Here is a 110,024-nt window from a genome sequence, read left to right on the forward strand (position 1 = left end):
TCCCCCGGGAGGGGGAGGTGGCACGCGAAGCGTGACGGAGGGGTATTCTCCTCATGGTGCAAAGCTTGCGGCGCCTACCCCTCCACCAGCTTCGCTGGTCCCCCTCCCCCTCCCGGGGAGGATTTTACGGGAATCTCCCCTCCCTGAAAGGGAGGGGAGGAGCCGTTGTCACCGCTCGCTCAGATAATACCGGTCCGTCGCCTTCAGCGCGTCGTCCAACTCATACACGATCGGCTGCCCCGTCGGGATCTCCAGCCCCGTGATTTCGTCGTCCGAAATCCCCGACAGGTGCTTCACCAGCGCGCGCAGTGAATTGCCGTGCGCCGAAATCAGCACCCGCTTGCCCGCCTTGATCTCCGGCAAGATGCGCGCCTCCCAATAGGGCAGCACCCGCGCGATCGTGTCCTTCAGGCTCTCGGTCTGGGGGATCGCCACGCCCTTGTAGCGCTCGTCCTTGGCCAGGTCCCAGGCGGAGCCTTCCTCGGGCAGCGGCGGCGGCACGTCGAAGCTGCGGCGCCAGATCTTGACCTGGTCGTCCCCGTGCAGCGCCGCGGTCTCGGCCTTGTTCAGGCCCGTCAGCCCGCCATAATGCCGCTCGTTCAGCCGCCAGTCCTTCTCTGTCGGCAGCCACAGCCGGCCCATCGCCTCCAGCGCCAGGTTCAGCGTCTTGATCGCGCGCGTCTGAAAGCTGGTGAAGGTCAGGTCGAAATCGAGCCCTTTTTCCTTCATCAACTCACCCGCGGCCCAGGCTTCCTTTTCGCCCTGCTCGGTCAGGTTCACGTCCCACCAGCCGGTGAAGCGGTTCTCCAAATTCCACGACGACTGGCCGTGGCGGATCAGGACGAGCTTGGGCATGGGACCTCCTTGCATTGGGTTGGTCCGGTCCTTAGCGGCTGGGCCGGGGCGGGCAAGCAGGAGCAAGTGTTATGGCGATCGTGCGGCAAACCCTGGTCTATGACGGCCCTGGCGGCCCCTTTGAGGGCGTCGCGGCCTGGGACGATGCGGTAGAGGGCGGGCGCCCCGCCGTGCTGGTCGTGCCCAACATCCTGGGACAGAAGGAAGCCGACAATCTGAAGGCAGAGGCGCTGGCCGAACTCGGCTATGTCGCGCTCGCCGCTGACGTCTTCGGCCAGGGTCGGCGCAAGACCGGCGCGTCCGAAAACGTCGCCGAATATATGAACGAACTGAACGCCGACCGCGCCCTGTTGCGCGACCGGCTGTCCGCCTCGCTAGACGCGCTTACCGGCCTTTCGGCCGCGGATCCGGCCAAAACCGCTGCGATTGGCTTCTGTTTCGGCGGAAAATGCGTGCTCGATATGGCGCGCGCGGGCTTGCCGATCCTGGGCGGGGTGTCGTTCCACGGCGTCTATGATCGCCCCGACTACGCCAACGTATCGCCGATCACCGCAAAGCTGCTGGTCTGCCATGGCTGGGACGATCCCCTCTGCCCGCCCGACGTAACCGTTGAATTGGCACGGGAATTGACGGAAAGCGGCGCCGATTGGCAGCTCCACGCCTATGGCCATGCCGGCCACGCCTTCACCGATGTCGATCGCAAGGGCGGCGACAATCCCGCCATCGCCTACGAACCCCGCGCCGACGCTCGCAGCTGGCAGGCGATGACGAACTTTCTGGCCGATATTCTGCTAACCGATTGATTCTAAAAGGACGATGGCCGAAGTTCGGCCACCGTTTTCCGCGTCTACCAGATAGTGGCTCAGCCCTGCAGGTGCCGCTCCAGATCGTCGCACCCGCCAATCCGCTCCTCGCCGATAAAGATCAGCGGCGTGGTGCGAATTCCATGCTCCGCCTTGAAGTCTTCCACCTGTTCCCGCGTGGTCAAATGGCGGTCATCCACCTGAAATCCATTCGCCTCCAGCAACTCCTTGGCCCGCACGCCAAAGGGGCAGACATGGTCTGAAAGCACCATCCGGTGCAGCGTCGCGCTTTGTTGATCGGTCATAGGATGCGCAACTTATCGGGCGGCAAAGGCGTTCCGCCCAACCTTGCCCAAGCCGCATTTTCAGGAACTTAGCCATGCGTTTTCTCGTCGCAGAATGCGAACCGCCCGAAGCGCGCGAGAAGCGGCGGGAAAGCGTCGGCCGCAGTTCGGGGGAGACTTATCTGGAGGTGCTGCACAAGCTCGCCCCCGGTGCCGAGTGCGACCGGCTGAAGCCCACCGACAGCCGGGCCGAGATCCCTAGCCGAGAAGCCCTGAGTGCCTACGACGCGGTCTTCCTCACCGGCTCGCCGCTGCACCTGTGGCAGGACAGCCCGGAGGCACGCCGCCAGATCGAGTTCATGCAAAAGGTATTCGCCTCCGGCACGCCGTCCTTCGGCTCCTGTGCCGGCCTCCAGGTCGCCTGCGTCGCGGCGGGCGGCAAGGTCCGTTCAATGGGCCAGCGCCGCGAAGCCGGCTTTGCCCGCCGCCTGGTCGCGACCGACGCCGGCCGCAATCACCCGCTGCTCGACGGGCGCCCTGCCAGCTATGACGCGCCCGCGATCCACACCGACGAAGTCGAGCAACTCCCCGAAGGCGCCACGCTGCTCGCCAGCAATCGCGTCACGCACGTGCAAGCCGCCGAGATCCGCTGCGGCGATGGGGTTTTCTGGGGCGTCCAATACCACCCAGAGATCTCGCTGCGCGAAGTCGCCGCCGCGCTACGCCGCCAGTCCGACGACCTGCTCGAACACGGCCTCGCGCGCAGCGAAGCCGATGTCGAGCAACTGGCGGAACAGGTCGACGCGCTGCACGAGGCGCCGGATCGCGCCGATCTCGCCTGGCGTCTGGGGCTCGACGATCAGGTCACGGTCCCGGAGCAGCGCACCCGCGAACTCCGCAACTTCATCGAGTATCTGGTGCAGCCAACGCGCAGCCGACGCGGCCGCGCATAAGGGCCGCCGCCACTCAAATCTCGTCGATCATCCCGGCCAGCGTCTCGAGCGACGCATGCGCCAGCACCTTGCAGCGTGCCGGCGACCAGGCGAACTCGGGGTCCGCGTTGGCGTCGTGATCCTTGAACGGCATCTCCAGCGTCATCGCCACGGCGCCGAAGCGCTCGGCAAGCTGGTTGGTCGACATGGTCAGGTTGGCCGTACCGGGTGCCGACTTGGGATAGCCAAGCTCGATCTGAAACTCGGGCGTCTGTGCCGCCAAGCGCCGGCAATATTCGTAGAACTTCTCGCCATGCGCGTCGGACCAGCTCGGAATGCCCTCATATCCGGCCAGGAAGTTCGCCGGGATCGCCTCGTCGCCGTGCACGTCCATGGCGAAGGCCACGCCGGTCTCGTCCATGCGGTTCCGCACGCATAACACTTCGGGGCTGCGCTCAAGGGTCGGGCTGTGCCATTCGCGGTTCAGGTTCACGCCGGCCGCGTTGGTACGCAGATGGCCGCGCCGCGAACCGTCCGGGTTCATGTTGGGCACTAGGTGGAAGGTCGCCTTTTCCCGCAGCGCCTGCGCGGTCGCGTCGCCGGCATCGGTAAGCTTTTCCAACAGCCCTTCCATGAACCACTCGGCCATGGTCTCGCCGGGATGCTGACGCGCATAGAACCACACCTGCTTGGGTCCATCGCCTAGGCTCAGATAGTCGATCGGCTGCCCATCCAGCGTGGTGCCCAGTTCCCGGTGCGTCACGCCCGGCTGCGCGGCGATGCGCGCGATCAGGTCGTGGTGGCGCTCCATGGAATAGGGCGCGAAGTACGCGAACCAGATCACGTCGCTGTCGATGTTGCGCGTAAATTCCAGCACGCCATCGGCATAGCGGGTGTCGGTCGTCCGCCATGCCTGGCGGTCGGTGCTCCAGCGCGCGCGGTAGCCCGGCCAGCCAAAGGCATAGGCCGCGCCGCCCGCATTCAGGATGCGGAAGGTCAGCGTCCGCCCCTTGGCGCCCGCTATGCGGAAGTGGAACCATTGAAAGAAGTCGGACAGGTGATCCGCGACGATCTCCAGATCGACGCGGTCCCCTTCGATGCCAACCAGGCGAATATTGCCGCTGTCGAAGCCGGCGTTGATGTGGACGGTCATTTCACCGTGGTAGTCACCCCGGACTCGCCTGGGAAGTCCCTGAACAGCGCGCGCGACAGCCGCACCGCCTGGTCGCGCGGATCGCTGCCCTTGGTGCCGCTGACCGTTTCGGTGATCGCCCGGCCTTCCCAGATCGTGCTGTTGTCGGCACGCCGACGCAGCTGCACCCACAGTTCGGTGCCCACCACGTTGCGGGTCTTGCCGCCCAGGCCGAAGTTCAGCCCCCCGCTCAGCCCTACGCCGCCGCCGCGACGACCGCCGCTGAAGCTGCCGCCGCCGAGCCCGATGGAGACCGGCGATGGTTCTTGAATGGTGCCGCGCGGCCCGCGGCGAAACGACACCACGCCGATATAGGCCGAAGGCATGGCGCTGGTGGAGCGAACATAGCCGAGCCGCGCAAGCTCGGCGCCGACGGCATCGGCATAGACCTGGAACTCGGGGCCCATGACGATGTCCGCGCCCGTCAGCGGCTCGATCGCGACGGTGGTCCGCTCCATCGGCTGGCCCAGATGATAGCGGGTAACGTCTACCGGCGCCGTGCGGTATGTGGTGGCGCACCCCGCGAGCAACGTCGCGGCGACGGCGGCAACGGCAAAGCGGATCGGCTTGGGCACGGGCGGAAACTCCTGTTTCGAGAGCGGAACGTCTCGACGGAGTCCAACCCCGTCCGCGTCGACTCGTTCCCACTTCGGGGCCGGGCACCTTGACTTCCCCAGCCCCCGATTATAGGCGGGCGCCTCTTTTTCGGCATTCCTATTAGTTTGAGAAGCGAATCGGTCATGAAGATCGTGAATTCATTGAAGTCGCTCAAGGGGCGGCACCGCGACAACCGCGTGATCCGTCGTCGTGGCCGGATCTATGTGATCAACAAGACGCAGAAGCGCTTCAAGGCCCGCCAGGGCTGATCTGCATGGGGAAGCCGCGCGCCGTCATCTTCGATGTCGGCAACGTGCTCTTCTCCTGGGATCCGCGCTTCTTGTACGAGCGCCTGATCGAGGACGATCGGGCGCTCGACGCGTTTCTGAAGGACGTGGTCACCAAGGAGTGGCATTTCCAGCATGACGCTGGACGCCCCTTCGCCGAGACATCGGCGGAGCTTGCTGCGCTGTATCCGCATCATGCGGATCTGATTGCTGCTTGGGGACCGCGCTTCAACGAAAGCATCGGACCAGCGATTCCGGGTATGGCCGAGATCGTCGAGCAACTCGACGCGTCTGGCGTTCCCCTGTTCGCGATCACCAATTTCTCCGGCGAGTTCTGGCGCGAATGGGTGCCGAACCACAAGGAGCTGTTCGACCGCTTCCGCGACATCGTCGTCTCGGGCGACGAGAAGCTGGTGAAGCCGGACCCGGCCATCTACCGCCTCGCCCTCGATCGGTTTGGTCTTGAGGCTCGCGAAGCCGTGTTCGTCGACGACAATGCCGCCAACATCGATGCGGCCGCAGCGATGGGCATTCACGCAGTCCTGTTTACCGATGCCGCCGCTTTTCGCGGCGAACTGGTACAACTGGGGCTGCTCCACTAATCTCCCGTCACCCCGGCCTTGAGCCGGGATCCCGTTCTTCTGATCGCCTATATCAGCGGGACCCCGGCTCAAGGCCGGGGCGACGAAGCGTGTACGCAGGAACGGAAGGCTTACGCCTCCGGCCCGCCATAGTTCTTCAACTCGTCCCCTGTGATCGTGACGACGTGCAGCACGTTGGTCGATCCCGGCGTTCCGAACGGCACGCCGGCAGTGACGATGATGCGCTCGCCTGCGCCTGCCAGATTGTGGCGCAGCGCCATGCGCTTGGCCTTGGCGACCATCTCCTCAAAGGAATCGACGTCGCGGGTATTCACCGCATGCGTGCCCCACAGAAGGCCGGCGCGGCGGGCGGTTTCGATCCGAGGGGTCAGCACCAGGATCGGCACGGTGGGCCGCTCGCGCGAGATGCGGCGTGCGGTGGATCCGGAACTGGTGAAGCACACGATAGCGGCGGCAGACACGGTGCAGGCGATGTTCTTAGCCGCCTCGGCAAGCGCGTCGGCGGTCGTGGGATCTGGTTTGGTCACGGTGAAGTGGACGCGGTCACCATGCGCGGGATCGCGCTCCACGGCGTCGGCGATGGAGTTCATCATCGCCACCGATTCCACCGGCCACTGACCCGCGGCGCTTTCGGCCGAAAGCATGATCGCATCGGCGCCGTCATACACCGCCGTCGCCACGTCAGAGACTTCGGCGCGGGTAGGCGAGGGGCTCTCGATCATCGATTCGAGCATCTGCGTCGCCACGATCACTGGGCGCCCCATGCGGCGGGCGGTCTCGACGATGCGCTTCTGGAGCGGGGGGACCGACTGGGGCGGCAGCTCGACACCCAGATCGCCGCGTGCGACCATGACACCGTCACACTGCTCGACGATTTCTTCCAGGCGCGTGATCGCGCTGGGCTTCTCGATCTTGGCGAGCAACGCAGCCTTGCCGCCGATCAGGCGGCGGGCTTCCATCAGGTCCTCGGGGCGTTGCACGAAGCTGAGTGCGATCCAGTCCACGTTCTGGTCGACGCTGAAAGCGAGGTCGCTACGGTCCTTTTCGGTAAGCGCGGCGAGCGGCAGCACCATGTCGGGAACGTTCAAGCCCTTGGAATTGGACAGGAATCCGCCAACCTCTACGCGCGTGACCAGCCGATCGGGCGTGGCCGAGAGCACGCGCAGCACCATCTTGCCATCGTCAAGCAGCAGGCGCGCATCGGCATGCGCGGCCTCGAAAATCTCGCGGTGGGGCAGCTGGACGCGGGTCGCGTCGCCCGGGGCCGGGTCGCGGTCGAGGACGAATTCCTGACCGGCGGTGAGCATCACCTTGCCCTCGGCAAACTTGCCGACGCGCAGCTTGGGCCCCTGAAGGTCGGCGAGGATGGTGGTGGGGCGGCCGCGCGACTTTTCCAGCGCGCGGATCGCCTGGATCACCGGAACCTTGGAAGCCTGGTCGCCATGGCTCATGTTGATGCGGAAGGCGTCGGCGCCTGCGTCGAACAGCTTCTCGATCATTTCGAACGAATTGCTGGCGGGGCCTAGGGTCGCGAGCACGCGGACCTTCCGGGAACGGGGGCTTACCGCCTGTGTCATATAAATGCTCCTCGCCTTGTGCGCGCTCGCCTCTAACCTCTATTGCTGAAGGATCAACTATGGAGACTCCCCTTGGCGACGCTCGACACGCTGGATGATGCTACCGCTGCGGCGGCTTTCCGCCGGCTTGTGCGCCATCTGCAGCACCGCCACGACGCGGAGAATATCGAGCTGATGGGGCTCGCCGGCTTTTGCCGCAACTGCCTGGCCGACTGGGTGATGGAAGCCGATGGCGCGATGACCCGCGACGAAGCGCGCGAACTGATCCACGGCATGCCGGCGGCCGAGTGGAAGGCGAAGCACCAGGGCGAGGCGACGCCCGAGCAGCTGGCGCGGATGAAGGCCAGCGTCGCACGCAACCAGCCGCACCCCTGACAAGCGGGGCTTGAGCGGGGAGCGAGCGTCCTTTAAGCGCGCCGCTTCCATCTTCATCGCCGCTCGCCCGAGCCCCGCGTGATTCGCGTGGCCGCCTGCGACGCGGTGCCAGACCTACGGAGTAACCCCCATGTCCGATTCGATTTCCGCCGAACAGCTCCGCCTTCTGATCGAGCGGATCGAGCGGCTGGAAGAAGAGAAGAAGGGCATCGCCGACGACATCAAGGACGTCTATGGCGAGGCCAAGTCGACCGGCTTCGACATCAAGACGATGCGCACCATCATCCGGCTGCGCCGCATGGAAAAGCATCACCGCGACGAAGCGGACATGCTGCTGGAAACCTACAAGCAGGCGCTGGGGATCTGATCTTCGGCGTGGGCTGATTCGGGGTCACGCGAAGGCGCGAAGGCGCGGAGAGAAGTGTAGATGTTCGCACAAAGGCGCAGAGGTGTCTTCCCGCCGCGGAACATCAATTAGCTGGACTAACTGCCGCTAACGCGGCGGGTAGATGTGGCCTCCCGCACATCCTCTCTGCGCCTCCGCTCCTCTGCGTGACCCTCTACCTTCTTCGGCTTCGCGAGACCCAAATCGGCGCCCGCCATTGCCCGCAGGCCCGCGCCTGTCCTAGAGACGCAGCCACCGAATTCAGACGAGAGCGCAATGGCAGGCCATTCCAAGTTCAAGAACATCATGCACCGCAAGGGCGCGCAGGATAAGAAGCGCTCTGGCATGTTTTCCAAGCTCAGCCGCGAAATCACCGTGGCGGCGAAGATGGGGATGCCCGATCCCGACATGAATCCGCGCCTGCGCGCGGCGGTGAACGCCGCCAAGGCGCAGTCGATGCCCAAGGACAATATCCAGCGCGCGATCGACAAGGCGTCCAAGGGCGACATGGAGAATTACGAGGAAATCCGCTACGAAGGCTTCGGCCCGGGCGGCGTGTCCTTGATCATCGAAGCGCTGACCGACAACCGCAACCGCACCGCCACCAACGTCCGGGTCGCTGTGTCCAAGAATGGCGGCAATCTGGGCGCCAGCGGCTCGGTGAGCCACGGCTTCGACCGGATGGGCTTGATCAACTATCCGGCGAGCGCGGGTGACGCGGAGAAGGTGTTCGAAGCAGCGCTTGAAGCGGGTGCCGAGGACGTAACGAGCTCCGAGGACGGGCACGAGATCTGGACCGCCCAGGAATCGCTTCACGAAGTCGCCAAGGCGCTTGAGCCCGTGCTGGGCGAGGCCGAGGGCGCCAAGCTCGCCTGGAAGCCGCAGACCATGGTCTCGGTCGACGCAGATGACGCGGCCACGCTGTTCAAGCTGATCGACGCGCTGGACGACGATGACGACGTCCAGACGGTGTGGGGCAATTACGAAGTCTCCGACGAGGTCATGGAGAAGCTCGGCTGATGCAGATCCTCCCCGAGCTTGCTCGGGGAGGGGGACCGCTCGCCATTGGCGAGTGGTGGAGGGGCCGTCGCGCAAGCGGCGGTTTCACCGCCGCCCCCTCCACCATGCTGCGCATGGTCCCCCTCCCCGAGCCAAGCTCGGGGAGGATCTTCTTGTGATCCTGCTCGGCCTGGATCCTGGACTTGGTACCACAGGCTGGGGACTTATCCGCGCCGAAGGCAATCGGCTGAGCCATCTCGCCAATGGCCAGCTCAAGACCGACACCAAGGCGCCGCTCGCCCGGCGGCTGGCGCATCTTGATGCAATGCTGGCCGCGTTGATTGCCGATCATGCGCCCGAGGCGGCGGCGTGCGAGGAGGTGTTCGTCAACAGCAACGCGCAGTCGACGCTGAAGCTGGGGCAGGCGCGCGGCGTGGTGATCTGTGCCGCGGCGCGGGCGGGGCTCGATGTCGGCGAATATACGCCGAGCATCGTCAAGAAGGCGGTGGTCGGCACGGGCGCTGCCGACAAGGCGCAGGTGCATGCCATGGTCTCTCGGCTGTTGCCCGGCGTGAAGATCGCCGGGGCCGACGCCGCCGATGCGCTAGCGGTCGCGATCTGCCACGCGCATCACCTCGCCTCGGCGCGCCGGCTCGGCTGAGGCTTCAGGCGGCCAGCGCCCAAGCAGGCGCCGGTCGGTCGTCGTCGTGGGCGGCACCGCCATCCTCCGGTCGCCGCTGACGGACCGTACGCCGGCTGCGGCCGGGCAACTTTGCCTGCATCCAGCCGAGCACCGCCCGCACGCGAATGGTGGTCGCGGTGGCGAGCGTGACGGCCAGCAGGTCCACCGCCGCAGTCATCTCGATGCTGGATACGATCCCGATCAGTTCGGGCAGGTACATGGCGAAAAGCCTTAGCCCTTCCTCTTCCATGATGAGGAAGAGCAGCACGCCAAACAGCGTGGAGGCGCCAAGCAGCAGGATTTGCGTGCGGGTGAAGCGGGCCAGCCAGGCGGCGGGCCGCTCGACCAGCGCACGGCGCATCGTTTGCCCGATCGGCGTTGGTCCCGCGGCGCAGAGCATCAGCAGCAACAAAAGCAGTGCACTGGTCATCTTGTCCCCCTGTGGGCCCAACATGCGCACGCCACCGGGCTTCGCCTAACCCTGCGGGCACCCCCCCGAGCGATCTTTTCATTTTCCTACCGCGCGATGTTCTGCTTATGTGCCGGCGGAGGCGTTGTGCGCGGTCAGCAGGCGGTCTCCAGAACGTCGGTTTGGCCTGAACTTTTCTAAACTTCCGGAGCAGATCGGCTCGATGATTGCGCATTTGAACGGACGGCTGGCCTCCACGGGTATCGATCATGCGGTGATCGACGTGAACGGCGTCGGCTATCTCGTCGGTGCTTCGGCCAAGACGCTCCACGCACTGGGCGGAACGGGCGAGTTCGTGACCGTGCATACCGAAATGCTGGTGTCGGAGGATTCTATCCGGCTGATGGGCTTTGCCTCGGCCGACGAGCGCGACTGGTTCAAGCTTCTCACCAGCGTCCAGGGCGTCGGCGCGAAAGTGGCCCTGGCGATCCTGTCGCTGCTGGCGCCCGATGAACTGCGCACGGCAGTGGCGCGGGCCGATTCGGCGACCATCGCGCGGTCCAATGGCGTCGGGCCGAAGCTCGCCCAGCGGATCGTCAACGAATTGAAGGACAAGGCAGGCGTGGTGCTGGGCGGCGGCGGGCCTGTCGCAGTGCCGGCAGGCGGGGCAGCGGCGGATGCGGTGTCGGCGCTGCTCAACCTGGGCTTCAAGCCGGCCGAGGCGTCAAACGCAGTCAATGCCGCCAATGACGAGCTTGGAGCGGGTGCCACGCTCGACGCTCTGGTCCGGCTTGCGCTCAAGAAGGCGGCGAAACCTTAAGCGGCAAGCGCGCTGCGGCTGAGCAAGGCTTCGATCCCGCGCCGTTCGCGCGCGACATGGGTCCGCACGCGCAGGATCATGCTGTGCGCCTCGCAGCGATAGGCGTCTTCCTGGCCCGCGATGCCTGACGTGCTCCACTTTGCGACGTAGTTGCGGAACGCCTCGCTGATCAGGATGCATTCGGCCTTGAGCTGTCGGGCGGCATCGGCATCCAGCATCGAGCCGTGCTTTACCATGGGGTCGAAGATCTGCTGGTGCTTGAACACCTGATATCCGGTTAGCACCCGCACGAAGCGCCAGCGCGCGCTGCTCACCACCGCGGGATCCAGATCAGCGCTGCCGAGCATCGCATCGGCTTCCACGGTGACGTCCGCGATCGCCTGATGATGCTGGTGCATTTGCGCGAGAAGGCCGGTGCGGTTCATGGGCTGATTTTGCGGTGGGTACGGTAACCACTCGTTTACGGATGGGGTCCGTGCCACTCCGCATACGGGTCACTCCCCATGCGGGACATCCCGTAGCCATGGACAGAGGCGCACGCGAACAGCTAGGGAACATGCGTGACTGACGCCGACCGCATCTTGACCGCATCCCGCCGTCCCGAGGACGTGGACGCCGCGCTGCGCCCCAAGCATCTCGACGAGTTCGTCGGGCAGAAGGCTGCGCGCGAGAATCTGCGGGTGTTCATCGACGCGGCCAAGGCGCGCGGCGACGCGCTGGACCATGTGCTGTTCTTCGGACCGCCGGGGCTGGGCAAGACGACGCTGGCGCAGATCATCGCGCGCGAAATGGGGGTGGGCTTCCGCTCCACCTCCGGGCCGGTGATCGCCAAGTCTGGCGATCTGGCGGCGCTGCTCACCAACCTGGAGGACGGCGACGTCCTGTTCATCGACGAGATTCACCGGTTGAATCCGGTGGTCGAGGAAGTGCTGTATCCGGCGATGGAGGACCGCGCGCTCGACCTGATGATCGGCGATGGGCCGTCGGCCCGGTCGGTGCGGATCGACCTGCCGCGCTTTACCCTGGTCGGCGCGACGACGCGGCAGGGGCTTTTGAGCACGCCGCTGCGTGACCGGTTCGGCATCCCGGTGCGGCTGCAATTCTATACGGTCGACGAGCTGGAGCGGGTGGTGACGCGCGCGGCCGGCCTGCTCGACCTGGGCATCGCCACCGATGGCGCGCAGGAGATCGCCAGACGCTCGCGCGGCACCCCGCGTATTGCTGGGCGGCTGCTGCGGCGGGTGCGCGATTTCGCCAATGTGCTGGGGGTGGACCGGGTCGATGCCCGGACTGCCGACGCGGCGCTCAACCGCTTGGAGGTCGATCCGCTGGGGCTCGACAATATGGACCGGCGCTATCTCACCATGATCGCCGACATCTACAAGGGCGGGCCGGTCGGCGTGGAGACGCTGGCCGCTGGCCTGTCCGAGGCGCGCGACGCGATCGAGGAAGTCATCGAGCCCTATCTGATCCAGATCGGCATGATCGCCCGCACGGCGCGGGGGCGCTGCTTGAACGCGGCGGGGTGGAAGCATCTCGGCCTCAATCCGCCGGCCGGGGCACAGGACGGGCTGTTCGACTAAGCTTGGGGGTTTCCCGTTTGTTAACGCTCGATTAGGGCAGGGCTTATGACCGCGCCCGCCGCCATTGGCCGTTTCGAAGGCCTAGAGCACCGTTTCGGGCTGCGCGTGTATTTCGAGGATACCGACCTTACCGGCATCGTCTACCACGCGAACTATCTGCGCTACATGGAGCGGGCACGGTCCGACATGCTTGCAGCGGCGGGGATCGACCAGCGCGCGGTGTTCGAAGCGGGCGAGGGAGCGTATGCGGTGCGCGACATTGCGCTGCGCTACCGCACGCCGGCGCGGCTGAGCGACGACCTGATGGTAGTCAGCCGGCTTACCGAACTGCGCGGCGCGTCGGTGCGCATTCAGCAACGAGTCATGCGCGGGGAAACCATAGTGGCGCAGGCCGAGGTCGAGGCGGCGTTCGTCTCGCCAACGGGCAAACCGCGCCGGCAACCGCAGGATTGGGTGGCGAAGTTCGAGCCGCTGCTCTGGAAGGGGAACTAGTATCACGATGCTTATGCTCAGCACTGCCGCCGCGACCATGTCTCCGGTCGGCCTGTTCCTGCAGGCGGACTGGGTGGTGCGCGGCGTCATGATCGGCCTGTTGCTGGCGAGCCTTTGGACCTGGGCGATCATCCTCAGCTTCGGCTTCCGGGTGTCCAGCGTGCGCAAGGCGATCAACGCGTTCGAGGTCGAGTATCGCGAGGCGGACGACATCGACGAGTTCCACCGCCGCTCCGCCACGCGCGACCAGCCGATCGCTCGGGTGTTCTCAGCGGGCGTGACGGAATGGCGGCGCTCCACGACCGGCAAGACCATCGACCGCGAAGGCACGCGCGAGCGGCTGGCTACTGCGATGGGCGCGACGGTGGCGCAGGAGATCGACCGTCTCGCCGACCGGCTGAACTTCCTGGCGACGGTGGGTTCTGTGGCGCCGTTCGTGGGGTTGTTCGGCACCGTGTGGGGCATCATGCGCAGCTTCACCGGCATCGCCCAGCAGCAGAGCACGTCGCTTGCGGTCGTGGCGCCGGGTATCGCCGAGGCGTTGTTCGCCACCGCGATCGGGCTGTTCGCGGCCATTCCGGCGGTGATTGCCTATAATCGCTATTCGCACAGCGTGAACCGCGTCGAGCAGCGGCTGAACCGCTTTGCCGACGGCTTTCACGCGACGCTCAGCCGCCGGCTGGAGATGGAGGCCTAACGCAATGGCCATGCATCTTCCCTCGGGCAAGGGCCGCGGGCGCCGTCAGCCCATGGCCGAGATCAACGTGACGCCGCTGGTCGACGTCATGCTGGTGCTGCTCATCATCTTCATGGTGACGGCGCCGCTGCTGACCGCGGGCGTGCCGGTGAACCTGCCCGACAGCCGCGCCAAGGCGCTGGATCAGGAGCAGGAGCCGATCCAGGTGTCGATCGACGAACAGGGTCAGATCTTCGTCGACGACCAGCCGGTCACCGACGCGACGCTGCCTACTGCGCTGGAGGACATTGCGAAGCGCACCGACGGCGAAGGCAAGCCGCCGCAGATCTTCCTGCGCGCCGACAAGGGCCTGGGCTATGGCAAGGTCATGCAGGTGATGGGCGAGCTCAATCGCGTGGGGCTGAACCGCGTGTCGCTGCTCACCAACGCCACCGACGGCTGACGCGATGGGTTTGACTCGAGGTGAAGCCGTTGCGCTGGGCGTGGCCGCCGCGGGTCACGTCCTGCTGTTCGGCGTGCTGTCGGTCGGCTTCCTGGCGACGCCAAATCCCGACAAGCTGGAGCCGCAGCCGATCGAAGTGACGCTGGCCGACGAGGTCGCGCTGACCAGCGCCGCGCCCGAGATCAGCAGCGAGGCGCCGGCTGCCAAAAAGTCGCCGGTAGAGGCTCCGCTAGAGGCCGACACCGCACCTGAGCCGGCGCCCGAACCCGAGCCGCAGCCGCCCGAGCCGCAACCTGCGCCGGCTCCACAGCCGCAGCCCAAGCCGGCCCCGCCTAAGCCTGCGCCGCCGAAGCCCGCACCTGCCAAGCCCCAGCCGGCAAAGCCGCAGCCAAAGCCACAGCCACAGCCCGCGCCCAAGCCAGCGCCGAAGCCGGCTCCCAAGGCTGCACCGGCCAAGCCGAGCAAGCCTGCGCCTACCGCGCCCGCCAAGCCGACCAAGGCGGCACCCTCTACGCCGACGCGCACGGCAGCGGCAGGGAAGCCAGCGGCGACGAAGCCGGCTGCGGCAGCGCCGGCAAAGGCGCGCGGCCCGGTGAAGCCGAGCGGGCGGCTGGAAGGGCTGGACCTTGGCAGCAGCGATCGGCCAAGCCCGAGCAAGTCTAACGCGGCGCCGGCGGCACGCATGTCGACTCAAGCCGCAGCGAACATCGGCTCGGCCATCCAGCGCCAGGTGCAGCCGTGCGCCGACCGGCAGGTCAGCCCGGGACCGGGCGCGGAGAAGATCCGCGCGGTGGTGAACCTTCGCCTCAACCGTGACGGTTCGCTCGCCGCGCCGCCGCGCATCATCGGGCATGACGGCGTGGACGACAGCAACGAACGCTATGTGCGGCGCGTAGATGACGCGGTGAAGGCGATCTTTGCCGGCTGTTCGCCGCTGCGCAACATGCCCGAGGAACTCTATGACGTTCCGAACGGCTGGAAGAGCTTTACCCTACGATACAGGCTCAAGAGCTGAGGAACATGGAGAGATGATGCGCACCGGAAAGATCGCACTGGCGCTGGTCGCAACGGTGTCGGCACAGGCCCTGCGGGCTCAGAACGTGCCGAGCGCACCGGCACCCGCCCAGCAGGGGCAGCAGGGCCAGGATGATGGCGGGCTGGTGGTCGACGTGGAAGGCGGCATGTCCGCCCCGCTGCCGATCCTGATCCCGGCGATGCCGACGTCGCAGGTCGCCCAGACGCCGGCGGGCTCGACCGATCAGCTGGGACAGAAACTGGCGCAGATTGTCGACGATGATCTGCGCAACACCGGGCTGTTCAAGACCTCCGGCCCCGGCGCGAACCGCGCGATCGGAATCGGCGAAGTGACTGCGCCCAATTACGCCAGCTGGAGCGGTGGGCAGGCGCTGGTTCAGGGCTATGTTCGCGCCAACGGCAACGGGTCGCTGACGATCGGATGCTATCTCTATGACCTGGCGGCGCAGACCGAACTGGTGCGCCAGGGTTTCGTAGTCTCGCCCGGCGACTGGCGCCGCGCGGGGCATAAATGCGCCGACGCGATCTATGCGCGGCTGACCGGCGAGGGCGGCTATTTCGACAGCCAGGTGGTCTATGTCGCCGAGACCGGGCCCAAGGGCCGCCGCCGCAAGCAGCTGGCGATCATGGACCAGGACGGCGCGAACCACCGCTTCCTGACGAACGGCCAGGCGATCGTGCTGACCCCGCGCATGTCGCCGCGCGGCAACGCGATCGTGTATATGAGCTTCGAGAACCGGCAGCCCACGCTCTATGTCTATGACATGGCGGCGCGGTCGAACCGGAAGCTGGTGTCCAATGTCAGCCAGACCTTTGCGCCGCGCTTCTCGCCCGATGGCCGCTGGGTGCTGTTCTCGATGGCGACGGCGGGTAATACCGACATCTATCGCATCAGTGCCTCGGGCGGCGAGCCGCAGCGGCTGACCAACTCGCCCGGGATCGATACCGGGGGATCCTATTCGCCCGATGGATCCAAGATCGTGTTCGAATCGGATCGCGGCGGCACCCAGCAGCTGTACGTGATGAACGCCGACGGTTCGAACCAGCGCCGCATCAGCTTTGGCGGCGGGCGCTATGCGACGCCCGAATGGAGTCCGCGCGGAGACCTGATCGCCTTTACCCGCACCGGCGGCGGCGCGTTCCGCATCGGCGTGATGAACCAGAGCGGGGGTGGCGAGCGGCTGCTGACCGAAAGCTGGGGCGACGAAGGGCCTAGCTGGTCGCCCAATGGGCGCGTGCTGATGTTCTTCCGCTCAGCCCAGGGTTCGGGCCGCCCCGACCTGTGGGCGGTCGACCTGACCGGTGTCGCGCGGAAGATCCCGACGCCGCTGGACGGATCGGATCCGAGCTGGGGACCGCTTCGTCCGTAAACCAGAGATACATGTTGCCCGCGTCACGCGGGAGCCGTTCAAAAGGAGGATAGAACCATGGCCAAGATGACGACCAGCCTGTTGTTGGCTGTTGCGCTGATCGGCACCGCCGGCTGCGCCAAGAAGCGCCCGCCCGAATTGCCGCCCGCACCGGTGGCTGACGGCGATCTGGGTGCCGGTGCAGGCTCGGCCGACACGTCCGACCAATACGGGTCGAATGCGCTCAACGAGAAGTTCAAGCGTGAAGTCATGAGCGACACGGTCCGCTTTGGCCTGGACCAGTATGACATCGATCCCGAGGCGCGCCGCATCCTGGACAGCCAGGTACAGTGGCTGATGGCCAATCCCGCGACCCGGATCACGATCGAAGGCCATGCCGACGAGCGCGGCACCCGCGAATACAATCTTGGGCTGGGTGACCGGCGCGCCAACGCCGCCAAGAACTATCTGGCCGCACGCGGCGTATCGCCGACCCGCATCACCACGATCAGCTATGGCAAGGAACGGCCGGTCGCGCTGGGATCGGACGAGGCGGCCTGGGCACAGAACCGCCGTGCGGTGACCATCGTCATCAGCTGACGCTTCAGCAGTCGACAGATACAAGAACGCCGTCGAGGGCCCGGGTCCTCGACGGCGTTTCCGTTTGTGGCGGTGGCGCTTAGGCGAGCGCTTCGTTCAGCAACCGCGCGAGGCGCAGGCCGCCCTTGGTGACCTGATCGCGCGCCGGCTGTACCAGCCTGGCGATGGTGGCGTTGTCGAGCGTCGCGCGCTGCGGCACGGGGCCGCAAGGATCGCCATAGGCGCTGGCGTAGACGACTTCGCGCGCCACCTTCCAACTGTCGCGGCTCCAGTCCTCGATCGTGCCACCCTGGACGGCGGCGCGTTCCTGCGCGGTATAGACGCGGACCAGCGGCGGCTGCGTGGAGATCGCCCGCTCGGCCAGCAGCCCGTCCCAGATGCTGTGCAGGTTCAGCTTGGCAGTGGAATAGTCGCCATAATTGGACAGCGCGCGATTGCCGCCCAGATCGTGACGGTCGCCGGCGTGCAGCGGCTGATGCAGATCGCCGACGAAGTGGACCAGGAAGACCAGGGCCATAACGCGTTCGCGCACCGGCACGGTCTTGTCCTTCAAGAGCTTCACGTCGCGCTCGATCTGAGCCGACACGCAATTGCCGTCGGGGCAATTGCCCTTGAGCGTGAAGTCCTTGCAGACATCCACATTCTGATAGTGCCAGTTATAGGCATAGCTGAACCGCGGCCCGAGCGGCTTGACGCAATCGGCCCAGACGCTTGCCTGTTCGATGGTGCGGGCAGGGCAGGTGGGCGTTTCCAGCAGCGCCTGCTGCTTCAGCAGCTTGTCGATCTCCGCACGGATCTGCGGCGTGACGTTGCGGTACGCAATCGCCGCCACGCTTTCGTGACCATATTCCCAATAGGCGTGGGCGGGAGAAGCGAAGCCGAGCAGGGCGGCAAGGATCAGAAGCAAGCGACTCATGCCCGGGCGCGTAGGCCGAGCCGGCGCTTGCTTCAACGATTCAAATATAGCTGGTTGGGACGCGCTCAATCTTCGCGGTAGAAGGCGACGCTGCGCGCGCCTGTCGAGGAGGCCTTGCCGCGGTACATGCCGGCCGTGTTGAAGCTCCACGCCATCTCACCCGTCGGCCCGGTGACGATGACGCCGCCGGTACCGCCCAGCGCCTGGGTCTCGGCCATGACGATGTCGGCGGCTTGCTTGAGGCTCTCGCCCTTGAAGCGGACGCGGGCGCAGATCTCGTGCGCGACGCCTTCGCGGATGAAGAACTCGCCGGCACCGGTGGCCGAGACGGCGCAGGCGCGGTCGTCGGCATAGGTGCCCGCGCCGATGATCGGTGCGTCGCCGATACGGCCCCAGCGCTTGCCGGTCGTGCCCCCGGTGGAGGTAGCGGCGGCGACATGGCCGTGGCTGTCCATCGCCACGGCGCCGACCGTGCCGTATTTCAGGTCGACATCGAACCAGCTAAGCTTGGCGTTCGTCTTGAGCCTGTCGAGCTGGCGGCGGCGTTCCGGGGTGGCGAACCAGCTGTTGGGCACTTGTTCAAGGCCCCGGGACTTGCCGAACCGGTCAGCACCGGTGCCCGAAAGCATCACGTGCGGGCTCTGCTCCATCACCGCGCGGGCAAGCGCGACCGGGTGGCGCGTGGTGGTCACGCCGGAGATCGCCCCGGCGGTGCGGGTGCGGCCATCCATCACCGCGGCGTCCAGCTCGTTGCGGCCTTCCCAGGTGAACACCGCGCCGCGACCGGCGTTGAAGTGCGGATCGTCCTCCAGCACCTGGACCGCGGCCTGCACCGCGTCGAGTGAGGTGCCGCCGGCGGCCAGCACCTTTGACCCCGCATCCAGCGCAGCGTTCAGCCCGGCGCGCACGCCAGCTTCCTGTTCGGGGGTGACGCGGCTCTTCTCGATGATCCCGGCGCCCCCATGGATGACCAGCGTCCAGGCGGGTTTTGCCTCATCGGTCTGCGCCTGCGCCTGCAAGGGCGCCAGTGCCAGTCCCAACATCATCCACACATGCCGCATCGATCAGCCCCCGAGTTTGTTCTTCGCCCTGCCTAGCAGGTCTGGCCTCGAGCGCTACGCCCGGGATGTGGCCGGTTTGTCACGCCTGTAACGATTTGTTTCTGCCGATCACCTTGAATGTTGCCAGGATGTGTCAGCGCATGCATCAATGTTGCAGCGCGGCGGGGGCCGTGCCGCCAAAAGTGGCGTAGGACATTGACCGGGGGAAATATATTGATGGCCAAGTGGCTCCGACGCTCGTTGCTAGCATCGACCGTGTTCGTCGGGATTTCGGCGGCACCCGCTTTCGCGCAAGTTGCCGAGCCGGCAGAGGCCGTGCTTGCCGACAATGGCGCGCAAAGTGAAACGGGCGAGGTTCTCGTCACCGGATCGCGCATTGCGCGGCCCGGTCTGGAGCTTGCGAGCCCGGTGAGCGTGATCGCGCAGGAAGAAATCAAGTTCCGCCAGCCGGGAACCGCCGACGACCTGCTGCGCAACCTGCCGGCAATCCGCCCATCGATCGGCGCGGGCGTGAACAACGGTTCTGACGGTTCCTCGACGCTGGACCTGCGCGGAATCGGTCCGCAGCGCACACTGACGCTGCTCGACGGGCGCCGGATCGTGCCCTTCGGGCTAGACGGGCTGACCGACACGAACGTGATCCCGATCGCCCTGCTCGACCGAATCGAAGTGCTGACGGGTGGCGCTTCGTCCACCTACGGCGCGGACGCGGTTGCGGGCGTGGTCAACTTCATCACCCGCCGCGATTTCAACGGCGTTGACGCACAGGCGACCTATCGCATTTCCGAGCGCGGCGATGCTGCGCGCTTCAAGGCCGACATCACGGTGGGCGGCAATTTCGATGACGGGCGTGGCAATGTCGTGCTGAGTGTCGGATACACCAAGGCCGATCCGCTGCTGCACACCAAGCGCGAGATCAGCGCATTCCCGATCAGCTCCACCACCGGCCTGTTCTCCGGCGCCACTGCCGCGCAGGTGACGATCTTCGCGTCACCGAGCAACGCCGCGCTTGGCGTGCCCGCCAGTTCGTTCGGCGCGGTGGTTGATCCGACGACCGGGCGGCTGCGCGCGGCCACGGCTGCCGACACCTACAACACCAACAACGGCACCTATTTTCAGACGCCGCTGGACCGCGTGAACGTGTATGCCGCCGGGCGCTATGAGCTTGGCGATGCTGCCGAATTCTATGCAACCGCGCTGTTCAACCGGAACACGATCGCGACGCAGCTGGCGTCGTCGGGCACCTTCAGCAACACCTACCAGCTGTCGCTCAACAACCCGTATCTGCCAGGCGGCGTGCGCAGCCAACTGTGCACCGCGCGTAGCATCTCGGCGGCGGCGTGCGCGGCTGCGGCGGCGGTGCGGGGCGGGCCCGGCACGCCGGGCTATGTGGAGATCCCGGTGATCGCGCAACGTCGCTTCACCGAATATGGCCCGCGCGGCAACACCATCGAATCGCAGGTTTTCCAGGTGCAGGGCGGCGTCCGCGGCGACATCGCCCCGGGGTTCAAATACGACTTCTCCGCGCAGTACGGCGAAACCACCCAGAACCAGACCCGCGAGAATTGGGGATCGTTCAGCAAGGTGCAGCAGGCTCTGCGCGCCTATCAGGCCGCCGACGGCTCGCTGCGCTGCGTCGACACCGCCAATAACTGCGTCCCGCTGAACCTGTTCGGCCCCAATGGTTCGATCACGCCGGACCAGCTGGCGTTCATCGACCTGGACGCGATCATCAACCGCAAGGTGCGCCAGACCGTGGTCACCGGCAGCGTGACCGGCGACCTGTTCGCGTCGCCCTTCGCGACCAGCAAGGTCGCGTTCGCGGTGGGTGGCGAATATCGCAAGGTATCGGCATCAAGCCAGCCCGATGGTCCGTCGCAGATCCAGGGCGAAGTGCTTGGCACCGGCGCACGCACGCCGCCGGACTTTGGCGAATACAGCGTCAAGGAAGTGTTCGGGGAATTGGTCGTCCCGCTCATCGAGGACCGTCCCTTCTTCCAAAGCCTGACGGCGGAAGGCGGCATCCGCTATTCCGACTACACCACCACGGGCGGCAGCACGACGTGGAAGGCTGGCGGCACCTGGGAGCCGGCTGCCGGCTTCAAGCTGCGCGGCACCTACCAAGTCGCGGTTCGCTCACCCAACATCCAGGAGCTTTACCAGTCGCCGGTGCAGGGACTCGGCAACCTCACCGTCGATCTCTGCCAGGGTGCAGTATCGGGAGGCCTTGCGGCACTCTGCGTCGCGACCGGCGCGCCGGCTGGCGCGATCGGGTCGATCCCGGCGCCGACCTCGGGCCAGATCAACAACACCAGCTCGGGTAACCGCGACCTGGATGTGGAGCGGGCCAAAACCTACACTCTGGGTGGCGTGATCGCCCCGGCGACGTTGCTGCCGGGCTTTGCGCTGACGGTCGATTATTTCAACATCCGCATTGAGCAGGCGATCACGCAGCCGGCGCAGGCCGACATTCTCAACGGCTGCTATTCGGCGGCGCTGAACCCCAGCTTCGCCGTGAACGCGTTCTGTAGCCTGATCGGCCGCAATCCGCTGACCGGCAGTCTGAATGGCGCGGGTGAAACGCCGGGCGTGATCCTGAGCTATTCGAACCTGGGAAGGATCGAATCGGCCGGCATCGACCTGGGGGTCAGCCAGCGCGTGAAGCTGGAGGATTTCGGCCTGAACAACGCCGGATCACTGACGCTCGGCTTCAACGCGACCTGGCTGGACTATTACCACTTCCAGGCGACGCCGAACGCCATCAACCGCGATTGCACCGGCTATTACAGCGCGAGCGGTTGCACCAATCCGCGTGCGGAGTGGCGCTGGAACGGCCGCGTGACCTGGGGCGTCGAGGGCTTCGACGCGTCGCTGCTTTGGACGCATGTCAGCAGCGTCAGCCTGGAGCCGTTCCTGGCCACCCGCCTGGCCGGCGACGTGGCACAGCCGGGCGGGCCCAACCCGAACACCATCCTCGACGCCTATGAGCGTATCCCGGCACACGACTATTTCGACCTGGCGTTCCGGGCCGCGCCGACCGAGAACGTTGAGCTGACGCTGACGGTGAACAACCTGTTCGACAAGGAGCCGCCGCTGGTGGGCTCCGGCGTCGGCGGCACGTCGTTCAACAGCGGCAACACGTTCCCCACCATTTACGATCCCATCGGGCGCTCCTTTACCCTCGGCGTGCGCGTGCGGATGTAATCCGGCTTAATCGTCGGAACCTCGGGGGCAGCGGTCTAACGCCGCTGCCCCTTTTTATGGATCCGTCCTAGGCTTCCGGCCGCCCAGCACGTATATGGCGGGCATGTCCGTAAGACCTTGGCGCGATATCGTGCGGCGTCCCAGCCGCCAGATCATGGTGGGCAACGTCCCCGTTGGCGGCGATGCGCCGGTTACCGTCCAGACGATGACCAACACCGCGACGAGCGATGTGCGCGCGACGATCGACCAGATCCGCCGCTGCGAAGAGGCTGGCGCCGACATCATCCGCGTGTCGTGCCCCGACGTCGAATCGACCACTGCGCTCAAGCAGATCGTCCGCGCTGCGCGGGTGCCAATCGTTGCCGACATTCATTTCCACTATAAGCGCGCACTTGAGGCGGCCGATGCTGGCGCCGCGTGCCTGCGCATCAACCCAGGCAATATCGGCTCGGCCGATCGCGTGAACGAAGTGGTGAACGCCGCCAAGGCGAACGGCGCCGCGATCCGCATCGGCGTGAACGCCGGCAGCCTGGAAAAGGACCTGCTGGAGAAGTACGGCGAGCCGTGCCCCGAGGCGCTGGTCGAGTCCGCGCTTGACCATATCAAGCTGCTCCAGGACCGCGACTTCCACGAGTTCAAGGTAGCGGTGAAGGCGTCGGACGTGTTCCTGGCGGTGGCCGCTTATCAGCAACTGGCTGACGCGGTCGATTGCCCGCTGCACCTGGGCATCACCGAGGCGGGCGGCTTTGTCGGTGGCACGGTGAAGTCGGCAATCGGCATTGGATCGCTGCTGTGGTTCGGCATCGGCGACACCATTCGCGTTTCACTGTCGGCAGAGCCCGAGGAAGAGATCCGCGTCGGCTTCGAGATTCTCAAGTCGCTCGGCATCCGCAATCGTGGCGTGCGTGTCGTGTCTTGCCCCAGCTGCGCGCGGCAGGGCTTTGACGTGATCCGCACGGTGCAGGCGCTGGAGGAACGGCTCCAGCATATTCGCACCCCGCTGTCGCTCTCGGTACTGGGCTGTGTCGTCAATGGCCCGGGCGAGGCGCGCGAGACGGACATCGGGCTGACCGGCGGCGGCAACGGCAAGCACATGGTGTATCTGTCCGGCGTGACCGATCACACGGTGGAGGACGCCGACATGCTCGACCACATCGTCAAGCTGGTGGAGGCCAAGGCCGCCGCGATCGAGCTGGCGGAGAGCGCTGCCACGCAAGCCGCGGAGTGACCGCGGGCAACCGGGTGGCGGCGGCCTTTGCGGCCGCGTGCGCGGGAATCGCGTTGTATTCGGTGATGGACGCAGTGATGAAGGGCCTGTCGCTGGCGATGGGCGCTTATGTCGCGCTGTTCTGGCGGCTGGTGGTGGGTGCGGGCATCATGACGCCGCTCTACGCGCTGTCGAAGCCGCGGCTGCCGGGGCTGCGCATTCTGCGCGTGCACTTCATCCGCAGCGTCATCATCGCGATCATGGCACTAGCCTTCTTCTGGGGCATCGCCCGGGTGCCGCTCGCCGAGGCCATCGCACTGACCTTCATCGCGCCGCTGATCGCGCTTGGCCTGGCCGCGTTGTTCCTCAAGGAGCAGGTCGGGCCGCGTTCGGTGCTGGGCTCCTTGCTGGGACTCGCGGGCGTCGCGATCATCCTGGCCGGGCAGCTTGGTAGCCAGCATTCGGACGAGGCGCCGATCGGCATGATCGCGGTGCTGGTGTCGGCGGTGTTTTACGCCGTGAACCTGGTGATCGCCCGGCACCAGGCGCAGCACGCCAAGCCGATCGAGATTGCGTTCTTCCAGAACTGGTTCATCCTTGCGCTGCTTGGCCTGGCCGCGCCGTTCCTGCTGACCGTGCCCGCGCCGCAGCACTGGCCGGCGATCGTCGCGGCTGCGGCCCTCGCGGTCGTGTCGCTGCTGTTCCTCTCCTGGGCCTATGCGCGGGCCGAGGCGCAGGTGCTGCTCAGTGTGGAATATACTGCCTTTATCTGGGCGGCGGTGATGGGGTGGCTGTTCTTTGGCGAGGCGGTGACGCTGCTCACCATTGCCGGCACAATCCTGATCGTCGCAGGTTGCCTGCTTGCCGCGCGCAGACCCGCCCCCACCGTTCCCGAAGCCGAGATCGCCACCGCATGACCATCGTCCGACCTGCCACACCCGCTGATGTGGCGCTGATCCTGCGCTTCGTGCGGGAGCTTGCCGAATTCGAGCGCGAGCCCGACGCGGTGCATGCCACCGAGCCGATGCTGCACGAGGCGCTGTTCGGCGCGCGCCCGGCCGCCGAGGCGGTGATCGCCGAGCGAGAGGGGCAGCCCGCCGGCTTTGCGCTGTTCTTCCACAACTTCTCGACCTGGACCGGCCGCAAGGGGCTGTACCTGGAAGACCTGTACGTCACCCCCGACGCCCGGGGTGGCGGCGTGGGTACCGCACTGCTCCGCCATTTGGCCGGACTGGCGCTGGACCGCGATTGCGGGCGTTTCGAATGGTCGGTGCTCGACTGGAACGAGCCTGCGATCCGCTTCTATCGGGCAATGGGCGCGGTGGGCATGGACGAATGGCGCGTGCAGCGGGTTGCAGGCGCCGCGCTTGTCCGCCTGGCGGGGCGCTGAGATGGCCTGGGCATTGCTGCTGCTGGGCGGTTGTTTCGAAGTGGGCTTCACCACTTGCCTGCGCTTCGTTGACGGCTTCCGGAACATCCCCTGGACGCTGGGCTTCCTGGTCTCCGCGGGCTTGTCCATGCTGTTGCTGGAGGTCGCCGCGCGGACCATTCCGATGGGCACGGCCTATCTCGTCTGGGGCGGCATCGGCGCGCTCGGCACCGTGCTGGTCGGAATCCTGTGGTTCGGGGAGCCGGTGAACGCCGCGCGGATCGCGCTGATGCTCGTGCTGATCGGATGCATCGCGGGGTTGCGGCTGGTCGGCAACAGCTAGGCCGGACACGAAAATGGGCGCGCATCGGCCGATGCGCGCCCGTTTCTGCTCAAGGGAAGGATCAGCCCTGCGGCGTTTCGACGCCGGTGGCGTCCACCGATGCTTCGGCGGCTTCCTTGTCCTGGTTGTAGCGCTCGATCGCTTCCAGCGTGATCTTGCGCGCGTCCTCTGCGCCGCCCCAGGTGCCGACGCGCACCCACTTCTTCTTCTCCAGGTCCTTGTAGTGGGTGAAGAAGTGCTCGATCTGCTCCATGACGATGGAGGGCAGGTCGTCCTTTTCGTCGATGTCGCTGTAGTAGGGGAAGGTCTTGTCGTCGGGGACGCAGACCAGCTTCTCATCGCCGCCGGCTTCATCCTCGAGGTTCAGCACGGCGATCGGACGCGCACGCACGACCGAGCCGGGCACGAACGGCGAGCGCGCGATCACCAGCGCGTCAAGCGGGTCGCCATCGGGCGACAGCGTGTGTGGCACGAAGCCATAGTTCGCCGGGTAGCGCATCGGCGTATGCAGGATGCGGTCGACGAACAGCGCGCCCGACGCCTTGTCGAACTCATACTTCACCGGCTCGCCGCCGACCGGCACTTCGATGATCACGTTGAGCGTGTGCGGCGGATTGTCGCCGACGGGAATCAAGTCGATGCGCATTCAAAACCCTGTCGTTTGGAACTCCAGCCGGCGTCAGCGCGGCTGGAGCAGCTTGTCGAGGCCAGCCTCGCCCGAGGCCGTCTTCACGAGGTGCGGATAGCGCAGCCCCCCATGATAGTCGATGGCGACTTCGCGGTAGCGATCGCCGCTCTTGAGCATCAGCTTGATCGGGTCCTTGCCGGTCTTGGCCTCCTTCACTGCGGCGACCAGCCGCTCGGAGGTGTAGCCGCGGCCGTTCACCGCGACGATCTCGTCGCCAAGGTCGATCCCTGCGTTGAACGCCGGGCTATCCCAGGCAACGCTGGTGATCCCGCTTTTGCCAAGCGTCAGCCCGAGCGAATAGGCCAGATCAGTCGTCGGGCCGCGGGCGATCTTGTTGGGCTGATCGGTGTAGACCAGCTTGTAGCCGTTGCGCTCGAACCCGCCGGCAGGTGCGCGCTTCGACACCCCGTGCAGCCGCTCGTTGAGCAGCGTGCGCCAGTCATAGGGCTGGATGGCGTTCAGCGTGTTCACGACATCGTCGAAGGTGTAGGTCACTTCGCCATAGTCGCCGTCGCGCAGGCCGAAGAAACGACGGGCAAAATCGTCGGTCGATTTGGTGCCGCCCGAACGCTCGCGCAGGATGGAGTCGACTTCCATCCAGACCAGCAGGCCTTCGTTGTAATAATCCTCCGACCGCTGCCAGCCGACCCAACCCTTAGGCGCGCGGGCGGTGATGACGGGATCGTTGGTGGTGTCGATCAGCGGCCGCCATTCGCGCGCCGGCCGGTTGTCCAGGCTGGCGAGGATGGAGGCATAGGCCTCCAGCGTGTCTTCCTTGCTGACCAGGCCCGAGCGCGCCTGGAAGACATAGCCCCAGAACTGGGTCTGGCCTTCATAGACCCACAGCGACTGGCCGCGGGTCGGCGTGCGGTAATCGGGCGCCCAGAGTTCTGCGCCGCGGCGGAACTTGCCGTCCCAGCTATGGGTGTATTCGTGGGGCAGCAGGTTGCGCGAACCCGGGCCTTCCTCCCACTTGGTGAAGTAGCCCGGCTGCACGCCATTCTCAGAGCTGCGGTGATGCTCCAGGCCGATGCCGCCCAGCTCTTCGCTGATCGACAGCAGGAAGCGGTACTTGTCGTACTGCTGGGTGCCCATGGTCTTCACGGCCTGCTGCACCAGCCGCTTGTGCGCCTCGATCTGCTCGGGCTTGGCTTCCAGTTCCTCGGGCGTGTCGGCGAAGACGTCCAGCGTCACCCGATCGGACAGCGGGAAGGCGCGGTAGTAGCGTCCGGCGAGGACCGGCGAGTCCACCAGCGTATCGTAGCTGGTCTTTTCATAGGTGTAGGTCGAGCCCACCGCCTTGGACGGCAGCCCCGAGGCCGCGGACCAGCCCTCGGGATACTTGACCCGCGCCTGCACCGGGATGCGGCGCACGAAATAGCCGGCCGGATACAGGCTCATCGAGTTGAATTGGAGGCTCATCAGGTTAGGCGTCATCACGATGCGGCCCTGTTCGGGCTTGGTCGCGGAGATGAACTGGAATTCCAGGTCGAGCTTCTTTGCGCCCGCCGGCACGTCGACATGGAAGGCGAACACGTCCACCGTGTCGCGCGTCCAGGGGATGCGCTTGCCATTGGCGGAGATCTGGAGGCCTGCCAGCTTCTCGATCTCACCGCGGGGGCCGTGCTTGCCGGGGAGCCATTTAGGGAACAGCAGCGCCATGTGCCCGCTCTTGGCGACCGGGATCGTCTGCTTGACCTGGAAGATGCCTTGCTGCGTGTTGGTCGCGTCGATGTCGAGCGTCATCGTGCCGGGATAATCGACGTCACGCGCCTGCGGGATGGTGTCCACGAACGGCACCGGCTGCGGCGCGGAGTTCTGCGCGGTGGCGGGCACGGTAGTGGCGAGCAGCAAAGCGGCGAAGGACAAGGCGCGGTGCATCAGGAAAGCGACCCCCTATGGTCTGGAAGAGCGCCTGACATAGGCGCTTGATTTGGCTGCGGTAAAGAGGCGCGGGCGCGTGCTTCATCGCTCCCTAACCATTGCGGGCTAGATGTTGCCGCCATGTATCATGACCCCGCTTTGGCCGCCGCGGCGAAAGCCGATGCGCGTCCGCCCTCGGCAGTGAGCGGCGCCGTCGGGCTGGCGGGGCTCGCCGGATTGGGCGCGTGGATGCTGGTGGCGCATCGCTATGGCATGACCGGGCCCTACGCTGCGCTGGTGAATGTCGCCGCGTGCGCGCTGCCGATGGTGCTGTGGTCGGTGCTGGTCGACAAGGTGCACCGCAATCCGAGTACCGGCATCAACTGGGCGCAGGTTCGCCCGTGGCGCGAGACCTGGGATATCTCCATCGCCAAGCTGACGGGGCTGTGGCTCACCTGGGGCGGGATGGCGGCGATCTTCGTGCTGTTCCGCGTCTGGTGGGACACGCGCTACGCCAACTATCCGTTCGCCTTGTGGTGTCTGGGCGTAGCGGCGCCGGTGCTGTTCGTGCTGTCCGTCCCTTATGTCCTCTGGATCGATCGGCGGTTGGCAGAGCCCAAGGATGGTGCTTGGTCGCTCGGCGCGTGGCTGATGGGCGTACCCGGCCATGACGTGGCGGCGATCCACAATCATCTGCGCAGCTGGGCGGTGAAGGGCTTCTTCCTCGCCTTCATGCTCGGCGTGCTGCCCACCGGCTTTGCGCAGGTCGTCGCGGCCGATCCGCGCGCGCTGCTCAGCAATCCGGTCGCGATCACCGGCTATTGCGTGACGTTGATGTTCGTCATCGACGTGGCGTTCGCTACCGCGGGCTATATCTGCACCTTCCGCCCGCTCGATTCACACATCCGCAGCGCCAACCCGCATGCCGCCGGCTGGGCCGCGGCGTTGATCTGCTATCCGCCCTTTGTGCTGATGGGAGAGGGCGGGGTGCTCGATTACCACCCTGGCAGCGCAGACTGGACATATTGGCTGGGCGGGCACGGCTTGGCGTTAACGCTGCTGGGTGCGATGCTGGTCGGCCTCACGGCGATCTATGCCTGGGCAACCGTCGCCTTCGGGCTGCGCTTCTCTAACCTGACGCATCGCGGCATCCTGACCCATGGGCCTTATGCCTGGAGCCGCCATCCGGCCTATCTGTCGAAGAACCTGTTCTGGTGGCTGTCGGTCATGCCGTTCCTCGCCACCACCGGCTGGACCGACGCGGTCCGCAACGCTGCGGTGATGGCGGCGGTCAGCGGCGTCTATTATTGGCGCGCGCGCACCGAGGAGCGCCATCTGGGCGCCGATCCGGCCTACCAGGCCTATGACACCTGGATCGCGCGAAAAGGCTGGGTCCCGCGCGCGTTCGCCCGTCTGACCTAGAACTTCGCCTCTTCGTACACGCGGCTGATGTCGCCCTGCCAGTCGCCGTTGAAGCGATCGAGCAGCACCTGCGCCGGCACCTTGCCAGTCCGCACGATCTCGCGCAGCGGGTCGAGGAAGCCGCTTTCATTGTCGCCCGACGCGTTCATTCGCGCCCGTGCGTTCAATCCCGCGCCGGCGATGTCGAGCACTTCGCCGGCGACATCCTTCAACGTCCCGCCCCCGGGCAGCGGCGCATCCAGTCCGAGCTTTGGCACTGCGCTTCGCAGCGCCTCGCGCCCTTCCATCGACCAGTCCTTGACCAGATCCCAGGCGGCGTCGAGCGCGCCTTGATCGTAGAGCAGGCCGACCCATAGCGCCGGCAACGCGCAGATGCGGCCCCAGCGCCCGCCATCAGCGCCACGCATCTCCAGGAAGGTCTTCAGGCGCACTTCAGGGAAGGCGGTGGAAAGATGGTCCGCCCAATCCTCCATGGTCGGCTTTCGCCCAGGGTAAGCTGGCAGTTCGCCCCTCAGGAAGTCGCGGAAGCTCTGCCCGGCCGCGTCGATATACTGACCATCGCGGTAGACGAAGTACATCGGCACATCGAGTGCGTAGTCGACATAGCGCTCATACCCGAAGCCATCCTCGAACACGAAGGGCAGCATGCCGGTGCGCGCGGGATCGGTGTCCGACCAGATATGGCTGCGGTACGAAAGGAAGCCGTTAGGTTTGCCTTCGGTGAACGGCGAATTGGCGAATAGCGCAGTGGCGAGCGGTTGGAGCGCCAGACCGACGCGGAACTTCTTGGCCATGTCGGCCTCGGACGCATAATCCAGGTTCACCTGGATCGTGCAGGTGCGCAGCATCATGTCGAGCCCCATGCTGCCGACGCGCGGCATATGGTTTAGCATGATCTTGTAGCGTCCCTTGGGCATGATCGGCAGCTCGGCGCGCGTCTTGTCGTGCCACATGCCCAGGCCCAGAAAACCGATGCCCAGCTTGTCGCCGACTTCCTTCACCTGCTTCAGGTGGCGCCCGGTCTCGGCGCAGGTGTCGTGCAGATTCTCCAGCGGCGCGCCCGAGAGTTCGAACTGACCCGCAGGCTCGAGGCTGATCGCCCCGTCGGGACCCGAGAGCGCGATTACGTTGTCGCCCTCGTAGATCGGCTTCCAGCCAAATTGGGTGAGGCCGATCAGCAGCGCGTGAATGCCGCCGGGCTCTTCGTAGCTGGGGGCACGGTGGTCCGGCGTCTTCCAATACACGAACTTCTCGTGCTCGGTGCCGATGCGCCAGCGTTCGGCGGGCTTCTCGCCGCGGGCGAAATACTCGACCAGTTGGGAACGGTGCTCGATGACCGCTGCGTTGCTGTTCGAACCGGTCTTCGTGCTCATGCGCGGCCCCTTAGCGGCGGGCGATTGGCCGCGCCAGTGTCAATCTGTACCGTTCGGTCCCCAATCGCCGGCGACCCCCATCCAGAGCGCCATCGCCGCCGCCGCCGCGGTCTCTGCCCGCAGGATGCGCGGGCCCAAACCGATGCCGACCGACTGGGGAAGCGCCCGGATCGCCGCGCGCTCATCCTCGTCGAAACCGCCTTCGGGACCGACCAGGATTGCGGCCGGTCCACGGCGCGAACGCATGGCATGTGCCGCTGGCTCCCCGCCGGTTTCATCCGCGAAGAACAAGGTGCGATCCACCGGCCAGTCGCGCAGCAGCGCGGGCAGCTTCACCGGCTCGATCAGCTCGGGCACCGCGGTGCGTCCGCATTGCTCCGCGGCCTCGATCATGTGGCTGCGCAGGCGTTCCAGATTCAGCCGGTCGACCACCGTACGCCGCGTCAGAACGGGAGCCAGCCGCGCCGCGCCCAGCTCGCATGCCTTTTCGGCAACCCAGTCGATCCGCCCCTTCTTGATCGGCGCGGCGCACAGCCACAGGTCGGGCACCGCTTCGCGCTCGCGCAGGCGCTCGGTGATTTCCACGGTCAGGTCGCGCTTGCCCGTGTCTCGGGCAAGCGCCAGCCATTCGCCGGTACGATCGTCGAAGAGCTTGACTGGATCGCCCGCCTTCATCCGCATCACCGAGACCAGATAATGCGCTGGCGGCCCGTCGATCCGCAGCATGCCGGGCGCGAGCTCCTGGTCGAGGAACAGGCGCGGCGTCGACTGTGGGGGCCAGGCAGGAGTGGCGGGCATGGCCATGCTCTAGAAGCGCGCTCGAGTTGCGGCAATGGCGGCTTTGCTTGAGCGCAGACGCCGCGCTGATATGGGAAGCGCATGTCCGTGCGCCCCAGCCTCGATCCGATCGTTCCCGACACCGAGCATCGCGGCCTGGTGCGCCTGCTGCCCGCGGGTGCGCGTCCCTATGCCTTGCTGGCGCGTTTCGACCGCCCGATCGGCTGGTGGCTGCTGTTCTGGCCCGGCGCGTGGGCGATCGCCTTGTCGGGCAATGCACTGGCGCGCTGGGACCTGATCGCGTGGTTCCTGCTGGGCAGCATCGCCATGCGCGGCGCCGGCTGCGTGTACAACGACATTGTCGACCGCGATCTCGACCGCCAGGTCGCGCGCACCGCCAGCCGCCCACTCGCCAGCGGCGTAGTCGGGCTCAAGGCCGCGTGGATCTGGTTGCTCCTGCTCTGCGCGATCGGTCTGATCGTGCTGGTCCAGCTCAGCGTCACGGGCATGATCGTCGCGGTTGCCAGCATTGCTCTGGTCGCCGCCTATCCCTTCATGAAACGCATCACCTGGTGGCCGCAGGCCTGGCTTGGGCTGGTTTTTTCCTGGGCGGCTTTGGTGGGCTGGGCCGAGGCGCCCGAAGCCGGATGGCTGCCCGGCCTTCTGCTCTATGCCGGCTGCATCGCCTGGGTGATCGGCTATGACACCATCTACGCGCTGCAGGATGTGGAGGACGACGCGCTGGTCGGCGTCCGTTCTTCCGCCCGGCGTCTGGGCAGCCGGGTGCGACCGGGCGTGACTGCATTCTATGCCGTGGCGCTTGGCTGCTGGGGCATGAGCTTCTGGCAGTTGCGTCCCGATCCGCTCGCCTTGCTGGCGCTGCTGCCGATGGCATTGCATCTGGCGTGGCAGGTCGCGACGTTGATTCCCGCCGATGGTGCGAACGCGCTGCGCCGCTTCCGGTCGAACCGCGACGCCGGCCTGCTGATGTTCGCGGCCTGCTTCGTCGTCGGCCAGACTCTTTGACCTTGGGGCTCCGCGTACCTAAGTCGCGGCGATGCTGACCAAGGAACAAGCCTGCGAGCGCGTCCACGACATCGTGGCGCGTGCGCGCACCGCGGGTGCCGACGCATCCGACGCCGTGTTCGCCGCCGATCGGTCGCTGTCCGTGTCGGTGCGCATGGGCGCGCTGGAGGATGTCGAGCGCTCGGAGAGCGAGGAACTCGGCCTGCGCGTGTTCGTCGGCCGCCGCTCGGCGAGTGTGTCCACGTCGGACCTCAGTTCGGCTTCGCTCGATGCGCTGGTGGAGCGCGCTATCGCGATGGCGCGTGAGGCGCCGGAGGACCAGTGGGCGGGCCTCGCACCCGAGTCGCGGCTGATGCACGGGGCGCCGCCCCATCTCGATCTGGACGACGGCGCGGAGGTGGATCCGCCGTCGCTCAAACAGCGCGCGCTCGCCGCGGAGGATGCTGCGCGTGCAGTCGCCGGGGTGACCAACAGCGAAGGCGCGGGCGCGGGGGCCAGCCGCTCGATCATGGCGCTCGCGACAAGCCACGGGTTCACCGGCGCCTATGGCCAGTCGAGCCACGGCCTCTCGGCCAGCGTCCTGGCCGGGCCTGCCGGTGCGATGGAGCGCGACCATGCGTCGCACTCCGCGCGCTATGCGTCGATGCTCGAAGCGCCCGAACTGGTGGGCCGCCGCGCGGGCGAGCGCGCGGTGGCGCGGATCAATCCGGCTAAGGTGCAGAGCGGCGCGATGCCAGTGGTGTTCGATCGCCGGGTGTCCTCCGGGCTGGTCGGCCACTTCCTAGGCGCAATCGCCGGTGCGGCAATCACGCGCAAGACCAGCTTCCTGCTCGACCGGCTCGGCACGCAGGTGTTCGCGAAGGGCGTGACGATCAGCGATGATCCGCACCGCCCGCGCGGGCTGCGTTCGCGGCCCTTCGATGGCGAAGGCCTGCCCGTGCTACCGATGAAGCTGGTCGATGCCGGCATGCTGGAAACCTGGCTGCTCGACAGCGCCTCGGCGCGACAGCTGAACATGGAGCCCACCGGCCACGCCTCGCGCGGGGTGGGCGGCGCACCGGGCGTCGCGCCGTCGAACCTGTACATGGAGGCCGGGCATATCCCGCCCGAGACGCTGGTGGGCGAGATCAGCCGCGGCATCCTGGTCACCGAGTTGATCGGGCAGGGCGTCAACGGCGTCACCGGCGACTATAGCCGCGGCGCCGCGGGCTTCCTGATCGAGAATGGCGAGATTACCCAGCCGGTGTCGGAGATCACCATCGCGGGCAATCTCAAGGACATGTTCTTGGCGCTGACTCCCGCCAACGACCTCGAGTTCCGTTTCGGCATCAACGCGCCGACACTGCGCATCGACGGGATGACGGTTGCCGGTGCCTGAACTCGCCGCCGAGGTTGCGGCGATCGCCGCCGAGGCCGGCGCGCTCGCCATGAAGCTGTGGCAGACAGACTTCCGCCGTTGGGAGAAGTCGCCCGGCAACCCGGTGTGCGCCGTCGATCTGGAAGTCGATGGCATGTTGCGGAACCGGCTGGGCCGGCTGCTGCCCGACGCCGGCTGGCTATCGGAGGAAACCATCGACAATGCCGACCGGCTGAGCGCGGCGCGGATCTGGGTGGTCGATCCGATCGATGGCACCCGCGATTATCTGCGCGGCCGCTCGGGCTGGTGCGTGTCGGTGGCGCTGATCGAGCATGGCCAGCCGGTGATCGGCGTGCTCGATGCGCCGGCGCGCGACGAGGTCTGGACCGCCGCGGCGGGGCAGGGTGCCTTTCGCAACGGCGAGCGGCTGCAAGCATCGGACCGCAGTGCACTACCCGGCGCGCGCGTGCCTGCCGACCATCTCCCCAAGGCGGACCGCGACCTGACGCCCGTGGCCAAGCCCAATTCGATCGCGCTGCGCATGGCAATGGTTGCGGCAGGCCAGGCTGACCTGCTGGCGACGCTGCGCTGGGGCAATGAATGGGACATCGCTGCGTCCGTGCTGCTGGCGCGCGAGGCGGGTGCCAACGTGACCGACGCTTTTGGTCGGCCGCTGGCCTTCAACACGCCCTCGGCGCAGGCGTTCGGCACCCTTGCCTCTAGCCAGGGCATCCATGCCGCGGCGGTGGAGCGCCTGGCGAGCCGCGCGGAAGCGGCAGTGGGATCGCGGCGGTAGGTCTCTATCTGCAACGAACTTGTTCCCCGGCGAAGGCCGGGGCCCAGCTGCAATGCCGTAGCAGCAGCGCTCAGCGCCGCCGACAAACCTTCGCAACTGGACCCCGGCCTTCGCCGGGGAACAGACTCGTCTGAGTTAACTGAGCGGCTAGCTCGCCAGCCCGTCGTCGCGATACTTGATCTGAAGGTAGCGGCCGCGTGTCGCCAGCTGGTCGAGATCCCCCTGCGCCAGGTGGGCCGACATCTCCGCAATCTCCTCGTCGATCACTTGGAGTCCCTGCGCCAGCTGCTGGTCGGGCGTCAGCCCGTTGCGCTCCACCCGGCGCAGCGGCTCGGGCACGCGCTGATAACCCTTGATTAGTTCGGGCAATTGCTCGCCCACCAGCTTGCGTACTTCGCCGGCTGCCGGGGCATGCTCGTCCAACGCAGCAAGCTGCGGCGCCAGCATCTCGAGCTTCACGCCGATCGAGTCCACCAGCCCGCGCACCGGTGACGGCAGGGCAGGCCGCTGTGCCTCCAGCCAGCGATCGGTGGTGACCGGCAGTGCTTTCAGCGGCACCTGCGCCAGTTGCTCGACGCGCGGGGGCGCCGATTGCGGGAAGATCGCCAGCGTCACCGTGGCCGCGATCAGCAGCGCCATCATCAACAGCGCGCCGAACATGCCGATCCCGCCGGGCAGGATGAAGCCAAGCACCAGCGCGACGGCGATGATCAGCCCGTCCGCCGCCGCGATCCTCGCCACCCGGCGCAGTATCTCCGCCTCGCGCCGCTGGCGGGAGCGCTTGGAAACCGAGCTATAGCGCTCGCGCGTGCGCTCCAGCAGCGCGTCGGCCTGGGCCAGCTGGCGATCGACGTCGGTCGGCATGGCCGCTTACATCGCCTCCAGCTTGAACGTGTCGGCGGAAGGCCCGGCAAGCTGGTTCTGCGACGCTCCTTCGGCCCGCGCGATATAGCCCTTCGACTTCTCGACTTCGTTGGACAGCGTGTTGACGGTGGTCTTCATGCTGTCGAGCGCCTTCAGCTTGAAGGTGTCGATCGCGTCCATCGTGTCATAGATGTTCTGGAACGCACGCTGCAGCGTTTCGACCGGAATAGTCGCGCTCGCCGCCTGCTCGTGAATGGCGGCGGACTGGCTCTTGAGCAGCTTGCTGGTGGAGTCGATCAGACCGGCCGTGGTCGAGTTCAGCGCGGTGATCTGGTCGAGCACCAGCTTCTGGTTGGTCAGCGCCTGCGCCACCGTCACTGCCGTGCGCAGTGCCGACACGGTGGTGGTCGACGCGCGGTCGACACCCTTTACCAGCTCGACATTGTTCTTTTTGACGAGGTCGAGCGCCAGATAGCCCTGCACCGTGACGGCCATCTGGGTCAGCAGGTCCTGGGTGCGCTGGCGGACATAGAAGAGTGCAGTCTCGCGGATCGCCTTGGCCTTGGCGGGATCGGTGTGGTCCAGCTCATTGGCCTTGTCTTCCAGCCGGCTGTCCATCGCCTTGGACAGGTAGATCATCTGCTCCAACCGGCCCATCGCGTTCCACAGATTGGCCCGCTCGGTGTCGATGGCGGCATTGTCCATCAACAGCTCGTCCTTGCCATTGGCCAGGCTCTTGAGGATCGCGTTGATGTGGCCCTGCGACGACTGGTATTTGTGGAAATACTTCTTGAAGCCGCCCGACCCGAAAATGCGGTCCAGGAAGCCGCCCTTGCCGCCGATCAGCTTGCCGTTCTTGCTGGGATCGAGGTCCTCGACCTGACGGCGAAGCGCGATCAGGTCGGTGCCGACGCCGCCCTCGGCGTCCATTGCCTTGACCGGACGGTCGAGGAAGCGGTTAGACTGGCCCGCGGCTTCACGGATTTCCTTCTGGCCCATTGCCGCGATCGCATCGACGCGCTTGCCGAATTCGGGCGAGTTCACGTCCTGCGCGACCAGATCATCGATGAAGCCGTCGACGCGCTTTTCCAGCTCGCTCTTCTTGCCCTCGTCGACCGGTACCAGGCCAGCGGCCTTTTCGGGCGCCACGGTCGGCACGGGGTCCGGCGGGGTGAGTACCAGACCCTGTTCCGCCACCGCAGTTTCACTCGCCATGCATTCCCTCCAACGCTGTGGCGCCCGTCATACGAACATTGCCGCAGCGATCCAAGTGTATGATGTTGTCATTACACCTTGGCGGCGCAAGAGGGCGTCAGCCCGCCCGTCCGGCCCTCAGCGTCCGGCCCCACCAGCCGATCTCGTCGAACAGGTGATCCAGCCACTTCACGTCGCGCTCGTCGCCGGTGAAGGCACCATCCTTCACCTTCCCCCACACGCCCATGATGTGCACCGAAGCCTCAAGCGGTGCCATGCGCAGCTCGCGGGCGATGGCGGTCAGCTGCTCTATCGACCGCGCACCGCCATTGCCGCCATAGCCGACAAAGCTCACCGGTTTGCGGTGCCATTCGGCATAAACGAAATCGAGTGCATTCTTGAGCACCGCGGGCGGCCCGTGGTTGTACTCGGGAGCTATCAGCACATAGCCATCTGCGCTCGCTATCTTGTCGGCCCAGCGCTGTTGCAGCGGATCCTGGTAGTTCCCCTTCGCCGGCGCGTCGGCATAGGGATAGAAGGGCAGCGCCCATTCCTTGAGGTCCACCATCTCGCAGGCGAGTTCGGGGCGCGCGGCGGCCTCCTCCAACACCCAGCGGCCGACGGGTTCGGCCATCCGGCCCTCCCGCACCGAGCCGAGGATCACGAGGATGTTGAGCGGTTCGGCCATGGCCTGTCCTATTCGAGAACGGGTTTCGCGAAGTGCTGACGCCCGCGCGAAGCAGAACACATACTAGACCGGGCTTCCCGCGATGCACAATTTCCTGTAGGGGCGCGCGAACTCTTCTCAGGAAACAGACATGAATCTCCGCAACGTGGCGATCATCGCCCACGTCGATCACGGCAAGACCACGCTCGTCGACCAGCTTTTCCGCCAGTCCGGTACCTTCCGCGACAACCAGCGCGTCGAAGAGCGGGCGATGGACTCGAACGACCTCGAAAAGGAGCGCGGGATCACCATTCTCGCCAAGCCGACTTCGGTCGACTGGACTCCGCCGGGCGCGAGCGAGAGCATCCGCATCAACATCGTCGACACCCCCGGCCACGCCGACTTCGGTGGCGAGGTGGAGCGCATCCTGTCGATGGTCGACGGCGTCGTCCTGCTGGTCGATTCGTCGGAAGGCGCGATGCCGCAGACGAAGTTCGTGACCGGCAAGGCGCTGGCGCTCGGCCTCAAGCCGATCGTGGTCGTCAACAAGGTCGACCGTGCCGACGCACGCATCCAGGAAGTTCTGGACGAAGTGTTTGACCTGTTCGTGTCGCTGGACGCCAATGACGAGCAGCTCGACTTCCCGGTGCTCTACGCCTCGGGCCGCAACGGCTATGCCTCGACCGACATGGACGCGCGCGAAGGCACGCTGATCCCGATGTTCGAGACCATCGTCAGCCACGTGCCGGCGCCCAAGGTCGAAGTCGAGGACGTGCCCTTCACCTTCCTGGTGACGCTGCTCGACCGCGACAACTTCCTGGGCCGTATCCTCACCGGCCGCGTCAATTCGGGCACGGTGAAGCTGAACCAGCCGATTCACGCGCTGGATAATGATGGCAAGATCATCGAAACCGGCCGCGCGTCCAAGATCCTGTCGTTCCGCGGCCTGGATCGCGTGCCGGTGGACGAGGCCAAGGCAGGCGACATCATCTCGCTCGCCGGTCTGGCCGTGGCCACCGTGTCGAACACGATTTGCGACACGTCGGTCAGCGAGCCGCTGCACGCGCAGCCGATCGATCCCCCCACGCTGTCGATGCGCTTTGCCGTGAACGATTCGCCAATGGCGGGCCGTGAAGGCACCAAGGTGACGTCGCGCATGATCCGCGACCGCCTGTTCCGCGAAGCCGAATCCAACGTCGCCGTGAAGGTGACCGAGGCGTCGGACCGCGACAGCTTCGAAGTTGCCGGTCGCGGCGAGCTTCAGCTGGGCGTGCTGATCGAGACGATGCGCCGCGAAGGCTTCGAGCTGGGCATCAGCCGCCCGCGCGTGCTGTTCGGCGAGGATGAGGACGGCAAGAAGACCGAGCCGTACGAAACCGTCATCATCGACGTGGACGAGGAATATTCGGGCACGGTCGTCGAGAAGATGAACCTGCGCAAGGCCGAGATGACCGACATGCGTCCCTCAGGCGGCGGCAAGACCCGCATCACCTTCTCCGCGCCGTCGCGCGGCATGATCGGCTATCATGGCGAGTTCCTGTCGGACACCCGCGGCACCGGCATCATGAACCGGCTGTTCGAGAAGTATGGCCCGCACAAGGGCAACATCGAAGGCCGCAAGAACGGCGTGCTGATCTCGAACGGCAATGGCGAAGCGCAGTCCTACGCACTGGGTCCGCTCGAAGAGCGCGGCATCCTGTTCGTCGGCCATGGCGAAGCGCTGTACGAAGGCATGATCATCGGCGAGAACGCCAAGACGGAAGACCTTGAGGTCAACCCGATGAAGGCGAAGCAGCTGACCAACTTCCGCGCTTCGGGCGGCAAGGACGACGCCGTCCGCCTGACCCCGCCGAAGAAGATGACGCTGGAACAGGCCATTGCATACATCGACGACGACGAGATGGTCGAAGTCACCCCGACCAAGATCCGCCTGCGCAAGCGCTTCCTCGACCCCAACGAGCGCAAACGCGCCAGCCGGGCGAAGAGCGCCGCCTGAGGGTTGCGTCTGACTTGAGAATGCGAAAGGCGCCGGGGGAAACTCCGGCGCCTTTTGTTTGGCTCGCGCGCGAAGGTGCCGCTTGATGTGGTTAGTGGTCAGGGGCTGGAAGCGCGGCTAAGCGCGCTTGCGTGTTCCTTTCCCCAGCAGACCAGCCCGCATCCTCCCGCGCTCGGATCCATACCCAGTCCGGAAGTCCGTATTTCGTCACTGGCGACGGCGCGCCCTGGGCGCCGATCGGCCACAATGACGCGATCACCTGGCCGGAACTCAGCCCGCTGTTCCGGCGCCGCGATCCCGCAGCGGTGGAACGGCACCTGGTGTCGCTACGGGACCACGGCGTCACCTGTATCCGGCTGATGCTCGAATATGCGCACGGCGAGCATCGCTATCTCGAGCGTCCGGCAGGCCAGTTCGCCCCGAACATGATACGCTTCTGGGACGACCTGTTCGCGCTTCTGGAAAAGATCGGTCTGCACGTCCTGCTGACGCCCTATGACACGTTCTTCATGTGGATCCGGTGGCGGCACCATCCGTATAATCGGGCGAATGGCGGCCCGTGCGCGAGCCGCGGGACCTGGCTGACCTGCCCCGAAACGCGCGACGCGATCAAGAACCGCCTGGCCTTTGCAAGCGACCGATGGGGTGGCAGCCCGGCACTGTTCGCCTGGGACCTGTGGAACGAGATCCACCCCGCGCATGGTGGCGACGATCCTGCCACGGCGGCCCGTTACCTCGACGATGTCGGCCCTTGGCTGCGTGCGCATGAGATCGAGCGGCGCGGCTACGCCAACCTCCAAACCGTTTCCGTGTTCGGTCCCGAATTGATCAAGCACCCCAAGCTGGTCGAGACGATCTTCCGCCACCCCGCGCTCGATTTCGCCAACACGCACTTATACGAACACGGCACCATCGACGCGCCGCGCGACACCGTAGCCCCGGCGCTGGCGGTGGCGCGCCTGATGCGAACGGCCGTCATCGAAGCGGGTACCGCCCGCCCGGTGTTCGATTCCGAACATGGACCGATCCACAGCTTCAAGGACAAGAAGCGGACGCTGCCGGAGCCGTTCGACGACGAATATTTTCGGCACATACAATGGGCGCACCTTGCGAGCGGCGGGGCGGGCGGTGGCATGCGGTGGCCCAATCGGCATCCGCATATACTCACCGCCGGTATGCGCGCGGCGCAGCGCCGCTTGGCCGAGTTCCTTCCCGTGGTCGACTGGACCCGGTTCAAGCGCCGCAATCTGTCGGATGAGATGACCTGCGACGATCCTGGCGTCGCCGTAGTCGGTTGTGGCGACGATGCGCAGGCGATCGCATGGCTGGTGCGGACCGACCAATTGTCCAAGCAGGGTATGGTGATCGAGCATGTCGGCGCTGCACCCGCCACCTTGCGCATTCCCGGCCTACAGGACGGCGTGTATTCCGCCCTGGCCTATGACACGCGCACGGGCGAGACCCGCGAGCTTCCGCCTTGTACCAGCGCAGGCGGCACGCTGCACGTCGCGACAGGCGCGGTCCGCAGCGACGTGATGATCGCGGTGCGTATGGCAGCATAGATCAGGATCGCGCTATCGCTGAGCCGCAGGGCAATTCGCAACCAGCCGCGCCAATCATGGGCATTGCTGTCTGCCCTTTGGGAAGTGCCGTCCATCCCGCTATGGGTGAGCAAAGCCACGATTGAGGGTGCCTGATGTCTGAAGACTATGCGAGCGGCCAACGCGATGGCTTGCGGCTGGCGCTGGCGATCCTGGCTGCGGAGGAGGCCAAATGGGCGGCCTTGCTCGGCGAAAGCCCATCCTGGCGGACTAATGCCACGCGTGAGGTGCGGCACAAGACCCTGCAGGTCGCGCAGAAGCGCGTGCAAACGGCATTAAACCGCCTGCTCCCCAAAGAGGCGGAAACCACGAACGAAGAACTGACCTCCGCGCTTGATCGGCTTGGCCTTTAGATCTGCTCGCAACGATCACGCGACGGGGGCTGGCCTAGAGCGCGATCAGCCTTCCGACATCTCCAGCAGCACCGCCCATTCCTCCGGCCGCACCGGCGTGACGCTCAGCCGCGACTGGCGGATCATCTCCAGGTTGGCGAGGCGCGGCTCGGCCTTGATGTCGGGCAGGGGCACCGGCTTTGCCAGTTTGCGCACCGGCTTCACTTCCACGCTCGCCCATTTGCCGTCTTCGCCATCGGGCTGCCAGGCGCGGGTGATCTCCATGATGCCCACCGCGGCCTTCTGGATATTCGAATGGTAGAAGATCGCCTGGTCGCCGGGCTGCATCTCCTTAAGGAAATTGCGCGCGGTGTAGTTGCGCACCCCATTCCATTCGGTCGCACCGTCTTGGATCAGGTGGTCCCAGCCATAGACATCGGGTTCGGAGCGGAGGAGCCAATACGCCATGCGCGCTCGATAACCGGCTAAACCGAGGGTGAACAACCGATTTCGAACGGGTTCAGCCGCAACGCGTTATTGCCCCTGCTATCGGCGCAGGCTCCGTCGCTCCGCGAGTCCCGCGCGTGCATCAAGAGGAGGCGTTCATGACCAATCTTGTGAAGAAGGCGGTGCTTGGCGGCGTTCTCGGCGCGACGGTCTTGACCGGCATGGCGCCGGTCGCCGAGGCGCAGCGCTATCGCCATTATCATCGCGACCGTGACAATGGCGGGGCCGCGCTCGTCGCCGGCATCGCCGGGCTGGCGATCGGCGCGGCGCTGGCCAGCGACCGCGGCTATGACCGGCGCTACGATTATGACCGGCGCTTCTACCGCACCCGCGGCTATTATCCGGTCGACGGCTATTATTACCGCGATCATTATCGGCGCTATCGCGGCTGGGAGCGGTGCGGCGTGCGCCGGATGTACGATCCCTATCTCGGGCACCCGGTGCGGGTGCGCTACTGCCGCTGAGGCGGCGAGCGGACGACATGGCGGGGCGGCGCGGGCAAAGGCTCGCGCCGCCCTCTTCGTTTGCGCGGATGTGCAGCTACACTGGAGGGCATGCACAGCGATTCGCCTGACCCCGTAGACGCGGCCGATCCCTATGCCCGCGAGGCGCAGACCTTTCCGGCCCTGTCGGCGGAGATGACCGAGCGCATCGCCGGCTTTGGAGCCGAGGAAGCAGTGGCGGAAGGGGCGTTCCTCTTTCGCCGGGGGGACCGCAGCGTCGACTTCTTCCTGTGCCTGGCAGGTGGCATCGAAATACTTGACCATGACGTGCAAGGTGCCGAACACGTCGTCCATCGTCACGCGGCCGGGCAGTTCACGGGCGAGCTCGATCTGTTCAACGACCGCACCATCCTGGTGAGCGCGCGGGCGCTGCCGGGCACGCGGGTGATACGCGTTGGGCGTGCCGACTTTCGCCGGCTGATCACGGCCGAGCCCGACATTGGCGAGATCGTGATGCGCGCGTTCATCCTGCGCCGCGTCGGCATGCTGCTCCATGGCGAGGCCGGCGTCGCGCTGGTCGGCCCCGGACACATGGCCGATACCGCTCGGCTGGAGACCTTTCTCTCGCGCAATGCGCTCCCGCATCGCCGCATCGATACCGAACAGGACGCTGACGCCGCCGGGTTCCTGGAATGCTTCGCGCTGCGCCATGCCGACCTGCCGGTGGTGGTGGCGGACGGACAGGTGCTGCGCCGTCCCTCCAATGCGCAGCTGGCCGACGCGCTCGGCCTGACCAGCGCGATCGATCCCGGGCATGTCCATGACGTGGCGGTGGTTGGCGCCGGGCCCGCGGGATTGGCCGCGGCGGTCTATGCCGCGTCGGAGGGGCTCGACACGATCGTGATCGAATCAGTGGCGCCGGGCGGGCAGGCGGGAACAAGCTCCAAGATCGAGAACTATCTCGGCTTCCCCACCGGCATCTCGGGCCAGGCGCTGGCCGGGCGCGCCCAGGTCCAGGCGCAGAAGTTCGGCGCTCGGCTGCTGGTGTCGCGGTCGGTGGCCGGGATCGACTGTGAGACCCACCCCTTTCGTCTGCAGCTCGACGACGGCGCCAGCATCCAGGCGCGTTCGGTGGTGGTCGCGACCGGTGCGCGGTACCGCAAGCTCGATCTGCCGCGCTATGCCGAGCTGGAAGGCAACGGCATCTATTATGCCGCAACTGCGATGGAGGCCGGTCTGTGCGCGTCGCAGCCGGTGGTGGTGGTTGGCGGCGGCAACTCGGCGGGGCAGGCGGCGATCTACCTTTCTCAGACGGCCGGGCACGTTCATATCCTGGTGCGCGGGCCCGGGCTCGCCGCGACCATGTCGAGCTACCTGATCGACCGCATCGAAGCATCGGATCGCATCACGCTCCACCCCTATACCGAAGTGACCGAGCTGGAGGGGGAGGGCCATCTGCGTGCGCTGCGCTGGACGAACCGGCAGAGTGGCGCACCCCAGCGCCAGGAGGTCGGTGCACTGTTCGTGATGATCGGCGCCGAACCCAACACGGAATGGCTCAACGGCTGCATCGACCTGGATCCCGCAGGATTCGTGCGCACCAGCGAGGGGCACACGCTGTTCTGCTCGACCCATCCCGGCATCTTCGCGGTGGGCGATGTGCGCGCCGGATCGGTGAAGCGCGTCGCGTCGGGGGTCGGTGAGGGATCGGTGGTGGTATCGGCGCTGCACCGTTACCTTGAAAGCCTGCGCCAATGACGGCAAAGGCGAGGCCATGAGCGACACCCCTCCCGACCGCCTGTCGGTCAATCCGCAGAGCCCGCACTTCAACCAGCAGGTGCTGGAGCGCGGCATCGGCATCCGCTTCAAGGGCCAGCAGCGCCACGACGTCGAGGAATACAGCATTTCCGAAGGCTGGATCCGCGTCGGCCTGGGCAAGAAGGTCGACCGCAAGGGTCAGCCGCTGACGATCAAGCTGGTCGGTCCGGTCGAAGCATGGTTCGAGCGGCCGGCAGAAGGTGAGTCGCAGGACGCGGCGCAGGACGAAGCCGAGGGCTGAGCCCGTTGAACTGTCACCCCGGCACCTGGCCGGGGCGACAGCATCCAATTGTCAGTGAACGAAGCGCGCCACCACGTCGCGATACGAGCGGCTGACCTTCACCTGCGCGCCTGAATCGAGCACCAGGAAGCATTCGCCATTGGTGTGCGGCTTGACCTGCTTGACCAGGTCCAGGTTGACGATGGTCGAGCGGTGAACGCGCTGGAACCGGCGCGGATCGAGCCGCTTCTCCAGGTCCTTCATCGTCTCACGCAGGATCAGCGTGTTGTCGCCGGTATAGATGCACATGTAATCGCCGGCCGCGTCGATGCGCTCAATCGTGTCGACATCGACGCGGAAGATCTGGCCGCGATCCTTGATGTTGATGAGCTTCTCGAAGCGGTTGGACGCCATTTCGGTGTTGCCGTCAGCAGCACCCATATCGTCCACCGCGTCAGGCGCCACTTCGGCCAGCACTTCCTTCAGCCGGTCGACTTCCTCGACACCGCGCTTTTCCGCCAGGCGCTGGCGCACCCGGTCGAGCGTGTCGGCAAGCCGCGAAGGCTCCACCGGTTTCATCAGGTAATCCATCGCCTGCGCCTCGAACGCGCGAATGGCGTGATCGCTATAGGCGGTCACAAAGACGAACAGCGGCGGCTCGACTTCCATCAGTCCTTGCACGACGGAAAAGCCGTCAAAGCCCGGCATCTGGATGTCGAGAAAGACGAGATCGGGCTTATGGGTCTTGATCGATCGAATGGCTTCGCGGCCGTTCGAGCATTTGTCGATAATCTCGACATCCTCATGTTCCTGGAGCCGCAGCTCGAGCCCCTGGATCGCCAGGGATTCGTCGTCGACGAGGATGGTACGGATGGTCATGCGGCCTCTCGGTTCGGTTCCTCAAGCTGGAACGGTATTTCGATCTCAACGCTGAACCCTTCCCCAGGATTCGTACGCGCATCGAAGCGATGGTCAGGCCCGTAAGCCTGAACCAGCCGTTCCCGAATATTGGCGAGCCCCACGCCAGTTGAAAGCGTCGGCCTTGGCTTCGCTTCGATCAATCCTGGGCCGGTGTCCGACACGGCGATCTGCACCCGTTCTCCGGTGAGCCGAGCCGTGATGGTGATATCGGCGCCTTCTTCCTGCGGCGTGACGGCATATTTGATCGCGTTTTCGACCAGCGGCTGGAGCAGCAGCGAAGGCAGCCGGGCCTTGGCGACGCGCGCATCGATGTCGAAATGCGGTCGCATCCGCTCGTCGAAGCGCATCTTCTCGATCTCGAGGTACAGCTTCAGCGTCTCCACTTCCTGCGCCAGAGTAACATGCGCAGTGGGCTCGTTGGCCAGCGTGTAGCGCAGGAACGAGGACAGGCGGCTCAGCATCACGTTCGCGCGCTCGGTCTGCTTCAGAAGCACCAACGTGGAGATCGAATTGAGCGTGTTGAACAGGAAGTGCGGGTTGAGCTGATAGCGCAGCATCGCCAGCTGCGCGCTCGACGCCTGCAGCTCCAGCGCCTGCATCTGGTCGATCTGCTGCTCGACGATCAGGTAGAAGTTGATCCCGAAATACAGCGCCGACCAGCCGGCGAGCACGGTGAAGTTCAGGAACAGCGTGGCCAGTACCAGGCTGATGCTGATTCCCGGATCAGCCAGCTTGATCAGCGAATAAGTAAACGCGTCGAGCACGGCATAGATCACCGTGGCGAGCGCCAGGGTGCCGAGCGTCAGCAGGATGCCGGTGATCCGTGGCATTCGGCGATAGCTGCCATAGAGCGTGGAAAGCAGCAGGGTGAGGCAATAGCCGACGATCGATTCGATGATCGGCAGCAGGATGTTTTCGACCGACAGCGTGTTCGAAATCGAGGAAACCGTGCGCAGCAGCAGATAGCCGCTCCAGCCCGCCGCCTGGAGCATCCAGAAGGCGCGCGCCTTGTCCTCGAAAAAGGGGCGCGAGAGCAGGCCGGGCCTGCTGATCGTATCGGGCATCAATTGCCGCGCGGGTTCCACTGCCTTGGCCACCCGCGCCCTCTAACACCGGGTGCCATAGTGGGCAAAGAGCCCGCCAAACGAAAACCGCCGCCCCATTGCTGGAGCGGCGGCTTTTCGTTCAGCCAGGAAGCTGGATCAGAACTCGAAGTGGATCGAGCCCGTGAAGGTCCGCGGCGAACCCAGGTTCAGGCGCGGGTTGTTCGAGAAGCCCTGATTGGTGGTCAGGCTGCCGAAAAACCGCTCCTTGAGCAGGTTGGTCGCGTTGAACTGCAGGAAGGTGCGCTCCAGGCCGACGTTGGACAGGCCGAAGCGGATGTCCGCGTTCACGAGCGTGTAGCCAGCCACTTCGAAGTCGTTCACGTCGGTGACCCAACGGTCGCCGGTGTGCTTGGCTTCGATGCCGAACTGGAAGGGTTCCAGGTCCAGCTGTGCGCGGCCGCCATAGGTCCACTGCGGCGTCTCGACGACTTCCTTGCCGCGCAGCGGGATCACCGTGTTGCTGCGCAGGTCGAGCAGGTCATCCTGCAGCTCGGTCTTGATGTACGAACCGAAGGCATAGAGCGACAGCTGCGGGATCGGACGGACGCTGACGAGACCGTCAAAGCCATAGCTCTTCACCGCGCCGACGTTGCGGTCGACGTTGATGAAGTTGGTCGAGCCTTCTTCCTGCACCTGCGAGCTGATGATGCGGTTCTTGTAGTAGATGTACCAAGCACCAGCCTGCGCCGTGAAGACGCGCGAGTTGTAGCGCAGACCCAGGTCGAACGAGTCGGTCTTTTCCGGCTGCAGATCGAAGGACGGCTGGATGTACACGCCATTCGAAACGCGGGTTGCGCCGTACGAGTAGAGATTGTCGGTCTTGGGCGCCGAGAAGCCCTTGGCGTAGCTAGCGAACAGGCTCACGCGATCAACCAGGTCGAAGGTGAAGCCAACGTTCGGCAGCACCGCGCTATAGGTCTCGACGCGGTTCTGGTACGGCGCACCATACTGGCCGCGGGTAGCGTTCGCGCCAACCTGTGCCAGGGTTTCGGAGGTGCAGTAGGCGTCGCTCGACTGGCCCGCGATCGTGTAGCAGAAGTTGCTGAGATTGCGGCGGAAGAACGGTGCGCGCACGCCCAGGTTCAGGTTCAGGCGGTTGTCGAAGAACTTGCCGCGATATTCACCCGAAACCTGATGCAGGATCGCATAGGACAGGCGATCACGCTTGTTCAGCACATTGCCTGCGCGGTCGAGAACCGGGCGCTCGGTGTCGCCGTCGAAGCCGAATACGTCATACGGACGACCGATTGAATTCAGCAGGCTGGCTTCACCGGTCTGGCGGTGGCGTGCACGGTCCCAGGTATAGGCGACGCGAACCAGGTTGTTCGGGTCGATCTGATAGCGCATGCCGGCAATCGCGACGAAGCGCTGGGTGCGGGTGTTCGACGGATAGTAGACGCGAACGCGGTCACGGATGTCGCCATCGCCGTTGATGTCGACGCCACCGGTCAGGCGGCCGCCCTGGTTGGTGTTGTCACCCGATACCGTGGTCCCGCTCTCGTTGAAGATCGTCGAGCCGCCGCCATTGGCGCGGGTGAAGCTGTAGCCGCCGTCGAAGGTGAACAGCAGGCTGTCGGTCAGCTCGAAGCGCGAGTTGAGGCGCATCACGCCCGTGTCCGACGGATTCATCGCGGTCAGCGAGGAATTGGCGCACGATGCCGCGTCGTTCTGCGCGGTGTTGTTGCCGAACGCTACGTTGGCCGAAGGCGGCGAGCAGAACTGGTCGTACGGACCCGTGACCGACGAGTCGCGGTTGTCGAACACGGCGTCATACTGCTCGCGCGACAGGTCCAGCTTGTACGGATTCTCCGGCGTCGGTGCACCCGCGCCCGTGGCGTTCGGAACCACGGTGGCGCCGAGGAGCGTCCGGATGTTCGCGCTGGTCGGGTTGCTGTACTGGCTGTTGCGGTTGCGGTTGTAGTGACCCGACAGGGCGATGAAGTCGCCATTGCCGCCGATCGGCTGATAGACCTTGGCGTTGAACTGCTGCTTGCTCAGCTTGCCGAAGCCGCGGAACTGGTCATAGGTTTCGTTGCTGGCGGCGATCCAGGCCTTGGTGCCGAACTTGGTCAGTTCGCCGGTGTTGATCATGCCGAACACACGATTAAAGTCGAACGTGCCGTGCGTGTAGACCGCGATCGCGCCCATCTCGTCGGTGGGCATCAGCGAACGATAGTTCACGGTGCCGCCCGAGGCGCTGGCCGTCGGCGAGTCGACGTCGGTCGCGCCGAAGTTCACGTTCGCCTGCTCGATCAGCTCGGGGTCGAGCATCTGGTTCGAATAGACCGAATAGTTGCCCGAGTCGTTGAGCGGGATACCGTCGAACGTCACCGAGACGCGGTCGCCGCTGAAGCCGCGGATGCGCAGGTTGCCGCCCGAGGTGCCATAGGGATCGTTGTTGGTGAAGTTGACGCCGGGGACGAAGTTGATCGTCTCCAGGATCGACTGGCCGGGCACCTGGCGCTCGATGAACTCCTGGGTCAGCACGGCGCGGGCCTTGGGCTGATCCGGGATCTGGACGCCGCCGATCTCGCGCGGGCCAGCCTGGCCGGTGACAACGACTTCTTCGGCCTGACCTTCCGCTTCGATCGTACCGGTCGACTGCGCATACGCGCTCACCGGAGTCATCAGCGCGGCAACTGCCACGCCAGCATACAGCTTGGTGCGCATTTATATCCCTTTTCGGTGTGCTCGGTCAGCACGGTCACGCGGTGGGCTTCACCGTCCGGCGGCCCATGCGAATGATTTATGTCGACTCTATGACAGTCAACGGAACCGTTATGAAACCTGAGCGTTGCGCGCTGGTTTCACTTTGCTGCGTTGCAAAAAAGTCACTCAGCCGAGGCGGCAATCGTCTGCCATTCCGCCTCGGTAAGCACTTGAATTCCCAAGTCCGCCGCCTTCTTCAGCTTGGAGCCCGCGTCCGCGCCGGCGATCAGCATATCCGTCTTGGCCGATATCGATGTGGCGACTCGCGCGCCCAGCGATTCGGCCTGCGCCTTGGCCTCGTCGCGGCTCAGCGTTTCCAGCTTGCCGGTGAAGACCAACGTCTTGCCGCTGACCTGCGACGCGCGAGTCTCCACCACGAAGTCGGGCGGCGACACCTCGGCCAGCAGGTCGCTCCACAAGGCGCGGTTGTGTGGTTCATGGAAGAAGTCGGCCAGCGCATGCCCCACCGCCGCACCCACATTTTCGACACCGATATGCTCGGCCATCGCCTTGTCGAGCCGCGCCTGGTGCTTCTGCGGCGTCTCGCCGAGCACCGCCGCGCACTCGGCGCGTAGCGCGATCAGTGCGTCGCCCAGCTCTTGCAGTTCTTCCAGCGTCCGGTAGCGCTTCAACAGGTCGCGCGCAGTGACCACGCCGATGTGGCGGATGCCCAGCCCGAACAAGAGGCGCACCGCGTCGGGCGCCCGCTTGGCCTCGATCGCTGCGAGCAGGTTGTCGACCGACTTCTCCTTCCACCCCTCGCGCCCGAGCAGGTCGTCGCGGTGGTCCTTCAGGCGGAAGATGTCGGCCGGTTCCGTAATCCACCCCAGCCCCAGGAACTCGACCAGCGTCTTCTCGCCAAGGCCCTCGATGTCTAGCGCGCCGCGGCTGACGAAGTGGCGCAGCCGCTCCAGCCGTTGCGCCGGGCAGATTAGTCCGCCGGTGCAGCGGATATCGACTTCGCCTTCCTCGCGCACCGCTTCGGACTGGCAGTCGGGGCAGTGCGTCGGAAAGATCCAGGCCTCGCGCGGCTCCTCGCGTGTGAGGTTCTCGACGATTTGCGGGATCACGTCGCCTGCGCGCTGGAGCACCACCCGGTCGCCCGGCCGCACCCCCAGCCGTTCGATCTCATCGGCATTGTGCAGCGTGGCGTTGGTCACCACCACGCCGCCCACCGTCACTGGCTCCAGCCGCGCGACCGGCGTCAGCTTGCCGGTCCGCCCAACCTGGATGTCGATCCGCTGCAGGGTGGTCTGCGCGCGCTCGGCGGGAAACTTATGGGCGATGCCCCAGCGCGGCGCCCGCCCGACATAGCCCAGCCGACCCTGCCAATCGAGGCGGTCGACCTTGTACACCACGCCGTCGATGTCGAAGGGCAGGTCGGCGCGTACCGCTTCGATCGCGCGGTACTGCGCCAGCGCCGCGTCTAGGTCGAGCGGCCCGGCGAACAGATCGGATACGGGGAAGCCCATCGCGCGGATGGCGGCGATTACCGCTGCCTGCGTCTCGACGGGCAGTCCGCTGGTCTCGCCCCAGCCCCAGGCGAGGAAGCGCAGCGGGCGCGTGGCGGTGACTGCCGCATCCTTCTGGCGCAGCGAGCCTGCGGCGGCATTGCGCGGGTTGGCGAACTGGCGCGCTTCCTTGCCCGCTGCCTCTGCCTCGGCGAGCAGCCGGGCATTGAGCGCCGCGAAGTCGTCCTTCGCCATATACACTTCGCCGCGCACTTCGAAGATCTCGGGCGCGCCGCTCAGCGTCTGGGGAATGTCGGCGATGGTGCGCGCGTTCGCCGTCACATCCTCGCCGACCCGCCCGTCGCCGCGGGTCAGCGCCTGCACGAGTTTCCCGCCCTCATAGCGCAGCGAACAGGACAGCCCGTCGATCTTGGGTTCGGCGGTAAGGGCCACCGCCTCATCGTCACCGAGATTCAGGAACCGCCGCACCCGGCCGAGGAAATCCGCAACATCCTCGCGCGAGAAGGCGTTATCCAGGCTGAACATCTGCCGCGCATGCGCAACCTTAGCCAGGTGGCCAGAGGGCGCCGCGCCCACCTGGCGCGACGGCGAATCGCTGCGCACCAATTCGGGAAACGCCGCCTCAATCGCGACATTGCGCCGCATCAGCGCGTCATAGTCCGCGTCGCTGATCTCAGGCGCGTCCTCGGTGTGATACAGCCGGTTATGGCGGGCGATCTCGGCGGCCAGCCGCTCGAGTTCGGCGGCGGCGTCTTCGGGCGTGCGGGGCAGCTCGGCGGTCATGCCGACCGGTTAGGGGAGGGGCGCCCCGCCGATCAAGCTTGATCGCACGCCCGCGCCCAGCAATGACGGCGCCATGCGCTTCGTCAAGCTCGCCCTCGCCGTCCTGCTCTGGATCCTTGTAGCGTTCTGCCTCGCCGCGACGACGCTCCCGCACTTCCTCGACCGCGTCTATTATGAGGGGCCCGAAACCGCCCATTACGACGGGGCGCATTTCTTCAATCCCGATGGGGACAACGATCGGCTTCGCCAGCGCCCAGGCAGCCGCTTCGGCTTCGTCACCCGCTATCTGCTCGGCAATGACGACCGCCCCGCCTGGCCCGAGCGAGTAGCGGTCCGCCCGACAAAGCCGGCCGCTCGGGTGGACGGACAGGCTATGCGGGTGACCTGGGTCGGCCACGCCACCCTGCTGGTCCAGGCCAACAGCCTCAACATCCTGACCGACCCCATCTGGAGCGACCGCGCCGGTCCCTTCGGCCTCGGGCCAAAGCGGGTGGCGGAGCCCGGCATCCGCTTCGACGATCTGCCGCGCATCGATCTCGTGCTGGTGAGCCACAACCACTACGACCATATGGATCTCGCGACCTTGAAGCGGCTGTGGGACCGCGATCGGCCACTGATCGTCACCTCGCTCGGCAATGACCGCGTCATGATCGACGCAGGCGTGCCCGCGCGCGCGCTCGACTGGGGGCAGTCGCTCGACGTGCGCCCTGGCATGCGGGTGGCCGTCACCCGCAACCATCATTGGGGCAGCCGCTGGTTCTCCGACCGCAACCGCGCCCTTTGGTCCAGCTTCGTGGTCGAGCTCTCGGGCGGCAATTTCTTCTTCTCGGGCGACACCGGGCTCGGTGACGGGAAATGGCCTGCCGAAGCCGCCGCGCTTGGCTCCATCCGCCTCGCTGCCATCCCGATCGGCGCCTTCCGCTTCGAGGACAAGCAGATGGCTTCGGGCAGCCATGTCGGCCCGCTCGGCGCGCTGCATATCTGGCAGGGGCTAGGCCAGCCTCAAGCGATCCCGATCCACTGGGGCACCTTCCGCCTCTCGCGCGAAGCCTATGACACGCCGCCGCGTATGCTGGCGGGCATGCAGCGCTGCGCCGGCCCCGATCCGCGGCGTTTTGCACCCGCCGCCATCGGGCAGAGCGTGGAGGTGCCGCCGCTCGCCGCGCCTGGCCCTGCGCCTGATTTCGCCAAGCTCGAAGCCTGCATCCGCGCCGGCCAGTTCGACGCGCTGCGCTGAGCTCGTGTCGCGCGGCTATCACACCAGCATCGACCGCGCCGGGCTGGCCCTCGGTGCCGGCAGCCTGATGCTCGGTTGCATGACCTTCCTGCTGTTGCTTCTGGGCGACGCGCACGATCCGCGCAGTCTCGCACTTGGCTTCGCGCTCGGCACGCTGATCGGCGCACTCGGGCTTGTCGCGGTCGCCGGTCCGCTATGGCTGGCGCTGCATGCCGCCGGCCTGCGTGGTCCGGTGACCGCCGGTGTCGCGGGCGCGGTCCTGGCGCTGACGCTGTTCGTCGCGGCGCAGACGCACGGCTTCGGCCTGTTCGACGCACAGCCGCTTGGGCGCAGCGCCGCGCTGTTCCGCTGGGTCAGCGCTTTGCTCACCGCCGGATTGCTGGCGATGCTCGCAGGCGCCATGGCGCTCGCCATGTGGCGAATCGCCTATCGTCGCCGCTGAGAAGAGGTGGGGAGCTTCTGTTGCCCGGTGCCCCGAGCACATGAAGGTCCAGGGGGTTCTGTTGCCCGGCCCCCCTGGTGGCCGCTGGAATCCGCTTCTGTTGCCCGGTGCGGTCCAACCGCGCATTTTAGTCTAACCTTAAGCCGTTAAGCCGTGGGGTTAGGCCGCAATAGCGAGTGCTTCGTTATCGTTGGCACTTGTGTTTCAGACCGTCACAGTGGCCCACGCTGAGAGATAGATAGCGCTTTTCAACACACGTCGATCCTAGTTCGGCCCCATCATGAGCCCCGCTGAAAGCGGGGGTTATGGTGGAGCCGCCGGGTACCGCCCCCGGGTCCGCTGCGCCTATTGCACGCCTTCGTTTATCCCCATAGCCGAGCAAGCCCGGCACGACCCATATAGGGGCTATGTCGGTTCATGAAAAGGCCAGCTTGCAATCGCTAAGGCCTTCACAGCCAAGCAATTGGTCGCCATGGGAGAAACATCATGTTGACGCAGCGTTCTCGCTACGCGCTTCGCGCGATGCTTTTCCTTGGCGATCAGTCGGCGAGCGTGCCGACGGCGATGAACCGCATTGCGAGCGAGGCCAATGTGCCGCGCAAGTTCCTGGAACTGATCCTCGCCGATCTGCGCGACGCTGGCTTCCTGCTATCGACTCGCGGGAAGATGGGCGGGTACCGCCTCGCCCGCGCCCCGCATCTCATCTCGCTGGGGGAGATCATCCGCGTGATCGAAGGGCCGCTGGCGCTGGTCCCCTGCGTCAGCCGCACCGCCTATCGTCCGTGCAATGATTGTAAGGACGAGGCGACCTGCGCGATCCGCTTGGCCATGTCGCGCGTGCGCGACGAAACCGCGCGCATTCTCGACGGCACCAGCCTGGCCGACGCCACCGCCACGGTTCTCGCCGCCGCCTGACCCTTATCAATCCTCCCTCGCAAAGCGGGGGAGGTGGCGCCGAAGGCGACGGAGGGGGCCTCTCCACGGGCGATGCCGACCGATTTCGTCACCCCGGCCTTGAGCCGGGGTCCCGCTGCCTTGCCCCACAAAAGAAGAAGCGGGATCCCGGCTCAAGGCCGGGATGACGAGAAGAGCCTAAGTTCCCTCGTTGCGCCGCCTCAATTCGTCCCTGATCTCGCGCAACAGCTTCACGTCCTCCGCCTCGGGCACCGGCGCCGCCTCGCCCGTCTTCTTCTCATGCTCCACCACGCGGATCGCCCGGTTCACGCCGCGCACCAGCAGGAACACCATGAACGCCAGGATCAGGAAGTTTATCACCACCGTGATGAACTGCCCGAAGCCGAACAGCGGCACACCCGCCGCCTTCAGCGCCGCATAATTGTCGGGTGACCCCGCATAGCTTGCCGGAATCGCCCCCAGCCGAATGAAATAGCTGGAGAAATCGAACCCGCCGAACAGCCATCCGACCACCGGCATGATTAGGTCGTCGGTCAGCGACTTGGTGATCGTGCCGAACGCCGCGCCGATGATCACGCCTACCGCCAGCTCCAGCACGTTGCCGCGCGCGATGAAGGTCCGGAACTCCTTCCACATGCCGTCCATTCTCCGTCCGATATATGCGGTTCGTTACATGTCCGATTTCGCTTTCGGGCTCCAGTGTTCTTGCCGTATAAGACACCGTGCCCCCATATCAGGGGCTCAACTGGGTTTGGAGGATCATTCCCGATGAAGTTTCGTGCTGCGACCGCACTCGTCCCCGCCGTCCTGCTGGCGGGCTGCGGCCTCAACAGCGTTCCCACCGCCGAGGAAGAAGCCAAGGCGAAGTGGGCCGACGTCCAGACCAACTATCAGCGCCGCGCCGACCTGATCCCCAATCTGGTCGCGACCGTGAAGGGCGCCGCAGGCTCGGAGGGCAAGATCCTCGCCGACGTCACCAACGCCCGCGCCCGCGCGACGCAGATTCAGGTGACCGGCGACGACTTGACCGATTCGGCCAAGATGTCGGCGTTCAACCAGGCGCAGAACGGCCTGACCCTGTCGCTCCAGCGCATGCAGGAAGCCTATCCCCAGCTTCAGAGCCAGGGTAACTTCACCACGCTGATGTCGCAGCTGGAAGGTACCGAGAACCGCATCGCGATCTCGATCCGCGACTATAACGCCGCGGTGCAGGCCTATAACACGCGCATCCGTACCTTCCCCGACGCGGTCGGCGCCAAGATCTTCTACGGTGCCAAGCCGATGACGCCGTTCCAGGCACAGGCCGGTGCGGACAAGGCGCCCACTGTCGATTTCGGGAACACCAACTGATCCTTTTCGGATCAAGGGAAACAGTGTGACCATCCAACGCGCGCTCGCGTTCGTCCTCAGCCTGCTCCTGCTGCCGCTTGCGGCGCAGGCGCAGAGCTTCCCCAAGCTCACCGGCCGCGTGGTCGACGCCGCAAACCTGCTCTCGCCCGAGCAGGAGGCGCAGATCACGCAGCTGTCCAGCGAAGTGGAGCAGGCCTCCTCGCGCCAGTTCGTCGTCGCGACGATCCCGGATCTCGGCGGCTATGACATCGCCGATTATGGCTACCGGCTTCTCCGCGACTGGGGCATCGGCCAATCGGAGGCGAATAACGGGATCATTCTCATTGTCGCGCCGGCCGATCGTAAGGTTCGCATCGAAGTCGGATATGGCCTCGAGCCGATCATGACCGATGCCCTATCGAACGCAATCATCACTGAACAAATCATTCCGCGCTTCAAGGCGGGCGATATGGGCGGCGGCATCGTCGCAGGTGCGCAGGCGATCGGCGAGCAGATGCGGCTGCCGTTGGAAGCGGCAGAACAGCGCGCCCAGCAACAAGCGCAGAAGCAGGCCAAGGCAGCGCCGCGCCAGACGCGGAGCAACGGCGGGGGTATCCCCTGGGGCTTGGTCTTCTGGGGCGTGATCCTTGTCTTTGTCATCCTGCCGATGCTCTTCGGCGGCCGGCGCGGGCGTAAGGGTTCGCGGCGTTACCGCGGTCGCGGTGACGGCGGCGCCCTGCCGATCATCCTGTGGAGCATCGCCAGCGAAATGAGCCGCGGCGGTGGTTCCGGCTGGGGTGGTGGCGGCGGCGATTGGGGCGGCGGCGGCGGCTTCTCCGGCGGTGGTGGATCGGGCGGCGGCGGCGGCGCCTCGGGGAGTTGGTGACGATGCGGCTCAGCCAAGCGGATCATGAACGCGTCACCGGTGCGGTGACGCAGGCCGAGCTTTCCACCGACGGTGAGATCGTCACGGTCGTGGCCGGCCGATCGGACCCCTATCACGACGTCGCGCTGCACTGGACGGTGCTGGCGATGCTGCTCGTGCTGGCGCTGCTTGCCTGGGTACCCACGCCGGTGGAATGGCTTCACGCCCGATTCGTCGACGCCTGGTCGGACACCCCGCCGCGCTGGTATCTGACGTTTGCGCTGCTGCTAATGGCCCTGACCTTCCTGGTCGCGCGCGTGCTGCTCGCAATCGATGCGCTGCGCATGCTGCTCACGCCGGGCGCCACCAAGGCGCGCCGCGTCCATCGCGCAGCAATGAAGCTGTTCCGCACCGCCACCGAGAAGCGCACCAAGGCCTCCACCGGCGTGCTCCTCTATCTGAGCCTCGCTGAACACCGTGCGGAGATCATCGCGGACGAGGCGATCCACAGCCGCGTCGCCCCCGATGTCTGGGGCGCCGCCATGGCCGCGCTGATCGCCGACGTGAAGGATGGTCGCCCGGGCGACGGCATGGCCGCCGCCGTGACTCAGATCGGCGCTATCCTCGCGGAGCATTTCCCGCGGAGCGAAGGCGACACCAACGAATTGCCCGACCGGTTGATCGAACTATGAGCAGCGACCCCATCGAGATCGCCTGGGAAGGCAAGTGGATCCAGGCCAAGCGCCAGGGCACCTGGGAGTTCGTCTCCCGCGCGCGGGGCATCAAGGCGACAGTGATCGTCGCCATCGATGACGACGATCATGTCCTGCTGGTCGACCAATACCGTGTCCCGCTTGGCAAGCGCTGCCTCGAACTCCCCGCCGGCCTCATTGGCGACGAGCACGACACCGACACGGTGGAAAGCGCCGCCCGGCGCGAGCTGGAGGAAGAAACCGGCTATACCTGTGCGGAGGTAGTCGACCTCGGCGAATTCTACGCCTCACCCGGCATGGTCAGCGAAAGCTTCTACCTGGTCCGGGCGACCGGCCTGTCGAAGATCGGCGAAGGCGGCGGCGTGGCGGAAGAGGACATCAACGTCCACCGCGTGCCCATGGCCGACATCCCCGCCTTCGTCGCACAGAAGCGTGCCGAGGGCTTCGCCGTCGACGTGAAGATGCTGCTCCTGCTCGCCAGCGACCTGCTCAAGCCATAAGATCCTCTCCGGAACGGGGAGGGGGACCGCTCGCGAAGCGAGTGGTGGAGGGGGCTGCCCACCAGCCTGGAGCGCAGAGACTAGCCCGGCGTCACCCTCACGCGCGCCGCCGCATTCGTGCGACGAGGGCCCTACTTACCGGAAATTATCCGCATACGCCTGAAGCTTCAGCTTCCGCTCAGGCGCGGGCACCACATGATACGCATAGCCCTCACGCTCGGCATAGGCGATCGCCGCCTCGGCCGTCGGAAAGGTGATCCGCACCTGGTTCGACACGTCGCCGCCGCCGTTCCAGCCCGTCAGCGGATCAGCTTCCTGCGCCTTTGCCGGCTCGAGTTCGAGCATCCAGACGTCCAGACGCGAGCGCCCCGACTGCATCGAGTTCTTGGGACGCTGAAAGATACGAGCGGTCTTCACGAAAAACCTCCAATGGTCACGCCCGCTCTAACGCGCGGCGGCGCGTCTTGCATCCGCATTTTTCGTGCGCAGCGTCGCCGACGCATTGGCGGGGTCATCGGGCCAGGGATGCCGGGGATAGCGCCCGCGCATCTCCTTGGCGACCGCCGCCCAGCTGCCCGCCCAAAATCCGGGCAGATCGCGCGTCGTCTGGATCGGTCGTCCGGCCGGCGAGGTGAGGCTCAGCACCAGCGGCACGCCGTTGCCGATCGTCGGATGCTCGGACAGCCCGAACAGCGACTGCACCCGCAACTCCACCCGCGGACCGCCTTCCGCGGCATAGTCGATGGCATGGCTCGATCCGGCAGGCGTCTCCAGCCGCGCCGGCGCCAGCTTGTCGAGCGTGCGCTGCCCCTCCCATCCCAGCAGGTTCTGCAACGCCTGGGTCAGCCCCTCCGCCGCCACCGCATCCAGCCGCCGCTTGCCCACGAGCAGCGGCGGCAACCAGTCGTCCAGGCCGTCGATCAGCGCTTCGTCCGACAGCGCGGCATAGCCGCCATACGCCGCCCGCGTCCGCAGCGCCTGCGCCGTCTCCGACCAGGGCAGCAGCCCCAGCCCATGCGTCCGCACCCCCTCCAGCAACGCGGCCTCGATCTCGCCAGGATCGGCCGCCGAGTCCGGCCCACTCGACAGTCGGATCGCGCCAAGCCGGCGCTCGCGCACCGCTTCGGTGCGGCAAGTGGCGGGATCGAACCGCACGCGTCGCCGCGTCTCGATCCGTCCGCCGAACAGCGCCTCAACATCGGCAAAGTCGATCTTCACCGCCGACAGGATACGCGCACCCGCTGCCATCCCCTGCGTCTCCGCCACCGCCAGCCACTCGGCCCGCGCGAGTGATGAGGTCGGATCGAGCTTGAAACCGCGCCCGCCGACCGATGCCCAGGTCTCCCCCGACCCATCCCGCCGCTTCGCCACGCGATCCGGGAAAGCCAGCGCGATACAAATGCCAACCGCTTCTCCCCTCCCTCCCAGGGAGGCGCCGGGGGCCAACTTGGACCACCGCTCCGCCAGCCGCCGGCCATTCTCCGCCCGCTGCCCGCGCTCCCCCCGCCACCGCCGCAACCGCAGTTCCAGATCGGCGTCGTTCCCGCCCAGCCCACGCTCGCCGAGCAGCACCGCAACCTCCGCCGCGGTCCGCGCCAGCCCCATTTCGCCCGCGCGCACCAGCATATGCCCCAGCCGGGGCGGCAGCGGCAGCCTGGCGATCGCCTTGCCATGCTCGGTCGGTCGCCCGGCGTCATCCAGCGCCTCCAGCACGCCCAGCCGCCCCCGCGCCTCCGCCACCGCAGCCTCGGGCGGCGGGTCCAGCCAGGCGAGCTGGCGCGGGTCGCTGACGCCCCACAGCGCGCAGTCGAGCGTCAGCGCCGACAGATCGGCTTCCAAAATCTCCGGCGGATCGAAGCGCGGCAGCCCCGCCGTCGCCGCTTCCTCCCACAACCGATAGGCCACCCCGGGACCCTGCCGCGCCGCACGCCCGGCGCGCTGCGTCACCGACGCCTGGCTCGTCCGCTCGGTCACCAGCCGCGTCATGCCCGCTGCCCGGTCATAGCGCGGCCGCCGTGCCAGCCCCGAATCGATCACCACCCGAATGCCGTCCAGCGTCAGCGACGTCTCCGCGATCGAGGTCGCCAGCACCACCTTGCGCCGACCCTCAGGATCCGGCGCGATCGCCGCTCGCTGCGCCCCCGGGTCCAGGCTCCCGTGCAGCCGGTGCAGTGCCGCCCCCTCGGGCAGCGCCAGCCGGTCGGCGGTCCGCTCGATCTCGGCCACCCCCGGCAGGAACGCCAGCACGCCGCCGCTTTCCTCGCGCAGCGCAGTCCGGATGGCCCCGGCCACCGAATCCTCGATCCGTGCCTCCGCCGCGCGCCCCACATGCTTGAGCGTCAGTGGGTAGGAGCGCCCCTCGCTCTCCACCACCGGCGCCCCGCCCATCAGCCCGGAAAAGCGCGTGCCGTCCAGCGTCGCTGACATCGCCACCAGCCGCAGGTCGGGCCGCAGCCCAGCCTGCGCATCCAGCGCCAGCGCCAGTCCGAAGTCGCTGTCCAGGCTGCGCTCATGCACTTCGTCGAACAGCACCGCCGACACGCCCGCCAGCTCGGGATCGGACTGGATGCGGTTCACGAAGATACCCTCGGTCACCACCGTCACCCGCGTCGCCGCCGATCGCTTGGCGTCCATCCGCGTGGCATAGCCAAAGGTGCGGCCGACCGGCTCACCCGCCAAAGCCGCCATCCGCTCGCCCGCCGCGCGCGCCGCCAGCCGCCGGGGCGACAGCAACAGCACTTCGCCGCTGCACCACGCCTCACCCAGCAGCGCCGGCGCCACCGCGGTCGTCTTGCCCGCGCCCGGCGGCGCCACCAGCACGGCGTTCGACGCTCCGCGCAGCACGTCGAGCAAAGCCGGCAACACGGCATGGATCGGCAGAGTCTCACGCATCACGCGCAACCAATTGCCCGAACCCGGGTTGGGCGCAATCGAAGCATAGGAGCGAACACCATGGCAGCACGGACCCTAGCACAGTTCACCATCACCACCGACGCCGAGGGCGACTACGTCCTCCACCTCGAGGACGACGATGGCGAGACGATGGAGTTCACAGCCAGCTACGAGCAGCTCGACCTGATCGTCGAGGCGATCGAGGAACAGCTCGACAACGACGAAGAGGACATGCTCGGCGTCGATGACGACGAGGACGCCGACGCCGAAGAAAAGGAATAAGGCGTCTCCGCGTCTAGATGCGGAACCTAAACCCTGTTCCCCGGCGAAGGCCGGGGCCCAGGTGCCACGCAGTCGAGAAGGCGACACACCGCCCTTCTTCGTCATCCCGGCCTTGAGCCGGGATCCCGCTTCTTCTTCTGCCGGTTCAAGGCAGCGGGACCCCGGCTCAAGGCCGGGGTGACGAAGAACGGGAGGAGGCGCCCTGCGGTCGCTGCCCCGTCAGCGAATCAAAGCCCCCGGATCATATCGAACCCGCCCGGCCAGATCGCGTCCTCGATCGAATCGCCGATGGCCGACACCACGCCCAGCACCACCAGCACGATCACCAGATCGAGCAACAGCACGCCGGCAAACGCCACATAGGGGTGGAACGGCCCAACGCGATCGAACCCGTCGCGCAGCGGCGGCCGCGCGCGTCGCATCAATAGGCTCGCGCCACCGCGAACTCGACCGCTTCGACCATCGCGTCCTTGGCCGCGCCATTGGCGAAGCCGCCCAGCGCATCGATCGCCCGCTGTCCGTAATGCCGTGCCCGCGCCAGCGTATCGTCCACCGCCCGGCTCGCCTGCACCAGCCGCACCGCCTCGGCAAAGTCCTCGTCCGCCACGCGCCGCCCGGCGATTGCTTCCTTCCAAAAGCCGCGCGCCGCCTCGTCGCCGCGCGCATAGGCCAGGATCACCGGCAGCGTCATCTTGCCTTCGCGGAAGTCGTCCCCAGCGTCCTTGCCCATCGTGGTCGCGTCGGAGACATAGTCGATCGCATCGTCCACCAGCTGGAACGCGATGCCTAGATTGCGGCCATAGGCGTCCAGCGCCGCTTCCTCGCCCTCGGGCCGTTCCGCCACGATCGCCGCGATCCGGCAGGCAGCCGCGAACAGCGCCGCGGTCTTCGCGCCGATGATGTCGAGATAGCGTTCCTCGGACAGGTCCAGCCGCCGCACCGCGGTCAGCTGGTTCACTTCGCCCTCGGCGATCACCGCGCTGGCGTTGCTCAGCACCTTCAACGCCTTCAGGCTCCCGCTCTCCACCATCAGCTCGAACGATCGGCTGAACAGGAAGTCGCCGACCAGCACGCTTGCCGGGTTGCCCCAGATGATGTTCGCCGTCCGCCGCCCGCGCCGCAGGTCCGAACCGTCGACCACATCGTCGTGGAGCAACGTCGCGGTGTGGATGAACTCCACGGCCCCCGCCAGCCCGTGATGGCGCGTGCCGGTATAGCCCAGCAGCTGCGCGCTCGCGAGCGTCAGCATCGGCCGCATCCGCTTGCCGCCGCCGGCGATCAGGTGCCCGGCCAGTTCCGGGATCAGCGGAATGTCGGAGCGCATGCGGTCCAGAATGACCGCATTCACCATGTTCATGTCGTGCGCCACCAGGCCGAGCAGGGGTTCCAGCGAGGGCTCGGGGCGCGAGCCCAGGCGATGGATGGTGGCGCTCATGCGTGGGCCTCTGGCCTGTTGCTGCCGTAAAGGCAAGTGGATGGGGTTGCACCCCGGCGTGTGCCACGCGAAAGGGAGCGCGGGAGGGCTTTTCACTATGCCGGACGCCACGCTTACCCGTTACCGCCAGAGCATCGACAATATCGATGCCGCGCTGGTCTTCATGCTCGCCGAGCGGTTCAAGGTCACCCAGGCGGTGGGCGAGTACAAGGCGCAGTCCGGCCTGCCGCCCGCCGATCCCGGCCGCGAAGAGGCGCAGATCGCCCGGCTGCGCGCGCTGGCCAAGGACGCCGATCTCGACCCCGAATTTTCCGAAAAGTTCCTGCGCTTCATCATCGACGAAGTGATCCGCCACCATGTGCAGCTGCGGGACGGCGCGTGACGCTTCGCCTCGCTGCCGCGGTGGCGCTGCTCGCGGCTCTGTCTGCCTGCAACGCGCTGCCCGATGATTACCAGCCCAAGCCCAAAAAGGCGCAGCCCACCGCCAGGGCAACGCCGATCGCCGAACCTAGCCCGGTCCCAACGATGCCGGCGGACAATTCTGCCCGCCTGGCGGCTGCCCGCGCGGTCGTCCCGGCCACGCTTGACAGCTATGTCTTCGATGGCGACGACAAGCTGATCGACGCGCCCTTCGGCCCGGTGCTGCTGCGCCACGGTCACAATCCCGACGCCGGCCATAGCGAGCCTGGCGTGATCGCCGCTTATTATCTGCGCGCCGAGGGCGAGCGCTTCGTGTTGGTCAACAGCTATCCCGATGCGGCGGTGAGCGGCAGCTTCGGCAATCTTACGCGCTGGTCGGTATCGGGTGCCTTCACCGATCTGCCGGTGGTCGTGGTTGAGGGTGGCGGCACGTGGCAGGGCTGCACCGTCGGCCTGACCGATCTGATCGAATTGCGCCCCATCGGCCCGGCGGTGATCGCCAGCATCACCACCACCTTCGATCCCAGCGGCATGACCGAGGATGGCGGCGAGGCCTATACCGGCACGATCACCGACGTGCGCCGCGATCGCGGCTTCACTGTCCGCTACAAAGGAACCGACTCGTTCGCCGAGCGATACGTTCGCCGTGGCAACCGCTTCGTGATCGAGGGGGGCGAGAGCCGCATCACCGGCTGCTGAGTGAAAGGGGAGGGGCGCGTGCCCACAGGCGACGATTATCTGATCTTCCGCCCCGACGATGTCGATCTCTCCCGCTCGCCGCTGCGCCGCTCGATCGACGAGCCGACCTATGTGCTCGGCGCGTTCAACCCTGGCCTGACCCGCCTGCCAAACGGCAACCTCCTGCTGATGGTGCGCGTGGCCGAGGCGCTGCGTGAGCCGGTGGAGGGCGACTGCGCCCGCGCGATCCGGTGGACGTCGGACGGGTACGTCCTCGACCGCCATGCCCTGCACGGCCTCCACATCGACGACCCCCGCCAATTCGCCCTGAAGGACCGCAACCCGCGCCTGCTCGGCCTCACTTCGCTGTCCTGGCTGCTCCCGGTCGAACTCGACGCTCAGGGCCGCGAGATCGTCCGCATCCACTATGACAAGGCGATTCAGCCCAGCGCATCGTACCTCGACTATGGCGTAGAGGACGCCCGTATCAGCCGCATCGGGGACACCTGGTGGATGACCGTCTGCGGCGTCTCGGCCGAACGCCACTGCACCGCCATGTACCGCTCCACCAACGGCCTGGACTACGACCTACTCGGTGTCGTGCTCGACCACCAGAACAAGGACATGCTGCTGTTCGAAGGCCAGGTCGGGGATAAGTACATGGCGCTCACCCGGCCACTCGGCGAGGTCTATTTCGCGTACCCGCAGGACAGCGAATGGCTCGGCGGCCCGTCGATCAACATGGCCCAGTCCCCCGACGGCCTCCACTGGAAGCCGCTCGACACCCCCGGCATCCGCGCGCGCAAGGGCACGACCAGCACCCAGCGCATCGGCGGCGGCAGCCAGCCGATCCTCACGCCCGATGGCTGGCTGATGATCTATCACGGCGTCGAGAAGCAGGGGCTGGTGGGCGTCTACCGCAGCTTCTGGGCGCTGCTAGACCGCGATGATCCCGCGCGCATCCTCCGCCTGGAGGACAGCACGCCCTTGTACGAGGCAGACCCCGCGCTCACCGCCGACATCGCGCACCAGATGTACCTGCCCACTCCGGTCGTCTTCACGACGGGAATCGTGGATGCCGGCGACCACTACATCGTCGCCCATGGCGAAGCTGACCTAGCCTGCCGCATCACCCACACGCCCAAGGAGCGGTTCCGATGACAGACCCGCACTGGTGGCAATCCGGCGTCATCTACCAGATCTACCCGCGATCGTTCCAGGACTCGAACGGCGACGGCATCGGCGACCTGCCCGGCATCGAAGCCCGCCTCGATTCGCTGGTCGAGTTGGGCGTGGACGCGATCTGGATATCCCCGATCTTCCCCAGCCCTATGGCCGACTTCGGCTACGACGTCGCGGACTACACCGGCATCGACCCGCGCTTCGGCACGCTCAAGGACTTCGACGCCCTCCTGAAGGCCGCCCACGACCGCGGCCTCAAGCTCCTGCTCGATTTCGTCCCCAACCACAGCTCGGACCAGCACCCCTGGTTCCTCGAAAGCCGGTCCTCGCGCGACAACCCCAAGCGCGACTGGTACATCTGGCGCGACGCCAATCCCGACGGCTCGCCGCCCAACAACTGGATCAGCGACTTCGGCGGTTCGTCCTGGCAGTGGGACGAGACCACCGGCCAATATTATCTCCACGCCTTCTTGAAGGAACAGCCGGACCTCAACTGGCGCAACCCGGAGGTGCAGGCCGCGATGCTCGACGCGATGCGCTTCTGGTTCGATCGCGGCGTGGACGGCTTTCGCATCGACGTGCTCTGGCACATGGTCAAGCACGCCGACTTCCCCAACAATCCCCCCAACCCCGATTATGTCGCGGGCATGGGCGAGATGTTCAGCGTCCTCCAGCTGCACTCCACCGACCAGGAGGAAGTCCACGCCATCGCCGCCCGCATGCGCGCGCTCGCCGACGCCTATCCCGACCGCGTGCTGATCGGCGAGATCTACCTGCCGCTGGACCGCCTGATGCGCTATTACGGCACCGACGCACCGGGCGTGCACCTGCCCTTCAACTTCCAGCTGATCGACGCCCCCTGGGACGCCACTCATCTGGCGAAGATCATCGCCGAGTACGAAGCCGCGCTGCCCCCCGGCGGCTGGCCCAACTGGGTGCTCGGCAACCATGACCGCCCCCGCGCAGCCACCCGCTTCGGCCCCGAGCAGGCGCGCGTCGCCGCGATGCTGCTGCTCACCCTGCGCGGCACGCCCACGCTCTATTATGGCGACGAAATCGGCATGGCCGATGTCACGATCCCCGCTGATCAGGTCCAGGACCCCCGCGAGCTGCGCGAACCCGGCATCGGCCTGGGCCGCGACCCCGTCCGCACCCCCATGGCCTGGGACGCCACCCCCAACGCCGGCTTCACCACCGGCACGCCCTGGCTCCCGCTCCATCCAGACTGGCAGACCCGCAACGTCGCGGCCCAGCGCAGCCAACCGGGCTCGATGTGGCACCTCCACCGCGACCTCCTCGCGCTCCGCCGCCAGCACCCCGCCCTCGCCATCGGCGACTGGCAACCGGTCGAAGCCAGCGGCACCCTCCTCGCCTATGAACGCCGCCACGGCGACCAGCGCCTGCTGATCGTCCTCAACCTCGGCGACCAGCCGCAACCCTTCTCCATACCCGAATGGGCCGAAGGTTTCACGCCGCTGCTCTCCACCCGTGGCGGCACCCCCGACCCGGCGCTCCTCCTGCCCAACGAAGGCCTTATCCTCGCATGAAGATCGCAATGCTGGCCCCCATCGCGTGGCGCACGCCGCCGCGGCACTATGGCCCCTGGGAGCTCGTCACCAGCCTGCTGACCGAAGCGCTGGTCGCCAAGGGTGTCGATGTCACCCTCTTCGCCACCCAGGATTCGATCACGTCAGGCACGCTGGCCGGCGTGGTCCCCGCCTCGTACGAGGAAGACCCCAGCATCGATGCCAAGGTCTGGGAATACCGCCACCTCAGCCACCTCTTCAGCCGCGCGTCCGAGTTCGACCTGATCCACAACCAGGCCGATTTCCCCGCCCACGCCTTTGCGCCCTTGGTCGACACCCCGATGGTTACCACCATCCACGGTTTCTCCTCGGACCGCATCCTGCCGATGTACAAGCCGTTCGAGGACCGCGTGCACTATGTCGCGATCAGCGACGCCGACCGTCACCCGAGCCTGCGCTACGCCGCCACCATCCACCACGGCATCCGCCTCGACGAGTTTCCCTTCGACGCAGCGGGCAGCGAAGACCTGCTCTTCTTCGGGCGCATGCACCCCGACAAGGGCGCCGCCGAAGCCATCGCCGTTGCGCAGGCCACCGGCCGCCGCCTCAACCTCTACGGCATCATCCAGGACCAGGGCTATTTCGACCGCGAGGTAAAGCCGCACCTCACCGACCGCATCGTCTATCACGGACCCGTAGGCGGCGAAGCCCGCCTCAAGGCGCTCGGGCAAGCGAGGGCTCTCCTCCACCTTATCAACTTCGACGAACCCTTCGGCTTGTCGGTGGTCGAGGCGATGGCCTGCGGCACGCCCGTCATTGCGATAAACCGCGGCTCGATGTCCGAACTCATCACCCCCGATACCGGCGTGCTGGTGTCGTGCGTCGAGGAAGCGACACAGGCAGTGGAGGCCCTGTCGATCGATCGCCAAGCCTGCCGCCGCCGCATCGAGGACCACTTCTCGGTCGAGGCGATGGCGGATAGATACATCGCCTTGTACGAGAAGATCCTGGGGGCACGATGATCCGGCACTGGCTGTTCGCGGGCGCGTTGCTGGCGCTGCCGCTCTCTCCCGCGACCGCCAACGACACCACCGCCCATCTCGCCGCCGGCGGGCTGGTGCTGGTCAAGAACGACGCGGTGGAGATGGAGTCCGAGGATCTCCACATCTCCCGCTCGCGCGTTCAGGTCCGCTACCGGTTCCGCAACACCAGCGGCAAGGACGTGACGCTACGCGTCGCCTTCCCCATGCCCCCGATCGGCGGGCCCGGCTTCTTCATGCAGGACGTGGCGATCCCGGTCGACGCGCCCGCCAACTTCCTCGGCTTCGCCACCCGCGTCGATGGCAAGCCGGTGCAAAGCGAGATCGAACAGCGCGCCTTTGCCGGCGACACCGACCGCACCGCCTGGCTCACCGCCAACCGGGTGCCGCTAGCCCCCCACCGCGACGAAGCGCGCGCCGCACTCGACAGCCTCCCTGCCGCCAGACGTGCCGAGGCCGTGCGCCTGGGCCTGATCGACGAGGACGGCGAACCCGCTTGGACCCTGCGCATCACCTATCACTGGCAACAACACTTCCCCGCCGGCGTGCCGGTCGTGGTCGAACATGGCTACACGCCCTCGGTCGGCGCCACCGTCGGCACCATGCTCGGCGAAGCAGGGGGCGACCCCGAAACCGCAACCCGCTACTGCGTCGATCCGCCGCTCCTGGGCACGCTGCGTGCCGCCAGCCGCGCCGGCCGCCACTATTTCGAGCAATGGGTCGATTACGTGCTGGTCACCGGCGGCAACTGGAAAAAGCCGATCGGCCGCTTCCGTCTGGTAGTCGACAAGGAGGCCCCCGCCGACCTGGTCAGCTTCTGCGGCCAAGGCGTCCGCAAGATCAGCCCCACTCGCTTCGAAATGACGAAGACCAACTGGCGCCCCGACAAGGACCTCTCGGTCCTATTCCTGAGCGGACGCTAACCGCGGGCTGACGCCACAGCACAACTCCCGTCGCCCCGGACCTGAGCCGGGGTCCCGCTGCTGATCCCTGAACCTTGTTGGCTCCCTGTCAGTGGTGACTTGTTGCGGGCAAAGGTCTGTTAGTCCACCAAGAAGAAGATGGAAGACGCACAAGTGCAGGGCTTCCATGACTAAGGGGGGAAATAGCCGATGTACTGGGTGCTGATGTTGTTCCTGATGGGCCAGGATCCGACGTCGTCCTTCAATCCGGTGGTGCCTATCGAGCCGGCCAGCTGGCTGCGCAGCGAAGACTATCCGATAAACGCCCTGAGGTATGAAATGTCAGGCGTATCCAAGACCGAAATCTTCGTCGGCGTCGATGGCCGGCCACAGGCTTGTTATGTGGTTGAGTCCAGCGGGTCACCGGATCTGGATGCGATGACCTGCGCAGCTGCAATCCGGCGGGGCAAGTACAAGCCTGCCACGGATGGAACGGGCAAGCCGATGCATGGCATGGCGCGGTATAACGCCGCGTGGCGGATTATCGGCGAACGCCTGGGGGAAGTGCCGGCTGACGTAACTTTGTCGGCGTCGACGTTGCCCGACGGCCGCCAATCGGCGCGCGTAGCTTTGAAATACATCGTGGATGAGGCCGGAAGGATCATCAACTGCGCAGTCACGGATAGCAGCGGATCGGCCAAACTGGATGATCTGGCATGTCGCGCAATGCCGCAACGCTACACCTTTGCGCCAGCACGCGACAAGGCCGGGAAAGCTTGGCAGGTTGTCCGAACGCAAAGTGTTGCCTTCGAATTAAGCCGCTAGTCTCGGGCTCAAGCTGCTGCCGTTGTTCGCGCTGTGGAGCAACCTGACGTCACCTCCCGGAATGCTCGCAGTGTGGAGCGGGGACATCACTCCGCCGCCAGCAACTTCTCCGCCCCACCCAGATCCACCGACACCAACCGGCTCACGCCGCGCTCCACCATCGTCACCCCGAACAACCGGTGCATCCGGCTCATCGTCGCGGCATTGTGGGTGACGATCAGGTAGCGGGTCCGCGTCTCCTCGCTCATCCGCTCCAGCAGCCCGCAAAACCGGTCGACATTGGCATCGTCCAGCGGCGCGTCGACTTCGTCGAGCACGCAGATCGGCGCCGGCTTGGTCAGGAACAGCGCAAAAATCAGCGCCACCGCCGTCAGCGCCTGCTCACCCCCCGACAGCAAGGTGAGCGACTGGAGCCGCTTGCCCGGCGGCTGTGCCAGGATTTCCAGCCCCGCCTCCAGCGGATCGTCCGAATCGATCATCTGCAGATGCGCCTGTCCGCCGTTGAACAGCGTGGTGAACAACCGCCGGAAATGTCCGTCCACCGCCTCGAACGCCGCCAGCAGCCGCTGCCGCCCTTCGCGGTTCAGCGTGCCGATCGATCCCCGCAGGCGATTGACGGCCTGGGTAAGCTCGTCGCGCTCCTTCGCATTGGTCGAGAACGCCGCTTCCAGTTCGGCAAGTTCCGCTTCGGCGACCAGGTTCACCGGCCCGATCCGCTCGCGGTCGGCGACCAGCCGTTCATGCGCGCTCGACTCGTCCTGGGGCGTCTTCACGCTGGCGCTCTCGAACCCGGCGCGCTGGGGCAGCAGCGGGGGCGGGCATTCGAAGCGCTCGCCCGAGAGCCGTCCCATCTCTACCCGGCGCATCTCCTGGCTCTCCGCCCGCGCCAGTGCGCCCGCCCGGGTTTCGCGCGCTTCGGCCAGCGCCTCGTTGGCGATGCGCACCGCCCCCTCGGTCGCGCGCAGCCCCGCTTCGGCCTCGCGCTCCGCCGCCTGCGCGGCCGCCGACTGCGCGCGCAACGCGTCGCTCTCCCGCTCGGCCTCGGTCACCGATGCCGCCAGCGCCGCCGGCCGCCCAGCCAGCGTGGCGCTCTCCTCGGCCAGCGCCGCCGCGCGCTTGTCCATTTCGGACGCGCGCCGCGCCGCATCGCCTGCGCGCGACTTCCAGCTCTTGGCTTCGGCGCCCGCCGCCGCCAGCCGCTCACGCGCCTGGCCGATCTCGCGTTCCAGCGTGCCGCGCTCCGCCCGCGCTCCCGCGACCGCGGTTCTGCGCAGCTCCGCGTCGCGCGACAGCGCCGCCACCTTCGCCCGCGTCTCCGATCCGTCCGGCAGCGCCGCCTTTGCCGCCTCGGCACGGCCAAGCTCGCCCGCCGCCTCCTCCTGCTCGCCGGCGATGCGGCCCGTCCGCGCCTGAAGGTCCGCGCGCTGCGCATCCAGCCGCTCGATCTGCGCGCTCGCCCGGTCCTCCGCGCGCGCTGCTTCGCGCGCTAAAGTCTCGGCCCGCTCCAACGTACGGCGATGGCCCTGCGCGGCCTGCCTCGCCTGCGCGATCGCCGCGTCGACCCCGGCAAGCTCGGCCGTAGCGGCATCCACTGCCGCCGCCGCCGCCGGCCGCGCCCGTTCGATCGCCCCCAATCGGTTGACGCGCTCCAGCCGCTCCGCCGCCGCGGCTCCGCCCGACTTCGCACGATAGCCGTCCCAGCGCCGCAGGCTCCCGCTGAGCGTCACCAGCCGCTGTCCCACGGCCAGCGCCTGGCCATCATCCTCCGCGGCAACCAGCACCTGCGCCAGCCGGCGTGCCAGCGCCGCCGGAGCCTCGACATGCCCGGCCAGCGGCACCGTCCCCGCCGGCGCCGACGGATCGTCGGCCCGCACCTGCGCGCCCGCCCAGAACCGCTCGGCGCCGGTATCCAGCCCCGCCTCCAGATCGTCCCCTAAAGCTGCCGCCAGCGCGCGCTCATAGCCCGCATCCACCCGCACCCGGTCGAGCAGCCGGTCCTTGCCGCTTGGCGCAGTCGATTTGCGAAGCGCCGCCGCCTCGCTGTCCAACTGAGCCAGTTCGGCATGCGCCGCCGCCCGCGCGGACTGCGCCCGGTCCCGCCCGCCGATCGCCACGCGCTCGCTCGCCTCGGCCTCCGCCAGTCCGGCCCGCGCCGAGTCCGCCTCCGCGACCGCCGCCGCCCGTGCTTCCTGCGCCCGCTGTTTTTCCGCCTGCAACGGTCCGGCTGCTGGCAGCGCCGCAGCCTCCGCGTCGATCCGCGCCCGATCCCGCGCCGTGCGCTCCACCCGCGTCCGCGCCGCCGCCAGCGCAGCCTCGGCCACCCGCGCCTCCGCCGCTTCGCTCGCCTGCGCCGCCAGTGCCTGGGCCAGCGCCACCTCGGCATCGCGCGCCGTCCGCTCGGCATCGGCCAGCGCCGCATCGAGCAGTGGCATCCGCGCGCCCGCCTCGGCAATCCGCGCCTCCAGCGCCTTCATCTCGTCGTTGAGCCGCGCCAGCGCCTCGGCGGCATCATGCGCCAGCGCCCCTTCGCGCCCGCGATCCTCTTCCAGCCGGCGGCTCGCATCGCCCAGCTCGGCGATCCGCCGCTCCACGCCCGCGCGTTCGCTGCGCAGCGCCGCCAGCCGGTGCATCGCCTCGCTCGCCTGGTCGCGCAGGCTCAGCGCATCGGCGCGCACGCCCGCCAGCGTCTCCGCCGCCGCCTGCTGCTCCGCCGCCGCCGCGTCATGCGCCGCACTGCGCTGCGCCACCATCGCCTCGGCCGCCGCGGCATCCTTCTTGGCCGCGTCCGCCGCCGCCGCCGCATCGCGCCAGCGCGCGAAGATCATCCGCGCCTCGGCGGTACGGATCCGCTCGGACAGTTCGCGATACCGCTCCGCCTGCCGCGCCTGGCGCTTGAGCGAGGCCGCGAGCGCTTCCTGGTCGCCGATCACTTCGTCCAGTCGTACCAGGTTCGCCTCGGTCGCGCGCAGCTTGGCCTCCGCATCGCGCCGCCGCACATGCAGCCCGGCGATCCCGGCAGCTTCCTCCAGCATCGCCCGGCGCTCGGCGGGCTTGGCGGCGATCACCGCGCTGATCCGCCCCTGGCTCACCAGGGCAGGGGAGTGCGCCCCCGTCGCGGCATCGGCGAACAGCAGCGCCACGTCCTTGGCGCGCACGTCGCGCCCGTTGATGCGATAGGCCGAACCCGTCCCCCGCTCGATCCGGCGGACGACTTCCAGTTCTTCGTCGTCATCCTGTTCGGCCAGGATCGACACTTCGGCGAAGTTGCGGGACGGGCGCGCCTGCGTGCCCGCGAAGATCACGTCTTCCATGCCGCCGCCGCGCAAGGATTTGGCGCTGTTCTCGCCCATCGCCCAGCGCAGCGCTTCGAGCAGGTTCGACTTGCCGCAGCCATTGGGGCCGACGATCCCCGTCAGCCCCGGCTCGATGCGCAGATCGGCTGGGTCCACGAAGCTCTTGAAGCCCGTCAGCCGCAGCCGCTTGATCTGCATGCCCGCCGCCCCCCGCGGCCTGGCGCGTTACCGCGCGCCGGCGGCCTTGAGTGCGGTCTCGACCTGGGACCAGACCGCGGCGTCGATCTTCTCGTCGTTGATGAAGAAGGTGGGCGTTCCCTGCACGCCGCGATTGTTGGACGCATCCGCCATCACGTCGGCGATCTGCTTGATGACGGTCTGGTCGGCCAGGCACTGGCGCGCCTTGGCTTCGGGGATGCCGCGCTGCTTGGCGAAGTCGATCATGCCCATATGGTCGGCGATCACCGCGGCGGCCTGGGGCGGGCTCAGCGTGCCCAGCTGCTCCACCACCGCTGGCGGCAGCTTTTCCTGCTTCTCGAAGAACGCCGCCTGGTTGGCGAAGATCTGGTCGAGCATCGGGAAGAACGCGTCGGTGCCCGCGCACTGGTTCAACATCGACAGCGCCAGATCGGGCGCGCCGTGGAGCGGGAAGTCGCGGAACTCGTAGCTGACCTTGCCGGTCGAGATATAGTTGGCGCGCAGCGGCTCGGCCGCTTCGGTCCCGAACCGGCCACAGGTCGGGCAGGTCCGCGATCCATATTCGACCAGCTTGATCGGCGCGTTCGGGTTGCCCTGACGATAGCCGTTCTCGGGCGTCTTCGAGACCACTTCGGCCCAGGTCTTGCCGGCCGGCGGAGCCACCTGCGCGACCGGCGTGCTCGACGTCACCGGGGTGGCGCTGTTGCCGCTATCGCCGCCGCCGCAACCGGCAAGCATCGCAAGGGGGATCAGGGCAAGGGCTGCACGCATCGGTTCAAATCTCCACGGGGGGTAAAGGTCAGGCGCCGGCGGCGCGCAGTTCGGGCTGCAGCCGGTCCCAGGTGTAGGCGCGCACCGCACGCCCGTTGACGAAGAAACCGGGCGTGCCCTGCACATTGTGCAGGTTGATCGCGTCGGCATGGGTCTTGGCGATGCTTTTGACGAGCGCAGGGCTGCCCAGGCACTTGCGCGCCTGCGCCTCGCTCAGCCCCTGCGCCTTCATGAACGGGATCACGCCCATCACTTCGGCAAAGCGCGTCGCCATCTGCGGCGGCTCCAGCTTCTGATAGCCTTCCGCGACCTGCGGCGACTTTTTCAGGAACGCCTCCAGCCGCTCGGCAAAGCCGCTCTGCCCGGCATAGATCGCGTCGAGCACCGGAAAGAAGCGCTGCGCCGGCACGCACTGGTTGACCAGCGCCAGCGCCAGATCGGGCGCGCCATGGATCAGGAAGTCGCGATATTCATAGCTCACCTTGCCGCTGGCGATGAACTCGCTGCGCAGCGGGGCCATGCCCTCGGTGGCGAACCGGCCGCAGGTGGGGCAGGTGCGCGAGCCATATTCCACCAGCTTGACCGGCGCGTTCGGATTGCCCTGGCGATACCCGCCCTCGGGCGTGCGCACGACCATGTTCACCCAGTTCTTCGCCGCCGTCGCCGGCTTGCGCTGCGGCTCCGCCACGCCCGAGCCGCCCACACCCAGCGCCAGCACCGCCGCGCCCAGAACCGCCATCATCCGCATCAATCGATCCTGCCCAGCTTCGGCTTATCGCCATTGGCCACCACGCCCGCCGCCAGCGCTTCGAGCACTGCCTTCAACTCGGGATCGACGATCCCGCGCAGGCTCTCGCCCATCGCCTCGGAAAGCGGCTTCAGGCTCGGCGGCGGCGCCGCCTTCTCGGTCTTGCGCACCGCGCCATGCTTGATGGAAAGCCGCGCCACCGCGTGATACCCGAAGAACCGGTTCACCCGCTCGATGATCTCCGGGCCGATATGCTGCATCATCGGGGCATGCGCGCCCGACACCACCAGGCTCAGCACGCCCTCGGCGCGCTTGCCCTGGGGAAAGCGGATCGATTCGGGGATCGACACCCGCGCATAGCGCTCGCCGACGATCTCGCCCCAGCGGCTGACCACGGCATGCTGCACAAAGCCGAACTTGCGAAACGCCGCGCCGCCCACCTCGGGCAACAGCTCGGAAACGGGCCGCACGCGATTCGATCGCTTGGGCTCCATCTTGGGCTGGCGCGTAGTGGCACGGGGGGTCTTCGTCATTGCGGCGCACTCATGCCATAGGGGCCCCAGCCCGACAACGCTCCTCGCGCAAACGCCAGGGCGACGGATCGGACATTTCCTCATTCCTCCCCCGGAGGGGGAGGGGGACCGGCGAAGCCGGTGGAGGGGTAGTCTCCGCGCGCGGTGTCGATGATGTGGCGCAAGACCGCTTCCAGGTTCGACAGTATCTCGCCCGCTGGAATGCGCAGAACCCGCACGCCTTGCGCCTCAAGCCACGCGTCCCGCTCCGCATCACGCTCCGGCCGGTCGCCGCGTCCATGCGCCTCGCCGTCGACCTCAACCGCCAGTTTGAAGCGCGGGCAGAAGAAGTCGAGAATGTACGGTCCGGCAGGATGCTGATGCCGGAACCGGAGGCCCGTGCCGTTCTTGCGCAGCGCTTGCCAGAGCAGCACCTCGGGCAGAAGCATCTTCCTGCGCTGATGCCTTGCTAGCCTTTGGGTGCGCTTCGGCCCGTGCAGCATGCGGCAAGCTACCCCTCCACCAGCCTGCGGCTGGTCCCCCTCCCCCTCCGGGGGAGGATTGAAGAGAGCAGCCCCCGCATTGCTTTGCAACGGCAGCTCACTTGAAACCGCGACGTTTCGCAATTGGCAAAAGCGACGCGGAGAGCAGACGATCGACTGACGCGCCACCGGCGTCCCCTCTACCCTCTCCCGCCTGCGGGAGAGGGTGGCAAGCGCAGCGAAGCCGGGTGGGGGTTCAGTGGGATTCTCCTCGCGGGTCATTCCCGCTGGGAACCATGTGCGGGACCGTAGGCTGAACGCCATTCAGGGGTGCTAAAGGGCCCTCAGGCCGTAGAGCAAGTTGTAGGTCCAACTTGTGCGGGTCTGCTTACTGTCGAGGCAGGCATCACGAAGATGTAGGGACGCGTCTTTGTACTGGTCGCACATGGCTGGGCTGGCTGCATACCGCTGGTTCTCCAGCCGGACGATTGTGGCACCAAACCAGATCAACAATATAAGCATCCCTACGATTAGAATGTTCTTCATGTCAGATTCCATTAGCTTACCCACCGTATACGTACGTTATACTTGGATTTTCGGGCCGCTATATGGTAGTATTGAGGGCTGGTAATTCAGCCCGGTGGACTGATTCCTAGGGCGCAGAATACTCCGGCGACCAAATAACTCTTGAGGAGGTCGGGCAAAATGAAAGCCAAACTGTCAAGCAGCCGGAAGCGCAACTTCCACAATACTGTCGTGAAAAAATCTCGGAGAAGGCTACAGGGCGAACTGCCGTGGACCCCGCCGACTTCTCTAGAAACAACTGTCTTGCTCGGCGGGGTCCACGGCAGTTCGCCCTGTGCAGTCAACTGCGCTACGCTTCGATTCTGACAGTTTCCTAAAAACCGTCAAGCCAGATTCGTTCTCAGTCTGTTCGATCACTCGCTCGTGTGGTTAACACGCCACAGTGGCCAATTAGTTGACGTGCGGCGTCGTACGAAAGACTGGTTACGCGCGAAGGCGGAATTGAGGGCCGAACGTCCGCTTTCCACACATGCTCGGCGATGAGTTTATGAGATCAACACCCCACCACCGGACCCCACAGTGATATGCCGCCCCCTCCTCGACTGGTACGACGCCCACGCCCGCGCGCTCCCCTGGCGCGCGCCGCCCGGCAGCAACGCCACCGATCCCTACCGCGTCTGGCTGTCGGAGATCATGCTCCAGCAGACGCAAGTCGCAACCGTGATCCCGTATTTCGAGAAGTTCACCACCCGCTGGCCGACGTTCGAGGCCTTTGCCGCCGCCGACGATGCCGATGTCATGACCGCCTGGGCGGGCCTGGGCTATTACGCCCGCGCCCGCAATCTGCTCGCCTGCGCCCGTGAGGTAACCCGGCTCGGCGCCATGCCCGATACCGAGGAGGGACTGCGCGCGCTGCCGGGCATCGGCGCTTATACCGCCGCCGCCATCGCCGCGATCGCCTTTGGCCGCCGCGCGGTGGTGGTCGACGCCAATGTCGAGCGGGTGGTGTCGCGCCTGTTCGCGATTCAAACCCCGCTGCCCGCCTCGCGCCCTCAGATCCGCGCCCATACCGACGCCATCACCCCGGACACCCGTGCCGGTGATTTCGCCCAGGCGATGATGGACCTCGGCAGCACCATCTGCACTGCGCGCGCACCGCGTTGCCTGCTCTGCCCCTTCCGCGACCAGTGCGCAGGCTTCCGCACCGGCACACCCGAGCTCTTCCCCCACAAGGCAAAGAAAGCCCCCAAGCCCCAGCGCTACGGCACCATGTTCTGGGCCGAGCGCGACGGCCATGTCCTGCTCGTCCGCCGCCCGGACAAGGGGCTGCTCGGCGGCATGCGCGCGCTGCCCACCGGCCCGTGGGAGTCCGACGCGCCCGGCCTGCAAGGCGCGCCCGCCGCCGCCGATTGGCGCCTGCACGACGATACCGTCGCGCACGGCTTCACCCATTTCGATCTTCAGGTCGCGCTTGCCGCGGCAACCATCGGCCCGCATGAGGTTTTGGAAGGCGAATGGTGGCCGGTCGCGGATCTCGCATCCGCCGGGCTGCCCACTGTCTTTGCCAAGGCGGCAAACAGGTTCGGGAGTATGCGATGCGCAAGCTGATCGGGTTGACTGTCACGGGCGCACTCGCGCTCACCACGCCCGCCTGGGGCCAGGCGCTGCGCCAGCCGCAGCCCCAGCCTGCACCTGCGACCCGCACGGCCTTGCCCGCCACCGACGCGCTGGCGAAGCGCTGGGTCGCCGAGAATCGCGTGCCCGGCATCGTCATCGCCGTGGGGCAGGGCGATGCCGCCCCCCGGATCGCCACCGCCGGCCGCATCGCCAACGCGGCCACTGCGCCCGCTGCCGATGCCGACAGCCTGTGGCGCGTTTATTCGATGACCAAGCCGATCACCGGAATCGCCGCGATGATCCTGGTCGAACAGGGCAAGCTCGGCCTTGACCAGCCGATCAGCGACTTCATTCCCGCCTTCAAGACCATGAAGGTGTTGGTCGACCCCACCAAGGACCTGACCAGCCGCCCGGCCACGCGCCAGATCACCGTGCGCAACCTGCTCACCCACACCGCCGGCCTGGGCTACAACATCATCACCAAGGGGCCGTTGCTCGACGAATATAACCGCCTGGGCATCAATCCCGCCGCGGTCAGCGCCGCGATGGAGCCCGGCATGCGCGCCGTCCGGCCAAAGAGCCTGGAGGAGTTCGCCAACCGTGTCGCCACGCTCCCGCTGATCGCCGAGCCCGGCGCCACCTGGAGCTATTCGATCGGCCTCGACGTGCTGGGCCGCGTGATCGAAGTGGCGAGCGGCATGCCGTTCGACAGCTTCGTGCAAACCCGCATCTTCCAGCCGCTCGGCATGACCGCCAGCTACTGGACCGTTCCCGCCGACAAGGCGCGCCTGTTCGCCACCAACTATGCGCAAGTGGGCGACAGCCGCGTGCCGCTCGATCCCGGCGCGACCTCCGCCTGGCTTCAGCCGCCCAGCTTTCCCTATGGCGGCGCGGGTCTCGTCATGTCGGCGCGCGACTATGACCGCTTCCTCCACATGCTGCTGAACGGCGGCACGCTGGGCGGCGCGCGCATCTTGAAGCCCGAGACGGTGCGCCTCGCCATGTCCGACCTGTTGCCCGCCGGTACCGACCGCAGCGTGCTGCGCGCGATGTTCGACGGCGCGGACATGGGCTTTGGCGCCGGCGGCTCGGTGTCGCTCGCCGATCAGCCCGGCGGGCCCGGCAAGGGGACCTATGGCTGGGCCGGTGCCGCCGGAACGCTCGGCTGGGTGGACCCGACAAACCGCGTCCGCGCCACCGTGATGATCAATCTGTTCGGCCAGACTCCGCTGAAAAGCGAAGCCACGCGCGCGATTTACGCCGATCTGCGCCAGTGATCGCACCCGGTTTCACCGGCGGCACGCTAGACCGTGCCGACCGCATCCGCCACGATTTCGAGATGCTCGCCGCGGCGCAGGCCGATCCGCGCGCCCGCCTGCTCGTGCTGAACGGCCTCGATCCGGAGCTGGACGGGGAGGGGCGGCTGCGCTGGACCGATCTCGCTTCGGCCACTGGCGAGCGCATCTTCCTGGGCTGCGATCCCGATGGTGTGCCCCTCTTCGCGCTGGCCCCGCCGCACGGACAGCGGCTGCCCGGCGGCCGCTCGCCTGCGCTGAACGCGATTCTGGACAGCTTCCATGCCGAGGATGCCGCGCTCTACGCCGCCGCGCGCAGTCTGGTCGATTGGCATGCGCGGCACGGTTTTTGTGCGGTTTGCGGTGAAATAAGTGCGATTTTCCGCGCAGGCTGGGGCCGCAAATGCCCCAATTGCGCCGCCGAACATTTCCCGCGCGTCGACCCCGTCGTCATCATGATCGCCGAACATGAAGGTCGCGCGCTGCTCGGCCGCCAGCCCAGCTGGCCTCCCGGCCGCTATTCCGCACTCGCCGGTTTCCTCGAAGTCGGCGAATCGATCGAGGAAGCCGTGGCCCGCGAAGTGCTTGAAGAAGCAGGCGTTTCGGTCCGCGACGTGCGCTACGTCGCCAGCCAGCCCTGGCCGTTCCCATCCTCGCTGATGATCGCCTGCTTGGGCCAAGCTACGGACGACGCTATCACCATGGACGTCCACGAACTCGAGGACGCCCGCTGGTTCACCCGCGAAGAAGTCCGCCAGGCCCTCTCCCGCGACCCCGCCGCGCCCTTCCTCGCGCCTCCGCCCTACGCCATCGCCAATACACTGCTAAGTCATTGGGCGGAAAGCAAAACCTAGTTCCCGGCGGGTATCGTTTTCCGCGTCTACAAGAGGTTAGACACGATCCCGCGCCTGCGGATAGCTCCCCAGCACCCGCACCCATTTCGAATGGAACGTCAGTTCCTCCAAAGCCCGATCCAGATGCGCCTCCCCAGGCCGTCCCACCACGTCGCAATAGAACTCGGTAGCCGCAAAGCTCCCACCCCGCTGGTAGCTCTCCAGCTTGGTCATGTTCACCCCGTTGGTCGCAAATCCCCCCAACGCCTTGTACAGCGCAGCCGGCACGTTCTTCACTTCGAACACAAACGTCGTCATGCACGCCCCTGCGGCTTCCAGCGCCACAGCCTCGCGCGCCAGCACCACGAACCGCGTCATGTTGTGATCCGCATCCGCCAGATCGGTGGCGAGTAACTGCAGGCCATAAAGCGCGGCAGCCCCAGGCGGCGCCAATGCCGCGACGCTCGCATCCTGCATCTCGGCCACCACTGCCGCGGCTCCGGCCGTGTCGGGGTACGAAACGGGCGCGATGCCATGTTCCTTCAGCCAATGCCGGCACTGTCCCAGTGCCTGCGGGTGGCTCATCGCCTGCCGCACATCCGCGATGCTGCCCGTGCTCATCAGGCCATAGCGGATCGGCAAGAAATGCTCGCCGACAATGGTTAGCTCCGATTCGGGCAGCAAGAAGTGGATGTCCGCCACTCGCCCATGCAGCGAGTTCTCAATCGGGATCATCGCCCGATCGGCACGCCCCTCGCGCACCGCGTCGATCGCATCCTCGAATGAAAAGCACGGCAGCGGCAGGGCTTGAGGAAAGGCTTCGAGCACCGCGATGTGCGAATTGGCGCCCGGCGCGCCCTGGAACGCGACGGCGCGTCCGGGCGCTGCGGCAGCCTGTTGCGACATCGCCGCGACAATCGGGCGGGCAGGGGCAGCGAAGTTTTCCATCGTGCGTTGCGGCTAGCGAGCGTGACGACTTACGGCAACCCGCGCTTGCGGTACGCGGAACGCTGTTTAAAAGGCAATCCGAATAGTCTCAGGGGCATGCGATGGACGATCGGTTCAATACGATTGCAGGTTGGACTCTGGCCGGCGGAATTGCCGCACTTGGCCTTACCATCGTCAGTGGCATGGCCTTCCACTCCGAACGGCCGGAGCGGATGGGTTATGCAATCGAAGGCGTCGAGGAAGCCGGAGAGGGTGGCGCCGCCGCGGTCGAGCCGATCGCCGTGCGTCTTGCCAAGGCCGATCCGGCCAAGGGCGCCGACGTGTTCAAGCAGTGCACGGCCTGCCACACGATCAATCAGGGTGGTGCGTCGGGGATCGGCCCGAATCTCTACGCCGCCGTCGGCAAGGCGCATGGCCATGTTCCCGGCTTCGCCTATTCGGACGCGCTGAAGGCTGTGCCCGGCAACTGGACCTTTGACGCGCTCGACGCGTGGCTGACCTCACCGCGCAAATATGCGCCTGGCACCAAGATGACCTATGCTGGTCTCGCCAATCCGCAGGACCGTGCCAACGTCATCGCCTACCTGAACAGCCAGGGCTCCAACCTGCCGCTCCCGGCTGCGCCTGCCGCTGGCGAGGCTCCGGCCGATAACGCCGCACAAGAGAACGTGGCCGAGGGCGCCGATCCTGCCGAGATCTCGAATCAGGCGACGCCTGGCCAGGGCACGCCCGAGCAGAGCAAGCAGAACCAGATTCAGGCCGAGGAAAAGGCCGGCCTGCCCAAGAGCAACCACTAAGCAGTCGTTCCTCCCTCGCATGGGCGGGGGAGGGGGGCGCCGCTGACCCAGCTTTTCTAAACAGTTCCCCGGCGAAGGCCGGGGCCTAGTTTCGAAATTCTCGCGAGCGCGGTCTATCCTCTCGATCCTGCGGCAGCTGGGCCCCGGCCTTCGCCGGGGAACCAGGTTCCGCTCGTTGGGACGAAGCCCGACCAACTCAGCGTTGGCAAGGCGCCGCCGCTCAGCCCTCGGCCTGCTTGTTCCGCCAGAAGTCCTGCACGATCTCCCAGCCTTCCTCCGCCGTTTCGACGAAGTGGAACAGGTTCAGGTCGCGCGGGCCGATCACGCCTTCCTCGCACAACGCCTCGAAGTTCACGACGCGCTGCCAGAACTCCTTGCCATAAAACAGCACCGGCATCGGCGCGATCTTGCCGGTTTGGATCAGCGTCAGCAGCTCGAAGCTTTCGTCGAACGTGCCGAAGCCGCCCGGAAACACCGCCACCGCGCGCGCATGCAGCAGGAAGTGCATTTTCCGCAGCGCGAAGTAGTGGAACTGCATGCTCAGCCCCGGCGTGACATAGGGGTTGGGCGCCTGCTCGTGCGGCAGCACGATGTTCAGCCCCACCGATTCGGCACCGACATCCTGCGCACCGCGATTCGCCGCTTCCATGATCGAGGGACCACCGCCCGAACACACCACGAAGTGCCGCTTGCCCGCTTCATCGAGCGGAAAGTTGCTGACGATCTGGGCCAGCTCGCGCGCGACGTCATAATATTTGGACTTGGCGATCAGCCGCTCGGCAATCTTCTTCTGCTGCGGCGTGTCGGCCAGTTCCAGCAGCCCCTGTGCCTTGCTCGGCTCGGGGATACGCGCTGATCCATACATGACGAAGGTCGATGCGATGTTCGCCGCGTCCAGGATCAGCTGCGGCTTCAACAGCTCCAGCTGGAAACGCACGGGCCGCAGGTCCTCGCGCAACAGGAAGTCCATGTCCTGAAACGCAAGCCGGTATGCGGGATGCTCGGTCTGGGGGGTGCCGCTGCCGGTGTTGGCGGTTTCGGCTTCTTGCTGCGCGGTCGGAAAAACCCGGCTCGGTACGCGTGTATCGTTCATTTACGCCGACTTACGACCATCGCGCGCGCGCTGCAAACATCCAGATCAGGCGCAGAACGGCCCGCGCCCCATGTCCAGGTGCAGATGGTCGCGATGCGCGGCGTTGTAATCGGGGCTGAGCACCGTCTTGAACCGCTTACACGCCGACCGGTGGATCACCTCAAAGAATTCGCGCACCTGCTCATCGTCCGACTTCCACCCGCCCAGCACGCGGACCTTGCGCCCGTCGGCCAGCACGAACCCGCCAATGTCGACGGCATTGCCCAGGCCATGCTCGGACAGCCGGTTGCTCGCGCTCGACCCGACGATCGCCCGACAGACATAGGTGCCCATGCTTTCCACCCGCACCAGTTCGCTGCCCAGGATCTGCTTGGCGGCGGGCGCCACCGCGAATCGAATCCAGCCGATGAAGCTGCGCGCCAGCGGGCAGCGCATCGATTTGATATTGGTGATGGGCACGCCAACGTCCAGCAACTGCACCGCGCCCAGCACCTGGCACCCGCCGCCGAAGTCGCGGTCGGGCAGGGGGCTGAACCGCACTGCCTCGCGCGACAGGTCGGTGAAGCATTGCTGCGTCTCGCGCGGAGTGGGGCGATTGAGCGTGATCGGCGGCGATCCGCGCGGCCGCGCGGCAGGCATCCGCCTGGGTTCCTTGTCCCCATCGCCGAACACGCAGCCGGCGAGCAGAAGCGGGGCGAACACGGCAAACCATCTGACCAGACGCATGCCGCCCTGATAACACGCGTTGGTGAACCGTGCCTGTTTGACTTGCGGGATGGTAGCGTTACCTCATCGTTCCAACAGGGCGCCGCATCGTACAGCGCCCGTGCCGGAGAGGTGCCATGACCAAGCTGATCGCCGCACTCGCCTGGGTGCTCGTCCTTATGGCATCCCCCGCGCTTGCGCAGGACCCACCCGCCGCGCCGCAGCGGATCGCCCTGTGGGCGAATGGTGCACCCGGCTTCGAGAGCCGCAAGTCCATCCCCGAACAGGCGCAGGATTACTGGCTGAAGCCGGTCAATGATCCCAGCATCACCTATTACCCGGCCCGCGCCGGGCGGGAGACGGGTGCGTCGGTGGTGATCATGCCGGGCGGCGCGCATGAATTCCTGGTGATCACGACGGAGGGGGACCATGTCGCACGCTGGTTCAACGAACGCGGCGTGTCCGCCTTCGTGCTGCGCTACCGCCTCTTCCGGGGCAAGGACTCCCCCTATCGCTTCGAGCATGCGCGTCAGGATGCCGAGCGAGCGGTGCGCACGATCCGCTCCCGCGCCGCAGAGTGGAAGCTCGATCCGAAGCGAATCGGCGTGATCGGCTTTTCGGCAGGCGGCGAACTCGCCCGCGCCACCCTTCTGGGCGAGCCGGTGGCCGCACCGGGCAAGGGCGACGCCGTCGACCGGCTCTCGGCACGGCCCGATTTCGGCGTGCTGGTCTTCCCCGGACCGCTCCATGTCGAGGAAAAGATCACCGCCGCCTCGCCGCCGCTGCTGCTGACCGCAGCCAGTGATGACGAATGCTGTTCGCAGCCGCCCATCGACCTGCTCACCGCCTATCGTGCCGCGGGCGCCTCGGCCGAGCTGCACCTCTACGCCGCCGGCGGTCATGCCTACAACATGGGCGAGACGACGCCGCTGACCAGCCTGCGCAATTGGCCCGCGCGGATCACCGACTGGATGACCGACCGCGGCCTGCTCACCACCTGGCGGCCCGCGCCGCCGTCCAAGCGTTAGATTGACATTCCGCCCGTCGCCGCTAGGGCCGTCGACGGGCCACGCGGTCCCAACGCCGCGCGTGCTCTCTGCAAGGAGAGACTACATGACTGATACTGCCGTTACCGACGCCACAACTGCGTCCGCAAAGCCCGTCACCAAGCCGGCGCGCCCCTATTTTTCCTCCGGACCCTGCGCCAAGCCTCCAGGCTGGGATGCCGCCAAGCTCGCGACCGACGTGCTCGGCCGTTCGCATCGCTCGAAGCTTGGCAAGACCCGCCTGCAATATTGCATCGACCTGATGCGCGAGTTGCTGCAGCTCCCCGACACCCACCGCATCGGTATCGTCCCCGGCTCCGACACCGGCGCCTTCGAAATGGCGATGTGGACGATGCTGGGCGCCCGCCCCGTCACTACACTCGCTTGGGAAAGCTTCGGTGAAGGTTGGGTCACCGATGCCGCCAAGCAGCTGAAGCTCGACCCCACGATCCTGCGCGCCGACTACGGCCAGATCCCTGACTTGACCCAGGTCGACTGGTCGAACGACGTACTGTTCACCTGGAACGGCACCACCAGCGGCGTGCGCGTGCCGAATGGCGACTGGATTCCCGACGATCGCGAAGGCCTAAGCTTCGCCGACGCGACCAGCGCGGTGTTCGCCTACGACCTGCCCTGGGACAAGATCGACGTCGCCACCTTCTCCTGGCAGAAGGTGCTGGGCGGCGAGGGCGGCCATGGCGTGCTGATCCTCGGCCCCCGTGCCGTCGAACGTCTCGAAAGCTACACCCCCGCCTGGCCGCTCCCCAAGGTCTTCCGCCTCGTCTCCAAGGGCAAGCTCGCTGAGGGCGTGTTCAAGGGCGAGACGATCAACACCCCGTCGATGCTCGCCGTTGAAGACGCGATCTGGTCGCTGGAATGGGCCAAGAGCCTCGGGCCGAAGGGACTGATCGCCCGCTCGGACGCCAACGCCGCCGCGCTTCAGAAGATCGTCGCGGAGCGTGACTGGCTCGGAAACCTGGCGCAGGACGACGCGATCCGCTCGACCACCAGCGTCTGCCTCACCGTCGAGGGCGCCGACGCCGACTTCATCAAGAAGTTTGCATCGCTGCTCGAAAAGGAAGATGCGGCCTACGACGTCGCCGGCTACCGCGACGCGCCGGCAGGCCTGCGCATCTGGTGCGGCGCCACCGTCGACACCGCCGATATCGAAGCGCTCGGCCCCTGGCTCGACTGGGCCTACGCCCAGGCAAAGGCCGGCTGACCTAAAAGCCCTCTCCCGCCTGCGGGAGAGGGTTGGGTGAGGGTGAGTCCCTCCCCCCCGAGCAGCACAGCACGAAATAGACACCCTCACCCCGACCCTCTCCCGCACGCGGGAGAGGGAGCAGAAGGTAGAAACACCATGCCAAAAGTCCTTATCAGCGACAAAATGGATCCCAAGGCCGCGCAGATCTTCCGCGAGCGCGGCGTCGAGGTCGACGAGATCACCGGCAAGACCCCAGACGAGCTGAAGGCTATCATCGGCCAGTATGACGGTCTCGCCATCCGCAGCTCGACCAAGGTCACCAAGGAGATCCTCGAGCACGCGACCAACCTCAAGGTCGTCGGCCGCGCCGGCATCGGCGTCGACAATGTCGACATCCCCGCCGCCTCGGCCAAGGGCGTGGTGGTGATGAACACGCCGTTCGGCAACTCGATCACAACCGCGGAGCACGCCATCGCTCTCATGTTCGCGCTCGCCCGCGACCTGCCCGAGGCGGACAAGTCCACCCAAGCCGGCAAGTGGGAAAAGAACCGCTTCATGGGCGTCGAGGTCACCGGCAAGACGCTTGGCCTGATCGGCGCGGGCAATATCGGCTCGATCGTTGCCGACCGTGCGCTGGGCCTCAAGATGAAGGTGATCGCCTATGATCCCTTCCTGACGCCTGAGCGCGCGATCGAAATGGGCGTCGAGAAGATGAGCCTCGACGATCTGTTGCTGCGCGCCGATTTCATCACGCTGCACACGCCGCTGACCGACCAGACGCGCAACATCCTCAGCCGCGAGAATCTCGCCAAGACCAAGAAGGGCGTGCGCATCATCAACTGCGCCCGCGGCGGGCTGATCGACGAAGCCGCGCTCAAGGAATGCCTCGATTCGGGCCATGCCGGCGGCGCCGCGCTCGACGTGTTCGTGACCGAGCCCGCCAAGGAGTCGCCGCTGTTCGGGACGCCGAACTTCATTTCGACGCCCCACCTCGGCGCATCGACCAGCGAAGCGCAGGTCAATGTCGCGATCCAGGTCGCCGAGCAGATGGCCGATTACCTCGTCTCGGGCGGCGTCACCAACGCGCTCAACATGCCCAGCCTCTCGGCCGAGGAAGCCCCGCGCCTCAAGCCTTACATGGCGCTCGCCGAAAAGCTCGGCAGCCTGGTCGGCCAGCTCTCGCATGGCGAGCTGTCGAACATCGCCATCGAAGTCGAAGGCGCTGCCGCCGAACTCAACCAGAAACCGATCACCGGCGCCGTCCTCGCCGGGCTGATGCGCGTCCATTCCGACACGGTGAACATGGTCAACGCGCCGTTCCTCGCCAAGGAGCGCGGGCTCGACGTGCGCGAAGTGCGCCATGACCGCGAGGGCGACTATCACACCCTCGTCCGCGTCACCGTCGGCACCCAGACCGGCGACCGCTCGGTTGCAGGCACGCTGTTCGGCAACCAGGCCCCCCGCCTCGTCGAACTGTTCGGCATCAAGGTCGAGGCCGATCTGGCCGGCCCGATGCTCTACATCGTCAATGAGGACGCGCCCGGCTTCATCGGCCGTCTGGGCACCACGCTGGGCGAAGCAGGCGTCAACATCGGCACCTTCCACCTCGGCCGTCGCCAGGCGGGCGGTGAAGCCGTGCTGCTGCTGTCGGTCGATGAACAGGTCAGCCCCGACCTGATCGCCAAGGTCCGCGCGCTGCCTGGCGTGAAGACCGCCATGGCGCTCAACTTCTGAATCCGTTAGCGGGCAGCGTCATGACCGGATTGCTGCCCGAAGGATTTCACGATCGACTGCCACCCGCCGCGGACGCCGCGGCCCGCCTGGAGGCGCGCGTGCTCGGCCATGCGCGCCTCTACGGCTATGAACAGGTCGATCCGCCGCTCGCTGAATTCGCCGACGAACTGGCGACCCGCCTGAAAGCCGGCGGCGTCCGCGACGCGGTGCGCTTCATCGATCCGGTGTCGCAGCGTACGCTGGCGATCCGCCCCGACCTTACCGCGCAGGTCGGCCGCATCGCCGCCACCCGCATGGGTCACCACCCGCGCCCGGTGCGGCTCTGCTATGCCGGCCAGGTGCTGCGCCTTAGCGGCTCCGAACTCGATCCCCAGCGTGCCATGCGCCAGATCGGCTGCGAACTGATCGGCCTCGACTCGGTCGCCGCCGCGACGGAGATCGTCCAGGTCGCGATCGAGGCATTGCACGCGGCCGGCCTCACCGGTCTCGCCCTCGACTTCACCTTGCCGGACCTGGTCGACACGCTCGCCGCCGGTAAGCTCGATGCAGGCACCCTGGAAACCCTGCGCGACCGCCTGGATGCCAAGGATGCCGCCGGCGTCGCCGCGATCGACCGCCGTTATCTGCCGCTGATCGAGGCTGCGGGCCCGTTCGACACGGCAATCGCCAAGCTGCGCAGCATCGACGCGGGCAACGCGCTCGCCAGCCGCCTCGAAGGCTTGACGGCAATCGCCGCGTCGCTGCGCGGCCAGGTCGCGCTGACCCTCGACCCCACCGAGCGCCACGGCTTCGAGTATCAGAGCTGGCTCGGGTTTTCGCTCTTCGCTCAAGGGCTGCGCAGCGAGATCGGCCGAGGCGGCACCTACAGCGTCGTTCACGGCGACGGCCGCGAAGAGCCCGCCGTGGGCTTCTCGCTCTACGCCGACCCCGTCCTCAATGCTGGCCTCGGCACGGCGGAGCGCACCCGCCTGTTCCTGCCCGTCGGTACCGCGCCTGAAATCGGTGCGGCCCTGCGCGCGCAGGGCTGGGTGACGGTGGCCGCGCTGGAGCCCGGCGACACGCCGCAGGCGCAGTTGTGCAGCCATGTCCTGCGGGACGGCGAACCCGCCGCGCTCTGATCAGGGGCGCGGCTCAGCGAGCCAGCAAGGCGCCGACGTCACCCCGCTCGAACGCCGCACACGCGCCCGCCACCGCCTCGCGGAACCGTGCATCCTCCGCCAGCCGCGCCGGGAACACCTGCCGCACGCCCAACAAGGCCGCGACAGGCTCCGGCCCGGTCGCCGCCCGCACCAGCACATCCTTCAACGGGTCGGTAATCGGCTCGCCCGCCAGTCCCATGCGCCGCGCGAACGCCATCCACGCCGCCACGGGCACCGCCAGCCGCTGCACGCTCCGCCCAGCGTCGAGCGCGTCCGCCACCGTATCCAGCAGGCGGTAGGGCAGCTTCTGCGACCCATCCCAAGCGATCTGCGCCAACAGGTGCCGAATCGCCGGATTGCGAAACCGCTCCAGCACCGCATCGGCATAGCCCGCCACATCCAGCCCCTCGACCGGCTTCAGCGACCCGGCGATGTCCTGATGCATCAACCGCGCGACGAACCCGCCCAGCGCCGCATCGGACACCGCCTCGAACACCGTCTCGTGCCCCAGCGCCAGTCCGATATAGGCCAGGCTCGAATGCGCCCCGTTCAGGACCCGCAACTTCGCCTGCTCATAGCCGCGCACGTCTGCGGTCAGCGTCACGCCTGCGGAGCCCAGATCCGGCGCATCGGCCATGTCGAAACGCTGTAGCACCCACTGCGTAAAGCGCTCGCGCTGCACCGCCGCCAGGTCTGCCACGCCCAGCGCGCCCTCCACTCTGGCGAGGAACGCCGCGTCGCTTGCCGGGGTGATCGAATCCACCATCGAATCTGGAAACGCCACCTCTGCCTCGATCCATTGGGCCAAGTCAGGGTCATGTTCCCGCGCCAGCGCCGCGCACGCCGCGCGCAGCTTCGCACCGTTGCCGGTCATGTTGTCGCAGCACAGCATCGCGAACGGCGCTAAGCCCGCTGCACGCCGCTCGCGCAGCCCCGCCACGATCCAACCAATCACGCTCGCGGGCTCGGCGGGCGCGTTCAGATCATGGACAATGTCGGGATGCGCGAAGTCCAGCGTTCCATCGCCACCGAGGCAATAGCCTTTCTCGGTCACCGTGCTCGTCGCGATCCGCACCTGCGGTTTCGCCAACAACGCACGCAGCCGCGCGCCTTCGCCCGGCCCGATCGCCTCCGAATGCGCCGCCACCACGCGCATGCTCGGCTCGCGATCGATCACTGCCAGCGTGTAGAGTCCGTCCTGCCGCTTGAGTGCATCCGTGGTGCTTCCGCTGCGCAGCGAAACCGCAGCAATGCCCCAGCGCGGATCGGCGTCAAGCACCCGGTCGACATAGTGCGCCTGGTGCGCCCGGTGGAATGCCCCAGGCCCGAAATGGACGATCCCGGTGGTGATCCCCGCCGGATCATGCCCGGGCCTATGAATTGCGTGGGGAAGGGCGGAAAGCGCCGAGCGGGTCAGGATTGCCATGCCGCAAGCAATCAGGGGGCGACACCTGTGTCAATGTGGGGGGCGGTTTCCTTCTCTACGTCACCCCGGCCTTGAGCCGGGGTCCCGCTAGATCCTAGCAGGCAGAAGAAGAAGCGGGATCCCGGCTCAAGGCCGGGATGACAGTGGGAGAAAGCATTGTTCGCGCAGAGGCGCAGAGGACGCAGAGGAGATGGTCCGCGCGACAGCGCGCCTCAAACATCGCGGGATCAAAGGAAGGGCTACTGGCGAAGCCGGGCCAACCCCTTTGCGCTCTCTGCGCCTCTGCGCGAACCCACCTTCTTCCAACCAGCACGTCTAACGCGGCCAGCCCCTCGAGGCAGCATCCTTGGGCATCAGGAACCGCACCTGCCGGTTGGGAAAGTCGATATCCACCCGCCGGAAACTGCGCAGCGCGTCCATACCGAGCAGCAGCGCCGGATGCTCGGACAAGCCAAAGCGACGAAACGGCTCCACATCGGCAAAGGCAACCGGCAGTTCGCCAAACTGCACCCGCCCCACGGTGACGTCGGGAATGGTGGTATAGGCCGCCACCGTGGTCTCGCCGGTCACACTGGTCAGCTCCACCGGCTCGGCTTGCGCCGCCCGCCGGCCGATCCGCTTGCGCAGGGCGCTGTTGCCCATGGTCACCGCCGATCCGGTATCCAGCACCACGCGGATGCGCGTCGATCCGTAAAAGGCATCGGTCACGATCAACTGCCCGAACAGGCTCTTGGCGGTCACCACGATCTCGTCCGGGGACCGCCGGGCCCGCTTGTTCCGCTTGCTGCTCGGCTGCACTGCCATTTCGAGCTTTTCGAAATCGATCGAGACCTGATGGTCCTTCAGCGTGTCGATACCCAGCAATCCGGCCGCGCCCAGATGGCGCGCGAACAGCGCGGGGGCGACTACGCGGTGCGGCTTGCCGATCGTGCGGATCGCCAGATCGGGCACGATGACAGTCTCCACACGGCCGGTCCCGGTCATTGACGTCAGCGATACGGGCTTGCCCGGCGCCAGCCGCAGCACCTGCGCCAGTTCGCGCGAGACCACCGACCGCTCGGCCCCCGTGTCGATGATGAACTTGTACGGCCCCCTGCTGCCGATCGCCACAGGCACGGTCAGCCGCGCATCGGCCTGTTCCAGCGCCAGAAGCATCGCTTCCGGGGACGGTTCCGCAATCGCCAGCTCCTGCCCAGCGCCGGGAGCGGCACAGGCCAGGCAGCCGATCAGAAGGAACCGCCCGACTCGCTTCATGCATGAAGCCTACGCCTGTCGATGCTGCGCAACAATCCGCGCAGCTGAGGCTCAGTCGACCCGCATCGCCTCCGCCGCGATCGCCGCCTCTGCCTCAGCCCACAAGGCGTCCTCGCCCGATCCCTGCACCACTTTTTCGCGACCGATCATGATCAGCACCGGCACAGCCATCGGGCTCACCCGCTCCAGGTCGACATGCAGCATCTGCTCAGCCGCGCCGTCCAGCAGCCGAGCGAGCCGTCCCACGTCGGTCATCCGCGCCCGGGCATCCTCCCATGCCGCTCGTAGCAACAGATGGTCGGGCTCATATTTGCGCAGCACGTCGTAGATCAGGTCGGTGGAAAAGGTGACCTGACGCCCGCTCTTCTTCTTGCCCGGCACCTGCCGCTCGACCAACCCGCCGATGATCGCCACCTCGCGAAATGCCCGCTTGAGCAGCGCCGATTGCTGCACCCAGTCGACGAACTCGTGCTCCAGAATGTCGGGTGAGAACAAAGCCGCCGGATCGGTGATCTTCTCCAGCCCATACACTGCCAGCGCATAATCATTGGCGACGAAGCCCAGGGGCTTCAGTCCCATCGCCTCCATCCGCCGGGTGAGCAGCATGCCGAGCGACTGGTGCGCGTTCCACCCCTCGAAGCTATAGGCGACCATGTGGTGCCGCCCTTCATGCGGGAAGGTCTCCACCAGCAACTGCCCCGGTGCAGGCAACACCGATCGGTGCAACTGCACCTCCAGCCACTCGCGCACATCGTCCGGAAAGCGCGCCCATTGGCTCTGATCGTGCAGGAAGGCCCTGACCCGATCGGCGAGCGTGGAGGTGATCGCGAGCCGTGCCCCCATATACGACACGAACCGCGCCTGCTTGGACGTGGCGCGGACGATCAGGTCGGTCAGCTCGACGCGCTCGACCTCCAGCGCAAGACCGGCAAAGAAAAAGGTGTCGCCCGGCGCCAGCTGCGTGCCGAACGCTTCCTCCACCTTGCCCAGCCGCCGCCCGTTTTTGAAGCGCACTTCCAGCATGGGAGCCTCGACGATGATGCCAGCATTCAGCCGATGCTGCGCAATAAAACCGGGCTTCGTGACCCGCCACATGCCGTCCTGCCCGCGGGTCAGCCGCTTGAACCGGTCATAGGCCTTTAGCGAATAGCCGCCATCGGCGATGAAGTTCAGCACTCGGTCGAAGATCTCGCCGTCCAGCGCGGAATAGGGGAGGGCGGCGCGCACCTCCTCCAGCATCTCGGGCCCGGAAAACGGCGCCGCGCACGCGCAGCCCATGACATGCTGGGCCAGCACGTCGAGCGATCCGGAGCGGAAGGTGTCAACATCGAGGTCGCCTTCCTCGACTGCGTCGAGCGCCGCGCGCGCCTCCAGATACTCGAAGCGGTTGCCCGGGATCAGCACCGCCTCGGACGGCTCGTCCAGCCGGTGATTGGCCCGCCCGATCCGTTGCAGCAGCCGCGACGATCCCTTGGGCGCCCCCATCTGGATCACGCAATCGACATCGCCCCAGTCCACGCCGAGGTCTAGGCTGGCCGTCGCCACCAGCGCGCGCAATTGGCCGTCCGCCATTGCCTGTTCAGCCTTGCGCCGCGCCTCCAGGCTCAAACTGCCATGGTGCACGCCGATCGGCAGCTTGAGCTCGTTGACCTTCCAAAGCTGCTGGAACACCAGCTCGGCCAGCCCGCGCGTGTTGCAGAAGACGATGGTCGTCCTGTGCGTCTCGATCTCCGCCATCACCTGCGGGATGGCATAGATGCCCGAATGCCCGGCCCAGGGCACCCGCCCCTCGGGCAGCAGGATGGCGATGTTGGGATCGGCGCCCTTGTCGCCCTGCACCAGCGTCACGCTGTCGATATCGCCGTGCGGCGCCAACCAGGCGCGATAACCGTCGGGATCGCGCACCGTCGCGGATAGCGCCACGCGCCGCAGTCCCGGGGCGAGCCGTTGCAGCCGCGCCATCGCTAGCGCCAGCAGGTCGCCACGCTTGCCGGTGGCAAAGGCATGAACCTCGTCGATCACCACCGTTTTCAGGTCGGAAAACATGGTGAGGCTGTCTTCGTAGGACAGCAGCAGGCTGAGCGATTCAGGCGTGGTCAGCAGGATCTGCGGGGGCCGCGCCCGTTGCCGCATCTTGCGGTCGTGCGGCGTGTCGCCGCTCCGCGTTTCCACCCGGATCGGCAGCTTCATTTCTTCGATCGGGTTCAACAGGTTACGCTGAACGTCGACGGCAAGCGCCTTGAGCGGCGAAATATAGAGCGTGTGCAGCCCCTCTACGGGACGCTCTACTAGGTCGATCAAAGTCGGCAGGAACCCGGCTAACGTCTTGCCCGCCCCGGTCGGCGCGACCAGCAACGCATGCCGATCCGCGCGCGCGGCCGCGGCCATTTCCAGTTGGTGCCGGCGCGGCGCCCAGCCACGCGCGGCAAACCAGCCCGCCAGGGGTTCGGGAAGTGCGCCGATGGGATCGCTCACGCGTCAGCGGTGGCGCGATCCCGCGACATAGGCAAGCGTGTCAGGCGACGCCGCCGTTCTGGCGTGCCTTGTCCTCGCGGTCCTGCTGATCGTACAGGTCGCGCGTCGCTGCTTCGGTGTGGGCGATGTCGCGGCGGGAGCCGCGATTGTGCAGCATCGCCCAGGCGATCGCGATGGCGAGCAGGATGGGGCCAACGATTACCATCACGCCTTGGATGTTAGACAGGTCCATGGGTGTACCTTTCCGGCTTCGGTTCATCTCCCCAACGAAGCCGGGGCCGTATTCGATCCAATTGGAACCCCAGCGCCGCAGAACCATATATCTTGCATGGCATTAGGCAGTTGGATCGAACCGCATCCCACGGGCATCTACATCCCCGCAGCGGATGCATGGGTCGATCCCTCGCAGCCGGTGGAACGTGCACTGGTCACGCATGGCCATGCCGACCACGCCCGCGGCGGCCATGGTCAGGTATGGGCTACGCCCGGTACGCTGGCGATCATGGACTGCCGCTATGGCGCGCAGAATGGCCGAGCGTGCGATTATGGCGACGTGATCCGCATGGGTGATGTGGATATCAGCTTCGTGCCTGCCGGCCATGTGCTCGGCTCTTCGCAGATCGTGCTCGAACATGCCGGCGAGCGGGTAGTGGTTTCGGGCGATTACAAGCGCCGCGAGGACCCGACCTGCGAGCCTTTCCAGCCGGTGCCGTGCGATATCTTCATCACCGAGGCGACGTTTGGCCTGCCTGTGTTCCGGCATCCTGAAACGCATGACGAGATGGACAAGCTGCTCGCGGCGCTCAGGGCCGAACCCACCCGCTGCATCCTGGTGGGGGCCTATGCGCTGGGCAAGGCGCAGCGGGTGATTCGCGAACTGCGCGTGATGGGGTTCGACGATCCCATCTACATTCACGGCGCACTTCAGCGGCTGTGTGACCTGTATGTCGAACATGGCGTGGATCTGGGCGACCTCCGCCCTGCTACTGGAGCCACCAAGGCGGAGCTTCAGGGCCGCATCATCCTGGCGCCGCCGGGCACGCTGAACGACCGCTGGTCCAGACGGCTGCCCGATCCGATCACGGCAATGGCGTCAGGCTGGATGCGAGTGCGGCAGCGCGCACGCCAGCGGAACATCGAACTGCCGCTGATCCTGTCCGACCACGCCGATTGGGACGAACTGACCCAGACGATCCAGGAGATCGCGCCGCGCGAAGTGTGGGTGACGCATGGCCGCGAGGATGCGCTGGTCCACTGGTGCCGGATGCGCCAGATCAAGGCCCGGGCGCTCGACCTCGTCGGCTTCGAAGATGAAGACGACTGAAGCGCCACCCTTCCAACAGCTTGGGATGTAGAATTTCGGCCGCTTGACTGGCGCGCCGCCGCATACCTGCGGATGCTCTTTGAAAAGCCTTGGCGCCCTGTTGAACGCGCACTTCGCCTAAACTTTTCTAAACTTCCGCGGAAATGCGCTCAGCTTGCCACGCGCAGTGGTGCTTCGTCGCTTTCGCTGAACAGCCAGGCTTCGGCCTCCGCAAACGTGTCGAAGCAATAGGCACCACGCCCGGACAGTGCCCGCAGCAACTGGCTGCGGGCGAGCGTGCGGCCAATCACGAAGGCAAGCTTGCGCGACCGGTATTCCGGCGTGCCCAGCACGCCCTGAAAGGCGCCGACCATCTCCTGAGGCTGGATCTTCATCTCGCGCAGATCGGTCAGCGTCAGATGCGCGTTGCGCGGGCAGACTAGCTGGGCGTGCGCTAAGACCCGCGCGGCTAGGAACCCTTGGATGTCATCGGGGCCGAACAGCCCTCCCATCGTGATCCGGACCAGATCCCGCTCGGGCTCGACATGGAAAGAGAAGTTCGCGCTCACCTGCACATTATAGAACGGTTGCGCCTCAGGCGGCGCCTGCGAGCGCCTTTTGCCTCCGTCGTTGTACGGAGCTGCCGATCCCCATTGCCTCACGATACTTGGCGACGGTACGCCGCGCAATGTCGAAGCCCTTCGCGTTGAGCAGCTCAACGAGGGTGTCGTCGGACAGGATCTTCTTGGGATCCTCGGCGGCGATCAACGCGCGGATCGCGCTCTTCACGGCTTCAGCCGACACGGCCTCGCCGCCATCGGCCGCAGCAATCGCGCTGGTGAAGAAGTATTTGAGTTCGAACAGCCCGCGCGCGCAGCTCAGATATTTGTTCGACGTCACCCGGCTGACGGTCGATTCGTGCATCTCGATCGCCTCGGCCACCTGGCGCAGCGTCAGCGGGCGAAGATGCGCGACTCCTCGCAAGAAGAAAGCTTCCTGCTGCTTCACGATCTCGCTCGCGACCTTCACGATCGTGCGCTGGCGCTGGTCCAGCGCCTTGATCAGCCAATTGGCGCTGGCGAGGCATTCGGTCAGCCACGCCTTGCTTGCCTTGTCCTGCGAGCCCGCCGAAACCTCTGCATGGTAGCTGCGGTTGACCAGCAGCCGGGGAAGGGTGGCGTTGTTCAGCTCCACCGCCCAGCCGCTCCCACGCCGCGCCACGAATACATCGGGGGTGACCGACGCGCTGGGCTCGCCACCAAAGCGGCATCCGGGCTTGGGATCATAGGAGCGCAGCTCGCGGATCATGTCGCCAAGATCCTCGTCGTCCACATCGCAGATGCGCTTCAGCCGCGCCATCTCACCGCGCGCGACCAGGTCGAGATTGTCGATCAACCGCGCCATGCAGGGATCGTAGCGGTCGGCTTCCTTGGCTTGGAGTGCCAGGCATTCGGACAGGCTGCGTGCGCCAACGCCAGTGGGGTCAAAGGTCTGAATGATCGCCAGCACCGCCTCGGCGCGCGCCAGCGGCACTTCCAGCCGGCTGGCGATGTCGAGCAACGCGCCTTGCAGATAGCCGCACTCGTCGATCTGATCGATGATCTGCGCGGCGATGAACAGGTCGGGTCCCGCCACGCTCGCCCCTGCTTGCGCCAGCAGATGGTCGCACAGGCTCATGCCCCCCGCGGGCATGTTGTCGAAGTCGGAGCCGTCTTCCGACATGCCGCCGCCACTGCCGGTCAGCCCCAGGCTGCCGTCCAGCCCCCCCATGCTGTCGGCTACCGAGTCGTGATGAAAGGTTTCGGCGGACAAGTCGACGTCGAGCGCTGCTTCCCCAAGCGCTTCGCCGCCGCTGGCCAGCAGTTCGCTGGCATCCGCTGGCCCGTCGCGCGGGGTGTCCCACTCGCCCTGATCCTCAGGCGGCAACGCATCGGGCGCATCCTGACCGCCGCCTTGGGTGTCGAGCAGCGGGTTTTTCTCCAGCTCCTCGGCGATGAATATCTCGACTTCCAGGTTGGACAGCGCCAGCAGCTTGATCGCCTGCTGAAGCTGCGGCGTCATCACCAGCGATTGCGACTGCCGCAGGTCGAGGCGAGGCGCGAGGCTCATAGTCTAGAGCTCGAAACTCTCGCCCAAGTACAGGCGGCGGACATTCTCGTCCCTGACGAGTTCGTCCGGCGAGCCCGCGAAAAGAACCCGGCCATCATAGATGATGTAGCCGCGATCAACGATTTCCAGCGTCTCGCGGACATTGTGATCGGTGATCAGCACGCCGATGCCGCGCTTCTTCAGCTCGCAGATCAGGTCGCGAATGTCGGAGATCGAGATCGGATCGATGCCGGCGAACGGCTCGTCCAGCAGCATGATGGTCGGGTCCGCGGCCAGGGCCCGGGCAATCTCGGCGCGCCGCCGCTCACCGCCGGACAACGCCATGGAGGGCGACGAGCGCAGTCGAGTCAGCCCGAACTCGTCGAGCAGCTGGTCGAGCCGCGCCTGGCGCTCATCCTTGCTGCGGCCGCTCAGCTCCAGCACCGCCATGATGTTCTGCTCGACGCTCAAGCCGCGGAAAATCGAGGTTTCCTGTGGCAGATAACCCAGGCCCAGCACCGCGCGGCGATACATGGGTAGCCGAGTGATATCCTCGCCATCCAGCATGATGCGGCCAGAATCCGGCTTCACCAGTCCCATGACCGAATAGAAGCAGGTCGTCTTGCCCGCGCCGTTCGGCCCCAACAGGCCGATCACTTCGCCGCGACCGACGGAAACCGATACGTCGGTGAGCACCACGCGCTTGTCATAGGACTTCGCAATGGAGATCACCGCCAGCCCTTCGCCAGGAACCGAGACCGGATCCGCTATCAAAGGCTCGATCGTGGCGACATCGTTCATGGCAGGTCCTCAGCTCTTCCTTTCACGCGTGCCGGGGCGATGCGCTTGGCACGAACCTGGGGAAAGATCGTGCCGAAGGAAAGGGGCGGTGCGGCGGGCGGTCTCAAAAACCGGTTATTGCTGGGGCGTTCCGGAACGCTTGGGCACCGAGAAGCGGCCGGTGACGCGGCCCCCGCTGCTCTGCATCCCCGGCTGGCCCGGCGCGGCGGTACCGCCGCCCACGCCCGATCCGTCGATGGTCGCACGCCCGGTGTCCAGGTTGATCGACAAACGGCCGCCGGTCACGGTGTTGCCGCCCTGGCGCAGCGTCACCCTGCCGATCATTGTGATGATCCGCCGGTTCAAGTCGTAGACCGCATATTGCGAGGTCGCGCTCTGCTGCGGCCGCGTTACGGTGACGCCCCCTGCTGCGTCGAGGCGAGACACCTGCGGCGAACCTTCAGTGATCTGGCCAGTGTAATTTACCGTCACCCGCGCGGCGGTCAGCGTCATCTCGGCCTGCGTGATGCGGACGTTTCCCGTCAGCAGCGCGCGATTCGCACGATCCTGCAGTTCGATGCTGTTCGACGCGACATCGATCGGCGCATCCGAATTGTGGCGCGACTGCGCAACGGCGCCGCTGGACGCGGCAAGCGCGAGCGGCAGGCCGATCGACAGTAGAGCTAGAGCGCGAGTCATCAGCGCCTATTTGCGCGCTTGGGGAATATCCGCAAGCGCGCATTGCCATCGAGCGTCACGGTACGCTTCTCCAGGTCGGCGCTCATCTTGTTGCCGCTGAATACGCCCATAGGGGTATTGCCGCGCACGGCGCCGCCGCTTTCCATGGTGCGGGTCTTCAGGTCCACCGTCGCGTTGTGGGTGTTGAGCACATAACCGTCAGAGGTCTTGAAGCGGATCTCTCCGTCCACCGCGACCTGCTCGGTATTCAGGTCATAGCTGCCCTTGGGCGCCACAATCGAAGCCGGGCCTTCGGGCAGCTTTATCTCAGCCTGCAGGTCGTTCAGTTCCACCACGGGCCTGGCCGAGCTTTGCTGGATTGCCGAGCCGGCATGCAGGCGGAACGCCTGCCCCTTCGTATCCACGCCGCGATAGTCCGCGCTCTCGATCCGCAGCCGCTCCTTGGCGACATCCACGCGGTTCTTGTCGAGCAGGAAGCTCATCTCGCCGCCCATCGTCAGCGGTGCGATCACCAGAAAGGCCGCAAGTACGCCGATCGCCGCGGGCAACGCGATTAGCAGCAGCCGGACCGCGCGATCATGGCTGCTGCCCGGATGGGCCCAGCCGCGCTTTTTTGATGGGAGGCGAGTGGCGAGATCAGGCATGCGCGAAGATGTCGACCTCCGGCCAGCCCGCCAGATCTAGCTCGGCGCGCCAGGGCAGGAAATCGAAACAGGCTTGAGCGAGCGGCATGCGTCCTTCACGTTCGAGACGGGTGTCGAGTTCCACTTTCATCGCGTGAAGAAAGCGCACGTCAGAAGCGGCATAGTCCTTCTGCGCGTCGGAAAGCACGGGCCCGCCCCAGTCCGACGACTGCTGCTGCTTGGAGATTTCCTGGCCCAGCAGGTCGCGGACGAGGTCCTTCAGACCATGCCGGTCGGTATAAGTCCGGACCAGCCGCGACGCGATCTTGGTGCAGAACACCGGGCCGGCGGTGACGCCCAGATAGAAGCGAATCGCTGCCAGATCGAACCGGGCATAATGGTACAGCTTCAGCCGGTCGGGATCGGCAAGCACCGCGCGCAGATTGGGCGCGTCATAGCTCGACTGCGGGCCGAATCGCACCAGGTGCTCGTCGCCCGAGCCGTCCGAGAGCTGCACGACGCACAGCCGGTCGCGCATGGTGATGAGGCCCATCGTCTCGGTGTCGACGGCGATCGACGCGCCGGGAGCGAACACGCCCTCGGGCAGATCTTCTTCGTGGAAATGTACAGCCATGCCGCGCGCATAGGCGGGTTGCGCGCGTACCTCAATGCCGCTGATAGCGCCTCTCACCGCACCCGGTTTTTCAAGGCGTCGGTACCGCACAGTGGAGCGCATCTTCCTGCACTGGTGGGCAATTGCCGCAATCCCGACGAATTTTGTTCGCACCTCGTTTGATTTTCAGTTATGACGGCCCGTGGCGGTACTTTCTGAGACCGCGAAGACCTGCGTTTTTCGTCCGACGCTCGGTTTTGGTTTTGATGTGGGCGAACCGGGAAGACGAGCAGGGCATGAGTTTCGATAGAGGGCGCCGTGGGGATCGCGGCGGACGCGGCAGGGACAAGCGCGACGGTTTCGGCGGCGGCGATGACAGCGGCTTCGGCGGCGGCAGCAGCTTCGGCGGCGATCGCGGCGGCTTCGGTGGTGGTGGCTTCGGCGGCGGCGATCGTGGCGGCTTCGGCGGCGGCGGCGGCTTCGGCGGCGGCGGTGGTGGCTATCGCGGCGGCGGTGGTGGCGGCGGCTTCGGCGGCGGTCGCAGCGGCGGCGGTGGCGGCTTCGGCGGCGGTCGTGGCGGCGGCGGTGGCGGCATGCCCCCCCAGGTTGTCGGCGAAGCGACGGGTGTCGTTAAGTTCTTCAACAGCCAGAAGGGTTTCGGCTTCGTCGTTCGCGATGATGGCGGCGAGGACGTGTTCGTGCATATCTCCGCAGTGGAGCAGGCAGGCCTGACCGGTCTGGCCGAGGGTCAGCCCCTGGGCTTCACCCTGGTGGATCGCGGCGGCCGTATCTCGGCAACCGAGCTGAAGATCGACGGCGAACCGATGCCGGTCGAGGACAATGGCGGCGGCGCACCGCGCGGCGATGCCGGCGGCACCCGTGGCGGCCCGCAGCGTCAGCTGACCGGTGAGCGTGCTACCGGCACGGTCAAGTTCTTCAACGCGATGAAGGGCTTCGGCTTCATTCAGCGCGACGATGGCCAGCCGGACGCATTCGTGCACATCTCCGCAGTGGAGCGGGCAGGCATGCCGACTCTCAACGAGGGTGACCGACTCGAGTTCGAACTCGAAGTCGATCGTCGCGGCAAGCACGCAGCGGTGAACCTGCAGCCCGGCAGCTAAGCCGAGCAGCAGCAAACGGATCAGGGGTCTGGCGGCAACGCCGGGCCCTTTTTCTTTGTCGACCCTAGGGCAAGTGCGGCGCTACGGGCGATTCACCCCCCCTCGGTAGTTCCCCGGCGAAGAGCGGGGCTCGGTCGCAGCGTCGTTGCAGTCGAAGATCCACTCCGCAAAGTGTCGCCAACTGCGGGCCCCTCATTATGCGAACAGGAGAAGCCCTGTGACGGACACCGCCTTTCAGCCCCGCTCGACCGACGCCCTGATCGTTATCGATCCGCAGATCGACTTCTGCCCCGGCGGCGCGCTCGCAGTCGCGGGCGGTGACGAAGTGATGCCCGGCATCAACATGCTCGCCCCGGCGTTCCCGATCGTAGCGGTAACCCAGGATTGGCACCCCGCTGGCCACCATTCCTTCGCCAGCAGCCATCCCGACTTCGAGCCGTTCGACACGATCGCCATGCCCTATGGCGATCAGGTGCTGTGGCCGGATCACTGCATCCAGGGCTCGGCCGGCGCTACGTTCCATCCCGCGATCGCGCCGACGTTGGATCGGGCGACGCTGATCGTCCGCAAAGGCTATAATCCCGCCGTCGACTCCTATTCCGCCTTTTTGAGAACGACAAGGTCACCAGGACCGGTCTGGCCGGCTTTCTGCGCGACAAGGGCGTCACGCGCTGCCTGTTCGTGGGGCTGGCCTATGACTTCTGCGTCGCCTGGTCAGCACTCGACGCTCGGCGCGAAGGGTTCGAAGCGGTGGTGTTGAAGCAATATTGCCGCGCCATAGCCATGCCGCTCCCCGACGGCGGCACCACCGCGACTATGGCCGAGGCGCAGTTCGCGGCAGCCGGCGTGACCCTGATGGGCTGAGCGGCGGGTCAGGTGACGATCTTGGTCAGTCCCTCGATTGTGTCGGCTTCATGTGCCGGCTTGTCGGTGCGGATGCGGCTTACCCGTGGAAAGCGCATGGCGAGCCCGGACTTGTGGCGCTTGGACAAATGGATCGAATCGAACGCGACTTCGAGCACCAGGGTCTTGTCCGTCTCCCGCACCGGGCCGAACCGGTTGACCGTGTGATTGCGCACATAGCGGTCGAGCCATTTCAGCTCTTCGTCGGTGAACCCGAAATAAGCCTTTCCCACCGGCAGCAGCTCGCCCTCCGCGTTCCAGCAGCCGAAGGTGAAGTCCGAATAGAACGAGCTGCGGCGACCGTTGCCGCGCTGGGCGTACATCAGCACGCAATCTGCGGTAAGGGGATCGCGCTTCCATTTGTACCAGAGGCCCACCCGACGACCAGCGACATAGGGCGAGTCGCGACGCTTGAGCATGACGCCTTCGATTGCCGCATTTCGCGCTTCGGCGCGGACTTCCTCGAGGGCGCGGAAGTCCTTGGCTTCGATCAAGGCTGAGAGGTCAAATCGTTCCGGATCTAAGATTTCAGCGAAGTTTTCGAGGAGATTTCTTCGGGTGGACCAGGGGAATTCGCGGACGTCTTGGGTGCCGTTGTATAGTATGTCGTAGACGCGGACAAAGGCGGGGTATTCTTGTAGAGCCTTGGCAGAAACTGCTTTTCTTCCAAGGCGTTGCTGCAAGGCGTTGAAGCTGGCGGCGCCTGCGCCCTCGTCCATGGTGGTGCCCTGGGCCGTGCCTTTCACCAGTAATTCGCCGTCAAGCACGCCCGATTGCGTGAAAGCGGACGCGATTTCGGGGAAACTGTGGGTGATATCGTCGCCAGCGCGGCTGAAAAGCCGGGTTTGCCCCGCGACATGGACCAGCTGGACGCGGATGCCGTCCCATTTCCATTCGGCGGCATAGTCCTGAAGGCTGACCTCGCTTTCCTCCAGCGGATGGGCGAGCATGAACGGGCGGAACACGGGCACGTCCAGCACGGTCGGCTGGGCGCCGCGGCCTTCCGCCCAATCGAACAACAGGAGGAAGGGCGGGGAAATGCCGTGCCAGACCTCCTCCACCGCATCGACGTCCAGTTCGAACGCCTGGGCCAGCGCGGTCTTGGCAAGACGCGCGGAGACGCCCACGCGCAACTCGCCGGTGGCAAGCTTGAGCAAGGCATAGCGTTCGTCCGAATCGAGCCGGTCGAGCATCTCGGCCAGCACCGCGGGCGCATCGGAGCGCGTGATGCTGCCCAGGCGCCCGATGACTTCGGACAGCGAAAGCGGCTCGGAGGGTTCCAATGGACTCTGTGGCGCGGGCCAGAGCAGCGCGACGGTTTCGGCCGTGTCGCCGACGAAATCGCGGCTGAGCCCGAACAGCACCGGATCGACGCGTTCCTGGATCAGCGCGCGAATCAGCGCGGGTTTGACTGCCGGCAGGTCCAGCGTGCCGGTAAGCGCCGCCAGCGCCCAGCCACGGTCGGGATCAGGGGTTGCGCGGAGATAGTCGCCGATCAGGCGAAGCTTGGCGTTGCGCGATCGTGTGTAGATCAGCCGGTCGAGCAGGTCTGCAAAAGCGCGCATCGCACCATCTTGGTTCGTGTACGCGGCGCCGGGAGGGCGTCCGCAAGGGGCCGACGCGCAGCCCCTTGCGGTTGTTCCAGCATCAGCCCTTGCGGCTGGCCTCGAACAGGAACCAGGCGCGCTCTTCGGCCTGGTCGGTCCATTCGTCGACCACGCCGCTGGTCGCGTTGTCGTTTGCTTCTTCGGCTGCGGCCTTCACGATGCGGAAGCTCTCGACCAGCTTGAGATTGTCGTCGCGCAGCTCGGCGAGCATGTCGCCGGCGGAGACGAAATCGGCGTCATTGTCGGTGATCGTCTGGCGGCGCGCGATGTCGCCGATCGAGCGCAGCGTGGTGTTGCCGGTCTTGCGCACGCGCTCGGCAATGTCGTCGGTTACGCCCAGGATCTGCGCGGCCTGTTCGTCGAGCATCAGGTGATAATCGCGGAAATGCGGCCCCGAGACGTGCCAGTGAAAGTTCTTGGTCTTGAGGTAGAGCGTGTAGCAATCGGCCAGCGCGCTGTTGAGCGCATCGGCCACGCTGCGCGTGTCGTTGCGGTTGAGGTCGGTGGGCGTCTGCAGCGCCTGCGTGTCGGTCATGATGGGTCTCCCGGATTGGTTTCGGATCCTCGACGAAGCCAATATGGGATCGGCTCCGCTTCAAGCCATGGCTTTTGCCATGATCCTGATCGAAGCTGCCAACGTCAGAAGAGCCGAAGGGCTCCCAGGCCGATGACGGTGCCGGCAAGGAGGAACAGCGCGGCGATGGCGAGGCGCAGCTGGCGCAGCGGCAGCGCGGACCAGCGGGTTTCGTCCAGACTGAGCGCAGCCGCGCTGACGATGGTCGCGCCCAGGGTGGCGCCGATCGCGGCGAACCAGGGTGCGCCGCCGGTTGATAGCGCGAAGGTCAGGAACTGGGTCCGCTCGCCAAGGGCGAGGATGAAGAGTCCGGCGACGGAGGTGGCGAACGCGCCCAGGCGCCAGCGGTCGAGGCGGCTGGGGAGCCGCGAGGTCCAGAGCCCGGTGACGCCCGCAAAGAGGAGCGCCACCGCCAGCAGCAGTGATTTCGCCTCTGGGGTGAGCGTGGCGGTGAGGGTGCCGCCTAGCGCTGCGGCGATCGCGTTGCCCGCCGCGTGGGCGGCAAAGGCGGCGAACAGGATGGTGATGGGCCGACGGTAGCGATCCACAAGGATGGCGGCGAGCAGCGGCGGCCGATCGCCGATCTGGCTGAGCAGCGCCAGCAGAAAGGCCGGGACGAACGCTTCCATCGGGAGGTGGTAGAGGATTGGGGGGCGGGGGGATAGCGGGTGGTGTTCTCCCTCTCCCGCCTGCGGGAGAGGGCTTTGGCGCGGCTGTCTGTAGAGGGCGGGGTTCTTCACGTTGTCCGTCGCTTGTGGTGACTACCCCTCCACCGCCTTTGGCGGTCCCCCTCCCCCTCCGGGGGAGGATCAATGTTCTCTCTCTCTCCCGTAGGCGGGAGAGGGCTTTGGCTTGACTTTTGCTCGCGCGTGGCCCATCCGCCCGCACCTGTTAGCGGTGCGTAGACGCGCGCCGCTTTTCCATTTTTGCAATCAAGGGTTTCGGGTCATGGCCAAGCCGACCACTGTCAAGATCAAGCTCGTCAGCTCGGCGGACACGGGTTTCTTCTACGTCACCAAAAAGAATCCGCGCACGCAGACCGAGAAGCTGAACTTCCGCAAGTATGATCCCGTCGTGCGCAAGCATGTCGAGTTCAAGGAAGCCAAGATCAAGTAAGCGCCAGCGGGGGATTCACTCCCCCGTATCGCCTGCTTCGTCTTCCTCTTGCTCTTCGGTGCTTCCGGGCACCAGTGCGCGGACTTCTTCCATGAAGCGCGCCAGCGAGATCGGCTTGGAAACATAGGCATTCGCGCCAGCGGCGCGGATGCGTTCCTCGTCCTCGCGTCCGGCATAGGCGGTCACCGCCATGATCGGGATCGCGCGCAGTTCGCCGTCCCGCTTCATCTCGCGAATCAGCTCCAATCCGGTCACGTGTGGCATCTGAATGTCCATGACGACCAGATCGGGGCCGAATTCGCGCGTCTTAGCCACGGCCTCGCGCCCGTCCTTCACCGGCTCGACTACGAAGCGATGCGCCCGCAGCAGATCGCAGAAGAGTTTCAGATTGAGTTCGTTGTCCTCGACAACGAGCACCCTTTTTGCCACGCCGACACCCGTAATGATTACAAGGACCTGTTAGGCGATGGCGCCCGCGGAGACAAATGCCGATGCGCTGGCGTTGCAGGCGCTGATCTGGACGCTGGGCGATTCGGCGAGGGCGAATCGGCTGCTCGACCTGACCGGCCTTACCCCCGACGAATTGCGCGCGCGGCTGGGCGAGCCGGCGCTGCTGGCCGCCGCGATCGGTTTTCTTGAATCCTATGAGCCGGACCTGATCGCTTGTGCCGAGGCGATCGACGCCAGCCCGGCCGAACTCGTCGCCGCTCGTGCGGTGCTGGAGCGCGCATGAAACCCCTTCTGATTACCGATTGCGACGAAGTGCTGCTGCACATGGTGCGGCATTTCGGCACCTGGCTGGACGAAGCGCATGATATCGAATTGTCGCTGGCGCTGGGCGGGTTCGAGAATGCCATGCGCCACCGGGCCGATGGCAGCGTCGTCGCGACGCCGCGCATGTGGGAGCTGCTCGACGGCTTCTTCCCCGACGAGATGGCGCGCCAGACGCTGGTGCCGCATGCGCGCGAGGCGCTGGCTGCGATCGCGGAGCGGGCAGATATCGTCGTGCTCACCAATTTGCGCGACCATTGCCGGCCGCACCGCATCGCCCAGTTGGACGAGCATGACATCGCCTATCGCGTCGAGTGCAACCAGGGGCCCAAGGGGCCCGCGGTAGCGCGGCTGGTGGCCGAGTTCGGCAATCCGGTCACCGTGTTCGTCGACGATCTGGCCCAGCATCACGAATCGGTCGCGCGCACCGTGCCGCAGGTGCACCGGCTGCACATGGTGTCCGAGCCCGACATGGCGCCGCACATCGCGCCGGCGCGCCATGCCCATGCCCGGATCGACGATTGGCAGGAGGCGCAGGCCTGGATCGAGGCGCGCTTTGCGCAAGGGTTGACCGGCGCCGCAGCGAGTGGTTCAGCTTCGGCATGACTGCTGCCATCGACGCAAAGCTGGCCGAGCTCGGCCTTTCACTTCCCGAAGCCGCCGCACCGGTGGCTGCCTATGTCCCGGCCGTAGAGGCTGGGGGCATGCTGCACCTGTCCGGGCAGTTGCCGTTCAAGGATGGCGAGTTGATGACCGGGCGGTTGGGCGAGGATCGCGACTTGGCATACGGCCAGGAGGCGGCGCAGCGCTGCGGACTGATGGTGGTCGCGCAGATCAAGAAGGCGCTGGGCGGCGACCTGTCGCGGGTCGAGCGGATCGTGAAGCTGGGCGTGTTCGTGAATTCGGCCGCCAGCTTTACCGACCAGCCCAAGGTGGCGAACGGCGCGTCCGAGCTGATGCAGGAACTGTTCGGCGAAGCAGGGCGCCACGCCCGTAGCGCCGTGGGCGTGCCGGTGCTGCCGCTGGGTGCGGCGGTGGAAATCGACGCGGTGGTGCAGATCCGTAGCTGAGCTGAGCTGGGCCGGACGCGCCGGGCGTGGTGCGGACTAGGGTTCATCCCGGGCTATGGAATCTACTTACTCCCTAAGCGTGCGGGCACTTCGTAGAAAAGCCGCGAACGGGAGGCACTTCATGCTCATCGACACGCGCGGCGCCGAACATCGCGAACTGGAGACGCAGGCCGGCGCATTGTTGCGTGTCGTTGCCGCCCAGGCGCCGGACAGCGCGAGCGTGGCAGGCATGCGCTGGCGCATGGCGCGCGCGTTGTCCGACTATCTGGCGCAGGAAGACCGCCGCGTCCGCGATGCGCGTTTGCGCCAGGAGGACGGCATGCTGGCCAAGCAATTCCACGGCTACATCCTCGACTGGCCGGTAAGCCGGATCACGGGCGATTGGGCCGCGTTCGGTCGCGCGACGCAGGCGGTGCTGGCGTCGATCGCCGATCGCATGACGGGCGCGGGATCGCCCTGCTACCCGCATGCCGACCGAGTGCCGGCACGGCGCGCCGCCTGAGCGGTTGAGGCATGGCCCGGCTTTCCGCATAAGCGGGGCATGCGTTCTGTTTTCCTGCAAAGCCTGACCTCCGCCGCGCTGCTCGCGCTGGCGGGTTGCGTCGCCCCGAGCGAGCCCGCACCCGAGGCTGCGCCGCCGGTGCCGATGCCCACCCGGGCGCCGCCACCGCCACCCGCGCCGCGGCCCACGCCTTCGGCGGACTGGCGTGATTGGGCGCTGTCGCCCGGCACCTGGACCTATCGGCGCGAGGGGAGTGGGAGCGTGGCTGGGTTCGGGGCTGCGGGCGCTGCGCCTGCGCTCAGCCTGCGCTGCGATGCTGGCGCGGGCCGGATCACCCTGTCGCTCGGACGTGTGGGCGCTGGGTCCGCTACGGTCCGGACCAGCTCGAGTGTGCGCGCGCTGCCGCTGACGAGGGGCGCTGACGGGCAGTCGAGCGCGAGTCTCGGCGCGCGCGACGGGCTGCTCGACGCGATGGGCTTCAGCCGGGGGCGGTTCATTGTGGAGGTGGCGGGGCAGCCGCCGCTGGTGGTGCCGGCCTGGCCCGAGATCCTGCGCGTGGCGGAGGATTGCCGGCGCTGATCCGCGCGCTTGTCCGGCATAGGGCCCAGACCTCTGAGGCTCGCGCAGAAAGAAATTCAAAACAAGGCTTGTTCTGCGTGCCGGGGTGATTCACACTCCTCAAGTGTCGCAAGGCACAGGCTCTTCAACTGGCGAAAGGAGGTGATCCGATGTCTCATGGTTCAGCAGTGAGGTCGGTTCAGTTCGTTCGGGAGACGCGCCGCTAAGCGGGGGTGGCGGACGGCGGATGCCGTCTGCATCCCGGTGAAGCGGCCCGCATGGTCTCCCGGGCTGGAACACTCCGGTCGCTGACCATGTCGGAGGTCGTCGGGCGCCCTGATGGGTGCTCGGCGACCTCTCTCATTTATAAAGCAGTGGTTTGTTGAAGAGGCTGTATGACGGCGACGAGACGCGCGGTGTTGGGCGGCGGCGCTGCCCTGTTGGGGATGGCCGCGGGAACGGGCGCGATCGCGCAGACAGGGCCTGGGGACGAGGTCGTGCGGCTGTGGCCGGGGCGTCCGCCGGGCTATCGCGGTACGAAGATCGTCCGCAAGGTGGCCGACCAGTCCAAGGACCCGGCGCACACCGATCGCTGGGTGAGCGGCATCGACGATCCGGTGCTGGTGGTGCGTCGCCCCGCAAAGGCGAATGGCAGCGCGGTGCTGCTGGTGCCGGGCGGCGGCTATGGCTTCCTGGCCTATGACAATGAAGGCACCGAACAGGCGGCGTGGCTGAACGCGCGCGGCGTGACGGCCTTTATCCTGCTCTATCGCCTGCCCGGCGACGGATGGGAGCAGCGCGGGCTGGTGCCGCTGCAGGATGCGCAGCGGGCGATGCGGGTGATCCGGTCGGGCGCGGCGAAGTTCGGCGTCGATCCGGCGCGGGTGGCCGTGCTTGGCTTTTCGGCCGGCGGGCATCTGGCAGGATCGCTGGCAACGCGGCACGGCGAGCGCGTGTACACGCCCGTCGATGCGGCCGACGGGTTGTCGGCGCGGCCTGATCTTGCCGGACTGGTATACCCGGTCATCAACCTGGATGCGGCGATCACCCATGCCGGGTCGCGCGATAATCTGCTGGGGCCGAACCCCTCGGCCGAGGCGCTGCGCCACGCATCGGTGGAGCAGCGCGTCACCGCCGACACGCCGCCGCTGTTCCTGATCCACGCGTCCGACGACGGGCTGGTGCCGGTGGCCAACAGCCTGGTGCTGTATGACGCGGCGCTGAAGGCCGGGCGCAAGGCGGAGATGCACCTGTTCGACGAGGGCGGACACGGCTTTGGCGCGCGCTTGCCCAAGGCGTCGCCGGGTTCCGCCTGGCCGGCGCTGTTCCACGCCTATGGCGTGCGCAAGGGCGTGTTCCGGGCATGAAGCGGCTGGCGCTCGCCGCCTTGCTTGCGGCGGCGCCGGCGGCGGTGGCTCAGGATTACCAAAGTTCGCCGGAGCGCCGCGTCGTGGAGGAGCGGGACTGGGGACCGTGGCTCGGGCCGTTCCGCGCCAGGCTGGTGCCGAGCCTGATGGAGGATTTTGGCGAACGCTATTTGTATGCCGACGCGAACCGGCGGCTCGGGCCGCCAAGGGGCCGCGAGCAGCGCGTGATATTCCTCGGGGACTCAATCACCGACAAATGGAACCTGGCGGCGGCGTTTCCGGACAAGGCCTATATCAATCGCGGCATCGGCAGCCAGGTCACCGCGCAGATGCTGCTGCGCTTTCACCAGGACGTGATCGCGCTGAAGCCGCGCGCGGTGGTGATCCTGGCCGGCGTCAACGACGTGCAGGGCTTTCTGCAGCGCGAGACGGTGGAGCAAATCGAAGCCAATTACGAAGCGATGGCGGATCTGGCCGACCGGCACGGCATTGCCGTCGTCTTCGGATCCCTGCTGCCGGTGCACAGCTATACCGAGCGGGCGCAGGGCGTGGTGGCGGAGCGGAAGCCCGACACGCTGCGCACGCTGAATGCCTGGTTGCAGCGCTTCTGTGCAGCGCGCGGCTATGGCTATGCCGATTATTACGCGGCGCTGGCGGACGCGCATGGGCTGCTGGATCGCCAATGGAGCGACGACGGCGTGCACCCGTTGCCCGCCGCCTATGCCCGGATGGCCCCGATCGCGCAGGCGGCGATTACGCGGGCGCTTGGTCGCCCGCCAGCGTCTTGAGGCGGTAGAGAACGTCCAGCGCTTCGCGCGGGCTTAGCGCGTCGATGTCGAGTGCGCCGAGTTCATTTCGCAGCGCGTCGACCTTGGCTTCCTCCTGCTCGGCGATTGCCGCGAACAGCGGCAGGTCGTCGAGGCCGGCGGCGAGGCCGCCGGTTTTCTCGCGGCCGGCCTCCAGCTTGTCGAGCACCGCCTTGGCGCGCTTGATCGTCGCCGGGGGCATGCCCGCGAGCCGCGCGACGGCGATGCCGTAGCTGCGGTCGGCGGGGCCGTCGGCGAGTTCATGGAGGAGGACGAGGTCGCCCTTCCACTCGCGTGCGCGGACATGGTGGAGGGTCAGCGCGTCGCAGCGCTCGGCCAGGCGAGTCAGTTCGTGATAATGGGTGGCGAACAGGCAGCGGCAGCGATTGTCCTCATGGATCGCCTCCACCACCGACCAGGCGATGGCGAGGCCGTCATACGTCGAAGTGCCGCGGCCGACCTCGTCGAGGATCACGAAGCTGCGCGGCGTTGCCTGCGCCAGGATCGCCGCAGTCTCGACCATCTCGACCATGAAGGTGGAGCGGCCGCGCGCCAAATTGTCCGAGGCGCCGACGCGGCTGAACAGGCGGTCGACCAGGCCGAGCGTCGCGCTGGTGGCGGGGACGTAGCTGCCGGCTTGCGCGAGCACAGCGAGCAGCGCGTTCTGGCGCAGGAAGGTCGACTTGCCGCCCATGTTGGGGCCGGTGACCAGCCATAGGCGTGAGTTCTCGGAGAGCTTGCAGTCGTTGGCAACGAAGCGGCCGCCCGATTTGGCGACGGCTTCCTCCACCACCGGATGGCGCCCGCCTTCGACCTCGAAGCAGCTATGCTCGACCAGTGCGGGCCGGGCCCAGCTGCTTTCGGCTGCGCGTTCGGCGAGGCCGGCGGCCACGTCGATCCGGGCGAGGGCGTCGGCGGTGGCGGCGATGCTTTCGCGGCGGCCGAGCGCGGTGGTGGTAAGATCTTCGAGATGCGCGGCTTCGGCGGCGAGCGCGTGGGCGCCGGCCTGAGTCACCTTGACCGCGACATCATGGAGTTCGGGGGCGTTGAAGCGGACGACGCCGGCCAGCGTCTGGCGGTGGGTGAAGCCGCTGTCGGGCGCCATCAACGCGTCGGCGGAGCGCGCGGGCACTTCGATATGGTAGCCGAGCACGCCGTTGTGGCGGATCTTGAGCGCGGTGATGCCGGTGCGGCTGCGATAGTCGGCCTCCAG

The 110,024-nt window shown here is 66.5% G+C and carries 114 protein-coding genes, 1 other RNA gene and 2 pseudogenes (1 of these 117 running past the window's edge); 67 read left to right on the forward strand and 50 right to left on the reverse strand.

What is annotated here, in order from left to right; genetic code table 11:
* Window positions 1-168: 168 nt before the first annotated feature.
* Window positions 169-855, reverse strand: coding sequence for a 2,3-diphosphoglycerate-dependent phosphoglycerate mutase (gene gpmA / locus LQ953_RS10665; RefSeq protein ID WP_231030870.1), 687 nt, complete (start codon window positions 853-855; stop codon window positions 169-171).
* Window positions 856-926: 71 nt separating this feature from the next.
* Between gpmA and LQ953_RS10670 the strand changes: the two genes are divergently transcribed.
* The gene (locus tag LQ953_RS10670) at window positions 927-1,658 is read left to right on the forward strand and encodes a dienelactone hydrolase family protein (protein ID WP_231030872.1); all 732 of its coding nucleotides are present in this window, start codon (window positions 927-929) and stop codon (window positions 1,656-1,658) included.
* A gap of 59 nt (window positions 1,659-1,717) precedes the next feature.
* Here LQ953_RS10670 and LQ953_RS10675 read toward each other — a convergent pair whose 3' ends face one another.
* Window positions 1,718-1,963, reverse strand: a complete 246-nt coding sequence (locus LQ953_RS10675) for a glutaredoxin family protein (protein WP_231030873.1) — start codon at window positions 1,961-1,963, stop codon at window positions 1,718-1,720.
* Between the two features lie 74 nt (window positions 1,964-2,037).
* Between LQ953_RS10675 and LQ953_RS10680 the strand changes: the two genes are divergently transcribed.
* Entirely contained in the window at window positions 2,038-2,895 is an 858-nt protein-coding gene (locus tag LQ953_RS10680) for a type 1 glutamine amidotransferase (protein WP_231030875.1), read from the forward strand.
* Between the two features lie 13 nt (window positions 2,896-2,908).
* Here the strand turns inward: LQ953_RS10680 and LQ953_RS10685 are convergent, their stop codons facing one another.
* The gene (locus LQ953_RS10685; protein WP_231030877.1) at window positions 2,909-4,027 is read right to left on the reverse strand and encodes a M14 family metallopeptidase; all 1,119 of its coding nucleotides are present in this window, start codon (window positions 4,025-4,027) and stop codon (window positions 2,909-2,911) included.
* Window positions 4,024-4,641, reverse strand: coding sequence for a hypothetical protein (locus tag LQ953_RS10690; protein WP_231030879.1), 618 nt, complete (start codon window positions 4,639-4,641; stop codon window positions 4,024-4,026). Before LQ953_RS10690 ends, LQ953_RS10685 begins: the two co-directional genes overlap by 4 nt.
* A gap of 165 nt (window positions 4,642-4,806) precedes the next feature.
* Between LQ953_RS10690 and ykgO the strand changes: the two genes are divergently transcribed.
* Together ykgO and LQ953_RS10700 are read left to right on the forward strand one after the other, a co-directional pair.
* Window positions 4,807-4,932 carry a type B 50S ribosomal protein L36 gene (gene ykgO, locus LQ953_RS10695; protein ID WP_010543750.1) on the forward strand — a complete coding sequence of 42 codons (126 nt, stop codon included), beginning with the start codon at window positions 4,807-4,809 and terminating at the stop codon, window positions 4,930-4,932.
* 5 nt (window positions 4,933-4,937) lie between these two features.
* The gene (locus LQ953_RS10700; protein ID WP_231030881.1) at window positions 4,938-5,552 is read left to right on the forward strand and encodes an HAD-IA family hydrolase; all 615 of its coding nucleotides are present in this window, start codon (window positions 4,938-4,940) and stop codon (window positions 5,550-5,552) included.
* Between the two features lie 110 nt (window positions 5,553-5,662).
* On the opposite strand, the gene pyk is transcribed toward LQ953_RS10700, so the two are convergent.
* Window positions 5,663-7,129: a pyruvate kinase gene (gene pyk, locus LQ953_RS10705; RefSeq protein ID WP_231030883.1), complete on the reverse strand. Its 1,467-nt coding sequence runs from the start codon at window positions 7,127-7,129 to the stop codon at window positions 5,663-5,665.
* A gap of 72 nt (window positions 7,130-7,201) precedes the next feature.
* Here pyk and LQ953_RS10710 point away from each other — a divergent pair, with 72 nt between their 5' ends.
* The 4 genes from LQ953_RS10710 (at window position 7,202) to ruvC (ending at window position 9,549) form a co-directional block, all read left to right on the forward strand.
* Complete coding sequence (locus LQ953_RS10710) at window positions 7,202-7,504, forward strand: DUF1244 domain-containing protein (RefSeq protein ID WP_231030885.1); 303 nt, start codon at window positions 7,202-7,204, stop codon at window positions 7,502-7,504.
* 130 nt (window positions 7,505-7,634) lie between these two features.
* Window positions 7,635-7,871, forward strand: coding sequence for a DUF2312 domain-containing protein (locus tag LQ953_RS10715; RefSeq protein WP_231030887.1), 237 nt, complete (start codon window positions 7,635-7,637; stop codon window positions 7,869-7,871).
* Window positions 7,872-8,165: 294 nt separating this feature from the next.
* Window positions 8,166-8,909 (forward strand): YebC/PmpR family DNA-binding transcriptional regulator, encoded by a 744-nt coding sequence (locus tag LQ953_RS10720; RefSeq protein WP_231030889.1) that lies wholly within the window; start codon window positions 8,166-8,168, stop codon window positions 8,907-8,909.
* A gap of 154 nt (window positions 8,910-9,063) precedes the next feature.
* Window positions 9,064-9,549: a crossover junction endodeoxyribonuclease RuvC gene (gene ruvC, locus LQ953_RS10725; protein ID WP_231030891.1), complete on the forward strand. Its 486-nt coding sequence runs from the start codon at window positions 9,064-9,066 to the stop codon at window positions 9,547-9,549.
* Between the two features lie 4 nt (window positions 9,550-9,553).
* Here ruvC and LQ953_RS10730 read toward each other — a convergent pair whose 3' ends face one another.
* The gene (locus LQ953_RS10730; RefSeq protein WP_231030892.1) at window positions 9,554-10,000 is read right to left on the reverse strand and encodes a hypothetical protein; all 447 of its coding nucleotides are present in this window, start codon (window positions 9,998-10,000) and stop codon (window positions 9,554-9,556) included.
* 202 nt (window positions 10,001-10,202) lie between these two features.
* On the opposite strand from LQ953_RS10730, the gene ruvA reads away from it, so the two are divergent.
* Entirely contained in the window at window positions 10,203-10,799 is a 597-nt protein-coding gene (gene ruvA, locus LQ953_RS10735; RefSeq protein WP_231030894.1) for a Holliday junction branch migration protein RuvA, read from the forward strand.
* Here the strand turns inward: ruvA and LQ953_RS10740 are convergent.
* Window positions 10,796-11,224: a hypothetical protein gene (locus LQ953_RS10740; protein WP_231030896.1), complete on the reverse strand. Its 429-nt coding sequence runs from the start codon at window positions 11,222-11,224 to the stop codon at window positions 10,796-10,798. The genes ruvA and LQ953_RS10740 overlap by 4 nt on opposite strands.
* A gap of 135 nt (window positions 11,225-11,359) precedes the next feature.
* Here LQ953_RS10740 and ruvB point away from each other — a divergent pair, with 135 nt between their 5' ends.
* From ruvB to pal, 7 genes are read left to right on the forward strand one after another with little or no spacing between them, the layout of a single operon-like run.
* Window positions 11,360-12,382 (forward strand): Holliday junction branch migration DNA helicase RuvB, encoded by a 1,023-nt coding sequence (ruvB, locus tag LQ953_RS10745; RefSeq protein ID WP_231030898.1) that lies wholly within the window; start codon window positions 11,360-11,362, stop codon window positions 12,380-12,382.
* Window positions 12,383-12,427: 45 nt separating this feature from the next.
* A complete protein-coding gene (locus LQ953_RS10750; protein ID WP_231030900.1) occupies window positions 12,428-12,874 on the forward strand; it encodes a YbgC/FadM family acyl-CoA thioesterase in 447 nt (148 codons plus the stop codon).
* A gap of 13 nt (window positions 12,875-12,887) precedes the next feature.
* The gene (tolQ, locus tag LQ953_RS10755; RefSeq protein WP_443026574.1) at window positions 12,888-13,571 is read left to right on the forward strand and encodes a protein TolQ; all 684 of its coding nucleotides are present in this window, start codon (window positions 12,888-12,890) and stop codon (window positions 13,569-13,571) included.
* A 4-nt stretch (window positions 13,572-13,575) separates the two neighbouring features.
* Window positions 13,576-14,013, forward strand: coding sequence for a protein TolR (gene tolR / locus LQ953_RS10760; protein WP_231030905.1), 438 nt, complete (start codon window positions 13,576-13,578; stop codon window positions 14,011-14,013).
* A gap of 4 nt (window positions 14,014-14,017) precedes the next feature.
* A complete protein-coding gene (locus LQ953_RS10765) occupies window positions 14,018-15,028 on the forward strand; it encodes a cell envelope biogenesis protein TolA (protein WP_330999414.1) in 1,011 nt (336 codons plus the stop codon).
* A gap of 16 nt (window positions 15,029-15,044) precedes the next feature.
* Window positions 15,045-16,418: a Tol-Pal system beta propeller repeat protein TolB gene (gene tolB, locus LQ953_RS10770; RefSeq protein ID WP_443026573.1), complete on the forward strand. Its 1,374-nt coding sequence runs from the start codon at window positions 15,045-15,047 to the stop codon at window positions 16,416-16,418.
* A 57-nt stretch (window positions 16,419-16,475) separates the two neighbouring features.
* Window positions 16,476-16,997 carry a peptidoglycan-associated lipoprotein Pal gene (gene pal / locus LQ953_RS10775; protein ID WP_231030907.1) on the forward strand — a complete coding sequence of 174 codons (522 nt, stop codon included), beginning with the start codon at window positions 16,476-16,478 and terminating at the stop codon, window positions 16,995-16,997.
* A 79-nt stretch (window positions 16,998-17,076) separates the two neighbouring features.
* On the opposite strand, the gene LQ953_RS10780 is transcribed toward pal, so the two are convergent.
* Both LQ953_RS10780 and LQ953_RS10785 read right to left on the reverse strand, forming a co-directional pair.
* Window positions 17,077-17,913 (reverse strand): S1/P1 nuclease, encoded by an 837-nt coding sequence (locus LQ953_RS10780; RefSeq protein WP_231030908.1) that lies wholly within the window; start codon window positions 17,911-17,913, stop codon window positions 17,077-17,079.
* A 65-nt stretch (window positions 17,914-17,978) separates the two neighbouring features.
* A complete protein-coding gene (locus LQ953_RS10785; protein WP_231031053.1) occupies window positions 17,979-18,956 on the reverse strand; it encodes an isoaspartyl peptidase/L-asparaginase family protein in 978 nt (325 codons plus the stop codon).
* A 234-nt stretch (window positions 18,957-19,190) separates the two neighbouring features.
* Between LQ953_RS10785 and LQ953_RS16425 the strand changes: the two are divergent.
* From LQ953_RS16425 to LQ953_RS10810, 6 genes and pseudogenes are all read left to right on the forward strand, one after another.
* A pseudogene (locus LQ953_RS16425) lies at window positions 19,191-19,685 on the forward strand (TonB-dependent receptor plug domain-containing protein); the annotation flags it as partial.
* Window positions 19,686-20,495: 810 nt separating this feature from the next.
* Window positions 20,496-22,178: pseudogene (locus tag LQ953_RS16430) on the forward strand (TonB-dependent receptor domain-containing protein); the annotation flags it as partial.
* 103 nt (window positions 22,179-22,281) lie between these two features.
* Window positions 22,282-23,406 (forward strand): flavodoxin-dependent (E)-4-hydroxy-3-methylbut-2-enyl-diphosphate synthase, encoded by a 1,125-nt coding sequence (gene ispG / locus LQ953_RS10795; RefSeq protein WP_231030910.1) that lies wholly within the window; start codon window positions 22,282-22,284, stop codon window positions 23,404-23,406.
* A complete protein-coding gene (locus tag LQ953_RS10800; RefSeq protein ID WP_231030911.1) occupies window positions 23,403-24,302 on the forward strand; it encodes a DMT family transporter in 900 nt (299 codons plus the stop codon). The genes ispG and LQ953_RS10800 overlap by 4 nt, the downstream gene beginning before the upstream one ends.
* The gene (locus tag LQ953_RS10805; RefSeq protein WP_231030912.1) at window positions 24,299-24,775 is read left to right on the forward strand and encodes a GNAT family N-acetyltransferase; all 477 of its coding nucleotides are present in this window, start codon (window positions 24,299-24,301) and stop codon (window positions 24,773-24,775) included. Before LQ953_RS10800 ends, LQ953_RS10805 begins: the two co-directional genes overlap by 4 nt.
* A gap of 1 nt (window position 24,776) precedes the next feature.
* Entirely contained in the window at window positions 24,777-25,097 is a 321-nt protein-coding gene (locus tag LQ953_RS10810; RefSeq protein ID WP_231030913.1) for a DMT family transporter, read from the forward strand.
* Between the two features lie 61 nt (window positions 25,098-25,158).
* Here LQ953_RS10810 and ppa read toward each other — a convergent pair whose 3' ends face one another.
* Window positions 25,159-25,743, reverse strand: coding sequence for an inorganic diphosphatase (ppa, locus tag LQ953_RS10815; RefSeq protein ID WP_231030914.1), 585 nt, complete (start codon window positions 25,741-25,743; stop codon window positions 25,159-25,161).
* Between the two features lie 33 nt (window positions 25,744-25,776).
* Window positions 25,777-27,666 carry a M61 family metallopeptidase gene (locus tag LQ953_RS10820; RefSeq protein ID WP_231030915.1) on the reverse strand — a complete coding sequence of 630 codons (1,890 nt, stop codon included), beginning with the start codon at window positions 27,664-27,666 and terminating at the stop codon, window positions 25,777-25,779.
* 123 nt (window positions 27,667-27,789) lie between these two features.
* On the opposite strand from LQ953_RS10820, the gene LQ953_RS10825 reads away from it, so the two are divergent.
* On the forward strand, window positions 27,790-29,070 hold the full coding sequence (locus LQ953_RS10825; protein ID WP_231030916.1) for a methyltransferase family protein: 1,281 nt from the start codon (window positions 27,790-27,792) through the stop codon (window positions 29,068-29,070).
* On the opposite strand, the gene LQ953_RS10830 is transcribed toward LQ953_RS10825, so the two are convergent.
* Both LQ953_RS10830 and LQ953_RS10835 read right to left on the reverse strand, forming a co-directional pair.
* Window positions 29,067-30,443 carry a glutamate--cysteine ligase gene (locus LQ953_RS10830; protein ID WP_231030917.1) on the reverse strand — a complete coding sequence of 459 codons (1,377 nt, stop codon included), beginning with the start codon at window positions 30,441-30,443 and terminating at the stop codon, window positions 29,067-29,069. The genes LQ953_RS10825 and LQ953_RS10830 overlap by 4 nt on opposite strands.
* Window positions 30,444-30,482: 39 nt before the next feature.
* Complete coding sequence (locus tag LQ953_RS10835) at window positions 30,483-31,241, reverse strand: 16S rRNA (uracil(1498)-N(3))-methyltransferase (RefSeq protein ID WP_231030918.1); 759 nt, start codon at window positions 31,239-31,241, stop codon at window positions 30,483-30,485.
* Window positions 31,242-31,322: 81 nt separating this feature from the next.
* On the opposite strand from LQ953_RS10835, the gene ubiA reads away from it, so the two are divergent.
* From ubiA to LQ953_RS10850, 3 genes are read left to right on the forward strand one after another with little or no spacing between them, the layout of a single operon-like run.
* A complete protein-coding gene (gene ubiA / locus LQ953_RS10840) occupies window positions 31,323-32,246 on the forward strand; it encodes a 4-hydroxybenzoate octaprenyltransferase (RefSeq protein ID WP_231030919.1) in 924 nt (307 codons plus the stop codon).
* 31 nt (window positions 32,247-32,277) lie between these two features.
* The gene (locus LQ953_RS10845) at window positions 32,278-33,624 is read left to right on the forward strand and encodes a TldD/PmbA family protein (protein WP_231030920.1); all 1,347 of its coding nucleotides are present in this window, start codon (window positions 32,278-32,280) and stop codon (window positions 33,622-33,624) included.
* Entirely contained in the window at window positions 33,617-34,399 is a 783-nt protein-coding gene (locus LQ953_RS10850) for a 3'(2'),5'-bisphosphate nucleotidase CysQ (RefSeq protein ID WP_231030921.1), read from the forward strand. The genes LQ953_RS10845 and LQ953_RS10850 overlap by 8 nt, the downstream gene beginning before the upstream one ends.
* 147 nt (window positions 34,400-34,546) lie before the next feature.
* Here LQ953_RS10850 and LQ953_RS10855 read toward each other — a convergent pair whose 3' ends face one another.
* From LQ953_RS10855 to LQ953_RS10865, 3 genes are all read right to left on the reverse strand, one after another.
* Window positions 34,547-35,263 (reverse strand): hypothetical protein, encoded by a 717-nt coding sequence (locus tag LQ953_RS10855; protein ID WP_231030922.1) that lies wholly within the window; start codon window positions 35,261-35,263, stop codon window positions 34,547-34,549.
* A gap of 6 nt (window positions 35,264-35,269) precedes the next feature.
* Entirely contained in the window at window positions 35,270-36,478 is a 1,209-nt protein-coding gene (locus tag LQ953_RS10860) for a toxic anion resistance protein (RefSeq protein ID WP_231030923.1), read from the reverse strand.
* A 97-nt stretch (window positions 36,479-36,575) separates the two neighbouring features.
* Window positions 36,576-37,145, reverse strand: coding sequence for an NADPH-dependent FMN reductase (locus tag LQ953_RS10865; RefSeq protein ID WP_231030924.1), 570 nt, complete (start codon window positions 37,143-37,145; stop codon window positions 36,576-36,578).
* A gap of 130 nt (window positions 37,146-37,275) precedes the next feature.
* Here LQ953_RS10865 and typA point away from each other — a divergent pair, with 130 nt between their 5' ends.
* From typA to LQ953_RS10880, 3 genes are all read left to right on the forward strand, one after another.
* Window positions 37,276-39,120: a translational GTPase TypA gene (typA, locus tag LQ953_RS10870; protein ID WP_231030925.1), complete on the forward strand. Its 1,845-nt coding sequence runs from the start codon at window positions 37,276-37,278 to the stop codon at window positions 39,118-39,120.
* A 131-nt stretch (window positions 39,121-39,251) separates the two neighbouring features.
* Window positions 39,252-40,682 carry a hypothetical protein gene (locus LQ953_RS10875; RefSeq protein WP_231030926.1) on the forward strand — a complete coding sequence of 477 codons (1,431 nt, stop codon included), beginning with the start codon at window positions 39,252-39,254 and terminating at the stop codon, window positions 40,680-40,682.
* A 134-nt stretch (window positions 40,683-40,816) separates the two neighbouring features.
* Window positions 40,817-41,074, forward strand: a complete 258-nt coding sequence (locus LQ953_RS10880) for a hypothetical protein (protein WP_231030927.1) — start codon at window positions 40,817-40,819, stop codon at window positions 41,072-41,074.
* A gap of 45 nt (window positions 41,075-41,119) precedes the next feature.
* Here LQ953_RS10880 and LQ953_RS10885 read toward each other — a convergent pair whose 3' ends face one another.
* Window positions 41,120-41,521, reverse strand: coding sequence for an EVE domain-containing protein (locus tag LQ953_RS10885; RefSeq protein WP_231030928.1), 402 nt, complete (start codon window positions 41,519-41,521; stop codon window positions 41,120-41,122).
* 137 nt (window positions 41,522-41,658) lie between these two features.
* On the opposite strand from LQ953_RS10885, the gene LQ953_RS10890 reads away from it, so the two are divergent.
* The 3 genes from LQ953_RS10890 (at window position 41,659) to LQ953_RS10900 (ending at window position 44,062) form a co-directional block, all read left to right on the forward strand.
* A complete protein-coding gene (locus tag LQ953_RS10890) occupies window positions 41,659-42,024 on the forward strand; it encodes a hypothetical protein (RefSeq protein WP_231030929.1) in 366 nt (121 codons plus the stop codon).
* A gap of 90 nt (window positions 42,025-42,114) precedes the next feature.
* A complete protein-coding gene (locus LQ953_RS10895; protein ID WP_231030930.1) occupies window positions 42,115-43,761 on the forward strand; it encodes an FAD-dependent oxidoreductase in 1,647 nt (548 codons plus the stop codon).
* Window positions 43,762-43,777: 16 nt separating this feature from the next.
* Complete coding sequence (locus LQ953_RS10900) at window positions 43,778-44,062, forward strand: DUF3297 family protein (protein ID WP_231030931.1); 285 nt, start codon at window positions 43,778-43,780, stop codon at window positions 44,060-44,062.
* A 51-nt stretch (window positions 44,063-44,113) separates the two neighbouring features.
* Here the strand turns inward: LQ953_RS10900 and LQ953_RS10905 are convergent, their stop codons facing one another.
* From LQ953_RS10905 to ligA, 4 genes are all read right to left on the reverse strand, one after another.
* Window positions 44,114-44,920 carry a LytR/AlgR family response regulator transcription factor gene (locus LQ953_RS10905; RefSeq protein ID WP_231030932.1) on the reverse strand — a complete coding sequence of 269 codons (807 nt, stop codon included), beginning with the start codon at window positions 44,918-44,920 and terminating at the stop codon, window positions 44,114-44,116.
* Entirely contained in the window at window positions 44,917-46,026 is a 1,110-nt protein-coding gene (locus LQ953_RS10910) for a sensor histidine kinase (RefSeq protein WP_231031054.1), read from the reverse strand. Before LQ953_RS10910 ends, LQ953_RS10905 begins: the two co-directional genes overlap by 4 nt.
* A gap of 138 nt (window positions 46,027-46,164) precedes the next feature.
* A complete protein-coding gene (locus LQ953_RS10915; protein ID WP_231030933.1) occupies window positions 46,165-48,738 on the reverse strand; it encodes a TonB-dependent receptor in 2,574 nt (857 codons plus the stop codon).
* Between the two features lie 161 nt (window positions 48,739-48,899).
* On the reverse strand, window positions 48,900-51,032 hold the full coding sequence (gene ligA, locus LQ953_RS10920; RefSeq protein ID WP_231030934.1) for an NAD-dependent DNA ligase LigA: 2,133 nt from the start codon (window positions 51,030-51,032) through the stop codon (window positions 48,900-48,902).
* A 73-nt stretch (window positions 51,033-51,105) separates the two neighbouring features.
* Between ligA and LQ953_RS10925 the strand changes: the two genes are divergently transcribed.
* Window positions 51,106-52,269 (forward strand): MBL fold metallo-hydrolase, encoded by a 1,164-nt coding sequence (locus tag LQ953_RS10925; protein ID WP_231030935.1) that lies wholly within the window; start codon window positions 51,106-51,108, stop codon window positions 52,267-52,269.
* A 4-nt stretch (window positions 52,270-52,273) separates the two neighbouring features.
* Entirely contained in the window at window positions 52,274-52,711 is a 438-nt protein-coding gene (locus tag LQ953_RS10930; RefSeq protein WP_231030936.1) for a hypothetical protein, read from the forward strand.
* A gap of 86 nt (window positions 52,712-52,797) precedes the next feature.
* Here the strand turns inward: LQ953_RS10930 and ssrA are convergent.
* Window positions 52,798-53,139: a transfer-messenger RNA gene (gene ssrA, locus LQ953_RS10935) on the reverse strand.
* Window positions 53,140-53,197: 58 nt separating this feature from the next.
* Here ssrA and LQ953_RS10940 point away from each other — a divergent pair.
* Window positions 53,198-53,626 (forward strand): RrF2 family transcriptional regulator, encoded by a 429-nt coding sequence (locus tag LQ953_RS10940; RefSeq protein WP_231030937.1) that lies wholly within the window; start codon window positions 53,198-53,200, stop codon window positions 53,624-53,626.
* 177 nt (window positions 53,627-53,803) lie between these two features.
* Here LQ953_RS10940 and mscL read toward each other — a convergent pair whose 3' ends face one another.
* Complete coding sequence (gene mscL, locus LQ953_RS10945) at window positions 53,804-54,262, reverse strand: large conductance mechanosensitive channel protein MscL (protein WP_231030938.1); 459 nt, start codon at window positions 54,260-54,262, stop codon at window positions 53,804-53,806.
* Window positions 54,263-54,394: 132 nt separating this feature from the next.
* On the opposite strand from mscL, the gene LQ953_RS10950 reads away from it, so the two are divergent.
* Genes LQ953_RS10950 through LQ953_RS10965 form a run of 4 tightly spaced genes read left to right on the forward strand, consistent with a single transcriptional unit; the run spans window position 54,395 to window position 57,033 of the window.
* Window positions 54,395-54,976 (forward strand): LemA family protein, encoded by a 582-nt coding sequence (locus LQ953_RS10950; protein ID WP_231030939.1) that lies wholly within the window; start codon window positions 54,395-54,397, stop codon window positions 54,974-54,976.
* Window positions 54,977-55,007: 31 nt separating this feature from the next.
* Window positions 55,008-55,841: a TPM domain-containing protein gene (locus LQ953_RS10955; protein WP_231031055.1), complete on the forward strand. Its 834-nt coding sequence runs from the start codon at window positions 55,008-55,010 to the stop codon at window positions 55,839-55,841.
* 2 nt (window positions 55,842-55,843) lie between these two features.
* Complete coding sequence (locus tag LQ953_RS10960) at window positions 55,844-56,512, forward strand: TPM domain-containing protein (RefSeq protein ID WP_231030940.1); 669 nt, start codon at window positions 55,844-55,846, stop codon at window positions 56,510-56,512.
* Window positions 56,509-57,033: an NUDIX hydrolase gene (locus tag LQ953_RS10965; RefSeq protein ID WP_231030941.1), complete on the forward strand. Its 525-nt coding sequence runs from the start codon at window positions 56,509-56,511 to the stop codon at window positions 57,031-57,033. Before LQ953_RS10960 ends, LQ953_RS10965 begins: the two co-directional genes overlap by 4 nt.
* 135 nt (window positions 57,034-57,168) lie before the next feature.
* Here the strand turns inward: LQ953_RS10965 and LQ953_RS10970 are convergent, their stop codons facing one another.
* Both LQ953_RS10970 and hrpB read right to left on the reverse strand, forming a co-directional pair.
* Window positions 57,169-57,450: an ETC complex I subunit gene (locus LQ953_RS10970; RefSeq protein ID WP_231030942.1), complete on the reverse strand. Its 282-nt coding sequence runs from the start codon at window positions 57,448-57,450 to the stop codon at window positions 57,169-57,171.
* 27 nt (window positions 57,451-57,477) lie between these two features.
* Window positions 57,478-59,925: an ATP-dependent helicase HrpB gene (hrpB, locus tag LQ953_RS10975; RefSeq protein WP_231030943.1), complete on the reverse strand. Its 2,448-nt coding sequence runs from the start codon at window positions 59,923-59,925 to the stop codon at window positions 57,478-57,480.
* A gap of 60 nt (window positions 59,926-59,985) precedes the next feature.
* On the opposite strand from hrpB, the gene LQ953_RS10980 reads away from it, so the two are divergent.
* On the forward strand, window positions 59,986-60,207 hold the full coding sequence (locus LQ953_RS10980) for a hypothetical protein (RefSeq protein WP_231030944.1): 222 nt from the start codon (window positions 59,986-59,988) through the stop codon (window positions 60,205-60,207).
* A 227-nt stretch (window positions 60,208-60,434) separates the two neighbouring features.
* On the opposite strand, the gene LQ953_RS10985 is transcribed toward LQ953_RS10980, so the two are convergent.
* The gene (locus LQ953_RS10985; protein WP_231030945.1) at window positions 60,435-60,629 is read right to left on the reverse strand and encodes a hypothetical protein; all 195 of its coding nucleotides are present in this window, start codon (window positions 60,627-60,629) and stop codon (window positions 60,435-60,437) included.
* Window positions 60,629-61,642 carry a polyprenyl synthetase family protein gene (locus LQ953_RS10990; RefSeq protein ID WP_231030946.1) on the reverse strand — a complete coding sequence of 338 codons (1,014 nt, stop codon included), beginning with the start codon at window positions 61,640-61,642 and terminating at the stop codon, window positions 60,629-60,631. Before LQ953_RS10990 ends, LQ953_RS10985 begins: the two co-directional genes overlap by 1 nt.
* Before the next feature lie 97 nt (window positions 61,643-61,739).
* Between LQ953_RS10990 and LQ953_RS10995 the strand changes: the two genes are divergently transcribed.
* The 7 genes from LQ953_RS10995 (at window position 61,740) to LQ953_RS11025 (ending at window position 68,215) form a co-directional block, all read left to right on the forward strand.
* Complete coding sequence (locus LQ953_RS10995) at window positions 61,740-62,024, forward strand: chorismate mutase (RefSeq protein WP_231030947.1); 285 nt, start codon at window positions 61,740-61,742, stop codon at window positions 62,022-62,024.
* Window positions 62,021-62,761 (forward strand): hypothetical protein, encoded by a 741-nt coding sequence (locus LQ953_RS11000; RefSeq protein ID WP_231030948.1) that lies wholly within the window; start codon window positions 62,021-62,023, stop codon window positions 62,759-62,761. Before LQ953_RS10995 ends, LQ953_RS11000 begins: the two co-directional genes overlap by 4 nt.
* An 18-nt stretch (window positions 62,762-62,779) precedes the next feature.
* Window positions 62,780-63,901, forward strand: coding sequence for a glycosidase (locus LQ953_RS11005; RefSeq protein WP_231030949.1), 1,122 nt, complete (start codon window positions 62,780-62,782; stop codon window positions 63,899-63,901).
* Window positions 63,898-65,469: an alpha-amylase family glycosyl hydrolase gene (locus tag LQ953_RS11010; RefSeq protein WP_231030950.1), complete on the forward strand. Its 1,572-nt coding sequence runs from the start codon at window positions 63,898-63,900 to the stop codon at window positions 65,467-65,469. Before LQ953_RS11005 ends, LQ953_RS11010 begins: the two co-directional genes overlap by 4 nt.
* On the forward strand, window positions 65,466-66,470 hold the full coding sequence (locus LQ953_RS11015; RefSeq protein ID WP_231030951.1) for a glycosyltransferase family 4 protein: 1,005 nt from the start codon (window positions 65,466-65,468) through the stop codon (window positions 66,468-66,470). The genes LQ953_RS11010 and LQ953_RS11015 overlap by 4 nt, the downstream gene beginning before the upstream one ends.
* Window positions 66,467-67,411 carry a DUF4424 domain-containing protein gene (locus tag LQ953_RS11020; protein ID WP_231030952.1) on the forward strand — a complete coding sequence of 315 codons (945 nt, stop codon included), beginning with the start codon at window positions 66,467-66,469 and terminating at the stop codon, window positions 67,409-67,411. The genes LQ953_RS11015 and LQ953_RS11020 overlap by 4 nt, the downstream gene beginning before the upstream one ends.
* A 189-nt stretch (window positions 67,412-67,600) precedes the next feature.
* The gene (locus LQ953_RS11025) at window positions 67,601-68,215 is read left to right on the forward strand and encodes a TonB family protein (RefSeq protein ID WP_231030953.1); all 615 of its coding nucleotides are present in this window, start codon (window positions 67,601-67,603) and stop codon (window positions 68,213-68,215) included.
* Between the two features lie 86 nt (window positions 68,216-68,301).
* Here LQ953_RS11025 and smc read toward each other — a convergent pair whose 3' ends face one another.
* The 5 genes from smc to LQ953_RS11050 all read right to left on the reverse strand — a co-directional run bounded on the left by smc (window position 68,302) and on the right by LQ953_RS11050 (window position 74,186).
* Window positions 68,302-71,706, reverse strand: coding sequence for a chromosome segregation protein SMC (gene smc / locus LQ953_RS11030; protein ID WP_231030954.1), 3,405 nt, complete (start codon window positions 71,704-71,706; stop codon window positions 68,302-68,304).
* Between the two features lie 27 nt (window positions 71,707-71,733).
* Window positions 71,734-72,477 carry a thioredoxin domain-containing protein gene (locus LQ953_RS11035; protein ID WP_231030955.1) on the reverse strand — a complete coding sequence of 248 codons (744 nt, stop codon included), beginning with the start codon at window positions 72,475-72,477 and terminating at the stop codon, window positions 71,734-71,736.
* A gap of 28 nt (window positions 72,478-72,505) precedes the next feature.
* Window positions 72,506-73,225, reverse strand: coding sequence for a DsbA family protein (locus tag LQ953_RS11040; protein ID WP_231030956.1), 720 nt, complete (start codon window positions 73,223-73,225; stop codon window positions 72,506-72,508).
* Window positions 73,225-73,758, reverse strand: a complete 534-nt coding sequence (locus tag LQ953_RS11045) for a DUF721 domain-containing protein (protein WP_231030957.1) — start codon at window positions 73,756-73,758, stop codon at window positions 73,225-73,227. Before LQ953_RS11045 ends, LQ953_RS11040 begins: the two co-directional genes overlap by 1 nt.
* Window positions 73,759-73,838: 80 nt before the next feature.
* The gene (locus LQ953_RS11050; RefSeq protein ID WP_231030958.1) at window positions 73,839-74,186 is read right to left on the reverse strand and encodes an endonuclease domain-containing protein; all 348 of its coding nucleotides are present in this window, start codon (window positions 74,184-74,186) and stop codon (window positions 73,839-73,841) included.
* Window positions 74,187-75,323: 1,137 nt separating this feature from the next.
* Between LQ953_RS11050 and LQ953_RS11055 the strand changes: the two genes are divergently transcribed.
* The 3 genes from LQ953_RS11055 to nudC are packed head-to-tail and all read left to right on the forward strand — an operon-like array spanning window position 75,324 to window position 78,510.
* The gene (locus tag LQ953_RS11055; protein ID WP_231030959.1) at window positions 75,324-76,352 is read left to right on the forward strand and encodes an A/G-specific adenine glycosylase; all 1,029 of its coding nucleotides are present in this window, start codon (window positions 75,324-75,326) and stop codon (window positions 76,350-76,352) included.
* Window positions 76,340-77,638: a serine hydrolase domain-containing protein gene (locus LQ953_RS11060; RefSeq protein WP_231030960.1), complete on the forward strand. Its 1,299-nt coding sequence runs from the start codon at window positions 76,340-76,342 to the stop codon at window positions 77,636-77,638. Before LQ953_RS11055 ends, LQ953_RS11060 begins: the two co-directional genes overlap by 13 nt.
* Window positions 77,635-78,510: an NAD(+) diphosphatase gene (gene nudC, locus LQ953_RS11065; RefSeq protein WP_231030961.1), complete on the forward strand. Its 876-nt coding sequence runs from the start codon at window positions 77,635-77,637 to the stop codon at window positions 78,508-78,510. Before LQ953_RS11060 ends, nudC begins: the two co-directional genes overlap by 4 nt.
* 36 nt (window positions 78,511-78,546) lie before the next feature.
* On the opposite strand, the gene LQ953_RS11070 is transcribed toward nudC, so the two are convergent.
* On the reverse strand, window positions 78,547-79,437 hold the full coding sequence (locus LQ953_RS11070) for a prephenate dehydratase (RefSeq protein WP_231030962.1): 891 nt from the start codon (window positions 79,435-79,437) through the stop codon (window positions 78,547-78,549).
* 101 nt (window positions 79,438-79,538) lie between these two features.
* Here LQ953_RS11070 and LQ953_RS11075 point away from each other — a divergent pair, with 101 nt between their 5' ends.
* On the forward strand, window positions 79,539-80,234 hold the full coding sequence (locus tag LQ953_RS11075; protein ID WP_231030963.1) for a c-type cytochrome: 696 nt from the start codon (window positions 79,539-79,541) through the stop codon (window positions 80,232-80,234).
* A 220-nt stretch (window positions 80,235-80,454) separates the two neighbouring features.
* Here the strand turns inward: LQ953_RS11075 and LQ953_RS11080 are convergent, their stop codons facing one another.
* Window positions 80,455-81,327 (reverse strand): LOG family protein, encoded by an 873-nt coding sequence (locus tag LQ953_RS11080; RefSeq protein ID WP_231030964.1) that lies wholly within the window; start codon window positions 81,325-81,327, stop codon window positions 80,455-80,457.
* A 45-nt stretch (window positions 81,328-81,372) separates the two neighbouring features.
* Window positions 81,373-82,053, reverse strand: coding sequence for an extensin-like domain-containing protein (locus tag LQ953_RS11085; protein WP_231030965.1), 681 nt, complete (start codon window positions 82,051-82,053; stop codon window positions 81,373-81,375).
* A gap of 116 nt (window positions 82,054-82,169) precedes the next feature.
* Here LQ953_RS11085 and LQ953_RS11090 point away from each other — a divergent pair, with 116 nt between their 5' ends.
* From LQ953_RS11090 to LQ953_RS11105, 4 genes are all read left to right on the forward strand, one after another.
* Window positions 82,170-83,060, forward strand: coding sequence for an alpha/beta hydrolase (locus tag LQ953_RS11090; RefSeq protein WP_231030966.1), 891 nt, complete (start codon window positions 82,170-82,172; stop codon window positions 83,058-83,060).
* A gap of 85 nt (window positions 83,061-83,145) precedes the next feature.
* Window positions 83,146-84,300, forward strand: a complete 1,155-nt coding sequence (locus LQ953_RS11095) for a phosphoserine transaminase (RefSeq protein ID WP_231030967.1) — start codon at window positions 83,146-83,148, stop codon at window positions 84,298-84,300.
* 138 nt (window positions 84,301-84,438) lie between these two features.
* A complete protein-coding gene (serA, locus tag LQ953_RS11100; protein ID WP_231030968.1) occupies window positions 84,439-86,016 on the forward strand; it encodes a phosphoglycerate dehydrogenase in 1,578 nt (525 codons plus the stop codon).
* Between the two features lie 20 nt (window positions 86,017-86,036).
* A complete protein-coding gene (locus LQ953_RS11105; RefSeq protein WP_231030969.1) occupies window positions 86,037-87,134 on the forward strand; it encodes an ATP phosphoribosyltransferase regulatory subunit in 1,098 nt (365 codons plus the stop codon).
* A gap of 13 nt (window positions 87,135-87,147) precedes the next feature.
* Here the strand turns inward: LQ953_RS11105 and LQ953_RS11110 are convergent, their stop codons facing one another.
* The 4 genes from LQ953_RS11110 to LQ953_RS11125 form a co-directional block, all read right to left on the reverse strand.
* The gene (locus LQ953_RS11110; RefSeq protein ID WP_231030970.1) at window positions 87,148-88,581 is read right to left on the reverse strand and encodes a mannitol dehydrogenase family protein; all 1,434 of its coding nucleotides are present in this window, start codon (window positions 88,579-88,581) and stop codon (window positions 87,148-87,150) included.
* A 315-nt stretch (window positions 88,582-88,896) separates the two neighbouring features.
* Window positions 88,897-89,835: an aspartyl protease family protein gene (locus LQ953_RS11115; protein WP_231030971.1), complete on the reverse strand. Its 939-nt coding sequence runs from the start codon at window positions 89,833-89,835 to the stop codon at window positions 88,897-88,899.
* Window positions 89,836-89,886: 51 nt separating this feature from the next.
* Window positions 89,887-92,277, reverse strand: coding sequence for a ligase-associated DNA damage response DEXH box helicase (locus LQ953_RS11120; RefSeq protein WP_269141462.1), 2,391 nt, complete (start codon window positions 92,275-92,277; stop codon window positions 89,887-89,889).
* 73 nt (window positions 92,278-92,350) lie between these two features.
* A complete protein-coding gene (locus tag LQ953_RS11125; RefSeq protein ID WP_231030972.1) occupies window positions 92,351-92,542 on the reverse strand; it encodes a hypothetical protein in 192 nt (63 codons plus the stop codon).
* Window positions 92,543-92,638: 96 nt separating this feature from the next.
* Here LQ953_RS11125 and LQ953_RS11130 point away from each other — a divergent pair, with 96 nt between their 5' ends.
* Complete coding sequence (locus LQ953_RS11130; RefSeq protein WP_231030973.1) at window positions 92,639-93,634, forward strand: ligase-associated DNA damage response exonuclease; 996 nt, start codon at window positions 92,639-92,641, stop codon at window positions 93,632-93,634.
* Between the two features lie 149 nt (window positions 93,635-93,783).
* Here the strand turns inward: LQ953_RS11130 and LQ953_RS11135 are convergent, their stop codons facing one another.
* The 6 genes from LQ953_RS11135 to LQ953_RS11160 form a co-directional block, all read right to left on the reverse strand.
* On the reverse strand, window positions 93,784-94,182 hold the full coding sequence (locus tag LQ953_RS11135; RefSeq protein WP_231030974.1) for a hypothetical protein: 399 nt from the start codon (window positions 94,180-94,182) through the stop codon (window positions 93,784-93,786).
* Between the two features lie 25 nt (window positions 94,183-94,207).
* Entirely contained in the window at window positions 94,208-95,722 is a 1,515-nt protein-coding gene (gene rpoN, locus LQ953_RS11140) for an RNA polymerase factor sigma-54 (protein WP_231030975.1), read from the reverse strand.
* Window positions 95,723-95,725: 3 nt separating this feature from the next.
* A complete protein-coding gene (lptB, locus tag LQ953_RS11145) occupies window positions 95,726-96,502 on the reverse strand; it encodes an LPS export ABC transporter ATP-binding protein (protein ID WP_231030976.1) in 777 nt (258 codons plus the stop codon).
* Window positions 96,503-96,616: 114 nt separating this feature from the next.
* Entirely contained in the window at window positions 96,617-97,180 is a 564-nt protein-coding gene (locus LQ953_RS11150) for an LptA/OstA family protein (protein ID WP_231030977.1), read from the reverse strand.
* Complete coding sequence (lptC, locus tag LQ953_RS11155) at window positions 97,180-97,824, reverse strand: LPS export ABC transporter periplasmic protein LptC (RefSeq protein ID WP_231030978.1); 645 nt, start codon at window positions 97,822-97,824, stop codon at window positions 97,180-97,182. Before lptC ends, LQ953_RS11150 begins: the two co-directional genes overlap by 1 nt.
* A complete protein-coding gene (locus LQ953_RS11160; RefSeq protein WP_231030979.1) occupies window positions 97,817-98,437 on the reverse strand; it encodes a ribonuclease D in 621 nt (206 codons plus the stop codon). Before LQ953_RS11160 ends, lptC begins: the two co-directional genes overlap by 8 nt.
* A 275-nt stretch (window positions 98,438-98,712) precedes the next feature.
* Here LQ953_RS11160 and LQ953_RS16365 point away from each other — a divergent pair, with 275 nt between their 5' ends.
* The 3 genes from LQ953_RS16365 to LQ953_RS16230 all read left to right on the forward strand — a co-directional run bounded on the left by LQ953_RS16365 (window position 98,713) and on the right by LQ953_RS16230 (window position 100,401).
* A complete protein-coding gene (locus LQ953_RS16365; protein WP_330999416.1) occupies window positions 98,713-99,537 on the forward strand; it encodes a cold-shock protein in 825 nt (274 codons plus the stop codon).
* Between the two features lie 217 nt (window positions 99,538-99,754).
* Window positions 99,755-100,297, forward strand: a complete 543-nt coding sequence (locus LQ953_RS11175; protein ID WP_330999417.1) for an isochorismatase family protein — start codon at window positions 99,755-99,757, stop codon at window positions 100,295-100,297.
* Complete coding sequence (locus LQ953_RS16230) at window positions 100,219-100,401, forward strand: hypothetical protein (protein WP_330999418.1); 183 nt, start codon at window positions 100,219-100,221, stop codon at window positions 100,399-100,401. Before LQ953_RS11175 ends, LQ953_RS16230 begins: the two co-directional genes overlap by 79 nt.
* 8 nt (window positions 100,402-100,409) lie before the next feature.
* On the opposite strand, the gene LQ953_RS11180 is transcribed toward LQ953_RS16230, so the two are convergent.
* The 3 genes from LQ953_RS11180 to LQ953_RS11190 all read right to left on the reverse strand — a co-directional run bounded on the left by LQ953_RS11180 (window position 100,410) and on the right by LQ953_RS11190 (window position 103,250).
* Window positions 100,410-102,005, reverse strand: coding sequence for a cisplatin damage response ATP-dependent DNA ligase (locus LQ953_RS11180; protein ID WP_231030980.1), 1,596 nt, complete (start codon window positions 102,003-102,005; stop codon window positions 100,410-100,412).
* An 82-nt stretch (window positions 102,006-102,087) separates the two neighbouring features.
* On the reverse strand, window positions 102,088-102,582 hold the full coding sequence (locus tag LQ953_RS11185; RefSeq protein ID WP_231030981.1) for a Dps family protein: 495 nt from the start codon (window positions 102,580-102,582) through the stop codon (window positions 102,088-102,090).
* A gap of 104 nt (window positions 102,583-102,686) precedes the next feature.
* Window positions 102,687-103,250: a TMEM165/GDT1 family protein gene (locus LQ953_RS11190; RefSeq protein WP_231030982.1), complete on the reverse strand. Its 564-nt coding sequence runs from the start codon at window positions 103,248-103,250 to the stop codon at window positions 102,687-102,689.
* Window positions 103,251-103,569: 319 nt separating this feature from the next.
* On the opposite strand from LQ953_RS11190, the gene rpmG reads away from it, so the two are divergent.
* On the forward strand, window positions 103,570-103,737 hold the full coding sequence (gene rpmG / locus LQ953_RS11195) for a 50S ribosomal protein L33 (RefSeq protein WP_184086322.1): 168 nt from the start codon (window positions 103,570-103,572) through the stop codon (window positions 103,735-103,737).
* A 15-nt stretch (window positions 103,738-103,752) separates the two neighbouring features.
* On the opposite strand, the gene LQ953_RS11200 is transcribed toward rpmG, so the two are convergent.
* A complete protein-coding gene (locus LQ953_RS11200) occupies window positions 103,753-104,166 on the reverse strand; it encodes a response regulator (RefSeq protein WP_231030983.1) in 414 nt (137 codons plus the stop codon).
* Between the two features lie 37 nt (window positions 104,167-104,203).
* On the opposite strand from LQ953_RS11200, the gene LQ953_RS11205 reads away from it, so the two are divergent.
* The 7 genes from LQ953_RS11205 (at window position 104,204) to LQ953_RS11235 (ending at window position 108,793) form a co-directional block, all read left to right on the forward strand.
* A complete protein-coding gene (locus LQ953_RS11205) occupies window positions 104,204-104,470 on the forward strand; it encodes a DUF3572 family protein (protein ID WP_231030984.1) in 267 nt (88 codons plus the stop codon).
* Entirely contained in the window at window positions 104,467-105,114 is a 648-nt protein-coding gene (locus LQ953_RS11210) for an HAD family hydrolase (RefSeq protein ID WP_231030985.1), read from the forward strand. Before LQ953_RS11205 ends, LQ953_RS11210 begins: the two co-directional genes overlap by 4 nt.
* The gene (locus tag LQ953_RS11215; RefSeq protein WP_231030986.1) at window positions 105,111-105,578 is read left to right on the forward strand and encodes a RidA family protein; all 468 of its coding nucleotides are present in this window, start codon (window positions 105,111-105,113) and stop codon (window positions 105,576-105,578) included. Before LQ953_RS11210 ends, LQ953_RS11215 begins: the two co-directional genes overlap by 4 nt.
* Before the next feature lie 121 nt (window positions 105,579-105,699).
* Window positions 105,700-106,080 carry a hypothetical protein gene (locus tag LQ953_RS11220; RefSeq protein ID WP_231030987.1) on the forward strand — a complete coding sequence of 127 codons (381 nt, stop codon included), beginning with the start codon at window positions 105,700-105,702 and terminating at the stop codon, window positions 106,078-106,080.
* Window positions 106,081-106,119: 39 nt separating this feature from the next.
* Window positions 106,120-106,659 carry a hypothetical protein gene (locus LQ953_RS11225; protein ID WP_231030988.1) on the forward strand — a complete coding sequence of 180 codons (540 nt, stop codon included), beginning with the start codon at window positions 106,120-106,122 and terminating at the stop codon, window positions 106,657-106,659.
* Window positions 106,660-107,033: 374 nt separating this feature from the next.
* On the forward strand, window positions 107,034-108,005 hold the full coding sequence (locus tag LQ953_RS11230) for an alpha/beta hydrolase (protein WP_231030989.1): 972 nt from the start codon (window positions 107,034-107,036) through the stop codon (window positions 108,003-108,005).
* A complete protein-coding gene (locus LQ953_RS11235) occupies window positions 108,002-108,793 on the forward strand; it encodes a GDSL-type esterase/lipase family protein (protein WP_231030990.1) in 792 nt (263 codons plus the stop codon). The genes LQ953_RS11230 and LQ953_RS11235 overlap by 4 nt, the downstream gene beginning before the upstream one ends.
* Here the strand turns inward: LQ953_RS11235 and mutS are convergent.
* A protein-coding gene (gene mutS / locus LQ953_RS11240; RefSeq protein ID WP_231031058.1) for a DNA mismatch repair protein MutS crosses the window boundary here: on the reverse strand, window positions 108,759-110,024 show its final stretch. 1,323 nt of this gene lie beyond the right edge of the window; only the last 1,266 of its 2,589 coding nucleotides appear in the window; the start codon falls outside the window, past its right edge; the stop codon is at window positions 108,759-108,761. The two genes, LQ953_RS11235 and mutS, sit on opposite strands and share 35 nt — an antisense overlap.

It is taken from the genome of Sphingomonas sp. IC-56 (assembly GCF_021043375.1).
In the GTDB taxonomy this organism is placed as follows: domain Bacteria; phylum Pseudomonadota; class Alphaproteobacteria; order Sphingomonadales; family Sphingomonadaceae; genus Sphingomonas.

Bases quoted from the DNA above. Each gene is read 5' to 3' on its own strand.
- LQ953_RS10900 (WP_231030931.1), top strand. From the start codon at position 43,778: ATGAGCGACACCCCTCCCGACCGCCTGTCGGTCAATCCGCAGAGCCCG.
- ykgO (WP_010543750.1), top strand. From the start codon at position 4,807: ATGAAGATCGTGAATTCATTGAAGTCGCTCAAGGGGCGGCACCGCGAC.
- LQ953_RS10985 (WP_231030945.1), bottom strand. From the start codon at position 60,629: ATGCGACGCGCGCGGCCGCCGCTGCGCGACGGGTTCGATCGCGTTGGG.
- LQ953_RS11160 (WP_231030979.1), bottom strand. From the start codon at position 98,437: ATGGCTGTACATTTCCACGAAGAAGATCTGCCCGAGGGCGTGTTCGCT.
- ubiA (WP_231030919.1), top strand. From the start codon at position 31,323: ATGTCCGTGCGCCCCAGCCTCGATCCGATCGTTCCCGACACCGAGCAT.
- LQ953_RS16365 (WP_330999416.1), top strand. From the start codon at position 98,713: ATGAGTTTCGATAGAGGGCGCCGTGGGGATCGCGGCGGACGCGGCAGG.
- ispG (WP_231030910.1), top strand. From the start codon at position 22,282: ATGTCCGTAAGACCTTGGCGCGATATCGTGCGGCGTCCCAGCCGCCAG.
- LQ953_RS10895 (WP_231030930.1), top strand. From the start codon at position 42,115: ATGCACAGCGATTCGCCTGACCCCGTAGACGCGGCCGATCCCTATGCC.
- LQ953_RS10960 (WP_231030940.1), top strand. From the start codon at position 55,844: ATGCGGCTCAGCCAAGCGGATCATGAACGCGTCACCGGTGCGGTGACG.
- serA (WP_231030968.1), top strand. From the start codon at position 84,439: ATGCCAAAAGTCCTTATCAGCGACAAAATGGATCCCAAGGCCGCGCAG.
- ligA (WP_231030934.1), bottom strand. From the start codon at position 51,032: ATGACCGCCGAGCTGCCCCGCACGCCCGAAGACGCCGCCGCCGAACTC.
- LQ953_RS10730 (WP_231030892.1), bottom strand. From the start codon at position 10,000: ATGACCAGTGCACTGCTTTTGTTGCTGCTGATGCTCTGCGCCGCGGGA.
- LQ953_RS10880 (WP_231030927.1), top strand. From the start codon at position 40,817: ATGTCTGAAGACTATGCGAGCGGCCAACGCGATGGCTTGCGGCTGGCG.
- LQ953_RS10810 (WP_231030913.1), top strand. From the start codon at position 24,777: ATGGCCTGGGCATTGCTGCTGCTGGGCGGTTGTTTCGAAGTGGGCTTC.
- ppa (WP_231030914.1), bottom strand. From the start codon at position 25,743: ATGCGCATCGACTTGATTCCCGTCGGCGACAATCCGCCGCACACGCTC.
- LQ953_RS10940 (WP_231030937.1), top strand. From the start codon at position 53,198: ATGTTGACGCAGCGTTCTCGCTACGCGCTTCGCGCGATGCTTTTCCTT.
- LQ953_RS11115 (WP_231030971.1), bottom strand. From the start codon at position 89,835: ATGAAGCGAGTCGGGCGGTTCCTTCTGATCGGCTGCCTGGCCTGTGCC.
- rpoN (WP_231030975.1), bottom strand. From the start codon at position 95,722: ATGAGCCTCGCGCCTCGCCTCGACCTGCGGCAGTCGCAATCGCTGGTG.
- LQ953_RS10700 (WP_231030881.1), top strand. From the start codon at position 4,938: ATGGGGAAGCCGCGCGCCGTCATCTTCGATGTCGGCAACGTGCTCTTC.
- LQ953_RS10980 (WP_231030944.1), top strand. From the start codon at position 59,986: ATGGCAGCACGGACCCTAGCACAGTTCACCATCACCACCGACGCCGAG.
- lptC (WP_231030978.1), bottom strand. From the start codon at position 97,824: ATGCCTGATCTCGCCACTCGCCTCCCATCAAAAAAGCGCGGCTGGGCC.
- LQ953_RS10680 (WP_231030875.1), top strand. From the start codon at position 2,038: ATGCGTTTTCTCGTCGCAGAATGCGAACCGCCCGAAGCGCGCGAGAAG.
- lptB (WP_231030976.1), bottom strand. From the start codon at position 96,502: ATGAACGATGTCGCCACGATCGAGCCTTTGATAGCGGATCCGGTCTCG.
- LQ953_RS10855 (WP_231030922.1), bottom strand. From the start codon at position 35,263: ATGCCGACCGACGTCGATCGCCAGCTGGCCCAGGCCGACGCGCTGCTG.
- gpmA (WP_231030870.1), bottom strand. From the start codon at position 855: ATGCCCAAGCTCGTCCTGATCCGCCACGGCCAGTCGTCGTGGAATTTG.
- LQ953_RS10865 (WP_231030924.1), bottom strand. From the start codon at position 37,145: ATGGCCGAACCGCTCAACATCCTCGTGATCCTCGGCTCGGTGCGGGAG.
- LQ953_RS10785 (WP_231031053.1), bottom strand. From the start codon at position 18,956: ATGTTGGGACTGGCACTGGCGCCCTTGCAGGCGCAGGCGCAGACCGAT.
- LQ953_RS10835 (WP_231030918.1), bottom strand. From the start codon at position 31,241: ATGCCCGCCACTCCTGCCTGGCCCCCACAGTCGACGCCGCGCCTGTTC.
- pal (WP_231030907.1), top strand. From the start codon at position 16,476: ATGGCCAAGATGACGACCAGCCTGTTGTTGGCTGTTGCGCTGATCGGC.
- hrpB (WP_231030943.1), bottom strand. From the start codon at position 59,925: ATGCGTGAGACTCTGCCGATCCATGCCGTGTTGCCGGCTTTGCTCGAC.
- LQ953_RS11075 (WP_231030963.1), top strand. From the start codon at position 79,539: ATGGACGATCGGTTCAATACGATTGCAGGTTGGACTCTGGCCGGCGGA.
- LQ953_RS11130 (WP_231030973.1), top strand. From the start codon at position 92,639: ATGGCATTAGGCAGTTGGATCGAACCGCATCCCACGGGCATCTACATC.
- LQ953_RS11205 (WP_231030984.1), top strand. From the start codon at position 104,204: ATGGCGCCCGCGGAGACAAATGCCGATGCGCTGGCGTTGCAGGCGCTG.
- LQ953_RS11035 (WP_231030955.1), bottom strand. From the start codon at position 72,477: ATGCGTGCAGCCCTTGCCCTGATCCCCCTTGCGATGCTTGCCGGTTGC.
- LQ953_RS11105 (WP_231030969.1), top strand. From the start codon at position 86,037: ATGACCGGATTGCTGCCCGAAGGATTTCACGATCGACTGCCACCCGCC.
- LQ953_RS11235 (WP_231030990.1), top strand. From the start codon at position 108,002: ATGAAGCGGCTGGCGCTCGCCGCCTTGCTTGCGGCGGCGCCGGCGGCG.
- LQ953_RS11045 (WP_231030957.1), bottom strand. From the start codon at position 73,758: ATGACGAAGACCCCCCGTGCCACTACGCGCCAGCCCAAGATGGAGCCC.
- LQ953_RS11040 (WP_231030956.1), bottom strand. From the start codon at position 73,225: ATGCGGATGATGGCGGTTCTGGGCGCGGCGGTGCTGGCGCTGGGTGTG.
- typA (WP_231030925.1), top strand. From the start codon at position 37,276: ATGAATCTCCGCAACGTGGCGATCATCGCCCACGTCGATCACGGCAAG.
- LQ953_RS10685 (WP_231030877.1), bottom strand. From the start codon at position 4,027: ATGACCGTCCACATCAACGCCGGCTTCGACAGCGGCAATATTCGCCTG.
- LQ953_RS11210 (WP_231030985.1), top strand. From the start codon at position 104,467: ATGAAACCCCTTCTGATTACCGATTGCGACGAAGTGCTGCTGCACATG.
- LQ953_RS11225 (WP_231030988.1), top strand. From the start codon at position 106,120: ATGCGTTCTGTTTTCCTGCAAAGCCTGACCTCCGCCGCGCTGCTCGCG.
- LQ953_RS10780 (WP_231030908.1), bottom strand. From the start codon at position 17,913: ATGAGTCGCTTGCTTCTGATCCTTGCCGCCCTGCTCGGCTTCGCTTCT.
- ruvA (WP_231030894.1), top strand. From the start codon at position 10,203: ATGATTGCGCATTTGAACGGACGGCTGGCCTCCACGGGTATCGATCAT.
- LQ953_RS11220 (WP_231030987.1), top strand. From the start codon at position 105,700: ATGCTCATCGACACGCGCGGCGCCGAACATCGCGAACTGGAGACGCAG.
- LQ953_RS10715 (WP_231030887.1), top strand. From the start codon at position 7,635: ATGTCCGATTCGATTTCCGCCGAACAGCTCCGCCTTCTGATCGAGCGG.
- LQ953_RS11015 (WP_231030951.1), top strand. From the start codon at position 65,466: ATGAAGATCGCAATGCTGGCCCCCATCGCGTGGCGCACGCCGCCGCGG.
- LQ953_RS10675 (WP_231030873.1), bottom strand. From the start codon at position 1,963: ATGACCGATCAACAAAGCGCGACGCTGCACCGGATGGTGCTTTCAGAC.
- LQ953_RS11085 (WP_231030965.1), bottom strand. From the start codon at position 82,053: ATGCGTCTGGTCAGATGGTTTGCCGTGTTCGCCCCGCTTCTGCTCGCC.
- LQ953_RS10950 (WP_231030939.1), top strand. From the start codon at position 54,395: ATGAAGTTTCGTGCTGCGACCGCACTCGTCCCCGCCGTCCTGCTGGCG.
- LQ953_RS11125 (WP_231030972.1), bottom strand. From the start codon at position 92,542: ATGGACCTGTCTAACATCCAAGGCGTGATGGTAATCGTTGGCCCCATC.
- tolR (WP_231030905.1), top strand. From the start codon at position 13,576: ATGGCCATGCATCTTCCCTCGGGCAAGGGCCGCGGGCGCCGTCAGCCC.
- LQ953_RS11050 (WP_231030958.1), bottom strand. From the start codon at position 74,186: ATGCTTCTGCCCGAGGTGCTGCTCTGGCAAGCGCTGCGCAAGAACGGC.
- LQ953_RS10825 (WP_231030916.1), top strand. From the start codon at position 27,790: ATGTATCATGACCCCGCTTTGGCCGCCGCGGCGAAAGCCGATGCGCGT.
- LQ953_RS10965 (WP_231030941.1), top strand. From the start codon at position 56,509: ATGAGCAGCGACCCCATCGAGATCGCCTGGGAAGGCAAGTGGATCCAG.
- LQ953_RS11090 (WP_231030966.1), top strand. From the start codon at position 82,170: ATGACCAAGCTGATCGCCGCACTCGCCTGGGTGCTCGTCCTTATGGCA.
- LQ953_RS11025 (WP_231030953.1), top strand. From the start codon at position 67,601: ATGTACTGGGTGCTGATGTTGTTCCTGATGGGCCAGGATCCGACGTCG.
- pyk (WP_231030883.1), bottom strand. From the start codon at position 7,129: ATGACACAGGCGGTAAGCCCCCGTTCCCGGAAGGTCCGCGTGCTCGCG.
- tolB (WP_443026573.1), top strand. From the start codon at position 15,045: ATGCGCACCGGAAAGATCGCACTGGCGCTGGTCGCAACGGTGTCGGCA.
- rpmG (WP_184086322.1), top strand. From the start codon at position 103,570: ATGGCCAAGCCGACCACTGTCAAGATCAAGCTCGTCAGCTCGGCGGAC.
- tolQ (WP_443026574.1), top strand. From the start codon at position 12,888: ATGCTCAGCACTGCCGCCGCGACCATGTCTCCGGTCGGCCTGTTCCTG.
- LQ953_RS10830 (WP_231030917.1), bottom strand. From the start codon at position 30,443: ATGAGCACGAAGACCGGTTCGAACAGCAACGCAGCGGTCATCGAGCAC.
- LQ953_RS10820 (WP_231030915.1), bottom strand. From the start codon at position 27,666: ATGCACCGCGCCTTGTCCTTCGCCGCTTTGCTGCTCGCCACTACCGTG.
- LQ953_RS10995 (WP_231030947.1), top strand. From the start codon at position 61,740: ATGCCGGACGCCACGCTTACCCGTTACCGCCAGAGCATCGACAATATC.
- LQ953_RS11080 (WP_231030964.1), bottom strand. From the start codon at position 81,327: ATGAACGATACACGCGTACCGAGCCGGGTTTTTCCGACCGCGCAGCAA.
- LQ953_RS11010 (WP_231030950.1), top strand. From the start codon at position 63,898: ATGACAGACCCGCACTGGTGGCAATCCGGCGTCATCTACCAGATCTAC.
- LQ953_RS11215 (WP_231030986.1), top strand. From the start codon at position 105,111: ATGACTGCTGCCATCGACGCAAAGCTGGCCGAGCTCGGCCTTTCACTT.
- smc (WP_231030954.1), bottom strand. From the start codon at position 71,706: ATGCAGATCAAGCGGCTGCGGCTGACGGGCTTCAAGAGCTTCGTGGAC.
- LQ953_RS10750 (WP_231030900.1), top strand. From the start codon at position 12,428: ATGACCGCGCCCGCCGCCATTGGCCGTTTCGAAGGCCTAGAGCACCGT.
- LQ953_RS11180 (WP_231030980.1), bottom strand. From the start codon at position 102,005: ATGCGCGCTTTTGCAGACCTGCTCGACCGGCTGATCTACACACGATCG.
- LQ953_RS10670 (WP_231030872.1), top strand. From the start codon at position 927: ATGGCGATCGTGCGGCAAACCCTGGTCTATGACGGCCCTGGCGGCCCC.
- LQ953_RS10925 (WP_231030935.1), top strand. From the start codon at position 51,106: ATGCGCTTCGTCAAGCTCGCCCTCGCCGTCCTGCTCTGGATCCTTGTA.
- LQ953_RS10740 (WP_231030896.1), bottom strand. From the start codon at position 11,224: ATGAACCGCACCGGCCTTCTCGCGCAAATGCACCAGCATCATCAGGCG.
- LQ953_RS10890 (WP_231030929.1), top strand. From the start codon at position 41,659: ATGACCAATCTTGTGAAGAAGGCGGTGCTTGGCGGCGTTCTCGGCGCG.
- LQ953_RS10910 (WP_231031054.1), bottom strand. From the start codon at position 46,026: ATGCCCGATACGATCAGCAGGCCCGGCCTGCTCTCGCGCCCCTTTTTC.
- LQ953_RS11070 (WP_231030962.1), bottom strand. From the start codon at position 79,437: ATGGAAAACTTCGCTGCCCCTGCCCGCCCGATTGTCGCGGCGATGTCG.
- LQ953_RS11020 (WP_231030952.1), top strand. From the start codon at position 66,467: ATGATCCGGCACTGGCTGTTCGCGGGCGCGTTGCTGGCGCTGCCGCTC.
- LQ953_RS10720 (WP_231030889.1), top strand. From the start codon at position 8,166: ATGGCAGGCCATTCCAAGTTCAAGAACATCATGCACCGCAAGGGCGCG.
- LQ953_RS11060 (WP_231030960.1), top strand. From the start codon at position 76,340: ATGCGCAAGCTGATCGGGTTGACTGTCACGGGCGCACTCGCGCTCACC.
- LQ953_RS11230 (WP_231030989.1), top strand. From the start codon at position 107,034: ATGACGGCGACGAGACGCGCGGTGTTGGGCGGCGGCGCTGCCCTGTTG.
- LQ953_RS10765 (WP_330999414.1), top strand. From the start codon at position 14,018: ATGGGTTTGACTCGAGGTGAAGCCGTTGCGCTGGGCGTGGCCGCCGCG.
- LQ953_RS10915 (WP_231030933.1), bottom strand. From the start codon at position 48,738: ATGCGCACCAAGCTGTATGCTGGCGTGGCAGTTGCCGCGCTGATGACT.
- LQ953_RS10885 (WP_231030928.1), bottom strand. From the start codon at position 41,521: ATGGCGTATTGGCTCCTCCGCTCCGAACCCGATGTCTATGGCTGGGAC.
- mscL (WP_231030938.1), bottom strand. From the start codon at position 54,262: ATGTGGAAGGAGTTCCGGACCTTCATCGCGCGCGGCAACGTGCTGGAG.
- LQ953_RS11150 (WP_231030977.1), bottom strand. From the start codon at position 97,180: ATGACTCGCGCTCTAGCTCTACTGTCGATCGGCCTGCCGCTCGCGCTT.
- LQ953_RS10860 (WP_231030923.1), bottom strand. From the start codon at position 36,478: ATGGCGAGTGAAACTGCGGTGGCGGAACAGGGTCTGGTACTCACCCCG.
- LQ953_RS10905 (WP_231030932.1), bottom strand. From the start codon at position 44,920: ATGACCATCCGTACCATCCTCGTCGACGACGAATCCCTGGCGATCCAG.
- LQ953_RS11095 (WP_231030967.1), top strand. From the start codon at position 83,146: ATGACTGATACTGCCGTTACCGACGCCACAACTGCGTCCGCAAAGCCC.
- LQ953_RS11190 (WP_231030982.1), bottom strand. From the start codon at position 103,250: ATGGAAGCGTTCGTCCCGGCCTTTCTGCTGGCGCTGCTCAGCCAGATC.
- LQ953_RS11185 (WP_231030981.1), bottom strand. From the start codon at position 102,582: ATGACCGACACGCAGGCGCTGCAGACGCCCACCGACCTCAACCGCAAC.
- LQ953_RS10805 (WP_231030912.1), top strand. From the start codon at position 24,299: ATGACCATCGTCCGACCTGCCACACCCGCTGATGTGGCGCTGATCCTG.
- LQ953_RS11110 (WP_231030970.1), bottom strand. From the start codon at position 88,581: ATGGCAATCCTGACCCGCTCGGCGCTTTCCGCCCTTCCCCACGCAATT.
- LQ953_RS10990 (WP_231030946.1), bottom strand. From the start codon at position 61,642: ATGAGCGCCACCATCCATCGCCTGGGCTCGCGCCCCGAGCCCTCGCTG.
- LQ953_RS10845 (WP_231030920.1), top strand. From the start codon at position 32,278: ATGCTGACCAAGGAACAAGCCTGCGAGCGCGTCCACGACATCGTGGCG.